Source organism: Emcibacter nanhaiensis (genome assembly GCF_006385175.1).
In the GTDB taxonomy this organism is placed as follows: Bacteria; Pseudomonadota; Alphaproteobacteria; order Sphingomonadales; family Emcibacteraceae; genus Emcibacter; species Emcibacter nanhaiensis.
Map to the genome: position 1 here is coordinate 625,889 of NZ_VFIY01000018.1, position 115,343 is coordinate 741,231.

At 58.1% G+C, this 115,343-nt stretch carries 103 protein-coding genes, 1 tRNA gene, 1 other RNA gene and 1 pseudogene (1 of these 106 cut by a window edge); 40 read left to right on the top strand and 66 right to left on the bottom strand.

All coding sequences use genetic code 11. The annotated features are described in order from the left end of the window. The 4 genes from pdxR to FIV46_RS17130 form a co-directional block, all read left to right on the top strand. Positions 1–562 carry the 3' portion of a MocR-like pyridoxine biosynthesis transcription factor PdxR gene (gene pdxR, locus FIV46_RS17115; protein ID WP_181163289.1) on the top strand. 860 nt of this gene lie to the left of the window's left edge, so only the last 562 of its 1,422 coding nucleotides appear in the window; its start codon lies off the left edge, out of view; the stop codon is at positions 560–562. An 86-nt stretch (positions 563–648) separates the two neighbouring features. Then, positions 649–1,500 (top strand): LysR family transcriptional regulator, encoded by an 852-nt coding sequence (locus FIV46_RS17120; RefSeq protein WP_181163290.1) that lies wholly within the window; start codon positions 649–651, stop codon positions 1,498–1,500. A 52-nt stretch (positions 1,501–1,552) separates the two neighbouring features. Continuing rightward, positions 1,553–1,828, top strand: coding sequence for a hypothetical protein (locus FIV46_RS17125; protein ID WP_139942141.1), 276 nt, complete (start codon positions 1,553–1,555; stop codon positions 1,826–1,828). Positions 1,829–1,852: 24 nt separating this feature from the next. Then, a complete protein-coding gene (locus FIV46_RS17130) occupies positions 1,853–3,298 on the top strand; it encodes a TrkH family potassium uptake protein (RefSeq protein ID WP_139942142.1) in 1,446 nt (481 codons plus the stop codon). Positions 3,299–3,314: 16 nt separating this feature from the next. Here the strand turns inward: FIV46_RS17130 and nudC are convergent, their stop codons facing one another. Continuing rightward, positions 3,315–4,262 carry an NAD(+) diphosphatase gene (gene nudC / locus FIV46_RS17135; RefSeq protein WP_139942143.1) on the bottom strand — a complete coding sequence of 316 codons (948 nt, stop codon included), beginning with the start codon at positions 4,260–4,262 and terminating at the stop codon, positions 3,315–3,317. A 115-nt stretch (positions 4,263–4,377) separates the two neighbouring features. Here nudC and ffs point away from each other — a divergent pair. The 5 genes from ffs (at position 4,378) to FIV46_RS17160 (ending at position 7,847) form a co-directional block, all read left to right on the top strand. Next, positions 4,378–4,473: signal recognition particle sRNA small type (gene ffs, locus FIV46_RS17140), an RNA gene on the top strand. Between the two features lie 109 nt (positions 4,474–4,582). Next, the gene (locus tag FIV46_RS17145; protein WP_139942144.1) at positions 4,583–6,412 is read left to right on the top strand and encodes a DNA polymerase III subunit gamma/tau; all 1,830 of its coding nucleotides are present in this window, start codon (positions 4,583–4,585) and stop codon (positions 6,410–6,412) included. A 96-nt stretch (positions 6,413–6,508) separates the two neighbouring features. After that, complete coding sequence (locus FIV46_RS17150; RefSeq protein WP_246056980.1) at positions 6,509–6,832, top strand: YbaB/EbfC family nucleoid-associated protein; 324 nt, start codon at positions 6,509–6,511, stop codon at positions 6,830–6,832. Between the two features lie 17 nt (positions 6,833–6,849). After that, complete coding sequence (gene recR / locus FIV46_RS17155) at positions 6,850–7,458, top strand: recombination mediator RecR (protein ID WP_139942146.1); 609 nt, start codon at positions 6,850–6,852, stop codon at positions 7,456–7,458. A gap of 11 nt (positions 7,459–7,469) precedes the next feature. Beyond that, positions 7,470–7,847: a GFA family protein gene (locus tag FIV46_RS17160; RefSeq protein ID WP_139942147.1), complete on the top strand. Its 378-nt coding sequence runs from the start codon at positions 7,470–7,472 to the stop codon at positions 7,845–7,847. A gap of 202 nt (positions 7,848–8,049) precedes the next feature. Here the strand turns inward: FIV46_RS17160 and FIV46_RS17165 are convergent, their stop codons facing one another. Beyond that, a complete protein-coding gene (locus FIV46_RS17165) occupies positions 8,050–9,594 on the bottom strand; it encodes a pentapeptide repeat-containing protein (RefSeq protein WP_139942148.1) in 1,545 nt (514 codons plus the stop codon). Positions 9,595–9,614: 20 nt separating this feature from the next. Next, the gene (locus tag FIV46_RS17170; protein ID WP_219846177.1) at positions 9,615–10,778 is read right to left on the bottom strand and encodes a DNA recombination protein RmuC; all 1,164 of its coding nucleotides are present in this window, start codon (positions 10,776–10,778) and stop codon (positions 9,615–9,617) included. 94 nt (positions 10,779–10,872) lie between these two features. On the opposite strand from FIV46_RS17170, the gene def reads away from it, so the two are divergent. The 3 genes from def to truA are packed head-to-tail and all read left to right on the top strand — an operon-like array spanning position 10,873 to position 13,100. Continuing rightward, complete coding sequence (gene def, locus FIV46_RS17175; RefSeq protein WP_139942149.1) at positions 10,873–11,388, top strand: peptide deformylase; 516 nt, start codon at positions 10,873–10,875, stop codon at positions 11,386–11,388. Between the two features lie 24 nt (positions 11,389–11,412). Continuing rightward, entirely contained in the window at positions 11,413–12,339 is a 927-nt protein-coding gene (fmt, locus tag FIV46_RS17180) for a methionyl-tRNA formyltransferase (protein ID WP_139942150.1), read from the top strand. Then, complete coding sequence (gene truA, locus FIV46_RS17185; RefSeq protein ID WP_139942151.1) at positions 12,336–13,100, top strand: tRNA pseudouridine(38-40) synthase TruA; 765 nt, start codon at positions 12,336–12,338, stop codon at positions 13,098–13,100. The genes fmt and truA overlap by 4 nt, the downstream gene beginning before the upstream one ends. Here the strand turns inward: truA and FIV46_RS17190 are convergent. The 4 genes from FIV46_RS17190 to FIV46_RS17205 all read right to left on the bottom strand — a co-directional run bounded on the left by FIV46_RS17190 (position 13,097) and on the right by FIV46_RS17205 (position 16,481). Continuing rightward, positions 13,097–13,711 (bottom strand): hypothetical protein, encoded by a 615-nt coding sequence (locus tag FIV46_RS17190; protein WP_139942152.1) that lies wholly within the window; start codon positions 13,709–13,711, stop codon positions 13,097–13,099. The two genes, truA and FIV46_RS17190, sit on opposite strands and share 4 nt — an antisense overlap. Further along, positions 13,711–14,856: a succinyl-diaminopimelate desuccinylase gene (dapE, locus tag FIV46_RS17195; protein ID WP_139942286.1), complete on the bottom strand. Its 1,146-nt coding sequence runs from the start codon at positions 14,854–14,856 to the stop codon at positions 13,711–13,713. Before dapE ends, FIV46_RS17190 begins: the two co-directional genes overlap by 1 nt. A gap of 10 nt (positions 14,857–14,866) precedes the next feature. After that, complete coding sequence (gene dapD, locus FIV46_RS17200; protein WP_139942153.1) at positions 14,867–15,709, bottom strand: 2,3,4,5-tetrahydropyridine-2,6-dicarboxylate N-succinyltransferase; 843 nt, start codon at positions 15,707–15,709, stop codon at positions 14,867–14,869. Positions 15,710–15,800: 91 nt separating this feature from the next. Further along, the gene (locus FIV46_RS17205) at positions 15,801–16,481 is read right to left on the bottom strand and encodes a pyrimidine 5'-nucleotidase (protein WP_139942154.1); all 681 of its coding nucleotides are present in this window, start codon (positions 16,479–16,481) and stop codon (positions 15,801–15,803) included. Positions 16,482–16,591: 110 nt separating this feature from the next. Between FIV46_RS17205 and FIV46_RS17210 the strand changes: the two genes are divergently transcribed. Further along, the gene (locus FIV46_RS17210) at positions 16,592–18,388 is read left to right on the top strand and encodes a sensor domain-containing diguanylate cyclase (RefSeq protein ID WP_139942155.1); all 1,797 of its coding nucleotides are present in this window, start codon (positions 16,592–16,594) and stop codon (positions 18,386–18,388) included. Continuing rightward, complete coding sequence (locus tag FIV46_RS17215) at positions 18,369–19,619, top strand: DUF2336 domain-containing protein (RefSeq protein ID WP_139942156.1); 1,251 nt, start codon at positions 18,369–18,371, stop codon at positions 19,617–19,619. The genes FIV46_RS17210 and FIV46_RS17215 overlap by 20 nt, the downstream gene beginning before the upstream one ends. A 26-nt stretch (positions 19,620–19,645) precedes the next feature. Here FIV46_RS17215 and argB read toward each other — a convergent pair whose 3' ends face one another. From argB to rpmH, 6 genes are all read right to left on the bottom strand, one after another. Further along, positions 19,646–20,569, bottom strand: coding sequence for an acetylglutamate kinase (argB, locus tag FIV46_RS17220; protein ID WP_139942287.1), 924 nt, complete (start codon positions 20,567–20,569; stop codon positions 19,646–19,648). Between the two features lie 30 nt (positions 20,570–20,599). Beyond that, on the bottom strand, positions 20,600–21,262 hold the full coding sequence (yihA, locus tag FIV46_RS17225; RefSeq protein WP_139942157.1) for a ribosome biogenesis GTP-binding protein YihA/YsxC: 663 nt from the start codon (positions 21,260–21,262) through the stop codon (positions 20,600–20,602). Positions 21,263–21,273: 11 nt separating this feature from the next. After that, on the bottom strand, positions 21,274–23,010 hold the full coding sequence (yidC, locus tag FIV46_RS17230) for a membrane protein insertase YidC (RefSeq protein WP_139942158.1): 1,737 nt from the start codon (positions 23,008–23,010) through the stop codon (positions 21,274–21,276). Between the two features lie 9 nt (positions 23,011–23,019). Continuing rightward, entirely contained in the window at positions 23,020–23,358 is a 339-nt protein-coding gene (gene yidD, locus FIV46_RS17235) for a membrane protein insertion efficiency factor YidD (RefSeq protein WP_281280529.1), read from the bottom strand. Then, a complete protein-coding gene (gene rnpA, locus FIV46_RS17240; RefSeq protein ID WP_139942159.1) occupies positions 23,355–23,801 on the bottom strand; it encodes a ribonuclease P protein component in 447 nt (148 codons plus the stop codon). Before rnpA ends, yidD begins: the two co-directional genes overlap by 4 nt. An 86-nt stretch (positions 23,802–23,887) precedes the next feature. After that, positions 23,888–24,022 carry a 50S ribosomal protein L34 gene (gene rpmH, locus FIV46_RS17245; RefSeq protein ID WP_139942160.1) on the bottom strand — a complete coding sequence of 45 codons (135 nt, stop codon included), beginning with the start codon at positions 24,020–24,022 and terminating at the stop codon, positions 23,888–23,890. A 342-nt stretch (positions 24,023–24,364) separates the two neighbouring features. Here rpmH and FIV46_RS17250 point away from each other — a divergent pair, with 342 nt between their 5' ends. From FIV46_RS17250 to FIV46_RS17260, 3 genes are all read left to right on the top strand, one after another. Next, positions 24,365–25,774: a sensor histidine kinase gene (locus tag FIV46_RS17250; RefSeq protein ID WP_139942161.1), complete on the top strand. Its 1,410-nt coding sequence runs from the start codon at positions 24,365–24,367 to the stop codon at positions 25,772–25,774. Positions 25,775–25,812: 38 nt separating this feature from the next. Then, positions 25,813–26,397, top strand: coding sequence for a hypothetical protein (locus FIV46_RS17255; protein ID WP_139942162.1), 585 nt, complete (start codon positions 25,813–25,815; stop codon positions 26,395–26,397). A gap of 124 nt (positions 26,398–26,521) precedes the next feature. Continuing rightward, positions 26,522–27,139 carry a class I SAM-dependent methyltransferase gene (locus FIV46_RS17260; protein ID WP_139942163.1) on the top strand — a complete coding sequence of 206 codons (618 nt, stop codon included), beginning with the start codon at positions 26,522–26,524 and terminating at the stop codon, positions 27,137–27,139. 3 nt (positions 27,140–27,142) lie between these two features. On the opposite strand, the gene ggt is transcribed toward FIV46_RS17260, so the two are convergent. Further along, the gene (ggt, locus tag FIV46_RS17265; protein WP_139942164.1) at positions 27,143–28,879 is read right to left on the bottom strand and encodes a gamma-glutamyltransferase; all 1,737 of its coding nucleotides are present in this window, start codon (positions 28,877–28,879) and stop codon (positions 27,143–27,145) included. 25 nt (positions 28,880–28,904) lie between these two features. Further along, positions 28,905–29,507 carry a hypothetical protein gene (locus FIV46_RS17270; protein WP_139942165.1) on the bottom strand — a complete coding sequence of 201 codons (603 nt, stop codon included), beginning with the start codon at positions 29,505–29,507 and terminating at the stop codon, positions 28,905–28,907. A gap of 209 nt (positions 29,508–29,716) precedes the next feature. Between FIV46_RS17270 and FIV46_RS17275 the strand changes: the two genes are divergently transcribed. Both FIV46_RS17275 and FIV46_RS17280 read left to right on the top strand, forming a co-directional pair. Then, positions 29,717–29,793, top strand: a tRNA-Arg gene (locus FIV46_RS17275). Between the two features lie 142 nt (positions 29,794–29,935). Continuing rightward, a complete protein-coding gene (locus tag FIV46_RS17280) occupies positions 29,936–30,439 on the top strand; it encodes a MarR family winged helix-turn-helix transcriptional regulator (RefSeq protein ID WP_139942166.1) in 504 nt (167 codons plus the stop codon). Positions 30,440–30,533: 94 nt separating this feature from the next. Here FIV46_RS17280 and FIV46_RS17285 read toward each other — a convergent pair whose 3' ends face one another. Then, on the bottom strand, positions 30,534–31,388 hold the full coding sequence (locus tag FIV46_RS17285; protein ID WP_219846180.1) for a methylenetetrahydrofolate reductase: 855 nt from the start codon (positions 31,386–31,388) through the stop codon (positions 30,534–30,536). Positions 31,389–31,494: 106 nt separating this feature from the next. Further along, the gene (gene ligM, locus FIV46_RS17290; protein WP_139942168.1) at positions 31,495–32,889 is read right to left on the bottom strand and encodes a vanillate/3-O-methylgallate O-demethylase; all 1,395 of its coding nucleotides are present in this window, start codon (positions 32,887–32,889) and stop codon (positions 31,495–31,497) included. Between the two features lie 250 nt (positions 32,890–33,139). Here ligM and purU point away from each other — a divergent pair, with 250 nt between their 5' ends. Both purU and folD read left to right on the top strand, forming a co-directional pair. Further along, on the top strand, positions 33,140–34,000 hold the full coding sequence (gene purU, locus FIV46_RS17295) for a formyltetrahydrofolate deformylase (RefSeq protein ID WP_139942169.1): 861 nt from the start codon (positions 33,140–33,142) through the stop codon (positions 33,998–34,000). Between the two features lie 59 nt (positions 34,001–34,059). Further along, positions 34,060–34,917, top strand: a complete 858-nt coding sequence (gene folD / locus FIV46_RS17300) for a bifunctional methylenetetrahydrofolate dehydrogenase/methenyltetrahydrofolate cyclohydrolase FolD (protein ID WP_219846181.1) — start codon at positions 34,060–34,062, stop codon at positions 34,915–34,917. 2 nt (positions 34,918–34,919) lie between these two features. Here the strand turns inward: folD and FIV46_RS17305 are convergent, their stop codons facing one another. After that, a complete protein-coding gene (locus tag FIV46_RS17305) occupies positions 34,920–35,675 on the bottom strand; it encodes a GntR family transcriptional regulator (RefSeq protein WP_139942171.1) in 756 nt (251 codons plus the stop codon). A gap of 340 nt (positions 35,676–36,015) precedes the next feature. Between FIV46_RS17305 and FIV46_RS17310 the strand changes: the two genes are divergently transcribed. From FIV46_RS17310 to FIV46_RS17320, 3 genes are all read left to right on the top strand, one after another. After that, complete coding sequence (locus FIV46_RS17310; protein ID WP_139942172.1) at positions 36,016–36,816, top strand: enoyl-CoA hydratase/isomerase family protein; 801 nt, start codon at positions 36,016–36,018, stop codon at positions 36,814–36,816. A 50-nt stretch (positions 36,817–36,866) separates the two neighbouring features. Beyond that, the gene (locus FIV46_RS17315; protein WP_139942173.1) at positions 36,867–38,087 is read left to right on the top strand and encodes a CaiB/BaiF CoA transferase family protein; all 1,221 of its coding nucleotides are present in this window, start codon (positions 36,867–36,869) and stop codon (positions 38,085–38,087) included. Positions 38,088–38,178: 91 nt separating this feature from the next. After that, positions 38,179–39,552, top strand: a complete 1,374-nt coding sequence (locus FIV46_RS17320) for an erythromycin esterase family protein (protein WP_139942174.1) — start codon at positions 38,179–38,181, stop codon at positions 39,550–39,552. On the opposite strand, the gene FIV46_RS17325 is transcribed toward FIV46_RS17320, so the two are convergent. Beyond that, positions 39,549–41,144 carry an acyl-CoA synthetase gene (locus tag FIV46_RS17325; protein WP_139942175.1) on the bottom strand — a complete coding sequence of 532 codons (1,596 nt, stop codon included), beginning with the start codon at positions 41,142–41,144 and terminating at the stop codon, positions 39,549–39,551. The two genes, FIV46_RS17320 and FIV46_RS17325, sit on opposite strands and share 4 nt — an antisense overlap. 188 nt (positions 41,145–41,332) lie before the next feature. Here FIV46_RS17325 and FIV46_RS17330 point away from each other — a divergent pair, with 188 nt between their 5' ends. Continuing rightward, positions 41,333–42,121, top strand: a complete 789-nt coding sequence (locus FIV46_RS17330) for an enoyl-CoA hydratase/isomerase family protein (protein WP_139942176.1) — start codon at positions 41,333–41,335, stop codon at positions 42,119–42,121. Between the two features lie 15 nt (positions 42,122–42,136). On the opposite strand, the gene FIV46_RS17335 is transcribed toward FIV46_RS17330, so the two are convergent. From FIV46_RS17335 to FIV46_RS17350, 4 genes are all read right to left on the bottom strand, one after another. Further along, on the bottom strand, positions 42,137–42,550 hold the full coding sequence (locus FIV46_RS17335) for a hypothetical protein (protein WP_139942177.1): 414 nt from the start codon (positions 42,548–42,550) through the stop codon (positions 42,137–42,139). After that, positions 42,547–42,987 carry a c-type cytochrome gene (locus FIV46_RS17340; RefSeq protein ID WP_139942178.1) on the bottom strand — a complete coding sequence of 147 codons (441 nt, stop codon included), beginning with the start codon at positions 42,985–42,987 and terminating at the stop codon, positions 42,547–42,549. Before FIV46_RS17340 ends, FIV46_RS17335 begins: the two co-directional genes overlap by 4 nt. Further along, complete coding sequence (locus FIV46_RS17345; protein ID WP_139942179.1) at positions 42,984–44,564, bottom strand: FAD-binding oxidoreductase; 1,581 nt, start codon at positions 44,562–44,564, stop codon at positions 42,984–42,986. Before FIV46_RS17345 ends, FIV46_RS17340 begins: the two co-directional genes overlap by 4 nt. A 101-nt stretch (positions 44,565–44,665) precedes the next feature. Continuing rightward, the gene (locus FIV46_RS17350; RefSeq protein WP_139942180.1) at positions 44,666–46,966 is read right to left on the bottom strand and encodes a TonB-dependent receptor; all 2,301 of its coding nucleotides are present in this window, start codon (positions 46,964–46,966) and stop codon (positions 44,666–44,668) included. A gap of 480 nt (positions 46,967–47,446) precedes the next feature. Between FIV46_RS17350 and FIV46_RS17355 the strand changes: the two genes are divergently transcribed. Then, entirely contained in the window at positions 47,447–48,913 is a 1,467-nt protein-coding gene (locus FIV46_RS17355; protein WP_139942181.1) for a lignostilbene-alpha,beta-dioxygenase, read from the top strand. 75 nt (positions 48,914–48,988) lie between these two features. Here the strand turns inward: FIV46_RS17355 and FIV46_RS17360 are convergent, their stop codons facing one another. From FIV46_RS17360 to FIV46_RS17380, 5 genes are all read right to left on the bottom strand, one after another. Next, positions 48,989–50,443 (bottom strand): tannase/feruloyl esterase family alpha/beta hydrolase, encoded by a 1,455-nt coding sequence (locus FIV46_RS17360; protein ID WP_181163291.1) that lies wholly within the window; start codon positions 50,441–50,443, stop codon positions 48,989–48,991. A 93-nt stretch (positions 50,444–50,536) separates the two neighbouring features. Continuing rightward, the gene (locus tag FIV46_RS17365; RefSeq protein ID WP_139942183.1) at positions 50,537–52,156 is read right to left on the bottom strand and encodes an MFS transporter; all 1,620 of its coding nucleotides are present in this window, start codon (positions 52,154–52,156) and stop codon (positions 50,537–50,539) included. 51 nt (positions 52,157–52,207) lie between these two features. Next, entirely contained in the window at positions 52,208–53,263 is a 1,056-nt protein-coding gene (locus tag FIV46_RS17370; protein ID WP_139942184.1) for an amidohydrolase family protein, read from the bottom strand. 5 nt (positions 53,264–53,268) lie between these two features. Continuing rightward, positions 53,269–54,702, bottom strand: a complete 1,434-nt coding sequence (locus FIV46_RS17375) for an NAD-dependent succinate-semialdehyde dehydrogenase (RefSeq protein ID WP_139942185.1) — start codon at positions 54,700–54,702, stop codon at positions 53,269–53,271. Further along, positions 54,699–55,421 (bottom strand): nuclear transport factor 2 family protein, encoded by a 723-nt coding sequence (locus FIV46_RS17380; protein ID WP_139942186.1) that lies wholly within the window; start codon positions 55,419–55,421, stop codon positions 54,699–54,701. Before FIV46_RS17380 ends, FIV46_RS17375 begins: the two co-directional genes overlap by 4 nt. A gap of 238 nt (positions 55,422–55,659) precedes the next feature. Between FIV46_RS17380 and FIV46_RS17385 the strand changes: the two genes are divergently transcribed. Genes FIV46_RS17385 through FIV46_RS17395 form a run of 3 tightly spaced genes read left to right on the top strand, consistent with a single transcriptional unit; the run spans position 55,660 to position 58,885 of the window. Then, a complete protein-coding gene (locus FIV46_RS17385; RefSeq protein WP_139942187.1) occupies positions 55,660–57,018 on the top strand; it encodes a spinster family MFS transporter in 1,359 nt (452 codons plus the stop codon). A 43-nt stretch (positions 57,019–57,061) separates the two neighbouring features. Further along, a complete protein-coding gene (locus FIV46_RS17390) occupies positions 57,062–57,970 on the top strand; it encodes an SDR family oxidoreductase (RefSeq protein ID WP_139942188.1) in 909 nt (302 codons plus the stop codon). 12 nt (positions 57,971–57,982) lie between these two features. Next, a complete protein-coding gene (locus FIV46_RS17395) occupies positions 57,983–58,885 on the top strand; it encodes an SDR family NAD(P)-dependent oxidoreductase (protein ID WP_139942189.1) in 903 nt (300 codons plus the stop codon). A gap of 74 nt (positions 58,886–58,959) precedes the next feature. On the opposite strand, the gene FIV46_RS17400 is transcribed toward FIV46_RS17395, so the two are convergent. From FIV46_RS17400 to FIV46_RS17435, 8 genes are all read right to left on the bottom strand, one after another. Continuing rightward, positions 58,960–59,721, bottom strand: coding sequence for a glutathione S-transferase family protein (locus FIV46_RS17400; protein ID WP_139942190.1), 762 nt, complete (start codon positions 59,719–59,721; stop codon positions 58,960–58,962). A gap of 3 nt (positions 59,722–59,724) precedes the next feature. After that, entirely contained in the window at positions 59,725–60,519 is a 795-nt protein-coding gene (locus FIV46_RS17405; protein WP_139942191.1) for an SDR family NAD(P)-dependent oxidoreductase, read from the bottom strand. A gap of 16 nt (positions 60,520–60,535) precedes the next feature. Further along, positions 60,536–61,405, bottom strand: a complete 870-nt coding sequence (locus tag FIV46_RS17410) for an amidohydrolase family protein (RefSeq protein WP_181163292.1) — start codon at positions 61,403–61,405, stop codon at positions 60,536–60,538. A 68-nt stretch (positions 61,406–61,473) separates the two neighbouring features. Beyond that, the gene (locus FIV46_RS17415; protein WP_139942192.1) at positions 61,474–62,982 is read right to left on the bottom strand and encodes an aldehyde dehydrogenase family protein; all 1,509 of its coding nucleotides are present in this window, start codon (positions 62,980–62,982) and stop codon (positions 61,474–61,476) included. A 34-nt stretch (positions 62,983–63,016) separates the two neighbouring features. Beyond that, the gene (locus FIV46_RS17420; RefSeq protein ID WP_139942193.1) at positions 63,017–63,676 is read right to left on the bottom strand and encodes a glutathione S-transferase family protein; all 660 of its coding nucleotides are present in this window, start codon (positions 63,674–63,676) and stop codon (positions 63,017–63,019) included. After that, entirely contained in the window at positions 63,673–65,784 is a 2,112-nt protein-coding gene (locus FIV46_RS17425) for a PQQ-dependent dehydrogenase, methanol/ethanol family (RefSeq protein WP_139942194.1), read from the bottom strand. Before FIV46_RS17425 ends, FIV46_RS17420 begins: the two co-directional genes overlap by 4 nt. A gap of 189 nt (positions 65,785–65,973) precedes the next feature. After that, positions 65,974–66,753 carry a glutathione S-transferase family protein gene (locus FIV46_RS17430; RefSeq protein ID WP_139942195.1) on the bottom strand — a complete coding sequence of 260 codons (780 nt, stop codon included), beginning with the start codon at positions 66,751–66,753 and terminating at the stop codon, positions 65,974–65,976. Continuing rightward, positions 66,753–67,520 (bottom strand): glutathione S-transferase family protein, encoded by a 768-nt coding sequence (locus tag FIV46_RS17435; RefSeq protein ID WP_139942196.1) that lies wholly within the window; start codon positions 67,518–67,520, stop codon positions 66,753–66,755. The genes FIV46_RS17430 and FIV46_RS17435 overlap by 1 nt, the downstream gene beginning before the upstream one ends. Before the next feature lie 503 nt (positions 67,521–68,023). Here FIV46_RS17435 and FIV46_RS17440 point away from each other — a divergent pair. Next, positions 68,024–69,217, top strand: a complete 1,194-nt coding sequence (locus FIV46_RS17440; RefSeq protein ID WP_139942197.1) for a cytochrome P450 — start codon at positions 68,024–68,026, stop codon at positions 69,215–69,217. A gap of 87 nt (positions 69,218–69,304) precedes the next feature. On the opposite strand, the gene FIV46_RS17445 is transcribed toward FIV46_RS17440, so the two are convergent. The 3 genes from FIV46_RS17445 to FIV46_RS17455 are packed head-to-tail and all read right to left on the bottom strand — an operon-like array spanning position 69,305 to position 71,632. Beyond that, the gene (locus FIV46_RS17445; protein ID WP_139942198.1) at positions 69,305–70,435 is read right to left on the bottom strand and encodes an amidohydrolase family protein; all 1,131 of its coding nucleotides are present in this window, start codon (positions 70,433–70,435) and stop codon (positions 69,305–69,307) included. A gap of 42 nt (positions 70,436–70,477) precedes the next feature. Continuing rightward, positions 70,478–70,933: a nuclear transport factor 2 family protein gene (locus tag FIV46_RS17450; protein ID WP_139942199.1), complete on the bottom strand. Its 456-nt coding sequence runs from the start codon at positions 70,931–70,933 to the stop codon at positions 70,478–70,480. 3 nt (positions 70,934–70,936) lie between these two features. Further along, positions 70,937–71,632, bottom strand: a complete 696-nt coding sequence (locus tag FIV46_RS17455) for a nuclear transport factor 2 family protein (RefSeq protein WP_139942200.1) — start codon at positions 71,630–71,632, stop codon at positions 70,937–70,939. 100 nt (positions 71,633–71,732) lie between these two features. Here FIV46_RS17455 and FIV46_RS17460 point away from each other — a divergent pair, with 100 nt between their 5' ends. Further along, positions 71,733–72,647 carry an SDR family NAD(P)-dependent oxidoreductase gene (locus FIV46_RS17460; RefSeq protein ID WP_139942201.1) on the top strand — a complete coding sequence of 305 codons (915 nt, stop codon included), beginning with the start codon at positions 71,733–71,735 and terminating at the stop codon, positions 72,645–72,647. A gap of 7 nt (positions 72,648–72,654) precedes the next feature. Here the strand turns inward: FIV46_RS17460 and nov2 are convergent, their stop codons facing one another. The 4 genes from nov2 to FIV46_RS17480 all read right to left on the bottom strand — a co-directional run bounded on the left by nov2 (position 72,655) and on the right by FIV46_RS17480 (position 76,987). Continuing rightward, positions 72,655–74,130, bottom strand: coding sequence for a lignostilbene-alpha,beta-dioxygenase NOV2 (nov2, locus tag FIV46_RS17465; RefSeq protein ID WP_139942202.1), 1,476 nt, complete (start codon positions 74,128–74,130; stop codon positions 72,655–72,657). 86 nt (positions 74,131–74,216) lie between these two features. Continuing rightward, complete coding sequence (locus tag FIV46_RS17470) at positions 74,217–75,029, bottom strand: CmcJ/NvfI family oxidoreductase (protein ID WP_139942203.1); 813 nt, start codon at positions 75,027–75,029, stop codon at positions 74,217–74,219. Positions 75,030–75,336: 307 nt separating this feature from the next. Further along, entirely contained in the window at positions 75,337–75,813 is a 477-nt protein-coding gene (locus tag FIV46_RS17475) for a MarR family winged helix-turn-helix transcriptional regulator (RefSeq protein ID WP_181163293.1), read from the bottom strand. 193 nt (positions 75,814–76,006) lie between these two features. After that, a complete protein-coding gene (locus tag FIV46_RS17480) occupies positions 76,007–76,987 on the bottom strand; it encodes an AraC-like ligand-binding domain-containing protein (RefSeq protein ID WP_139942205.1) in 981 nt (326 codons plus the stop codon). A gap of 401 nt (positions 76,988–77,388) precedes the next feature. On the opposite strand from FIV46_RS17480, the gene FIV46_RS17485 reads away from it, so the two are divergent. The 3 genes from FIV46_RS17485 to FIV46_RS17495 are packed head-to-tail and all read left to right on the top strand — an operon-like array spanning position 77,389 to position 80,818. Beyond that, positions 77,389–78,657: a multidrug effflux MFS transporter gene (locus FIV46_RS17485; RefSeq protein WP_139942206.1), complete on the top strand. Its 1,269-nt coding sequence runs from the start codon at positions 77,389–77,391 to the stop codon at positions 78,655–78,657. 20 nt (positions 78,658–78,677) lie between these two features. Next, positions 78,678–80,246: an AMP-binding protein gene (locus FIV46_RS17490; RefSeq protein WP_139942207.1), complete on the top strand. Its 1,569-nt coding sequence runs from the start codon at positions 78,678–78,680 to the stop codon at positions 80,244–80,246. 38 nt (positions 80,247–80,284) lie between these two features. Next, complete coding sequence (locus FIV46_RS17495; protein WP_139942208.1) at positions 80,285–80,818, top strand: 2,4'-dihydroxyacetophenone dioxygenase family protein; 534 nt, start codon at positions 80,285–80,287, stop codon at positions 80,816–80,818. A 69-nt stretch (positions 80,819–80,887) separates the two neighbouring features. Here the strand turns inward: FIV46_RS17495 and FIV46_RS17500 are convergent, their stop codons facing one another. Continuing rightward, complete coding sequence (locus FIV46_RS17500; RefSeq protein ID WP_139942209.1) at positions 80,888–81,904, bottom strand: zinc-dependent alcohol dehydrogenase family protein; 1,017 nt, start codon at positions 81,902–81,904, stop codon at positions 80,888–80,890. A gap of 146 nt (positions 81,905–82,050) precedes the next feature. On the opposite strand from FIV46_RS17500, the gene bluB reads away from it, so the two are divergent. Next, positions 82,051–82,689: a 5,6-dimethylbenzimidazole synthase gene (bluB, locus tag FIV46_RS17505; RefSeq protein WP_139942210.1), complete on the top strand. Its 639-nt coding sequence runs from the start codon at positions 82,051–82,053 to the stop codon at positions 82,687–82,689. A gap of 6 nt (positions 82,690–82,695) precedes the next feature. Here bluB and FIV46_RS17510 read toward each other — a convergent pair whose 3' ends face one another. The 4 genes from FIV46_RS17510 to FIV46_RS17525 form a co-directional block, all read right to left on the bottom strand. Beyond that, entirely contained in the window at positions 82,696–83,481 is a 786-nt protein-coding gene (locus FIV46_RS17510; protein ID WP_139942211.1) for an ABC transporter ATP-binding protein, read from the bottom strand. Beyond that, positions 83,478–84,476: a FecCD family ABC transporter permease gene (locus FIV46_RS17515; RefSeq protein ID WP_139942212.1), complete on the bottom strand. Its 999-nt coding sequence runs from the start codon at positions 84,474–84,476 to the stop codon at positions 83,478–83,480. Before FIV46_RS17515 ends, FIV46_RS17510 begins: the two co-directional genes overlap by 4 nt. A 158-nt stretch (positions 84,477–84,634) precedes the next feature. After that, entirely contained in the window at positions 84,635–85,630 is a 996-nt protein-coding gene (locus FIV46_RS17520) for a hypothetical protein (RefSeq protein ID WP_139942213.1), read from the bottom strand. Between the two features lie 46 nt (positions 85,631–85,676). Then, positions 85,677–86,342, bottom strand: coding sequence for a hypothetical protein (locus FIV46_RS17525; RefSeq protein ID WP_139942214.1), 666 nt, complete (start codon positions 86,340–86,342; stop codon positions 85,677–85,679). Positions 86,343–86,572: 230 nt separating this feature from the next. On the opposite strand from FIV46_RS17525, the gene FIV46_RS17530 reads away from it, so the two are divergent. Further along, entirely contained in the window at positions 86,573–88,591 is a 2,019-nt protein-coding gene (locus tag FIV46_RS17530) for a hypothetical protein (protein ID WP_139942215.1), read from the top strand. Between the two features lie 15 nt (positions 88,592–88,606). Here FIV46_RS17530 and FIV46_RS17535 read toward each other — a convergent pair whose 3' ends face one another. The 12 genes and pseudogenes from FIV46_RS17535 to FIV46_RS17590 form a co-directional block, all read right to left on the bottom strand. After that, entirely contained in the window at positions 88,607–89,722 is a 1,116-nt protein-coding gene (locus FIV46_RS17535; RefSeq protein WP_181163294.1) for a methyl-accepting chemotaxis protein, read from the bottom strand. A 37-nt stretch (positions 89,723–89,759) separates the two neighbouring features. Further along, complete coding sequence (locus tag FIV46_RS17540; protein WP_139942290.1) at positions 89,760–90,815, bottom strand: protein-glutamate methylesterase/protein-glutamine glutaminase; 1,056 nt, start codon at positions 90,813–90,815, stop codon at positions 89,760–89,762. A 2-nt stretch (positions 90,816–90,817) separates the two neighbouring features. Beyond that, positions 90,818–91,459, bottom strand: a complete 642-nt coding sequence (locus tag FIV46_RS17545) for a chemoreceptor glutamine deamidase CheD (RefSeq protein WP_139942217.1) — start codon at positions 91,457–91,459, stop codon at positions 90,818–90,820. After that, positions 91,456–92,322, bottom strand: coding sequence for a CheR family methyltransferase (locus FIV46_RS17550; RefSeq protein WP_139942218.1), 867 nt, complete (start codon positions 92,320–92,322; stop codon positions 91,456–91,458). The genes FIV46_RS17545 and FIV46_RS17550 overlap by 4 nt, the downstream gene beginning before the upstream one ends. A 325-nt stretch (positions 92,323–92,647) precedes the next feature. Further along, positions 92,648–94,774 (bottom strand): annotated as a pseudogene (locus tag FIV46_RS17555) (methyl-accepting chemotaxis protein); the annotation flags it as partial. Positions 94,775–94,839: 65 nt separating this feature from the next. After that, positions 94,840–95,388: a chemotaxis protein CheW gene (locus FIV46_RS17560; protein ID WP_219846182.1), complete on the bottom strand. Its 549-nt coding sequence runs from the start codon at positions 95,386–95,388 to the stop codon at positions 94,840–94,842. A 17-nt stretch (positions 95,389–95,405) separates the two neighbouring features. After that, the gene (locus tag FIV46_RS17565; RefSeq protein WP_139942220.1) at positions 95,406–97,484 is read right to left on the bottom strand and encodes a chemotaxis protein CheA; all 2,079 of its coding nucleotides are present in this window, start codon (positions 97,482–97,484) and stop codon (positions 95,406–95,408) included. A gap of 36 nt (positions 97,485–97,520) precedes the next feature. After that, positions 97,521–97,880: a response regulator gene (locus FIV46_RS17570; RefSeq protein ID WP_139942221.1), complete on the bottom strand. Its 360-nt coding sequence runs from the start codon at positions 97,878–97,880 to the stop codon at positions 97,521–97,523. After that, a complete protein-coding gene (locus FIV46_RS17575) occupies positions 97,877–98,143 on the bottom strand; it encodes an STAS domain-containing protein (protein WP_181163296.1) in 267 nt (88 codons plus the stop codon). The genes FIV46_RS17570 and FIV46_RS17575 overlap by 4 nt, the downstream gene beginning before the upstream one ends. A gap of 513 nt (positions 98,144–98,656) precedes the next feature. Then, complete coding sequence (locus tag FIV46_RS17580) at positions 98,657–99,802, bottom strand: L-lactate dehydrogenase (protein WP_139942223.1); 1,146 nt, start codon at positions 99,800–99,802, stop codon at positions 98,657–98,659. A gap of 8 nt (positions 99,803–99,810) precedes the next feature. Beyond that, on the bottom strand, positions 99,811–101,391 hold the full coding sequence (mdlC, locus tag FIV46_RS17585) for a benzoylformate decarboxylase (protein ID WP_139942224.1): 1,581 nt from the start codon (positions 101,389–101,391) through the stop codon (positions 99,811–99,813). Between the two features lie 111 nt (positions 101,392–101,502). Then, positions 101,503–103,098, bottom strand: a complete 1,596-nt coding sequence (locus FIV46_RS17590; protein WP_139942225.1) for an oleate hydratase — start codon at positions 103,096–103,098, stop codon at positions 101,503–101,505. A gap of 94 nt (positions 103,099–103,192) precedes the next feature. On the opposite strand from FIV46_RS17590, the gene FIV46_RS17595 reads away from it, so the two are divergent. Together FIV46_RS17595 and FIV46_RS17600 are read left to right on the top strand one after the other, a co-directional pair. Next, on the top strand, positions 103,193–103,486 hold the full coding sequence (locus FIV46_RS17595) for a DUF3175 domain-containing protein (protein ID WP_139942226.1): 294 nt from the start codon (positions 103,193–103,195) through the stop codon (positions 103,484–103,486). Then, entirely contained in the window at positions 103,483–104,418 is a 936-nt protein-coding gene (locus FIV46_RS17600) for a hypothetical protein (RefSeq protein WP_219846183.1), read from the top strand. The genes FIV46_RS17595 and FIV46_RS17600 overlap by 4 nt, the downstream gene beginning before the upstream one ends. Before the next feature lie 28 nt (positions 104,419–104,446). Here the strand turns inward: FIV46_RS17600 and FIV46_RS17605 are convergent, their stop codons facing one another. From FIV46_RS17605 to FIV46_RS17620, 4 genes are all read right to left on the bottom strand, one after another. Continuing rightward, positions 104,447–104,932, bottom strand: a complete 486-nt coding sequence (locus FIV46_RS17605; RefSeq protein ID WP_139942227.1) for a Csu type fimbrial protein — start codon at positions 104,930–104,932, stop codon at positions 104,447–104,449. Between the two features lie 14 nt (positions 104,933–104,946). After that, the gene (locus FIV46_RS17610; protein ID WP_181163297.1) at positions 104,947–107,172 is read right to left on the bottom strand and encodes a fimbria/pilus outer membrane usher protein; all 2,226 of its coding nucleotides are present in this window, start codon (positions 107,170–107,172) and stop codon (positions 104,947–104,949) included. Positions 107,173–107,257: 85 nt separating this feature from the next. Continuing rightward, positions 107,258–108,064 carry a fimbrial biogenesis chaperone gene (locus FIV46_RS17615; protein WP_139942229.1) on the bottom strand — a complete coding sequence of 269 codons (807 nt, stop codon included), beginning with the start codon at positions 108,062–108,064 and terminating at the stop codon, positions 107,258–107,260. Positions 108,065–108,080: 16 nt separating this feature from the next. After that, on the bottom strand, positions 108,081–108,584 hold the full coding sequence (locus FIV46_RS17620) for a Csu type fimbrial protein (RefSeq protein ID WP_139942230.1): 504 nt from the start codon (positions 108,582–108,584) through the stop codon (positions 108,081–108,083). 573 nt (positions 108,585–109,157) lie between these two features. On the opposite strand from FIV46_RS17620, the gene FIV46_RS17625 reads away from it, so the two are divergent. Both FIV46_RS17625 and FIV46_RS17630 read left to right on the top strand, forming a co-directional pair. Continuing rightward, complete coding sequence (locus tag FIV46_RS17625; protein ID WP_139942231.1) at positions 109,158–110,588, top strand: MATE family efflux transporter; 1,431 nt, start codon at positions 109,158–109,160, stop codon at positions 110,586–110,588. Between the two features lie 62 nt (positions 110,589–110,650). Further along, positions 110,651–111,829 (top strand): alpha/beta hydrolase, encoded by a 1,179-nt coding sequence (locus FIV46_RS17630; RefSeq protein ID WP_139942232.1) that lies wholly within the window; start codon positions 110,651–110,653, stop codon positions 111,827–111,829. 168 nt (positions 111,830–111,997) lie between these two features. On the opposite strand, the gene FIV46_RS18370 is transcribed toward FIV46_RS17630, so the two are convergent. Both FIV46_RS18370 and FIV46_RS17640 read right to left on the bottom strand, forming a co-directional pair. Continuing rightward, entirely contained in the window at positions 111,998–113,029 is a 1,032-nt protein-coding gene (locus tag FIV46_RS18370) for a methyl-accepting chemotaxis protein (RefSeq protein ID WP_342780457.1), read from the bottom strand. Positions 113,030–113,324: 295 nt separating this feature from the next. Next, a complete protein-coding gene (locus tag FIV46_RS17640) occupies positions 113,325–115,250 on the bottom strand; it encodes a pyrroloquinoline quinone-dependent dehydrogenase (RefSeq protein ID WP_139942234.1) in 1,926 nt (641 codons plus the stop codon). Positions 115,251–115,343: the final 93 nt, after the last annotated feature.

A 115,343-nucleotide genomic window follows, 5' to 3' on the forward strand; every position in this document is an offset into this window, starting at 1 on the left:
CAGCGAATTCCGTTACGGCGTCACCCCGCTGCCGAGCCTCAAGGCCCAGGACAGCGCCGGTCATGTGGTTTACCTCTCGAGCCTGTCAAAGAGCCTGAGCCCGTCCATCAGGCTGGGCTATATTATCGCGCCGCAAAGCCTGCGCCATGCCCTGACCCGGGAAATCGGCATCAATCACGGCCAGCCCCCGGCCCTGGTCCAGCAGGCGGTCGCGGAATTTATGGACGCGGGCGACATGGACCGGCATCTCCGCCGCCTGCGCCGCCATTATGAAACCCTCAACCGCATTGTCCGCAAGGGGCTTCAGGACCTTTCGCCGGAAATAGAGGTCATGGGTCTCGAGGCCGGTATCCATTGTTTCCTTAAGGTGAACGCCCGCCCGCTCTATGACCGGTTGAAAACGGCGCTCCGGGAAAACGACATCTACCTCCCGGCCCTCGATAATTTCCGGCACGGCCCCACCCAAAACCGCGGCTTTGCCCTCGGTTACGGCCATTTCCGGGAGGCGGAACTGGAAGCGGCGCTGGAGGTGCTGCTAAAGACTATCAAGCGGGAACATTAAGCGTCACATCCTTTAGTATCAATATTTGCGAATTTAAATGGACATAAGTTCATTTTATTTGTATTTAAGGCGCCATGGATGTCACTTTGGCCCAAACATTTCTGGCGATTGTGGACTGCGGCAACTTCCGGGATGCGGCCAAGCGCCTGCATGTCACCCAGTCCACGGTCAGCGCCCGCATCAAGTCGCTGGAAGAACAGCTCGGCAAACCGCTGTTCGTGCGCAACAAGTCGGGCGCGACCATGACCGTCGCCGGCCGGAACTTCCGCGACTGCGCGCTCAGCTTCGTGCAGCTGTGGGACAAGGCCCGCTACAAGGTGGCCAGCACCCGAAGCTACCAGGATTATTTCCGCATCGGCGTGCGCCCGAGCCTGTGGCACCCCCTGACCATGAACTGGCTGCAGCGGGTGCAAAGGCAGTTTCCCGCCGTTGCCTTCCATCTCCATTTCGGCATTGCCTCGGACCTGGTGCGCAAGATGCAGGAAGGGGTGCTGGATATTGCCGTGCTGCTGACGGCGCCGAGCCTGCCGGGAATCGAGGCGGAAAAACTGTACCGCGAGGATTTCCTGCTGGTCAGCGGCTGTGACGACCCGGTCCCCTCGCCCGAGCGGGCCGACGAGTTCGCCGCCCGCTATATCGATATTGAATGGGGCGAGGAATTCCGCAGCAATCGCGACCATTATTACCCTTATCTCAGCGTCGCCGGGCTGACCTTCAGCATGGGCAGTTACGGCCTGCAGTACCTGCTGCGCAACGGCGGCTACGGCTATTTTCCCCGCACCATGGTTCAGGCCGACCTTGACCGCAAGGCCCTGAAAGTTGTAAACGAAGCGCCGGTGATCAGCCAGCAGATTTACCTGGCGCACGCCCGCAATGTGGACAATGTTTTTCTGCCGGATTTGCTTAATCACTTCCGTGCGCTGGCAAAGGAAGTATAATGGCAAAAACCTCTTCTCCATACCTGGTCCGGAAGCCCGAGGAACAAGACAAATGACCGAGCCACAGTTTTCCACAAAAAATATCCGCAAGGTCCTGTTTGTCATCGTGCTGGCCATCATGGGCGTGTGCCTTGTGGCGCTGGTCACCTTTGAACTGGAATATGCCCTGGCGTCCGGCATCGAAAGCTTCCTGGAATGGATCGGACTGGTGGAAAGCGGCTGGCTGGAAAAACACAGGGAGGGCTTCCTGCAGGAAGTGGTGCTGGCCGCGGTCGTGACCTTTTTCATCGCCATCATCCTGTTCCTCCGGAACCTGTGGAAAGACTAGGAAATTTGTAAGGGGTATTTGGCCATGCGACTGCATAACCTGCTTTTCATTACCGGACAGTTTCTGCTGGCGCTCAGCCTGACCATGCTGATTCCCCTGCTGCTGGACCTGGAGGCTCATAACCCCGACTGGCAGGCCTTTATCCTGTCGGCCGTACTCACCGCCTTGGCCGGGATCATGATGATTGCCGCCTTCCGGGGTGAGATCGCCCAGCTCTCCCTCAAGGAAGGCTTTATCCTCACCAACCTGATCTGGATCAGCTGCTGCCTGTTCGGGGCCCTGCCGCTGGCCCAGGCGGATATCGGCCTCAGTTATACCGACGCTTTCTTTGAAACCGTCTCCGGCCTGACCACCACCGGATCGACCATTTTCGCCGACCTCGAGAAACTGCCGCCGGGGATCATCCTGTGGCGATCGATCCTGCAATGGATCGGCGGCATCGGTGTGGTCTTCATGGTGATCATCCTGTTGCCCTTCCTCAGGGTATCCGGGATGCAGCTGTTCCGGATCGAATCTTCCGATACCCATGATAAACCGGCGGAACGCACCCATCAGCTGATGAAAAATATCGCGCTCTGGTACATGTTCCTGACGCTGGCCTGCTTCCTGTGCTACCGGCTGGCCGGCATGGGGTTCCTTGATGCCGCCAACCACGCCATGACCACCCTGTCGACCGGCGGCTATTCCCCGTATAACAACTCGCTCGGTCATTTTAACAGCGCCGGGGTCGCCTGGACGGGCATTACCTTCATGCTGGCAGGCTCCCTGCCCTTTACTTTTTATATGTTCCTGTCGTCCACCTTCATGAAAAGACGGCCGCCGCTGTCCCAGATCAAGGGCTTCCTGACCCTGGTGGCCATGTTGTCACTGTTTGCCACCGCCTACCTGATGATCGACAAACATGGCGGCTTGGGCCACAGCCTGACCACGGCCACCTTCCATGTAGTCAGCCTCATCACCACTACCGGCTACGCGCTGGAAGATTACGGCCTGTGGGGTCATCCGGTGATCGGACTGTTGTTCATGGTGACTTTTATCGGCGGCTGCAGCGGCTCCACCGCCGGCGGGATCAAGATTTTCCGCTTCCAGATCCTGGGGCAGTATTTCAGCAATATGCTGCAGTCCCTCTATTTCCCGAAAAAAATCTCGGTCAATATGTTCAACTACCAGCGGGTCGACGACACGGTTATCGCCGGCGTTATCCTCTATTTCAGCATCTATTTCATCAGCCTGCTGATCATGACGTTCCTGTTGTCCCTCACCGGCCTGGATTTCATCTCCGCCATTTCCAGCTCCGCCACCGCCATTGCCAACGTGGGCCCGGGCCTCGGGGAAATGGTCGGCCCGGCCGGCAACTTCGCCGACCTGTCCGATCCGGCCAAATGGATCATGGTCGCCGGCATGATTCTGGGGCGGCTGGAATTCCTCAGTGTGATTGTGATTTTCACGCCCGCCTTCTGGCGCGCCTGAACAAGGAAGAGTTGGCTCAATCGCCCTCGGCCACCCATTTCTCGATCAGGTGGCGGGCGATGGCAATGGGATAGGGGGCCAGGCGCAGATCATCTGTGCCGCCGGTCAGCAGCAGCAGTTTCGCCTGCGCCCGGTTGACCCAGCGGGCTTCCTCCAGTTCCTTATCGTCGATCCGGATGTCCTCAGTCAGCGCCTCGGCATAGAGGCCGATCATCAGGCTGGAGGGAAAGGGCCAAGGCTGGCTCTTGATATAGTCCACCTGGCCGATCTCGATCCCGACCTCCTCCCTGACTTCCCGCCGACAGCCTTCCTCGATGGTCTCGCCCGGCTCGATAAATCCGGCCAGCGCGGAAAAATTGCCGGCCGGCCAGCCGACGCCGCGCCCGACCAGCATCTGGTCCCCCCGGTGCACCAGCATGATCGCCACCGGATCGGTACGGGGAAAATGCTGGGCCTTGCAGGACGGACACTGGCGCAGATAACCCGCCTGGCCAGCTTCGGTCCCGGCGCCGCACACAGCGCAGAAGCCGTGCCGGGCATGCCAGTCGAGCAGCGACTTGGCCTTGCCCATCAGCGCCGGCAGCGGGGAAAATTCCTCATACACCATCTGCAGGGCCACGCTGCGCAGGTCGATGAATTTGGCGGTCTCGCCGCTGGCCTCCTGTTCGGAAATCGTGTCCCCCAGTTCCACGGCGAACACCGCCGTCTCCTCGAGCAAGCCCATGAAGACCGCTGTCTTCAGCGCCGCGTCCGGCACCTGCGAGCGGTCCAGGAAACCGGGCACCGGCTTGTTCCGGTCCGACACGTCCATCAGCGGCTTCATCTGGTGGAACACCAGAAACAGGGTGTCGGGATCTTCGAGCCGCTCCCCGATCCATTTATCGTCGGTGCGCAGATGATCGGCCGGATTCAGGGGAAAACCGGCAAAGGCGCAGGGCTCCAGATGGAGGGCACGTGTCGACATGAAAAGCTCCTTCTTTTGCGGCAGACTGCCACATCATCAGGGACATTACCAGACGGCTGTAACGGAATGACTCCGATTTCCCTTGAATTTGTGACAAAAAAATTCCATATAGGCCCCGAGAGATTGGCGGACGGGCATCTTCGCCAACCCGGTCAGGCCCGGAAGGGAGCAGCCGTAACGAAACATCCCGGGTCGTTCAATCTCTCACCGATCCCTTCCCTGATCCGACATTTTTTCCCGTTCCTCAATTCTTCGGTGGCAATGATCCCCAGAGCCGATATAGTATCTGTGAAGAACAGATAACATGATATATTGAGGCCATGGCAGAAACCGACAGCAATACCGAATACCGCGTTCTTGCACGCAAATACCGCCCGACGAATTTTGACGAGCTTATTGGCCAGGAAGCAATGGTCCGCACCCTGTCCAACGCCATCGAGACCGGCCGCCTGGCCCATGCCTTCATCCTGACCGGCGTGCGCGGCGTGGGGAAAACCACCACCGCCCGCATCATCGCCAAGGCGCTGAACTGCACCGGCCCGGACGGCACCGGCGGGCCGACCATCAATCCCTGCGGCGTTTGTGAAAACTGCAAGGCCATTGCCGAAAGCCGCCATGTGGACGTGATGGAAATGGATGCGGCGAGCCGCACCGGCGTCGACGATATCCGCGAGATCATCGAGGGCGTGCGCTACGCCAGCACCAACGCCCGCTACAAAATCTACATCATCGACGAAGTGCATATGCTGTCCCGCAACGCTTTCAACGCGCTGCTGAAAACGCTGGAGGAACCGCCGGAGCATGTGAAGTTCATTTTCGCCACCACCGAAATCCGCAAGGTGCCGGTCACGGTGCTGAGCCGCTGCCAGCGCTTCGACCTGCGCCGGGTCTCCATCGAGGAACTTTCCGGCCATTTCCGCCGCATCGCCGAGAAGGAAGGCTGCGAGATCGACGACAATGCGCTGGCCATGATTTCCCGCGCCGCCGAAGGCTCCGTCCGTGACGGCCTCAGCCTGCTCGACCAGGCCTTCGCCCACGGCGCCGGCAAGGTGACTGAGGAACAGGTCCGCGACATGCTGGGCCTGGCCGACCGCGCCCAGGTGCTGGACCTCTACCAGGCCTGCATGAAAGGCGACAGCGCCGAAGCTTTGCGGCTGCTGCGCCACCAGTATGACCATGGCGCCGACCCGGTGGTGATTTTCCAGGATATGCTGGAGCTGACCCACTGGCTGACCCGCCTCAAGGTGGTGCCTGACGCCGGTGAGGAAGTGGTGACCAGCGAGGCCGAACGCAGCCAGGGCAAGGACATGGCCTCCTCTTTAAGTATCCCGGTGCTGACCCGCGCCTGGCAGATGCTGCTCAAAGGCCTTGAGGAAGTGCGTATCGCCCCCTCGCCGCTGCTGGCGGCGGAGATGGTGCTGGTGCGCCTGACCCATGTGGCCAACCTGCCGACCCCCGGCGAACTGGTGAAAAAGCTGCAGGATACTCCGGCCTCTGCCGGAAGCGCGCCGGCGGCGCCTGCCGGAAATGGACAGGGCGGCAACGGCAGTGGCGCTACGGCGCAGTCGAACAGTCACGTTCAAGGCGGCGTTCCAGGTGGCGCACCCCAGGCGTTCCGGGTGATCCAGGGGGCGACGGGGCAGTCCTCTCTGCTCGCAGCGGACCCTATGCCGGCGCAGGAGACGAGCCTGCCGTCGCCGGAAACCTTCGAGGATGTGGTCAAACTATTTGAAGAACAGCATGAAGCGACCCTTGCCTTCCACCTCAAGGAAAATTGCCATCTGGTAAGCTTTTCCAGGGGCCGGCTCGACATCCGCCTCAATGACAAGGCGCCGCGCGACCTGATCGGCAAGGCCTCGGAAAAGCTTCGGGAATATACCGGCCAGCGCTGGGTCGTCTCGCTGTCCTCGGAACAGGGCGACAAAAGCCTCTATGAAAAGGAACTGCACGAGGCCGAAAAACTGCAGGCCCGGCTGACGGACAATCCTCTGGTCAGGGCGGTGCTGGAAACCTTCCCCGGCGCAAAAATCTCAGACATCCGCAGGAAAATGGATGAATTTGCCGCAGATAGCCTCACGGCCGGAATCGAGGGCAGCGGCGATTTCATGGTCGGCGCCGATGAATTCGGCCTCGATGCGGACGATTTTTAAGGCTCCCGGCCAATAGACAATTGAACTAATTCCACTCAGGACCTACATAAAGGCCGTAACGCGGAACAGCTGCCCGGACGATTTGAAGGAGTGATGATGAAAAACCTCGGTAAAATGATGAAACAGGCCCAGGAAATGCAGAGCAAGATGGCCGAAATGCAGGCCTCCCTGGAAGAGCTGGAAGTGACCGGCACCGCCGGCGCCGGTCTGGTCACCGTGACCCTCAACGGCAAGAGCGACGTGAAAAGCGTCAAGATCGACCCCAGCCTGTTCACCGGCGACGATGTGGAAGTGGTCGAGGATCTGATCGTCGCCGCCTGCAACGACGCCAAAGCCAAAGTGGAAGTCCGCACCCAGGAAGAAATGCAGAAACTGACCGGCGGCCTGAAACTGCCGGAAGGCTTCAACCTGCCGTTCTGACCCCATAAGGATTCGCCGTGTACCGCACCCGCACCTCCAACAGCGAACTTGACCAGCTGATCCAGCTTCTCTCCAAGCTGCCCGGCTTCGGTCCCCGTTCGGCGCGGCGCGCGGTGCTGCATCTGGTCAAGAAAAAGGACACGCTGATGAAGCCGCTGGCGGCGAGCCTGGCCAGCGTCGCCGAACATGTCCACCCCTGTTCCACCTGTGGCAACCTGGATGTCAGCGATCCCTGCCATATCTGCGAAGACGAGCGCCGCGACAAAAGCACCATCTGCGTGATCGAGGAAGTCGCCGATCTCTGGGCCCTGGAGCGGGCCGGCAGCTACCGCGGCCTTTATCATGTGCTCGGCGGCACCCTGTCGGCGCTGGACGGAATCGGTCCCGATGACCTCAATATCGCCGGCCTGATCGAGCGGGCCGATGAAGAGGGCGTGCAGGAAGTGATTATCGCCACCAACGCCACCGTCGACGGCCAGACCACCGCCCACTATATCACCGACCGGCTGAAGAATAGCGGGGTCAGCGTCTCGCGCCTCGCCCATGGCGTCCCGGTCGGCGGTGAACTGGACTACCTGGACGACGGCACCCTGACCGCCGCCCTCAACTCCCGCCAGCCGTTCTAAGGAGCCACATCATGAAACACCGGGGTTCCTGCCATTGCGGAACGGTCACTTTTGAAGTCGAAGCCCCGGCGGTGATTGACGCCGTGCGCTGCAACTGCTCCATGTGTTCCAAGACCGGTTTTGTCCATCTTATTGTGCCCAAAGAGGATTTTCATCTGAAAAGCGGCGCCGACATCATTACCACCTATACGTTCAACACCCATACCGCCAAACATACTTTCTGCAGCGTCTGTGGCGTGAAAAGCTTCTATACCCCGCGCTCCCATCCCGATGGCATCAGCGTCAACGTCAATTGCCTGGACCCGGGCACCACCGAAGGCATCAATTACAGCGACTTTGACGGCGCCAACTGGGAAGAAAACATAGAGAACCTGCGGTCTAAAGACTGACAGTCCGGCCAAAAAAGAGGCTTCTCCCAGGGGACGGGGGAGAAGCCTCAAAGAGGGTGACCGTCAAACAATACTCGGGGCTGGTTCGCCTGTGACGGTCAGGATTGCGGATAAACGGAACCAGACACAGGTTCCGTTATATAAGGCAATAGTTAAAAAAGTCTTTTCTAATATATAATTTTCTTGCCCTGGTTGTGGAAAGCTAGTTGCGTTTCACCTGATTTCGGATTGAAAGGGCAATCAACGCAATCTGAAACGGCCCGATGATCCGGAAGGCAAGATCGAGCCACTTGTGCGGGCCGTCAAACTCAAGAGTATTTGAAGAGGCTTTCAGCGTCATAAGCGAGAGACCACTGTAAGCCCTTTCCCACAGACAGACAAAATCACCTGTAATTAGTATAGATAGAGTTATGTAAATCCCTAGCAAAACAAAATAAGCAAATATGGCTCTCAGTGGTCGTGTAGCATAACGACTTAAATAGTTATAGAATGCCGATATGGAAAAAAACCTACCTAAAATGCCTTTTTGACGAAGCCGGTAGTCCATTTCCCCAATGTAAAAGTCACTCGCGGCCAAAAAATCTTTATTGTTCTCCAAAACAGTTCGAAGATGCCGATATTGACTCTCGATTACCGGATAAACAAACTCCCTACTTTTTCCACTGAAACTTTCCATGAGAAAAACATCGTCATAAATTCCGTTCCTACCTAGTTTCTCTTGTTCCCAATTTACTCCAACCAAGGAAACACCGTTAAAATATGTACCTTTAACAAGAGCTTTTCGAAAGTCTGCTCGTTCAATCCAGACTTTTTCAGGTTTTAAAAATTTAACATCCTCGAAATAAATTTTACCTGACATTGAGCTAATAAATTCAACACTTGGATCATTAATAAAATTAGCCACCCTTGTACTAATCTTTTTTGTCCGGCTAATTAACGCCTTGAAGTAATTTTGCGTCTTTTTCTTTATACCAATAAATAAGTTTTTTAGTGAAATTATACTTTCTCTCAACTTTGCTCCTCCCCCTTGGAGTAAAGTTTTGTTGCTTTCTTCTTTTTGATTGAGTTCCCCCTGACCGGTATGAACGTGTATTGTGGCCGAATCTACCACTAGTACATGACTACGATTCCCTAAAAATTTAACCGCCTCATGGAAAACTGTGCCACTAAAACTGCAGCCGTTTAAAAAACTACTCTTAGCCAAGAAATCATCCTCAAATGCGCAAGCATCGAATTTTGGAGGATGGCAAAAATTCACATGGGAAAACTGCACATATCCTGTGAACACCGCCTTGCGAAAATCAGCTACACCCTCAAAAGAAGTTCCATTCTCAAACGTCACGACACAATTGAAGTTAACATTCAAAAAAATAGCACTCTCACAAAAAATGACTTTGTCCCTAAAAATAATCTTGTTCTTAAAACTGGCGTCCGAAAAATTAATTTCCTCTTTCAACAAAATCTTCGATAACTCAAGCCCATGGAATTTTGTTCTTCGAGCATCAATTGGGAAATCAATCTTCAAATCATCAAGTTTCACTTCGCTGATAAATTGTAGACCAGTCCATGTTCCATCTTTTTTCTCTATCATCTCCTCAAGTGCAGCCTGATCCAATCCCGTACCATCAAATCCATCAACATGAAGGTGACCAGTGCAATATCCTCTGTCATCTTGAGAAACGCGCGAACACTTGAAACTCCCGTCAGGAGTTTCATACCTACACGTTGGATATTCGTCTTGAGACATTCGCTCCCCCTACATAAAACCTATTCCCCGTCCAGCTGACCTCTTGCCGTTTCCAGTACCGCGCCTGCGCTCTCGCCTTCTTCCAGTTGCAGGGCTTCGATCTTTTCAGCACGCTTGGAGATCTTGCCGCTCGAAGTTTCGATTTCCTTGATGTCTTTTTCTGCCTGATTAAAATGACTGCGTAAATTACCCACCCGCTTGTCCAGTCGATCCACATCGATGAGCAGGGTCCCCACTTCCTTCTGAATCACCCCCGCCTGCTCGCGCATGCGCACATCCTTGAGCACCGCCCGCACCGTATTCAGGGTCGCCATCAGCGTGGTCGGGCTGACGATCCACACCTTGGCGCGGAAACTTTCCTCCACCAGGTCGGGGAAATTGGCGTGCAGTTCCGCATAGACCGCTTCACTGGGCAGGAACATCAGCGCCGATTCCGCCGTCTCGCCGGTGACGATATATTTTTCGGCGATATCCTTCACATGCTTTTTGATGGCGGTGCGGAAGGCGGCGGCGGCCTGCTTGTTTTGACCCTCGTCCTGGGCGTTGCGCAGCAGGTGATAGCTTTCCAGCGGGAACTTGGCGTCGACCACAATCGGGCCCGGCGGGTTGGGCAGCTTGATCACGCAGTCGGCCCGCTTGCCGTTGCCCAGAGTCTCCTGGAAGCCGTAGGCGCTGGGCGGCAGGATGGCGGACACCAGGTCGTTAAGCTGCACCTCGCCAAAGGCGCCGCGGCTCTGCTTGTTGCTGAGAATATCCTGCAGCCCGACCACCTGGCCGGAAAGCTCGGTGATATTCTTCTGGGCCTCGTCAATCAGCGCCAGCCGGGTTTTGAGGTCGGTCAGGCTTTCGGTGGTATTTTGGGTGGTTTTCTCCAGGCTTTCGCCCATGCGCTGGCTGACCTTGTCGAGCCGTTCCTCCAGGGTCCGGGTCAGCTCCGCCTGGCTCTTGGCGCTGGCGTCGGACATCTGGGCCAGACGGCCTTCGAGCGCCGACTGGGACTGCATCATCCGCATCAGGGCTTCCTGGGCCCGGGCCTCGGCCTCCTGCTGCTTGCGGCGCTCCTCGGTCAGCTGTTCCTGGAACGCGGCGGTGCGCCGTCCCATGAACCAGATGGCGAGCAAAACGGCGACCAGGCTGAAAAGTGCCGCGCCGATGGCGATTAAGTGCGTTTCCGTTAAGACCACCCCGTATATTCCCTTGATTTTCCTTATCTCTTGACCTTGCGTCCTTCTCATATTACCTACCAGATAGAAGATTGAAAGATAAGATAGAGACAGAATGGCGATTTTACCCATTATTACAGTTCCCGACCCGATGCTGAAATTCTCCTCGACCCCGGTGGAAAAGGTGGATGACGCGCTGCGTAAATTCATGGATGACATGCTGGAAACCATGTATGACGCGCCGGGCATCGGCCTTGCCGCGATCCAGGTGGGTCGGCCGATCCGGGTACTGGTCATCGACCTGGCGCGGGATGATGAAGAGCCCGATCCGCAATATTTCGTCAACCCGGACATTTACTGGACCAGCGAGGAAATGGGCGTCTATAACGAAGGCTGCCTGTCGGTGCCGGAACAATATGCGGAAGTGGAACGTCCCGCCGAATGCAAGGTCCGTTACCTGGACTACAACGGTGAGGAACAGGATATTCATTGCACCGGCCTGCTCGCCACTTGTATCCAGCATGAAATGGATCACCTCAACGGCATCCTGTTTGTGGATCACCTGTCCAAGCTGAAGCGGGATATAATGGTGAAGAAGGTCAAGAAACTGACCCGGGACAAAGTACTGTAATTCATTCTGGCAGGGGAGAGACCCATGGCAACGCCGCTCCGTATAGCCTTTATGGGCACTCCCGACTTTTCCGTTCCCACCCTGCGCGCCCTGCTTGGCGCCGGCCATGACGTGGCCGCCGTCTACAGCCAGCCGCCGAGCCGGGCCGGACGCGGCAAGAAGGAACGCCCCTCCCCGGTTCACGCCTTTGCCGAACAACACGGCATCCCGGTCCATACCCCGACCAGCCTGAAATCCGAAGAGGAACAAGAGAAATTCGCCGCCCTCAACCTGGATGTGGCCGTGGTGGTGGCGTACGGGCTGCTGCTGCCAAAAGCCATTCTCGACGCGCCGCGACTGGGTTGCGTCAATGTCCATGCCTCGCTGCTGCCGCGCTGGCGCGGAGCGGCGCCGATCCACCGGGCGATCATGGCCGGGGACAAGGAGAGCGGCGTCGACATCATGATGATGGAAGAAGGGCTGGACACCGGACCGGTGCTGCTGGAAAAACGCGTCATTATCCAACCTGAAGACACCACCGGCAGCCTGCATGATGCTCTCGCGCAGCTGGGTGCCGAGGCCATTGTCCCGGCGCTCGAGGGCCTCGCCGATGGCAGCCTTACCCCCCGCCCGCAAGGGGAAGAGGGCGTGATCTATGCCAAAAAGATCGACAAGGCGGAAGCCCGCATCGAATGGACCCGGCCTGCACAGGAATTGCGCGCCCATATTCACGGCCTCAGCCCCTTCCCCGGCGCCTGGTGCGAAGTGGAGGGCGAACGGCTCAAGCTGCTTTTGGCGGAAGTGGTTACCGGCAGCGGCGCACCCGGCGAAGTGATCGCCGAGCCCTTGGTAGTGGCCTGCGGAGACGGCGCGCTCAAAATCCTCAAAGCCCAGCGCGCCGGCAAGGGCCCGATGCTGGCCGAGGACCTGCTGCGCGGCTTCCCGATCCCCAACGGGACCATTCTCACATGACCGAGTTTACCCGCTACAAGCTGACCATCGAATATGACGGCACCGGCCTGGTCGGCTGGCAGCGGCAGGAAAACGGCCTTTCGGTGCAACAGCTGCTTGAGGAGGCCGCGCAGAAATTCTGCCGGACCTATGATCCGGAACAGAATCGCTTTTATGCCGCCGGGCGCACCGACGCCGGGGTTCACGCCTTGGGTATGGTTGCCCATGTGGACCTGCCCCGCGACGACGAGCCCTTCAAAGTCATGTCCGGTCTCAATTATCACCTGCATAACGGCCCGGTCGCGGTGCTCAAGGCGGAACGGGCAGCGGAGGATTTCCATGCCCGCTTTTCGGCCCTGAAACGATACTACCGCTATCACATCATCTGCCGCGATGCGCCACTGACCCTGCAGAAGCACAAGGCCTGGCAGGTGCGGGACAAGCTCGACACCGACGCCATGCGCGAAGCGGCCGCTCACCTGATCGGCAAACATGACTTTACCACCTTTCGCTCTGTCCAGTGCCAGTCGGAAAGCCCGGTCAAGACGCTCGACAGCCTGGAGGTGATTGAGGCCGGGGAACATGTCTATGTCGACTGTTCCGCCCGCTCCTTCCTGCATCACCAGGTCAGGAGCATGGTCGGCTGTCTTTATTATGTGGGCAAGGGCAAATGGACCCCGGACGACATGAAAGCGGCGCTGGAGGCGGCGGACCGCACTGCACTTGGGTTCAATGCGCCGCCGGACGGGCTCTATTTTGTGAAGGTGGATTACCCGGACTAGGACGCCATCTGGCCCAGCCGCTCGAAATATCCCGGCAGCATCAGCCGCAGCAACAACATGTCCACCAGCGTCGTCGCCAGTTGCTGGAACAGCAGGACGCCGAAGGCCAGCCAGCCGCTGATCTTCAGGGATTCCCGGAAGATAAACCAGCGATAGAGGTAGAGATAGCCCGCGATCAGCAGCATCACCAGGACGCCGACCTCCTGGGCGATCAAACCGCGGCTGATGATCAACGCCATCGGCAGGGACACCAGATAGACAATCACCGTCGACCAGTTATAGGCAATAATCATCGGCGCATAATTGGCGTCAATCTTCATATAGCGGGTGAAATAAATCATGATAAAGGCGGTGAACGGCAAATGGATCAGGTAGCTGATCAGCGACGGCCAGAAAGTGCCCGAAACACCAGCCTGTTCCGCCATATGCTGACCCATCAGCAACGGCAGGAACGCCAGCGGCGCCGCCACGGCGATGGCCCAGAAACTTTTCCAGAAGCCTTCGGCCGTGAGGTCGAACATCAGCATGCCACGGCCGTCAAACTGGGCCAGCGTCCAGGCCGCCTTCACGGAGGAAACAATGAAATTCTGTGACTGGTTCTGGTCTGACATCAGCCTTGATTCCGGAAAAATCGGTTCAGGATTTCCGTATAGATATCCGCAAGTTGCTCGATATCCTCGACCCGGACCCGCTCATCCACCTTGTGCATGGTCTGGCTCACCAGGCCGAATTCGGACACCGGGCAATAATCCTTGATAAAACGGGCATCGGAGGTGCCGCCGGTGGTGCTGAGCTCCGGTCTGATCCCCGTCACTTTTTCCACCGCCCCGGTGATCAGGTCGCTGAGTACGCCCGGCGGGGTGAGGAACGCGTCGCCGGACGCCTTCATCTCGAGCTCGACCTCGCCGCCGACCGCGTCACAGACCGAGCGGATCCAGTCCTTGAGCCCGTCGATGCTCTGCTCGTTATTGAAACGGATGTTGAAGCGGGCTTCGGCCTCGGCCGGGATCACATTGCTCGCCTCATTACCCACATCGATGGTCACCACTTCCAGGTTGCTGGGCTGGAAATGGTCGTTGCCATCGTCCAGTTTCTTACCGGTCAGCCGGTGCAGGATTTCAATCAGCCGCGGAATCGGGTTGTCGGCCAGATGCGGATAAGCCACATGGCCCTGGGTCCCCTTGACCACCAGGCGCGTATTGAGGCTGCCGCGGCGGCCGATCTTGGCCATCTCGCCGAGCGTGGTCGGGTTGGTCGGCTCACCGACCAGGCAATAGTCCAGCTTTTCGCCATTGTCTTCGAGCCACTGCAGCATCTTGATGGTGCCGTTGATGGCCGGGCCTTCCTCGTCACCAGTGATCAGGAAACTGATCGAGCCTTTGACCTCGCCATCGTCCAGCAGGCGGGACACCGCCGCGACAAAGGCGGCAATGGCCCCTTTCATGTCAGCCGCCCCGCGCCCCGTGAGCCAGCCGTCATTGACCTCGCCGGCGAAGGGATCGACGGACCAGTCCGCCGCCGCGCCGACCGGCACCACATCGGTATGGCCGGCAAAGCAGAAGTTGGGCGCGTCGGTGCCGAGGCGGGCATAGAGATTGTCCACATCCGGCGTGCCCGGCTCGCTGAACGGCAGGCGGGTGCAGGTGAACCCGAGCGCCGTCAGCTTTTGTTCCAGCACATCCAGCGCCCCCGCGTCAGCGGGCGTGACACTGGGGCAGCGGATCAGGTCGCGGGTAAACTCTACCGGATTGACGATCTCAACCAACTCAGTCCCTCAGAAGTTCATTGATGGAAGTTTTGGAGCGCGTGCGCTCGTCCACCCGTTTCACGATGATGGCGGCGGCCAGGTTCGGTCCCGGGGTGCCGTCGGCCAGCGGTTTGCCCGGCAGGGTGCCCGGCACGACCACGCTGTAAGCCGGCACCCGGCCATACATCACTTCACCGGTTTCGCGGTCGACGATCTTGGTGCTGGCGCCGATGAACACGCCCATGCTGAGCACGGCGCCTTCTTCCACGACCACGCCTTCGGCCACCTCGGAACGGGCGCCGATGAAGCAGTTGTCTTCGATGATCACCGGACCGGCCTGCAGCGGCTCCAACACGCCGCCGATGCCGACACCGCCGGAGATATGCACATTCTTGCCGATCTGGGCGCAGGAGCCGACCGTGGCCCAGGTATCCACCATGGTGCCTTCATCCACATAGGCGCCGAGGTTGACAAAGGACGGCATCAGCACCACGCCCGGCGCAATATAGGCAGCCTTGCGGACAACAGAAGTCGGCACGGCGCGGAACGACGCCTTGGCGAAGTCGGCCTCGCCCCAGCCGTTGAATTTGCTCGGCACCTTGTCGTACCAGTTGGCGTTTCCGGGACCGCCGGAAATAACCTCCATGTCATTGAGACGGAACGACAGCAGCACCGCCTTTTTCAGCCACTGGTGCACGACCCATTCGCCGCTCTCCTTGGAGGCAACGCGGGCCTGACCGCTGTCCAGCAGGTTGAGGGTTTCTTCCACCGCCTCGCGCACTTCGCCGGTGGTGGAGGTGGTCAGTCCCGCGCGATTTTCCCAGGCCTGTTCGATGACCTGTTCCAGTGACTTGTCCGTCATACTCAAATTCCCTAAGTTTGTGGCACTTTTGGTTCGATTACGGGCTGACAATAACGATCCCGCCCCGGCTGTCAATGATTCCCGGACCGCTTTATTCTTTTTGTTCAAAAGCCGCCGCAAGGTCGGAAAGCCAGCCCGTCAGGTCCTCGACCGTATAGTCGATATGCGCCTCGTTCATGCCGTCCCGGGACCATTCCTGATGGGTCGGCACCCAGACCGTGGTCATGCCGGCTTCCCGCGCCGGCTCCAGGTTACGGGCGATATCCTCCACCATCACGGATTTGTCCGCTTTGACCCCGGTATGTTCGATCATTTTTCGAAAACTTTCCCGGTCCGGTTTGGGGGTATATCCGCCGAGCCGGATATCAAAAATATCGTCAAAAAAATCCGCAATACCGATCCGCTGCAACACCTTTTCCGCATAGGGCACATCGGCGTTGGTGTAGATGACCTTTCGGCCCGGCAGTGCCTTGAGCGCACCGGCCAGTTGCGGATTCTCCTCAAGCCCGCTGAAGTCCACGTCATGGACAAAATCCAGGAACTTATCCGGGGACACCCCGTGTTCACTCATCAGGCCCCTGAGAGTGGTGCCGTGGGTGCGGAAAAAATGCTTCTGCAGCGCCCGGGCTTCCTCTTGCTCCAGGTCGAATTTTTCCGCGATGAACCGGCCCATGCGCTGGTCCACCTGGTCGAACAGACTGTTGGCGGCCGGATAGAGAGTATTATCCAGGTCAAAGACCCAGTGTTCCAGCTCTGAAAGGTCGAGAGTCATATTATGATTTTGTCCAGATTTTTCCAAAGAAGTAAACCAGTTGTTAACAGCTTGGTCTCTATTATGTGTCCCTAAATTAACTGCGGATCAGTAAGGCTTACTTAGTAATCATGAGCATGGACGTCAATATCGCACGGATCATCCAGAAATCCAATCTGTCTCGGGAGAAAACCGCCCTTCCTGATTTGTCCGCCTTCAGTTTCCAGACCGAGATGATTATCGAAATGTTTCCGGGGCCGGCATTGATGGTCGACAGTGAGCAGAATATCCTGCATCACAACATCCATGCCCTGGGAATTGTGGAAGCCCTGCAGGCCGGAGACCTCACCTTCACCGGCCTGATTGCCCGCAGCCTCACCAACAATTGCCCCGACATGCAGAAAGTCATCCTGAATGACAGCAAGGGCATCCGCCACTACAACCTTTATGCCATGCCGGCCAGCCGGCAGGATGCGACCGGGGAAAAAGCGGTTCTGGTGACCGGGCGGGAAATCACAGTGGAACATAACCTGACCAATGCGCTGGTCGAATCCCGCCAGATGTTCAAGGACCTGGTCAGCTGTTCGAGTGATTTCTCCTGGGAAACCGACAGCCAGGGTCGGTTCAAATATGTCTCGCCCAAGGGCATCCTCGGGTACACCGCCTATGAGCTGAACGGCAAGCTCGCCGCCGACCTGATCGTCGGCAATGAAGGCAAGAACCCGTTTGACACGCTGGATACCATCCATGACATGGAGCTCTGGGTTCAGCGCAACGACGGGACAAAGGCCTGCATTCTGGTCTCCGCCGTCCCTATCATCGATAATAAATCCAGCTGGCAGGGCGCGCGGGGCGTCTGTCGCGATATCACCGTGGTCCGGGAGCGCGAGGCCGCCCTGCGACGCATCGGCAAGCGAGAGCATATCCTCAACCGGATTGTCACGACCATCCGTGACCTCTCAAAACCGGATGAAATTTTCAGCAACCTGCTGAATGCCACCCTTGAAGGCATCCGTGCGAAACATGCCTGCATCCTGGAGATCAAAAAGTCGCGAAATGGTTCCCTGGACGCCGAGACCCGGGCCTGTTCCGGGACCCTCGACGATCACGATCTGCTGCACAAACTGACGCAGAAAGCGGTGGAAGTCTGCCGGAACAATGCCCCGGGCGAGAGCCGTCTGGCGGGAACGTTCACTCAGGATGGCTGGTCTGTCCTGTTCAGCATTACCCAGCATCATAATGAACCCAACGGTGCATTCTGCCTGCTTCGCGAGGAAGGTTCACAGGAGTGGTCGGAAGAGGACGCCATTCTGTTCAATGGCATTTCCAGCCATCTGGGTATCGCCATGGAGCAAATCCATAAGCAGGAAGAACTGGAACATCTGTCCCGCACGGATGAACTGACTGGACTATTGAACCGCCGCGCTTTCACAGAAGAAGTCAAAAAACGCATCACCCACCAGAAACGCAGTCGCGAAAACTGCGCCCTGCTGTTTGTCGATCTGGACAATTTCAAAACCGTCAATGACAAGCTGGGTCACAAAGTCGGTGACAAGGTCCTGCAGAAAGTTGCCGAACTCCTGAGCAAAAATACACGCGTCGGCGATTATATCTGCCGCCTCGGCGGCGACGAATTCGCATTGTGGCTTGAAAATGTGGATGCGGATGTCGCCATGGAGAAGGCCAGCGACCTTGTCGCGGGCCGCCGGTCGCTGCAGCAGGTCACCGGCGAGCTGTCCCCGGCGCCGGGCCTGTCGATCGGTGTCGCCATCAGTTCGCCGCGGAAAAACGTCACACTTGACCAGCTGCTGGAACTGGCGGACGCGGCGCTCTATGACGTCAAAAAAACCGGCAAAAATGCCGTGACCTTGGCGGAAGGGGACCGTAGTGGCGAAGGGAGGGAGAGAAATGAAAAATCTGCTGAATAAAATTTTCGACAAGAACGACAAAAAGGACCTCTCCTATGAAGAGGCCCGCGACGCCCTGGAAAAACAGAAGGCAAGCGATAAAAAGCTTCTGGCCCGGCGGCCGGAAACTCAGCCTGAAGTGCTCTATTACCTGGCCACTGACGAGGATGCCACTATCCGTCGCGATGTGGCCAGAAATGAAAGCACCCCGATCCAGGCCGATGAACTCCTCGCCAACGACAATAGTGATGACGTTCGCCTTGAGCTGGCCCGCAAGATTTCCCGTATCTTTCCCGACCTGTCCCAGCATGACCAGGTCCAGATCCGGGAAAAAGCCATCGAGATTCTGGAGAAGCTGGCCAATGACCAGTTTCCCAAGGTGCGGCAGATTGTCGCCGAGGAATTAAAGTCCTCCGACCTGGTCCCGCACAAGATCGTCAAGACCCTGGCCAGGGATCAGGAACTGGCAGTTTGCGCCCCGATTCTGGAATATTCACCGCTGCTGAGCGATGTGGACCTGAAGGAAATCATTGCCGTCACCACCGTGAGCGGGGCGCTCAGCGCCATTGCCCGGCGTGAACAGGTCAGTGAAGATATTTCCGAGGCCCTGACCAATTCGCTGGATGTGCCGGCGGTCTCCGCCCTGATCGCCAACCAGAACGCCCAGATCCGCGAAGACACGCTGGATGCCATTCTCGACCAGGCCAGAAGCGTGGAATCCCTGCACCCGCCGCTGGTGGAGCGGCCCAACCTGTCGCTGCGCGCCATCAAGCGGATCGCCGGCTTTGTCGCCTCCTCCCTGGTCAGCCGCATGCTGGAGAAAAACCATCTCGAGAAAGATGTGGCCGATGAAATCCTCGCCAACGTGCGCAAAAGGATCCAGGACCAGCAGGTCGATGAGGATGATATCCAGACCCTGGCCGAGCAGGCCCGGGACCTGGTGGAAAAAGGTGTCGTGGATGACGATTTTATCCAGAATGCCCTCGGCAACAAGCAACGCGAGCTTGTGATCCAGTGCCTGGCCCTGTTGTCCGGAATCAAGGTGGATTCTGTCCGCAAACTGATTGCCAGCAACAAAAGCCGCCGTATTGTCGCCCTCTGCTGGCGCGCCGAGCTGAGCATGCGCACCGCCCTCGACCTGCAACATAAACTGGCCCATATCCCGCCCGAGGATTTCATCAATGCCCGGGACGGCGTTGACTATCCCCTGTCCGGCGCGGAAATGGAATATGAGCTGGAGCTTTATGCCTGAGGCCTGACGCGGCCTATTTTGCCAATCTACTTTGCATGGCCGATGAAGCTGCCGGCGCCGTGTTCGGTAAACAGTTCCAGCAGCAGGGCATGCTTGACCCGTCCGTCAATGATGACGGCCGCCCCCACGCCGTGATCCACGGCATGGATACAGGTATCGATTTTCGGGATCATGCCGCCGGAAATGGTGCCGTCAGCAATCATGGCCCGCGCCTTTTCCTCGGTCATTTCGGAAATCAGTTCCCCGTTCGCGTCCAGCACCCCTTCCACATCGGTCAGCAGCAACAGACGGGTGGCGCCCAGCGCCTCGGCGATGGCGCCGGCCATGGTATCTGCATTGATGTTATAGGTCTCGCCGTTTTCGCCGAGCCCGATCGGGGCAATCACCGGAATGACCGATGATTCCTCGAACATGCGCAGGAAGTCGGCGTTGACTTTTTTCGGATAGCCGACAAAGCCCAGGTCCAGGACCTGTTCGATATTGCTGTCCGGGTCCTTGCGGGTCCGGCGCAGCGGTTCGGCAATCACCAGGTTGCTGTCCTTGCCGGACAGGCCCACCGCCTGGCCGCCCACATTGTTGATGGAAGCGACGATGCCCTTGTTGATACTGCCGCTGAGTACCATTTCGGCAATGCCGATGGTATCCTTGTCGGTGACCCGGAGGCCGTCGATGAAAGAGCTTTTGATCTGCAGGGCTTCGAGCATGCGGCCGATCTGGGGGCCGCCGCCATGCACCACAACCGGGTTCATGCCCACCTGTTTCATCAGCACCACGTCATGGGCAAAGCTGTGGGACAGATCGTCGTCGCCCATGGCGTGACCGCCATATTTGATGACAATGGTCTGGCCGGCATATCGGCGCATATAGGGCAGGGCCTCGGAAAGGGTCTTGGCCTTTCTCAGATATCTTGCCTTCTGTTCCTGCTTGTCCAGCTTTTCCTGCTCAGTCATCATGCACCTTTACCTGATCTTCTTTTTCTTCTAGGAGGCAGCGAGGGCCGCGATACTGGCGCGCAACTCATCCACGCCGTCACCCTTGACCGAACTGGTCAGGATCACTTCCGGATGGGCCGCCACATTCTTTTTGATGGCCTGTTCTGTTGCCTCCCTGACCTTTTCCTGCTCCCCTTTTTTAAGCTTGTCAACTTTTGTCAGAATAATCTGGTAGGAAACGGCGCTTTCATCCATCAGTTTCATGATATCCCGGTCGCCCTCCTTGAGGCCGTGCCGGCTGTCCACCAGCACGTAAACCCGCCGCAGATTCGGACGGCCCCTGAGGTAATCCTTCATCAGTCTGGTCCACTGGTTGACCAGCGAACGGGACACCTTGGCATAGCCGTAGCCCGGCAGGTCGACCAGATAGAGCGCCAACTCCTCCCGCTTGCCGAGCAGGAAGAAATTGAGCATCTGGGTCCGGCCCGGCGTGTTGGAGGTCCGGGCCAGGGTCTTGCGCCCGGTCAGGGCGTTGATCAGGCTGGACTTGCCCACATTGGAGCGGCCGGCAAAGGCAATCTCGCCCAGGTCCGCCGGCGGCAGGTTATCCAGCACCGGCGATCCCATGATGAAATCGCAATTCTGGGCAAAGAGAAGACGGCCCCGCTCCAGCCAGGCCGCCTTTTCTTCTTGTGTCATTTCGTCGGTCATATTCACCTGTTTCAGCTCTTGCCCGGCACCTCTGCATCAACCCGCCGCATGATGATCCACTGCTGAAGAATGCTGAGCATATTGTTCCAGGTCCAGTAGATCACCAGACCCACGGCAAAATTGGCCAGGATGAAGGTGAAAATAATCGGCATGAACATGAAAATCTTCTGCTGCACCGGATCGGTGGCGGCCGGGTTCAGCTTCTGCTGCAGCCACATGGTGATGCCCATCAGCACCGGCAGGATGCCGATGGCCAGGAAGCTCGGCGGATCCCAGGGAATCAGGCCGAACAGGTTGGTCACCAGCAGCGGATCCGGCGCGGACAGGTCCCTGATCCAGCCAAAGAAAGGCGCATGGCGCATATCGATGGTGACATAGAGAGTCTTGTACAGCGAGAAGAAGATCGGGATCTGAATGAAGATCGGCAGGCAGCTGGCCAGCGGATTAACCTTCTCCTTCTTGTACAGTTCCATGGTCTCCTGCTGCAGGCGCATCTTGTCGTCGCCGTATTTTTCCTTCAGTGCCTGCATTTTCGGGGTCAGCTTTTTCATCTTGCTCATGGAGACGAACTGCTTGTTGGCCACCGGGAACAGGATCAGCCGGATGCCGACGGTCAGCAGCAGGATGGCAACCCCGAAGTTTCCGACCAGGCCGTACAGGAAGTCCAGCGTATAAAAGATCGGCTTGGTCAGGAAATAGAACCAGCCCCAGTCAATGGCATAGCTGAACATGCGGATATTTTCGCTGTCACGATAGTGATCCAGCAATTCCACCTTCTTGGCGCCGGCGAAAAGTTTGTCCGTCACCTCGATGGTCTGGCCCGGCGCCACGGTGCGGCTGGCCAGAATATAGTCGGTCTGGAATTTTTCACCGCTCTTTCCGACATGGCGCAGGATACGGCCGTCAAAATCTTCCCGGCTGTCGGGAATCAGGGCCACCAGCCAGTATTTGTCGGTGATGCCGAGCCAGCCGCCGGCCTTGCCGTGGGCTTTCTGGGTTTCTTCCTCGATATCCTTGTAGCTGAATTCATCCTTACCGTCTTCCATCACCCAAAGCGGTCCTTCATGCAGGATGTACAACTGCTTGCCCTGGGGACGGCTTTCACGGGACACCAGCCCGTAAGGCGCCATTGAAACCGCCGTGTCAGCGTTGTTGGTCACGGACTGGGTGATCTTGAACATATAGTTCTCGTCCAGCGCAATCACCCGCTTGAACAGCAGGCCCTCGTTGTTAGCCCAGCTGAGCGTCACCTTGTCGCCGGCTTTGAGCTCGCCCTTGTCGGCGGTCCAGATGGTGTTGGCCGTTGGGCCGTTCTGCACACCGGCCCAGCCGAATTCAGCGTAATAGCCCTCACCGCTGCCGGCGGGGCTCAGGAGCACCACTTCTTCCTTGCCGTCCACTTCCACATGATAGTCCCTGAGCGTCAGGTCATCCAGGCGGCCGCCCCTGAGGGCGATCGAGCCATGCACGCGGGGAGAGGAGATCGGAATGCGCGGCGTGGTCTGCAGCTGTTCTTCCCGGCTCTGCGGCACGTCCTTGACCACCGGCGCATCGACGCCGGGAATGGTGCCGGCCGCACTCATGTCCGGAACATTGCTGTCCCCTGCCTCAGCCTGCTGAGCCAGCTGTTCCTGCTGTGCCTGCTCGGCGGCGTCCCGTTGCGGTTTGGAGATAAATACTTCGTACCCCAGCAAAATCGCCATTGTCAGCGCGATGGCAATAATGAAATTCTTGTTATCCTGCTGCATAAACCCTTCTCAGTACTTTCTACCTTCGCCGCCGTGATGCCCGGCATGGCATTTGCAATTGTTCCTGTCTGCCTTTTGTCCCTCTTCCCCTTGTTTCGGCGGCACCGGATCGAACCCGTGCCCGCCCCAGGGATTGCAGCGCAAAATACGCCGGACGGCCAAATATGTCCCCTTGAACGGACCAAATCTGTCAATGGCGATATAGGCATATTCCGAACAGGTCGGCAGATATCGGCATTTGGGTCCCAGCAGGGGCGAAATCAAATACTTATAGAGTGTGATCAGGCCTTTCAAGAAATAAGACAGAATATCGAGGAGAAATCGCATGATCCGGCGGAGAAATGTCATTTTTCCCCTCCGGAGGCAGCGACTTGCTCCCGCTTTTGTCCGTTCCGGCGTTGGGCCGGCTTTTTGCCGTTTTCATCGCCGAGTCTTTTCAGCGACCATTTCAGGTCGCGAATCAGATCGTCAAAGCTGCGCTCCTCAATGCCGGAGCGGGCGATCAGCACATAATCCTGACCGGCCTTGCCCTTTTCCGGCAATACCCGGCGCACCACTTCGCGAAGCCGCCTGCGGGCCCGGTTGCGCACCACCGCATTGCCCACCTTCTTGCTGGTGGTATAGCCGACCCGGATCTCCTCGCCGCTGTCCACGCCCTCGGGCTGCTTGCACGTCTGGACGATCATGGCGGGCGAGATCCATTTCTTATTGGCCCGGGCCACACGCAGGAAATCGCTGCGCTTTTGCAGCACAGTGATTTTTTTATCTTTAGTTTCAGACTGTTGCGTCATGACCATGGGTCCATCAAAACAAAACCGGCCACTGAAGTCAGGGGCCGGTCTGTTCCTATTGCCTGTTCAGGCGAAATCCGCTGCCTTTACGCTGAAAGGCGCTTCCGTCCTTTTGCCCGGCGAGCTGCAAGAACCCGGCGACCACCAACAGAAGCGGAACGTGCACGAAAACCGTGACGACGTTTACGAACCAAAACGCTTGGCTGAAATGTACGTTTCACAGGATATCTCCATTTGCCGCTACGGGTCTTTGACCCTATCCACCGGATCATCACGATCCGGACTAAATTACCACGCCCCCGCGCTCTCCACAGGGGCAGGTCTGATTGATGGGGGTGTATAATGCCTTTCCGCGGCCAAGTCAACGCCCAAGTCCACAGAACAAGGCAAAAATTATGGACTCTTTTTGACAGGCCCGGAACTGCCCGGCCGCGCGGTCCCGCGGCTCTTCCAGCGGGCTTCACAAAGTCGTGAAACAACTTTATTGTATTTCCCACGCCGGGGGCCTTTATTCTCCGGCCCAAAGACGCGTTACCAGAAACCTAGAGCGGGGGCAGGATCGGTTGGTCGAAACTCTGAAATATCTTTCCCTGCGCAACAGGCTGTCCAACAGGCTGCTGCTGCTGACCATCGGCTTCGTCATGCTGGCCGAGGTGCTGATCTATGTGCCGTCCATCGCCGGCTTCCGCCTCAACTGGCTCGAGGAACGGCTCGGCGCCGCCCAGATCGCCATCCTCGCCATCGAGGCTGCGCCCGACTATATGGTCGGCGAGAAACTGTCCTGGGAGCTCTTGAACTCGGCCGGGGTGGTGGCCATTGTCCGCAAGAAGGACGACAACCGGGAACTGGTGCTGGGCACCGACAAGCCGCTCAACGTCGAGGCCCGCTACGACATCCGCGACACTAACTGGTGGACCCTGGTGCATGACGCTTTCGAGGCCATGTGGCACACCCATCCCCACTCGCGCCTGATCGAGGTCACCGGCTATACCAGTGACGAAAGCATGGACTTCCTGCAGATCATCTTTGACGAAGAGTTGCTGTGCCATGCGCTGTACCAATATTCGCGCAATGTGCTGCTGGTCTCCATCATCATCTCGCTGATGACCGCGGCGCTGGTCTATGTCACCCTGTCCCTCCTCCTGGTGCGGCCGGTGCGCAAGATCACCGACAGCATGATCTCCTTCCGCGAGGCGCCGGAGGATACCCGCCGCCAGTTCACGCCCGAGGACCGCCAGGACGAGATCGGCGTGGTGATGAAGGAACTGGCCATGATGCAGGACGAGGTGCGCCGGGCCCTGAACCAGAAAACCCATCTCGCCAACCTCGGCATTGCCGTGAGCAAGATCAACCATGACCTCAGGAACATCCTCGCCAGCGCCCAGCTGGTCTCCGATCATCTCTCGACCCTCAAGGATCCGACGGTGCAGAAGCTCACCCCCCGCTTTGTCAGCGCCGTCGACCGGGCGATCCGGCTGTGTGAAAATACCCTCGCCTACGGCCGGGCGGAGTTGGAGAAACCCCGGCTCGAGCAGGTGGCGCTCCGGCCGGTCATTGACGATGTGGCCATCTCTCTGGGTTTGCCGGAAGACGGGCCGGTCAAAATCCTCAACCACCTCCCGGCGGCGCTCACACTCTCCGCCGACCCGGACCAGCTGTTCCGCGTGTTCCTCAATCTGGGCCGCAATGCAGTGCAGGCGCTGGAGCAGGCCCGGCTCAACAAGGGCGAGATCACCGTCAGCGGCCAGACGGAAGACAGCACCATCGTCATCGACTTTTGCGACAACGGCCCGGGCATCCCGGCCCGGATCCAGGAGAAGCTGTTCCAGCCGTTCCACGGCAGCTCCAACGGCGGCGCCGGACTGGGGTTGGCCATCGCCCGCGAGATCATCGAAGCCCACGGCGGCCGCATCACCCTGACCGACAGCGGCCCCGACGGCACCTGCTTCCGCATTGAACTGCCGGCGGGGTAGGAGTATAATTCTATCTGGATTTTAATTGGGGGAGCAAAATGAAACAGAAGATTGTGGATCTTTTGAAAGGTCTTTTATTCCTCCCTCCTATCCCCGTCATGGTGGCCATGTGGCTCATTTTGATTATCGGCAGCGAATATATACCGGAAAATGTTCAGACCCTGCCAGAGTTCCTAGCTAGTTTTACTTTTATCCTTTTATTCATAGGAGGTTGGTTAATCTGGCCCCTCGCCCTGATCCTCTATCTACATAAAAACTTTGCTTTGACGTCGAGGAAAATGGTTCGGTTCGTTTTTGTCAGTAATCTGGCAGTGTTAGTTTTAATTGGGGTCGCGGCGACAACAGACTATCTGCTACCCACTTACTCGCCTCCGGAAATCTGGCATCAAATCTGGAAAATTCTAACCCTTCCCATTATCGTCCTGGCGTTTTTCCCAAGATTTCTGGCAACAAAGATGCTCGACGAAGCTGAGGAGAAATTTCTCAGTCTTCAACGCGCCTCATTCTTCACCTTCATGCTGATATTCACTATGCCCATGATCTATATTTTTATTCCCGGACGACTGAAAAAACTGGACGAGTGGTTAGTTTCCAAAGGCAGTAAAACTTTGTTCCCAGCATGATATCCTTACTGTGCGGCTCACCGCCAACTCCCACCAATTTCCTGTTTTCCCCGTCCCAAAAATATGCGATATATATGTTAGTGTAACTAACAATAACAGAACGGGTTCAGTTCAGGAGGCAACCATGAGTTTTTACGAGAGACATATCCTGCCCCGCATCGTCAATATGGCCTGCGGCATGAGCAACATCGCCGAGCAGCGCGAAAAAGTGGTCCCCCATGCCGAGGGGCGGATTCTGGAGGTCGGTTTCGGCTCCGGCCACAACCTGCCCTACTATACGCCGGACAAGGTGGAAAAGCTGTGGGCGCTGGAGCCGTCCGAAGGCATGCGCAAGCTGGCCAGTAAACGGGCCGAGGGCATACCCTTCGATATGGAATATCTGGGCCTCGAGGCCGAGGAAATCCCGCTCGACGACAACAGCGTCGATACCGTGGTCATCACCTATACGCTGTGCACCATTCCCGACACCGCCAAGGCGCTGGCTGGCATGAAGCGGGTGCTGAAGCCGGGCGGCCGCATTCTCTTTTCCGAGCACGGCAAGGCGCCCGACGACGCGGTGCTGCGCTGGCAGGACCGGCTTAACCCCATGTGGAAGGCCATGTGCGGCGGCTGCAACCTCAACCGCGACATCAACCAGTTGATCAGGGAAGCCGGCTTCAAGCCCGAAGACATGACCGCCGAATATGTCCCCGGTCCCCGCTGGGCCAGCTTCATGTATTGGGGCAGCGCGCTCAAGGAGTAGAGGCTACTCCGCCAGCGTCACCCCTTCGCGCCGGGGATCGGCGCCGCCTTCATAAAGGGCGCCTTGCTCATCATAATGGACGATAAAGCCGTGCAGGCCGCTGTTGGTGGTGCGGATGGATATCTCGTGGCCTTTGGCGCGTAGCGCCGGGGCGAGCTGTTCCGCCGCCGTGGTCCGTTCCAGGTAGACCGGCCCGTTGCGGGTCAGCACATGGGGCTGGCTCACCGCCTGCTGCAGGGACATGCCCCAGTCGAGCACATTGACGATGGTCTGGGTCACATAGCCGATGATGCTGTTGCCGCCGGGCGAGCCGATCGCCATCACCAGCCGGTCCTGGTCGTCAAACACCAGGGTCGGTGACATGCTGCTCCTCGGCCGTTTGCCGCCCTCGACCCGGTTGGCCACCGGCAGGCCGTCCCTGGTGAAGGGGATGAAGGAAAAGTCGGTGAGCTGGTTGTTGAGGATAAAGCCGCCGACCATCATGCGGTTGCCGAACACATTCTCCACCGTCGCTGTCATGCTGACGGCATGGCCCCACTGGTCGACAATGGAAAAATGGCTGGTGGACGGCAGTTCCGGGGTCATGCCCTCCCCGTACGCCACCTGCACCGGCATCGGCGGACGACCGGCCGTGGCCGTTCCCACGGTTTTGTCCGGGCTGATGTCGCGGGCGCGGTTGCGCAGGTAATCGGGATCGGTCAGGCCTTCGGTAGGGACAAAGACAAAATCCGGGTCGGCCATATAGAGATCCCGGTCGGCATAGGACAGTTTCTCCGCCTCCAGCAGCAGATGCATGGCCTCCGGTGAATTGGGCGTCATGTCCCCCATATCAAAATTCTGCAGGATACCGAGGATCGCCAGCACCGTGGCCCCGCCGGAGGACGGCGGCGGCATGCCGCACACTTTGTAGGCCCGGTAGGGCCGGCACACCGCTTCGCGGATTTTCGGCCGGTAGGCCGCCATATCCTCCAGCGTCAGCTGGCCGGGGTTATGTTTGGCGGTCTGCACCGCCTTAACGATCTTTTCCGCCAGCGGGCCGTGATAGAAGGCGTCCGCTCCCCTGTCCGCCAGCAGCCGCAGGGTAGCGGCCAGTTCCGGGTTCTTCAGCAGGTAGCCGGTGGGCCGGGCCTTGCCGTCCTTGTCATAGAAATAATTGCGGCTCGCTTCGAATTTTTTCAGCAGCGGGTCCTGGTCGATCAGGTAATGCAGCCGCGGCGAGACCCGGAAACCCTTGTCCGCCAGTCGGATCGCCGGTTCGAACAACTTCTTCCACGGCAGCTTGCCGGCCTTTTTGTGGGCCATGTCCATCAGCGCCAGCATGCTCGGCGTACCGGTCGAGCGTCCGCCCAGCACCGCATCGAGAAACCCCTGATAGGAGCGTTCCACATCGGCGAAAAGATTAAAGTCATCTGCCGCCGGCGCGGTCTCGCGCCCGTCAAAGGCATAGACCCGGCCGCCTTTTCCTTCCCCGGGGCCCTCTTCCGGGTCATAATACATCATGAAGCCGCCGCCGCCGATGCCCGAGGACTGCGGCTCCACCAGGGTCAGCACCAGCTCCGCCGCAATGGCCGCATCCACGGCGCTGCCGCCCGCTTTGAGCATCTCCATCCCGGCCGCCGCCGCATGGGGATTGGCCGCCACCACCATATGCTTGCGCCCGGTATCGGTCTTGGGACCACTTTCGGCACCGGCGGCAAACGGCAGGCAGATAAGAAGCAAAGCGACGAACAGTCTTTTCATTTTTGATCCCCGATATTGGTTTTCTTTATTGTTTCAGGTCGGCCAGTTGTTCTTCGGCCGTGCCGATCAGTTCCCTGGTGCGGGCGGACAGGCTCCGGGCGCGCTGCTGCAGCACCTGCAACCTCTCCTCAAGCCCGCTCATTTCCGGCAACCGGTTCTGCAGGCTGAAGGCGTCTTCCACCAGAATGCCGAGACTGACTTGCCGGTCCGCGAGACGCGACAGGGTCATCTGGCTGCCGCGCCACAATTCGGCGCGCCGGATCTCGTCTTCGCTCTCCCGGGTTTTCTTGAGTGCCTGGCCCAGCTCACGGGTAAATTCGGAAATTTCCGATTCCAGGCCCTCGAAACGGCCTTCCATGACGATCAGCTGGGCCTGGACCTGCTCCGCGCTCAGGGGAGTGGTGTCGCCGGCCGGCGGCAGACTCGCGGCCTCCTCCCGGGTGCTCTCTGCCCCCTCATCGGGCGTCACCGGCTTGTCCCGCAGCTGCTGCATATATTGCCAGGTTTCGTCGGCCTTCATTTCCGGCCAGTCCGTATCCCCCTTGCCGGAACAGGCCGCAAGTCCCAGGGCGCCCAGAAGGACGGAGAGTGACAAAACATTACTGGTTTTAAAAGACTTAGCGGACACTAACATCCCCCGGCATATTTTATTCCTGATAACGGACCACGGTTAACCGGCGCGAGTGTACGGCAGGAGAATGGCGAGAACAAGTCACAGTTCCGCGGCCGGTTGAAAAAAAATGACATAAAACTGCAAAGGGGGCTTGCAATTGCAGCCGGTTATGAGTAGTTTCCGCGCCACAGGAAAGATTCCTGTATTGATCCGAGGATCACTGCGCGCTCGTAGCTCAGCTGGATAGAGCACTAGACTACGAATCTAGGGGTCGGGAGTTCGAATCTTCCCGAGCGCGCCATTCCTCCCTCCCCCCATATTTATGTTTCATTTTTTTTCAGCGCCCGATATCTGCCCGTCGGTTATGTTTGCTCCGATTCCCGGAATAGGCTAGATATAGTTAACAGGCACACAAGTATCTTATCAACGAGGAGGGGGATGATATGAACAGGGGTGAAGACAGGCTCGACGAGGCGCCGGAAAATACCGAAATGTTTCTGGACACCTTCGTGCCCTATGTCATGTACCGCATCACCAACCGCCTGAACAAGGAACTGCAGAAAGACCTGCGTCCCCTGAACATCAATGTGTCGCGCTGGCGGGTCCTCGCCGCCCTCAACAAGCAGGACGGCCGCACCATGAGCGAGCTCGGCGATTTCACCATGATCGAGCAGTCGTCCCTGAGCCGGGTGGTGGACACCATGGTCGAGGAAGGGCTGGTGACCCGGCGGCTGAAGCAGGACGACCACCGCTTCGTCCATGTCTTTCTGACCGACGAGGGGCTCGCCAAATACCGGGAAATCTACCCCAGCGCCTTTTCCCGGCAGGACATGATCCTCGATGAGTTCACCGAGGACGAGCAGGACATGCTGCTCGAGTTCCTGCAGCGGATCGAGGCCAACATCCGACGGCACCGGGACCAGCCCCCCCCCTCAACAATAGAGTAATCCACCATGGCCGCCCCGCTCGGGACAAAAAAAGAGCAGACTGCCTTACGGGAAGGGACAGCCTGCTATAGGTAGTCGGTATCTTTCAGGAGAATTAACCGGCCATATGTTGGCCGGCAAAATCCGCTGATTTGATCAGCGAACCAAAGGTAAAGAAATGCACCCCGCTCAGGCCAAGGCTCGGATCGTCTGCATTGGCCTGGGCCAGCTCATTGAGCAGGGCTTCGGGGGTTTCCCCGGACAGCATGCTCTTGGCCATATTCTCCCGCTCCTTGAGAGCGCGCAGAGACGGCCCGACACCGCAGGCCATGGCATATTTAATCAGAGTCAGGGTCTTGGCCGGACCGGCGACACCAACCCGCAGTGGGGTGGTAATGCCCTGGGCGCGGAACCGTCTGGTCATGTCGATAAACGGCTGGGCGTCAAAACAGAACTGGGTCACCAATTCCACTTCCAGGCCGGCTTTTTCGGCCGCCGCCAGCTTGTCCTTGATGGCCTGTTCCAGGATATCGTCGGGGATACGGGCATGGCCTTCAGGATAGCTGCCGATATAGATTTTCCTGATGCCGTGTTTCTCGAACAGGCCGGTTTCGATCAGTTCCAGGCTGGAGCTGTAGTCGCCCACGGCCTCGTCCCGGTCGCCACCCAGCACCAGGGCCCGGTCGACACCGGCTTCGCGCACCAGGCGGCCGAGCAGGTTGTCCAGGGTCTCGTAATTCTCGATATTGCGGGCAACGATATGCGGCACGGCGTTGAGCCCGGATTCACTGAGCTTGGTGATCGCTCCCACCAGGTCGTCCAGTGTGTTTTTCGGCAGGGAAGCCACGAAAACCTCGGATCCCGGCGCCATTTTTTCGCCGGCGGCTTTGATGGATTTGCTGTCACCGGAAGTCACTTCGGCGGTATAGCCTGTCAAAAATTTACTGAGTGCAGTCTCTTGTGTCGTCATTGTCGTCACCGCCATTTCATTTACTTATAGCTGGATAAGAGTGTGGCAGGACCGCGCCTGGTGGCGCGGCTGCCGCAGGATTGAAAAGCCTTAAGCTGAGCAGGCCTTAGCCTTTGGTCCGCCAGCTGTCCGCATACGCTTCACGGGCAACCGCAGAGTAAGGTGTCGGGCTGACGATGGCGCGGATTTCCACCTGCTTATGCTTCTCGACAGTTGTCTTGTTGGTACCGCCGTTGGGCTCGCCCCAGACCACAGTCACTTCGTTGCCGATCTCGATGTCCGGATCCACAGTAGCCAGGGACAGCGCAGTGCGCTCGTTGGCACTGTAGCCGGTGAACATGGAGAAGCCGACGTGATGACCGTTGGCCATGATGGCGTCATAGTTGGAAGAGGCATAGTTGGCCAGCGGCAGGTCGAAGAACTTGCCGTTTTCCTCGCCGGTGAAGTAAGAGGCAAACAGGTTCGCCATGTCTTCACCATTCCAGGCCAGGGTTACTTTCTTGCGCTGTGCGCCTTTGTCCATGGCTTCCAGAGCTTCGCGGCCGATAAAGTCATGGTCGAACTTGATGAACGGACCATAGCCCAGGGCATAAGGAGTCACATAATAGTCTTCGATATTGTCGGAGACGAAGGAACCGCCGATGGAGCCCATGGCTTCATAGCTGTCAGCCGGCAGCCACTCGCGGTAGGCTTTCTCGCGCTCGTCAGAGTAAACGGCGGGCAGCGGAGACGGGATCCAGCCGGATTCCAGGGTGTTGGTGGCGTAAGTACGGGAGCCAACAGCCACGATGCCGAACTCTTTGCCGGCTTCCAGGATGGTGTTGCGGATCAGCTGGTAGTCTTCATAGGGACCCCAGATTTCCAGACCCGGCGCACCGGCCATGCCATGACGCAGGGCGTGAACTTTCTTGCCGGCGATGGTGATATAGTCGAAGTTGAAGAATTTGATTTCCGGAACCGGACCGCCGTTCAGTTTTTCAATCACGTCCTTGGCGTTCGGGCCCTGGATCTGGAAGCGGTAATGTTTACGCACCACCGGCTTACCCATCGGCTGGGACGGTGAACGGTTGTCATAAATGACTTCCACATCGTAACCGCCGGTTTCGGCATGAAATTGGATCCAGTTTGCTGTCGGGTTACGGCCGACGAACACGAACTCATCTTCCGCCATGCGGAACAGAATGCCGTCACCAATCACATGACCGCTGTGGGAACAGGGCACCATCTGCTTGGCCGTGCCGACCTTGAAGTTGGCAAAGCTGTTGATGGTCAGGTTGGACAGAAGTTTGAAGGCGTCCTTGCCGTTTACAAACAGGTCAACCATGTGGTGGGACTGGTCAAACAGCACGGCGGTCTCACGCCAGGCCCGCTGTTCGTCACGCCAGTTGGAAAATTCGGTCGGTACAACCGGATATACATAGGCACCGATTTGGGAGTTACGCAGCATCTCAACGGTGTTACCCGCTGCATTGAGCACGTCTTGAAGGTTCTTAGCAGCCATGACAGCCTATCTCCTATATTGAAATGATAATGGGGGGAGGAAATTTCCTCGATTTCCTGACTAATTTGAGTCTTACACTCATTTCATATTGCATGCAAGTTTTATTTTTGATACAGGTATTGCAGCAAGTTTAGGCGGGTATTTGGTATTTTTTGCATGCAATATTGCAAAGTTGAGATAAAAACCCCAATATGCGTCGCAATAATATATAACTGCCTTATAGGATCGGCTCGTACAGGAGAACAAAGCCATGGAGAATACCTATATTCTGACCCTTTCATGTGTTGACCAGCCCGGACTGGTGGCCAAGGTGTCCGGCCTGCTTTTTGAAAAAGGCGCCAACGTACTGGACGCACAGCAATTTCGTGATGGGGATACCGGCCGGTTCTTCATGCGAATCGTTTATGACCTTGCCGGCAACAGCGGCAAAGCCGACGCCCTGAAAGCCGCCTTCGCGCCGCTGGCGGAAGAATTCGGCATGACCTGGCAGATCCACAACACCGCCGAAAAGCGGAAAGTCCTGCTTCTGGTTTCCAAATTCGACCACTGCCTGGGCGACCTGCTCTACCGCAATCGAATCGGTGAATTGAACATGGATGTGGTCGGAATTGTATCCAATCACCCGAAAGAGGTCCTCAACCTGACCCTGCTGGGCGACATCCCCTATTATCATTTCCCGATCACCAAGGACACCAAGCCGCAGCAGGAAGCCCAGATCAAACAAGTGATCGAGGATACCGGCGCCGAACTGGTGGTTCTGGCCCGGTATATGCAGATCCTGTCCGACGACTTCTCCGCCTTCCTGTCCGGGCGCTGCATCAATATCCACCATTCGTTCCTGCCCGGCTTCAAGGGTGCCAAGCCCTATCACCAGGCCTATGACCGCGGGGTGAAAATGATCGGCGCCACCGCGCACTATGTGACCAAGGATCTGGATGAAGGCCCGATCATTGTGCAGGATGTTGAGGCGGTCAGCCATCGGGACACACCGGATGACCTGGTCCGCAAGGGCCGTGATATCGAGCGCCGGGTCCTGGCCCGCGCCGTTCATTATCACCTGGAAGACCGGGTCCTGACCAACGGCAGCAAGACCGTCGTTTTCCGCGACTGATCCGACCACCCAGCACACAGATATCGGGGCCGCCGGCGGCGGCCCCCGGGAGTAGTAAATTGGCTAAAATTATTGACGGCAAAAAGGTCGCCGCGACCATTCGCGACGACTGCGCCAAACGTGTTGAGAAACTCAAAGCGGCCGGGATCACCCCCGGCCTGGCGGTGATTCTAGTCGGAAGCGACCCGGCCTCGTCACTTTATGTAAGCAACAAGATCAAGGCCTGTGAAAGTGTCGGCATCAAGTCCTTCAGTCATCATCATGACATGGACATCACCACCGACGAACTGGTGGCCCTGATCGAGAAACTGAACAACGACCCGGAAGTCCACGGCATCCTGGTCCAGCTTCCCCTGCCCAAACATATCGATATGGAGCGGGTGCTGGAAACCATCTCCGTAGACAAGGATGTCGACGGCTTCCATCTCTATAATGTGGGCGGCTTGGTGGTCGGCAAGATGGTCTTTTCCCCCTGCACCCCCTACGGCGTGATGAAGATGCTGGAAAGCGAGAATATCCCGGTCGAGGGCCAGAATGTGGTTGTGGTCGGCGCCAGCAACATCGTCGGCAAGCCCATGGCCCTGATGCTGATGGCCCATGACGCCACCGTCGCCGTGTGCCACGCCAAGACCCGGGATCTGGCCCAGTTCACCATTCTGGCTGATATCCTGGTTGTCGCCGCCGGCGTGCCCAACCTGATCCTGCCCCAGATGGTCAAGACCGGCGCAGTGGTGATTGATGTGGGTATCAACCGGTTGCCGGATGGCAGCTGGCGCGGCGATGTGGATTTTGAGGGCGTGTCGAAAAAAGCCTCCTATATCACGCCGGTGCCGGGCGGGGTCGGCCCGATGACGGTCACCATGCTACTGGTCAACACCATCGAATCCGCCGAGCGGCAGCTCAAAAAAGCATCCTGATTCTACTTTTCTTCTCTGCTGGCCACTTCCAGGTCCAGCAGCGAAGCCCCCGGAATCCGTTCCAGAAGGTCCATCCGGCTCAGGGCGCGGGAGAATATCTTCAGCGCCAGCTGGGCATGCTCGCGGGCCAGGGCTTCCGCCCGCTGTCCCTGCCCTTTTTCAATCGCCTCAAGCAGGTTGGCATGCTGATACTGGCCGAACCGCAGCAGTTCGATGTGCTCACGGGAATCGCCACCGGTAAACGCGAAGGCATTGGGACCGGAGAACGGCAGGCTGGACACATGGCCAAGCGAACGGTTCAGCATGGCGCTGTCGGCAAGTTTCAGGAGTAAGTCGTGAAACTCGCCGTTCATTTCCTTGTATTCCTCCACCAGCAGGGCGCGGTCATCCATCCGGATAATTTCATCCATCGTTTTCGTGACCTTGCGCAGGGGCTCCAGTTCCTCTTTAGACAATCGCTTTTCGGCAACACGGCGGGCGGCCAGACCTTCCAGCGCACCCCTGATCTCGATGGCGTCATGCACGTCCTGAATGGTGAACTGGCGTACCGTGAAGCCACCCCGCGGCAGGGTACGCAGGAACCCTTCATGTTCGAGAATCGTCAGGGCCAGACGCACCGGCGTGCGGGAGATGTCGAGTTTTTCCACCACCGCCAGCTCGGACACGCGCTGGCCGACGGCGAATTCGCCCCGCAGAATCATTCTGCGGATTTCCTGCAGAGCCTGAACCTGTTGGGGGGAACGTGGCGTCGTCTTCATTTCGAATCCGAAATGTATAGATTATTGTCGAAACACAAACTCACGGTGATGTCCTGACCTCTTGGTAACCTTTTATTTCTGTTATATTTTCCGGTGCAGCGCCGCCCTCCGGCAGCGATCAGCCATATTGCATGCATTATGCTTTGCCGCAAGTTGGTCCGTCAACGGGAAATATCTACATTTACAGAAACATCAAAAGGTTAGAGACTGTTCCCGGCGGCAGGGAAGCAGGAGTTTAGTTACAAAGGATACAAATATTTTGTCCTGCGCCCCGTCTGGTGGTATCACCACAGAATATTCCGGAAGATTTATGGCCGAAAGATTTATGGGAGTTCCAGCAATGACCGAGACCCAGACCAGCGAAGAGCCCACTGTCCTTGTGGAGGAGAAAGACAACGACATCCTGTTGATCACCCTCAACCGGCCCCGCTCCCGCAACGCCCTGAACCTGCAAGTCTGGGAAGAACTGGACGCGGCGGTACGGAAGGCAGAAGGAGCCACCCCGCCCCGGGCCGTGATCCTGACCGGCGCCGGCGGCTTTTTCAGCGCCGGCGGTGACCTGAAAAGCACCCCGGCCCTGGGCGACGGCGCTTTGGCCCCGGCGGCGCGGCTGGAACTCGGCCAGAAAATCATCCGTCGGCTGCATGACCTGCCGGTTCCGGTCATCGCTGCGGTGGAAGGCGGCGCCTACGGCATCGGCTGGAGCCTGGCGCTGGCCGGCGACCTGATCATTTCTTCGGACGAGGCAAGATATTGCGCGCCGTTCCTGAGCCTGGGCCTGGTGCCGGACGGCGGTTGTGTCTGGTTCCTGCGCCGCAAGCTCGGCGCCTACCAGGCGTCGGAAATTATTCTATCCGAGCGGGTGGTGGACGCAAACGAAGCCTCTGACCTGGGCCTGGTCAGCAAACTGGTGCCGGCCGGCAGCGCTATCGATACCGCCATCAAAATGGCCGCCGGATTCGCCAAGGGCAACCGCCATTCCGTGGAACTGACCAAGCGGCTGATGCGCGACGCCGATGGCAGCGACCTCGCCGCCAGCCATGCGCAGGAGCTGGCCTATTGCAGTATCTGCCAGACCGGACCGGAAGTGGCGAAAATGCGGGCCGAACGGGCCGCCAAGGCAAAAGAGAAAGAAAAATAACTCCTTTACTGCCCGGCACGGCTAATCAAAAAAAGAGGGATATAAGCTTCATGCGTGCACTGGATGACATTATTGTTCTCGACCTGAGCCGGGTGCTGGCCGGGCCTTGGGCGACCCAGACCCTGGCCGATCTCGGCGCCCGGGTCATCAAGGTGGAAAAACCCGGCGCGGGGGACGACACCCGTGGCTGGGGACCACCGTTCCTGACTGACCCTGAAACGGGCGAGCGAGACGATGCCGCCTATTATCTCTGCGCCAACCGGGGCAAAGACTCGATCACCGTCGACATGTCCACCCCGGAAGGCCAGGACATTATCCGCCGCCTTGCCGAAAAGGCCGATGTGCTGGTGGAAAATTACAAGGTCGGCGGCCTGAAGAAATACGGCCTCGATTACCCTAGCCTGAAAGAGATCAATCCGAAACTGGTCTATTGCTCCATCACCGGCTTTGGCCAGGATGGTCCCTATGCACCCCGGGCCGGCTATGATTTCATGATCCAGGCCATGGCCGGCATGATGAGCGTGACCGGCGAGCGGGACGACCTGCCCGGCGGCGGCCCGCAGAAGGCCGGGGTCGCGGTTGCCGACCTTGGCGCCGGACTCTATGCCGCGGTCGCCATCCTCGGCGCCCTGCACCAGCGCGGCCGAACCAGCAAAGGCCAGCATATCGACATTTCCCTGCTCGACGCCCAGGTCTTCAACATGGCCAACCAGGCGCTCAGCTATCTGGTCAGCGGCACGGCCCCGAAACGGCTGGGCAACGGCCACGCCACCGTGGTGCCGTACCAGAGCTTCCCTACCAGGACCGGCCATATGATCATTGCCGTCGGCAATGACAACCAGTTCCGCAAACTGGTCACGGTGCTGGGTCGGCCGGAAATGGCCGACGATCCCCGGTTCCGCACCAATGGTGACCGGGTTGAGAACCGCGACGCCCTGATCCCGATGCTGGAGGAGATGACCCGTGAGCGCCCCAGCGGCGAACTGTATGAACTGCTGGAGAGTAGCTCCATCCCCTGCGGGCCGATCAACACTCTGGAGGATGTATTCCAGGATCCCCAGGTCATTGCCCGCGGATTGCGCAAGGACCTGCCCCACGGCAAACATGGCACCGTGCCCGGGGTGGCCAGCCCGCTGCGCCTGTCCGACTCGCCGGTCAGCTATGACAAGGCGCCGCCGCTGCTGGGGGAAAATACCGACGAGGTGCTGGCTGACCTGCTGGGACTCGGTGAGACAAAGCTTGGCGACCTCCATGACAAGGAGATTATTTGACCCGGGATCGGCAATAACTTGATTCACGTCATGTGAAAAAATCGGAAAAATAGAGTATACTGGCGGCTCAATTCGGTAAATGAGGTGCAGCATGTCTATTCCAACCCCGGACCAGGCCCTCATCGGGGCCCTTGAAAAATACGCCCGCCCCCTTGGCGGCGATTTGCAGGATTATGACGAAATCATCGACGCCGCCAGTGACAGGCACTTTGTCCTGATCGGCGAAGCATCGCACGGGACGCGGGAATTCTACCGCGCGCGGGCGGAAATCACTGAACGGCTGATCTCGGAAAAATCCTTCGATGCGGTGATCGTCGAAGCCGACTGGCCGGACGCCTATCGCATCAATCGTTACGTCACCCAGATGAATGGGGATGAGTCTGCCAATGAGGCGCTCGGCGACTTTGAACGGTTTCCCACCTGGATGTGGCGCAACCATGAAGTAGAGCATTTTGTGCACTGGCTGCATGACTATAACCTGCGTTATATCTCCTCCAATCCTGACCAGGCCCGGCGCACCAGGCCGGTCGGCTTCTATGGCCTTGACCTCTACAGCATGAATACCTCCATCCATGCGGTGATCGACTATCTGGACCAGATCGACCCGGAAGAAGCGCGCAAGGCGCGGCTGCGCTATGGCTGTCTCTATCATTTCATGGATGATCCCCACTCATATGGGCGCGCCATGGACAGAGGTCTGGCAGCTTCCTGCGAAGATGACATTGTCGCGCAACTGATGAAGCTCCGGGAAAAATCCATTTCCTATCTGGCGCGGAACGGTGTCCCCAACGAGGAACATTATTTCAGCGCTTTGCGAAATGCGGAACTGGTCAAAAGCGCTGAGGAATATTACCGCGCCCTGTACCGCGGACGCCAGAACAGCTGGAACCTGCGCGACAAGCATATGTTCGAGACCCTGAACAGCCTGTCCGACTATCTGGAAGAACAGCTGGGCCGCCGGGCCAAAATCGTGGTCTGGGCCCATAATTCCCATGTGGGCAATGCGGCGGCCACCGAGATGGGGCGCCTCGGCGAGTTCAACATCGGCCAGCTGGCCCGGGAACATTATGGCCGCGACGCCCTTTTGGTGGGTTTTTCCACCTGTTACGGCACCGTAACAGCGGCTAATAACTGGGATGAGGACCCGGAAACCCAAATCGTCCGTCCGCCGATTGCCGGCAGCTACGAGGAACTGTTCCATCATGTGAATCACAAGAAGTTCCTGCTCAACCTGCGGGAAGACGGTGAGGTGGTGGATGGGCTGATGACGCCCCGGCTGCAGCGGGCGATCGGCGTGATCTACCGGCCGCAGACGGAACGGCAAAGCCATTATTTCGACAGCTGCCTGCCGGAACAGTTCGATTTCATGATCCATTATGACGAAACCGAAGCGGTGGAGCCGCTGCCCACCGTCATGCACCGGCATAAGGGCGAACTGGACGAAACCTATCCGTCGGGGATCTAGCCGTCCCCGGCAATCGCCTCATAGGAAAGGCGCAGGTCACGCTTCAAAATCTTGCCGCTGGCGTTCTTGGGCAGCGCCTCGAGCGCCACGATATATTTCGGGCATTTATAGCCGGCGAGCCGTTCCCGGCAATAGGCCAGGAGCTCATCAATCTGGACATTCGCATCCGGCTTGCAGACCACGGCCGCCGTCACCGCCTCAATCCAGGTCGGATGGGGCACCCCGAACACCGCCACCTCGGCCACCGCCGGATGGGTGAAGATCACCTCCTCCACCTCGCGGCTGGCGACATTTTCCCCGCCGGTCTTGATCATGTCCTTCTTGCGGTCGACCACATAGAGATAGCCGTCTTCATCCATGCGTCCAAGGTCACCGCTGTGGAACCAGCCACCGCGGAAAGCTTCGGCGGTTTTTTCCGGGTTATTGTAATAGCCGAGGGTCGCCTGGGGGCTGCGATGGACAATCTCGCCCACTTCCCCTGGCGGCACAGGATTATCGCCATCATCCACCACCCGGGTTTCCACATTGAGGGCCGGCCGGCCGGCGGAGCCCAGCTTGCGGAGCTGGTCCCCGGGCCCGAGAATGGTCGCCACCGGGGCAAGCTCGGTCTGGCCGTAAAAATTATACAGCGCCAGATCGGGCAGCCGTTCGCTCAGCTCCTCGATAATGGCAGTCGGCATAATGGACGCGCCGTAGTAACCCTTGCAGAGGCTGGAGAGGTCCACCTGATCAAATTTGGGGTGGCGCAGCAGGGCGATCCAGATGGTCGGCGGGCAGAACAGCTTGGTTACTTTTTCCCGTTCGATGGTCGCGAGAATTTGTTCCGGGTCCGGCCCCGGCAGCAGGATGCTGGTCGCCCCAAGGTAGAGATCCGGCGACAGGAAACAATCGAGCTGGGCGCAGTGATAGAGCGGCAGCGAATGCAGATCCACGTCCCCGGCCGTCATATTGCCGTCGACAATGCAGCTCACATACTGGGCATAGAGCGCCCGGGCGGTCAGCAACACCCCCTTAGGCCGGGACTCCGTGCCGCTGGTGTACATCAGCTGCACCGGGTCATCGTCATCAATCTCCACATAGCGGGCGTCAGTGTCGGGATGGTCAAACCAGCTCTCCACATTCTCCCAGCCCGGTGGCACGTCTGTCCCGGTATGGGGAATGAAGGCGGTGAATTTTAACGCCAGGCCGGCCTCCGCAATGGCCTTCCCGGACAGCTCCACCAGCGCGTCCTCCGCGATCATGGCGCTCACCCCGGCGTCGGACAGGATATAGGCCACTTCGGTGGCATGGAGCATGTAGTTGATCGGCGTCATCACCGCGCCAAGCCGGGCCAGGGCAAAGCGGAGAATCACAAAGGACCGGTTGTTATGGGACAGCAGCGCCACCCGCTCGCCCTTGCCGATGCCCTTTTCCCGGAGAGCATTGGCGGTGCGGTTCACCAGCTCATCCAGTTCCGCAAATGTGTCCCGCTGATCGCCGTAAACCAGCGCCGTTTTGTCCGGCAGGCGCCGGGCGCTGCGCCGTAACAGATCGCCCAGTTGCTGACTTCTGGTTTGGTTGATCGTCGCCTGAAGGTCCTGGTCCCCGGTCATGTTTACCTCCATTTTTTTATTCCTTTGTCATTAAGGTAGCATGTCAGCTATTGAAGTCTATCCGCTTTTCCCATCTTGTGGGACTTGCCAACCCGCTCCGGCTGTATTATCCCCTAGAAAGGGAGCGCCGCCCGGCGCACTGTATCAACGCCGGGCTAACCAAAGCCAAAAAAGGAATCGGACAGGATATGGACTATAAAACCCTTGATGTGGAGCTTAAGGATAACATCCTGAAAGTGACCCTCAACCGCCCCAATGACGCCAACAGCATCAGCCTGCCGCTGGCCAAGGAACTGATGGACCTGTTTACCCGGGAGTGCGAAAACCCGGAGATCCGGGCGGTGGTCCTGACCGGCGCCGGCAAACTGTTTTGCGCCGGCGGCGACCTGGAAACCATGCTGGCCCAGGGCGAAAACACCAAGGTCTTTCTCAGGGAACTGACCAGCTACCTGCATGCCGCCGTCGCCCGCATGAGCGTCATGAATGCGCCGGTGATTGCCGCCGTCAACGGCACTGCCGCCGGCGCCGGCATGGCGCTGGCCTGTGCCGCCGATCTTGCTATTTGTGAGGAAAGTTCCCGCTTCGTGCTGGCCTACACCAAAGTTGGCCTGGTGATGGACGGCTCGTCAAGCTGGTACCTGCCGCGCATCGTCGGCCTGCGCCGGGCGATGGAGCTGGCGCTGGACAACCGCATGCTGTCCTCTCAGGAGGCGCTGGACTGGGGAATCATCAACCGGATCGCCCCGGACGGGGAAGTTGTCGATCATGCCATGGAATGGGCCAAACAGCTGGCCAACGGGCCGACCGGATCCTTCGGCGTGGTGAAAAATATGCTGCGGCAGTCCCTGCAAACCGACCTCGACCGCCAGCTGGAAGTGGAGTCCATGCTGATGTCCGCCGCCGCCGAGAGCGACGACGGCCAGGAAGGGATGCGGGCCTTTTTCGAAAAACGCCCGCCCAACTTCAAAGGATCTTAATTCAGGGGCAACTGATCAGGCCGAAGCCCGGGCCGAGTCCATACGCCACAGGAAGGTGGAAATATTTCCGGTTCTGAGCTGCTGCGGCGCGGCCCGGCGGCTCATGCGGCGACCGCCTTCCTCCAGGAAACCGCGCACCAGCACCAGGTCTGACCAGCGGGTCAGGCCGATCACGTCGCCGGAGGACCGGGCCAGCCGGCGCACCGTCCGCCACAGGACGGCATCTTCACCGGCGATATCCAGAGTCTTTAGGCCCTGGGCGGTCATTTCCCGGGCAAACTGGCGGGACTTGGGCAGCCGGCTGTCATAGACCGCGAGCCGGGCCTTTTCCCCGGCCGTACCGGCCAAACTGCGGGCGGCAGGCCCCAAGGCTACGGCCATGCCGGCCATGCCGGCCCCTGCCATCAGGTTTCGTCTTGTGATGTTCATTCTTTAGCTCCCTCCAAATAGGCGGCGATCTGTGCCAGTTCCGCATCGGTGACATCGACCCGGGTTTGCGGCGGCATGGCGACCTTACCGTGACGTACTACTTCTATCACATATTGTGCCGTCAGGTCAGTACGATTGGCGAGCAGGCCGCTCTCCGGCGGATAGCCGGCCTCGACCCGCTGTTTGGTCAACAGATTGGTGCCCATCCCACCCGGCAGGTGACAGGCGCCGCAGCGGTTGGAGAACAGAACCTCCCCGTCCGCCGTCGATGTGGTGCGGTCGCCGTCCGGCAATGCCGCCCGCATCTGATACTGCGGCACCATGGCGCCCGGTGAATTGATCGGAATGTCCGCCGCCGTTTTCTCAGGCGCGTTATCGCTATCATTACAGCCCGCCAGCACCAACCCGGACAGGAAGAGTATGGCTATCCTTTTCATGACCGGAACTCCTTGTCTGCCTGCCCCCGGTAGGCGGACGGCCAGATCCCCTGCTTGCCCGGGGCGAGGATGCCATTGGGATCGAGCGCATCCTTGACCTTTTCCGTCAACCGCCGCTGGGCGTGGTTATTGAAATCAAAGGTATCCGCCACCGCATCCATCCAGCCGAGGTGAGTGCGATATTCGCCGTAACCGGACTCACGGGCATCCTTGATCAGAGCGTTGAACAGGCTGCGGATATTTTTGACCTGGGCCTCGTCGTCCCGGTCATACATCAGCATGTTCACATTATTGGCGAAACGGCCATGCAGGGTAAAGCTGGCATAAAAATCCACGTCATGCTCGGCGATGATTTTGCGCGAGCGCTTCAGTTGATGCATTACATGTTTGGAATGGGCCGGCACCACCGGCGAGAAGCCCATGTGGGCACCGCGCCCGCCAACCCAGTCACCCATCTGCAGGGCCACGGCCGAGGGCACACCCATAGTGATATCCATGGCGTTGACCGGCTGGCCCTGTTCCCACCATTCATCAACCCAGGGATTTGTAAGCTTGCCGTCGAAGGCCTTTTTCACCGCGTTGGCCCGGGCCTGGACAACATCACGGTCGCCATAGAAGCGCAGGCTCACCTGCCAGTAGCCCAGGTTATGTTCCTTGAGCAGTTCCTGGACCCGCCATTCGGGAATAGCCCCCGGCTTGTCCCAGAAATCCTCGCGCCGTCCCAGCAGCACCATCTTGCCGAGCCAGCTCGGGATAAAAATCGACTGGTCGATCAGGCCGTTGATCTTGAGCGGCGCCAGCGTATCAATGACCCAGCTGATATCCTCTTCCTTGGGAATATCCACAGTGATTTGCAGCGACGTCTCCGGCGCCGGCATCAGCCACAGGCCCATCTTGGAGACAATGCCCAGGTTGGACTGGCTGAACATCTGATCCCAGCTGGGGCCGTAACTGAAAGGAAACAGGTGAGACGCCTTGTTGTTCTCCATCGCCCCCATGCCGGTGCGCACCAGATCGCCGTCCGGCAGCACCACTTCCATGCCGCAGATATTGCGCGCATTGGTGCCGTAGGGCGTATAGCCGATGCCGTGATCCAGGGCATTGCCGATCACCGAACCCCAGGCATTGCCGGGGACCGACAGCCACAGGGGAATATTATGGCGCTGGATATGTTCATATAGTTCAAAGAAGCCGACCCCGGGCTCTATCACGCAATAGGCCAGTTCCGGGTCCACTTCGTGGATTTTATTCATCCGGCCCAGGTCCATCACCACCGTGCCCGGCATGCGGGGCGCGGCGGTACCATAGCCCAGGTTTTTGCCGCGCGACACCGGCCACAACGGCGTCTTATTTTCGTTGGCGATTTTCACAATCGCCTGGATTTCCTCGGTCGACGCAGGGGCCACAGCGGCGGATGGCGGCCATTCCTCTTCAGAGCCGGGCGCATAAATATCAGAGTAAACGTCCCGATCCTGGTCCGTCGCCAGCACCCACTCCTTGCCGACAACGGCTTCAAACTTTTTCAGTGCGGCGTCGAAATTCGCCGGGCTGACCCCGGGGGGAAGCGTGAGTTTCATATGATCATCCCTGGTTCGAGGGTTTTTAAATATCAAAGTGTCCTGAAAAAGAGAAAGGGTGTACATGACACCCTTTCCCGATTGTTCTATGAGATCAAGACTTAGAAGTCCTTTTTCACATTCAGCATCCACTCACGCGGTTTGCCGAGAGTGTCGTAAGAAACGCCTGTGAAGCCGTACAGGGCAGAGAACTGAGACGTCTTGTAATATTCGTCAAACAGGTTGGTCACCGCCAGAGAGACAGCCAGGTCCTGGTCGGCATTGCGCCAGGTCAGACGGGCGTTGCCAAGAGTATAACTTGGTAGAAAAGCAGGATCGCCGAGGCCACGGCCAACAAACCGCTTATCAATGTAGGTCACATCAAAGCGCGGCGTAATGCTGCCGTTGTCGCCAAGATCGGCTTCATACTGAATGCCAAAACTTGCCTGCCAAGACGGTGTAGAGCTTACCCGGTCTTCAATGTTGATGCTGGTTGCCCGCTCATCGACCCGGTTCCATTTGGTGTCGATATAGCTGACGGAGGCATTGATGCTCAGGCCATCTACAGGCTGGGCTTCCAACTCAGCTTCAACACCCCAGAATTCAGCATCGCCGCCGTTGAGAACCACGCCACAGGGGCCGCCGCCATAAGCGGTACAGTCACTGATCGGAATCTGCAGATCGGTGTAGTCGTTATAGAACACAGCCATATTCAGGCGGACATTTTCCATCGGCTCAGCCTTGAAACCAAGCTCATAGTTGGTAAGGGTTTCAGGATCGAATGAACCTTCCAGGGCCTGGGTGGCGTTAAACGGACGGGCGGTAACCCCACCACCTTTAAAGCCGGTGGAGATGGTCGCATACCCCATGAACGTATCGGTGAATTTATAGTCTACCGTCACACGATAGTCGACCTGGTCACCGCTATATTCAGCCGTCACTCCGTCGAGGGAGCCCAGTGCGAAACTTACCGTGCCGTCATAGTTCTTGCGGACAAAGGTATAGTCCTTGCTTTCCTCAGTATAACGCACACCAGCCGTGATGGTCAGGTCGTCAGTTACACTTGCAATCACCGTACCAAAGACGGCAAAACTGTCCGCATTTACCGGGTCGTTACCCTGGAACTGCAGGGCAAATCCCGGGATATAGCGAATATCCTGAATCGTATAATAGGTGGTCAGCTGATCGGAATAGAACGCACCAACCGTGAAGTCGATCCCTTCAGAGACTTGACCGTTCAGGCGGATTTCCTGACTGAAGAAATCGTGCGACATATCGTTCCAGCCGCCGGCGCCAAAGGCGGGATCCGCCGTGGAGTCGTCATCGGTACCCCATTTGGCGTTAAATTCACGGTAGGCCGTGATGGACTGCAGCTGCAGGGTATCGGAAATCGCATAGTCGATATTTGCTGACACGCCCCAGCCTTTAAAGCGGCTGCGCGGATCAAGAATATTCGCCGCAGATGTTTCCGTTGCCGGCAGATAGTAATTTGCATAGGTACAGGTTGGTCCGCAAATCATGTTCGGGTTGAAATCACTTACGGTAACCACATCCGCCGCAGCCGTCCGGTCTACGTTTGTGACATCAGCCGTAATCAGGATATTCAGCTTGTCATCAGGGGCGTAGTTCACCATCCCACGCAGGGCTGAATAACCTTCGCCGCCCAAGCTGTCAAAGTTACAGCGCCCGCCGCCGGATGCCAGAAGTGCAGCAATACCTTCCGGATTGCCCGGATTGGCGCAGCCATAGTCTACCCGGTCAACCCAACCTTTTTGTTCCTTGTGAACGCCGGATACGCGGGCATACAGTCCTTCGGAGAGAGTGAAATCTGCACTGCCGCGAATATCGATCAGGTCGCGGCTGCCGTAGCTCGCGCTAACATAACCCTGGCTTTCTCCAGTAGGACGACGAGATACCAGTTTCACAGCACCACCGATGGAGTTACGGCCGGTCAACGTTCCCTGCGGTCCGCGCAGAATCTCGACCCGCTCCAGATCCAGAAGATCCATAACGGAACCGGTCAGGATCGGATAGTAAACGTCATCCACATAGATACCCACGCCGGGCTCGTACGCCGGGTTAAAGTCAAACTGCCCGACGCCGCGGATTTCACCGCCCAGTGAGGGGCCGAAAGCGGCGCCAGCCTGAATGAAGTATACGCTCGGCGCCTGAACAGCAACATCAACGATGTTGACCTGGCTGCGGGCTTCCATCATTTCGCCGGAAACGGCGGTGATCGCCAGCGGTGTTTCCTGAAGATTCTGTTCACGGAACTGGGCCGTAACCACAATCTCCTCCAGGGTCATTACTTCGTTTTCTTCCTGTGCGACGGCAGAAGTCGCTGAACCCAACGCCATCAACGCAGCAAGGGATACCATGCCGGCGCGATAGTGTTTTCTGCCATTAAGCTTTATCGATGTCATAGAAAAACCTCCCATAATTGACTCAAGACATCTCGTCATAAGATTGTCTCCCGATAGATTTGCTTCCCTATTGGCTTTATTATTTAAGCCAGCGCCTTTATGGCGCTTATCTGTTTGTATAACATACTAACGAATTTTGGCAAGACTGCTATATAACATTTGTTTTCATTGTGTCATTTTTGTCATTCATTTTTGCGATTAACCACCGTGACACACCAAAGGAGATACTGCACTTTGTATCCATTTTAATCGCCTATTTCCCATATATTATCAGTTAATTCGATTTTTTCGCCGTTCTGGGATACATTATGGTATAATGCAACAGCTCCCAACGCAAGCCTGTAAATGCAGCAAAACGTTACAAACATAACACTTGATATGTTTTTTAAAATTCAGTATCACTTTCCTAAAATAGTTTGTTACACATACTAATAAGAAATATAGGGTTTTCAGGCAAACTAGAGAGCGGGAGGTTCCCAGATGACGCATTTTCCAGACACGCCGAGCTTTACCGGCTTTAACACCCCTGCACGCATCGAGGCCGACATTATCGACCTGGACATTGAAGGCGAAGTACCCGCCGAAATGAACGGCGCCTTCTACCGGGTCCAGCCGGATCCCCAGTTTCCGCCCAGGCTGGGCGACGACATCGCCTTTAACGGCGACGGCATGATCACCCAATTCCGGATCAAGGACGGTATCGTCAGCCTGCGCCAGCGCTGGGCCAAGACCGACAAATGGAAGCTGGAGAATGAAGCCGGCCACGCCTTGTTTGGCGCCTACCGCAATCCGCTGACCGATGACCCCAGCGTCAAGGGCAAGATTCGCAGCACCGCCAATACCAATGCTTTCATCTTCGCCGGCAAGCTCTGGGCGATGAAGGAAGACAGCCCCAGCCTGCTGATGGATCCGGTCACACTGGAAAGCGACACTTTCGCGACCTGGGACGGGGCGATGAAAAGCCAGACCTTCACCGCCCATCCCAAGATCGATCCGAAGACCGGCAACATGGTCGCCATCGGCTATGCCGCCAGCGGCCTGTGCACCGACGATGTCTCCTATATGGAGATATCCCCGTCCGGAGAGCTGATCCGCGAGGAATGGTTCAAGGTCCCCTATTACTGCATGATGCATGATTTCGGGATTACCGAGGATTATCTCGTGCTGCATATTGTGCCCTCTATCGGAAGCTGGGAGCGGCTGGAACAGGGCCTGCCCCATTTCGGCTTTGACACCACCCTCCCCGTCTATCTCGGCATCATCCCGCGGCGCAGCGGACTCGAACAGGAAGACATCCGCTGGTTCAAGCGCGACAACTGCTTCGGCTCGCATGTGCTGAATGCCTGGCAGGAGGGGACCAAGATCCACTTCGTCATCCCGGAATCGAAGAACAATTTCTTCCCCTTCTTTCCTGACGTGCATGGCGAGCCCTTCAAGCCGATGGAGGCCATGACGCGGCTGACCGACTGGACCGTCGATCTCGCCTCGAACGGTGAGGAATTCGACGCGATTACTCCACTGACCGAGACGGTCTCGGAATTCCCGCGGATCGACGATCGCTTCACCGGCCAGAAGACCCGCTACGGCTGGGGCCTCGAGATCGACATGAGCCGCCCGGTCGAGCTCAAGGGCGGCAGCGCCGGCGGGGTACTGATGAACTGCCTGTTCTTCAAGGACTTCGAGACAGGCAAGGAACAGCATTGGTGGTGCGGCCCGGTGTCAAGCCTGCAGGAGCCTTGCTTCGTGCCCCGCTCAAAGGACGCCCCGGAAGGCGACGGCTGGATCGTCCAGATCTGCAACCGGCTCGAGGACCATCGCAGCGACCTGCTGATCTTCGACGCCCTGGACATTGAGAAAGGCCCTGTCGCCACCGCCAGGATCCCGATCCGGCTGCGCTTCGGCCTGCACGGCAACTGGGCCGATGCGGATGTCATCGGCGACGTGTAAGCAAACAGATCATCGTTAAATGCACAACAAGCCCGCTCCTGCTGCAGCGGGCTTGTTTTTTAGGTGTGAATACCTTTATTCAGATGCGCGGCACTCGAAACTCCCTGCCTGATCCGTATCCCCTTCGCCTTTATAAACCGCCACCTGCGGATAGGGACACAGCGGCCGGGTTCTGACCACGGCGCCTTCCTTGTCAACGCCCGTGGCAATCACCCGGTCCGGAGCCTCGCCTTGCTCGACCCATTTCATGATCGCCCCGATCATGTCGAAACGATTGGGCCCCACCCCGCCGCGACAATGATCCATGCCCGGCACCATAAACAGGCGGAAAAATTCATCCTGCGTCTCGGCCCCCATGGTTTTTGTCACCTGCTGGTAATAGTCCACTGTGTTGTAGGGAGACAGCCAGGGATCGGTCCAGCCATGATAGGTGATCAGCTTGCCGCCCCGGGCTTTATAGGCTGACAAATCCGTCTTCCAGGCGGAGAGACTGTCCCCGAGCCTTTTGTCCAGTGCGGGAATATCGCGATCCGGATCGAAGGTTTCCGGAGTCCAGTCCCGCTGATCCTCGGTGACGATTTCGGTAAGGGCCAGCTTCTGGTCGATTACCGGCACCCACAGGAACGGGGTCGCGCCATAGGCGTTGCCGGGATATACCGAAAGCCCTTTGGGGGTCTTTTCGGGGCCGTAAAGTTTATCCGCCAGATCTGTCTGCGCCTGGGTCAGGCAGCCTTCGGTCTGATCCTTTTTACAGACCAGCTCCCGGGCCGAGAAATCGCAGCTTCGCGGCTGGCTGATGATACCGTCCTTAACCCCGTCCACCGGATCGCATTTGGCATAAGCCGCGGCAATCAGCAGCTCCACTTCCGGCTTTCCAAACATGCCCTCCGGATTGGCCCGTTTCATGGCATTGACCCAGAAGTCGCGGCTCTGCAGCCGGACGAAATTATTGGCCGGGGCCCCGGCGACAATGCCGTCATAGTCGTCCGGATATTTCTGGGCTTCCGTCAATCCCTGCCAGCCACCGGAGGAACAGCCCATATAATAGGATTTCTTTGGCCCCTTGCCGTAATGGACGGCAATGATTTTCTTGGCAGTGACCGCCAGGAGATGGTGGGCCCGGTGGCCGAAATTTTCCACCCGGTCCGGATGGCCCCTGATCCAGCTGACATCAAACATATGGTCCGGCGTGACATGGCCGGTGTCGGTGGAGGCCGTGGCGAAACCGCGCATCACCGCTTCGTTCATGGCCGGAAAGTTCAACCCGCCCGAAAAGCCGCCGTTGCCGACGGCCTGAAAGCGGTCATTCCAGTCGAGTGGCAGCCAGACCTCAAAGCCGATTTCCTTTTCAATGACACCTGCCACCCGACAGAAGGCCGCATCTGTCCCCGGGTTGGGTCCGGCCAGAAAATTGAACACGGATGAAGGGAATGGCCACGCCTCGCCCCCCGGGATATCCTCTGCCACCGTTATGCGGACATCGGGAAGGTCGAGCGATTTAAGGTCGGCACAGTTGTTGGCATGGGCCATAGCCCCGGATCCGAAAACAGCAAAGACTGCCAGAAACCCCCAACAACTTCTTTTAACTCGGTTCAGCATAATCTCCCCTTTCCAAATTGGGAATCAAACCTTTTCCCCGGCCGCCCGGGCCCGATCCAGAAGCGTCGCCTCATCCTTCGGCAGCCGCCGGATCAGAACAAAGGTCAACAGGATCAGAAACGGCGAGATCCAGTAAAGATTGAGGATCGCCCCGGCCAGGTCGCCGCCGTTGATGTCGCTCATCAGGCCGATCACATAGGGACCGAGGCCAAGGCCGAAAATGGTCATGGTCAGGATATAATAGCTCATCACCGTGCCGCGCATGCGCGGCAGCACCAGGTCCATCAGGGTGGCGTAGAACGGCGGCAGCCACATGGTCAGGATCAGGCCGTAGCAGGCAAAACTGAAATAGAACATCTCGACCGATTTGGACATGAAGGTGATGATCGCCAGCGGCAGGGACAGCGCCAGCGAAGCAAAGGTGACATAAAGGCGGCCACCGGCGAAGCGGCTGTTGGCCCAGTCGGACACCGGCCCGGCAATCAGCGGCCCGATAATGCCGATGGCGGCGATCATGGGACCGAACACCAGTCCCACTTCGGTGGGTTTCTGGCCGAAGGCCGTGATCAGATGGGTCGCCGTCCAGGCCATGACCCCGTAATTGATTATGGTCTGCAGGGCGACAATGACAATCACCATGATCATGGACGGGGTCTTGACGATCAGTTCAAAGGACGGCTTGTCACGAAGCTTGAGGGACTGCATCCAGCACAGGATGACATAGCTGCCGAAACCGATCACCATCCACTGCAGCTCATTACCGCCAAGATTCAAGGAACCGATCGACAGAGCGACCGGGTTTTCTTCCCTGAGGCCATTGGTCCAGGTGATCATCCCGGTCGCGGCCAGGATGATGGCCGCCAGGCCGCCGATATTGACAGCCCAGTCCCGGGCCCCGGCTTTCAGGCGGCTCATGGTGGCCCAGACCAGGCCGGGCAGGATCGAAGTCAGAGTCAGCCAGCTCTCCCGGAACGGATGCGGTTCGTCATGATGATCGATACCGTCGGCAAGCCCGCGCCGCGGTTCCTTGGTGCGATACATCAGATAGCCGAGGATCAGGCCGGGAAGGGAAGCGACAAGAAATGCTGCCTGCCAGTCGCGCAGGCCAAGCGGGGCATTGCCGTCCGGCCAGGCCGCATCCCAGGCATCAGCGACCGCGCCACCGACGGTCAGGGCACCGCCGAGGCCAAGGGCGATGGACGCGGCGATAATCGCCGTCACCGTGCCCCGCTGCCGTTTCGGGAACACATCAGAGACCAGGGACATGCCGGCCGGCTGTACGCTGGCCTCGCCCACGCCGACCCCGAGGCGGGAAATGGCGAGCAGGCCGAACCCGTTGGCCATGCCGCCGAGCGCGGTCATGATTGACCAGCCGAAGATAGACAGGCCAAGCAGTTTGGTCCGGACCCAGCCATCGGCGAGGCGGCCGAGCGGCAGCGAGAAAACAGCATAAAACAGCGCAAAGACAGTTCCGTACAGCAGCCCCATTTCCGCATCGCCGATATGGAGGTCTTCCTTGATGCGCGGCATCAGGATGGCCAGGATCTGCCGGTCCACCATGGACATGGCCTGACACAGGCCGACCAGGGCCAGAATATACCATGCTGTCCTGCCGCCCAGCTGCGGTGTGACATTATCTTTCATTGTCTTCCCTTTTATACTTGTCCCTAAATCGCCCTCCCCCGAGCGCCTTTATTACTTCAGATTAAAGACTCGCTCCGCATTTGTCTGCATCAGCTTCTTCTTCGTCTCGTCCGACACATCAAGCAGGTCATGGGCCCGCACTTCATCAGCCACATATTCATAGGGGTAATCCATGGCATACATGACCCGGTCTTCCCCCAGCACGTTCTGGGCAAACTTGATGGCCGGTTCCCAGGCCATGCCGCTGGTGGTGACACAGACGTTGGACTGCATATAGCCCTGGATGGTCTTTTTCAGGGGTTTCATGCGCTCATAGCGCTTGGCGCGCACCCCCGCCTGATGCATATAGTCGAGACGATACAGCCAGTAGGGTAAAGCTTCGCCCATATGGCCGACGATGATCTGCAGATCCGGGTATTTGTCAAAGATGCCGATGGTGATCAGGCGCAGCAGGTGCATGCCGGTTTCCACCCCGAAACCGAAAATGGCGCCGTCGAGCCCGGCTTCCAGCATCGGATCAATCATGCTGTCCGGCGGGGTCTGGGGATGGATATAGAGCGGCTGGCCGGTCTCCGCCAGAGCGCGGAAGATGGGATCGAATTTCTCCTCATCCAGATATTCGCCCTGGGTATGGCTGTTGACCATCACGCCCTTGAAGCCAAGGTCGGCGCCGCGTTTGATTTCCGCCGCGCTCCACTCCGGGTCCTGCGGCGCAATGCTGGTCATGCCGACAAAGCGGGTCGGATGAGCCTCGCACCGTTCGGCCAGATAGTCATTGGCCCGACGTACCATGCCTTTGGCTTCCTCAGCATCCAGCAGCGGCTGGACGCCGGGGGACGTCAGCGACAGGATCGCGACGTCAATGCCGGTGGAATCCATATCGGCCAGGCGCCGCTGGTCCAGATCCAGCAGCCGGTCCATGATCAGCATGGCCCGCTCGGACGGGGACGTCGCATAAAAGCCCCACAGCGACACCATACCCTTGTCGGCGGTGCCGTCCCTGACCATGCGCAGGTAGGCGTCAATCTGTTCCCGGGTGGCAAAGGCTTCCTCGGTGGCAATGCGCAGGTAGCCGCGATCGCCGCCGGTTTTCAGTTCATGTGTCATGTCAGTTATCCCTCGTGGACGGTTTTCATCACCAGACAGGCATCCAGGCCTTCCGGACCGTCTTCACAGCCATGACCGGACCATTTGACGCCACCGAACGGCGTATCCGCCCCGGCGATCATCACCGAGTTAATCCCCAGCATGCCGACCTCGATCTCTTCGGCCAGCCGCCGCTGCCGGGCGCTGTCCCGGGTCCAGGCATATCCGGCCAGACCGTATGGCAGGCGGTTGGCTTCGGCGATTGCTTCTTCCTCGGTCTTGAAGGGATTGATCAGGGCCACCGGACCGAACGGTTCCTCGTTCATGATCCGGGTATCAAGGGGGATATCGGACAGGACGGTCGGGGCATAGAAATAGCCCTGGTTGCCGATCCGCTTACCGCCGGTATGCAGTTTGGCGCCAGCATCCATCGCATCACCGATCAGCTGCTCCATGGCCTCGGGCCGGCGGGGATTGGCCATCGGCCCCATCTGGGTATCCGGGTCCAGGCCGTTGCCGACCCTGACGGCTTCCGCCCGTTCGGTAAAGCCTTTGACAAAACGCTCGTAAATGTCTTCCTGCACGATAAAGCGGGTGGAAGAGACGCAGACCTGTCCGGCATTGCGGAACTTGTGGGCCGCCATGACGTCAAGCGCCTGGTCGACGTCAGCATCCTTGAACACCAGCACCGGACCATGACCGCCCAGTTCCAGGGTGGTCCGCTTCATATCTTCTGCCGCAAGCTTGGCCAGATGCTTGCCGACCACGGTCGAGCCGGTAAAGGACAGCTTGCGGATAATGGGCGAGGCCAGCAGATGACGAGATACTTCATCCGGCACCCCGAAGACAGCCTGGGCCGCCTCTTTGGGCAGGCCTGCATCCAGCAGTGCCTGCAGGATTCCCAGCGCGGAAGCCGGGGCTTCCTCGGCCGCCTTCATAATGACCGAACAGCCGGCGGCAATGGGGGCGCCGAGCTTGCGGGCCGGATTGCCAAGCGGGAAGTTCCAGGGGGCAAAAGCCGCCACCGGTCCGACCGGCACCTTGGTGACCATGGAGCGCTGTCCACCTTCGGGACGGGTCAGTATACGGCCGTAAATGCGCTGGCACTCGCCTGCATAAAAATCAAACAGGCCGGCGCCGATCATCACCTCGATCCGCGCCTCGCCGAACGGCTTGCCTTCCTCCATGGTGGCATGGCGCGCCAGGTCATCGGCCCGTTCCCTGAGCAGGCGGGCCGCGCCCTGCAGCACGGCAGCACGTTCCTGCGGGGTGGACTTCTTCCAGATTTTGAAACCGCGATCCGCCGCCTCAAGGGCCCGGTCAAGGTCATCGGCATTGGCCAGCGGCAACTCGCCAAGGGGTTCCTCGGTCGCCGGATTAACCACCTGATGGGTGCGCCGCCCGCCACCGGACACGCGTTCACCATCAATAATCATATATAGTGAAGGATAGTCGCTCATTTTTCTGCCTTTTCGCGATCGATATCACCTTGCCAGCGTTCCGGCACGATGGGTTGCTTGGTTACCGGATGCACATTGTGGAACGGCACCACCTTGTGAGTCGGCCACAGCCAGACATCCTTTTTCAGTTCGTCAGGCCCGGTCGGGTCTTCCGGATAGGTGGTATCCAGGAACGGCACATACTGCGGACGGGTATTGGCCCAGCCGGTTTCGAAATCGGCATGCCACTGGGGACAGTAATTCAGCACATGAATCCGCCAGACACCATCTACCTTCTTGTATACATTTTCGTACAAACCGCCTTCCCACCATTGGCGGGGTTCGCCGTAATCCTTGTGGCGTCCGGCCTGCATCATACAGCGGAAACGCCCCAGGGCCGTCACCCCGTCATCCTGAATATCAACGATATCCTGAAGCTGCGGATGATCAAGGAGAAATCCGTCAATGGGACCGTTGTTGCCGTGCGTGAAATTTTTCTGGAACCGCTCCACATAAAGGCGGCGGGCCCCGGCATGGCCTTTGTAAATGCCGCCGAAGAAATGCACTTCACAGTCTTCGGTAAACAGCTCGACGGTCTCGTTGTAAAGGCACTTATCGATAAGGTATCCGTAGAGATGATGCAGTTTGCGAACGGCCTGCTCATCCTCCCGGACGGTCAAGCGACGGGTCAGCTCGGCCACCTGGTTCTCCAGTGCCCTGATGCGATCTGATTCAGACATTGATGCGCTCCTGTGTTATTATGTTTTCCGCCTCACTCCCAATCGGGCGGAACAGTATTACAAAAAGACTTATACCAAAAAAAATTAGTATGCAATACTAACTGATATTGCTATAAGACATTTATATGCACTGCTAACAGATTTTGAGAAAACGATAACAGCTGTTAGTATATATTGCATGCAAAAATATAAAAGTTAGGGAACAGCTTTAGTCTTATTAAGGGAGGTCGATGGACCTATGGACACTCAGAATCTGGATACTGTACATGTGGAGCCGGACTGGCCGAGCGCGCGACGCGGCTGGTATGCTGTGTTTGTCTTGACGCTGTCGCTTTTTGTGAATTTCCTCGATCGCGGCATCATCGCCCTGCTGGTCCCGAACATCAAGGCCGACCTGCAGCTGACCGATACCCAGCTAAGCCTGATCATGGGCTTTGCCTTTGTCCTGTTTTACATGTTCGCCGGCATTCCCATTGCCCGCTATGCCGACCACGGAAACCGAAGGAACCTGATCGCCATCGGCATGGCCCTGTGGGGCGGCGCCACGGCGCTGTGCGGCTTCGCCAAAAGTTTTGCCATGCTGTTTGCCTTCCGGGTCAGCGTCGGCATCGGTGAATCCTGTACCGGGCCGGCAAGCTATTCCCTGCTCGGCGACTATTTCCCGCCGCACAAGCTGCCCCGCGCCATCGCCTTTCTCAATTTCGGCTTTATCGCCGGTAACGGGCTGGCGATCCTCGTCGGTGGAACCATCATCGGTATCCTGGCTGCCAACGCGTCCTCCTTCACCCTGCCCCTGATCGGCGAACTGCGGGTCTGGCAGCTGGCTTTCATCCTGGTCGGCATCCCCGGCATCATTGTCGGTCTGATGATGCTGACCGTCCGGGAACCAGTTCGGCGGGTCGAGGGCGCACCCCCCTCACTGGGTGAAGTCAAAGATTTCCTCAAGGATAAGAGATGGATGTATGCGCCGTTGATTATCGGCATCGCGCTCAACACCATCGTTGCCGTGGGACACGCCAGCTGGGGCCCGACCTTTTTCATGCGCACCTATGGCTGGGCCGTGGAAACCGTTGGCCTGGTATCGGGCCTGACCTTCATTGTCGTTATGCCGTTCGGCGCCATGCTCGGCAGCATGATGGCGGAACGCTGGACCCGGGAAGGCCGGGCCGACGCCAACATGCGGGTGGTCATGTTTGCCCTGATCATCAGCCTGCCGTTTAATATCGCCGCCCCGCTGATGCCGCAGGGCTGGATGTCTGCAGGGCTTTTCGCCTTCGGCCTGTTTTTTACCGCCTTTCTGTTCGGCCCGCAGAATGCCGCCATCCAGCTGGCCACCCCAAATCGCATGCGCGGCATGATTTCGGCCCTGGTCCTGTTTGGCTTCAATGTGCTGGGCTATGGCCTTGGCCCGACCGTGCTGGCGCTGATCACCAACTATGTGTTCCAGGATGAAATGCAGATCGGCTACGCTATGGCCACCTGCTATGCGGTGTTCAGCCCGATCGCCATTATCGTGCTCTGGATCGCGATCAAGCCCTATGCGGACACCATCCGGGAACTGCACGGAACCGGAGTTCAGCCACAAGCCGCCGAATAAGTTCGGCAGCTCACTTAAATTCGAAAGATGTAGGAGAATTTGAATGCAAAATCTTTCCGGCAAAACTGCCTTTATCACCGGTGGTGCCAGCGGGATCGGCCTCGGCATTGCCAAGGCCTTGCTCAGCCGCGGTATGAACCTGGTCATCGCCGATATCCGCGATGATCACCTGGAAGACGCCCAGAAAGAACTGAACAGCCCGGACAAGGTGCTGGCCCTGAAGCTGGACGTCACTGATCGGGCTGCCTTCAAGGCTGCCGCCGACGCTGCCGAGGAACGTTTCGGCAAAATCCACATCCTGGTCAACAATGCCGGCGTCGCTGTGGTCGGACCGGTGGAGCAAGCCAGCTATGATGACTGGGACTGGACCATGGGCGTCAACCTGGACGGCACCATCAATGGCGTGGTCACCATGCTGCCGCGCATCCTCGCCCACGGCGAAGGCGGCCACATCGTCAACACCGCGTCCATGTCCGGCTTCCTGCCCCACCCGGGCACGGTGATTTACACCACCTCGAAAGCGGCCGTGATCGGCATGGCCGAAGCCATGCGCGCCGAGCTCGAAGGCCGGGGCGTGATCGTTTCCGCCTTCTGCCCGGGTCCGGTGCAGTCCAATATCGCCGAGGCCGGCAAAACCCGGCCGGACTCTATGTCCGACACCGGCTATGCAGAATCAGACAAGCGGCGCCAGCAGGGCGGTGACTTCTTCCATCTCTATAAAACCAAGGAAGAAATCGGTGAGCGGGTTGCCCAGGGCATCGAGAATGACGAGCTTTACATCCTGACCCACAGCGAATTCACCGAGGGCGTGGAGGCCCGCACCCAGGCCATGCGCGCCGCCGTGCCGGACAACCTGCCACAGAATGAGGAACTGAAACAGGTCTTTGCGCCGCTGTTTTTCAACCAGGCCCATGCGGATGAGCTGGAACGGCAGAAGAAGCTGAAGAAATAACGGAGACGTAACATGAAGGATTTTGCAGGACGTACCGCCTTCGTCACCGGCGGGGCCAACGGCATCGGCCTTGGTCTGGCCCGGGCGCTGCTCGACGAGGGCTGCAAGGTGGCCATCGCCGACATCCGCGAAGACAGCCTGGAAGCCGCGCTCAAGACCCTGGACAACCGCAACGTCATGGGCGTGAAGCTGGATGTGGCGTCCCGTGAAGGATATGCCAGGACAGCCGATGAGGTCGAGGAACAGATGGGCCCCGTCTCGCTGCTGTTCAACAATGCCGGCATCAACCTGTTCCAGACCATTGACGAAAGCACCTATGACGACTGGGACTGGGTGCTGGGCGTCAACCTGCATGGCGTGATCAACGGCATCCAGACCTTTGTCCCGCGCATGAAGGAACGCGGTCTCGGCGGGCACATTGTCAACACTGCGTCGATGGCGAGCTTCCTGTGCGGTCCGGCGCCGGGCATCTATAACTGTTCAAAGTTTGCCGTGCGCGGCATGTCCGAATCCCTGCGCTACAGCCTCGCCCCCCAGGGCATCGGCGTCTCCGTGCTGTGTCCGGGCCTGGTGAAAAGCTATATCTATGCCAGTGATTCCGTTCGTCCGGAAAATCTTGCCAACCGGGGCACCCCGGAAAACCAGGCCTTCACCGACCAGCTGGCCAATGTGCACCAGTATGGCATGGAGCCCGATGAAGTGGCCGCCAAGGTTTTGGACGCGATCCGGGCCAACCGCTTCTATATTTTCTCCCACCCGGAATTCAAGGAAGAGCTGCAGGAAGTGTTCGATGAAATCATTGCCGCTTTCCCGCCGATGGGAGATCTGGACGACAATGCCAAACAACGGCTTGAATTTGAAAAAGGCCGCCGGGAAAGTTACCGCAAGGCCCGCCAGGAAGCCCGGGGCGAATAGCCCTCTTCCTTTCACCAAACAAAAAAGCCGGACGATGGCAATCCGTCGTCCGGCTTTTCATTTGGTAAACTGTTTTATTTGGCGTGGCCGGTAAAGGTGCGCAGCGCCGGATTGGTATGGTCCGGCATTTCCAGCGCCGCTTTCACGCCGGGGCGGGCAGTCATGCGATCACGCCATTCCACCAGCCGGGGCGCCCGGTTCGGAATATCCATTTCCGGGAACATGCGTTCCACCATCATGCCGCAATGGCAATAGAAGTTGATGTCGGCCAGGGTATACATGTCGCCGGCCAGCCAAGCGCTCTTGCCGAGCTGGTCTTCCACTTTGTCCACAGCCGCCTCGATCTTGGCCGTCGCGTCCGCCAGCTGTTCTTCGGTAAAGCCGGCGCGGGCGGTTTTCCATTTCTTGCGCTGGTCGGCGAGCGGGATCCGCTCCATCAGCTTTTCGAATTCGCCGCTTTCGATGCCGCGGGCAATCACACCGACCATGCGGTGCCAGCCGTGCATGGACACATGGTTCATGACATGTTCGTCAATGAATTTGTTCCAGAAACGCATGCGGGCCTTGCCCACCGGATCATAGGGGCGCAGGGGGATTTCCGGAAACACGTCTTCCAGATATTCATTGATCACCGTGGTATGGGTAATGATGGTGCCGTTATGGTCCAGCACCGGCACCTGGCCTTCCGGATTGATCTTGATGAACCATTCCTCATGCTGTTCGAATTTATGCAGGTCCACATAAACGCTTTCGAACTCCAGTCCCTTTTCCTTCAGCGGAATCATCGACTTCAGCGAATTCGCCGCCGGTTCCGCGTGATAATATTTCAGAGCCATGCTCTATCCTCCAGTAATGATTGTTCCCAGAATGCCGCCATCAACCGCCCAGGACTGCCCGTTTACATAACGGGCGGCATCGGACAGCAGAAAAGCAGCCACATTCCCTAATTCCTCTGACGTGCCCACACGCCCCTGCGGGGCCATGCGACCTATTATTTTTAATCCTTCGTCATAGTTGCCGCCGCCCAGCTGGTCGGCTAGGTCGGTCAGCATTTCGGACTCAATCACCCCCGGCAGGATGCAGTTAACCCGGACGTTGTGGCGGGCTACCTCGGCCGCGGCCGAACGCACCACGCCCAGCACCGCATGCTTGGAGGCGTTATAGCCCACCGTATCGGAAAAGCCCCGTTCGCTGGCCAGGGATCCGGTGGCCAGGATAGCGCCGTCCCGGCGCTCAATCATGGACGGCAACACCCGCTTCATGGCCCAGAACAGGCTTTTCAGGTTCAGGGTCATGATGTCGTCGAAGTCTTCGTCGCTATAGTCAACGATCGAGGCCCTGGGGCCGCCGGCACCAGCGTTGGCGAACAGGCCGTCAACGGGACCAAAACGCTCCTCGGCGGCATCAATGGAGGCGATCACCTGGTCCCGCACCGACATGTCGGCGGCATAATAGTCCGCCTCACCGCCGGCCTGGCGGATTTCCTCTACCGCCTCGGCCAGCCTGGCTTCCCGGCGCGCCACCAGCATGACCCGCGCGCCAAGCCCGGCCATCACCTTGGCCGCGCCCAGGCCGATGCCGCTGGAGCCACCGGTGACGATGATATGCTTGCCGTCGAGGGTGAAGTTGTTCATTCCGGATCCGAAACTCTTACTTAAGACCCAGGACCCGGGCCGCATTTTCCTTGAGGATCAGCGGCAGCACTTCTTCCTTGAAGCCCACTTCCTTGGCGGCCTTGATCCAGGCCTGGGGCGTGATCAGCGGGAAGTCGGAGCCGAACAGCATTTTGTGCCGCAGCTGACCGTTGGCATAACGGATCACTTGCGGCGGGAAATATTTCGGCGACCAGCCGGACAGGTCGATAAACACATTGTCCTTGTGCAGGGCCATGGACAGGCTCTCATCGGTCCAGGGCCAGCTCGGGTGTGCCATGATGAATTTCATATCCGGGAAATCGGCCGCCGCGTCGTCCACCAGCATCGGCTGGCCGTATTTCAGCTTCACGCCGCCGCCACCGGGCATGCCGGTGCCCATGCCGGAATGGCCGGTATGGAACACGGCCGGCAACTTGTATTCGGCAATCACTTCATACAAAGGATAGGCCATGCGGTCGGACGGATGGAAGTCCTGCATCGGCGGATGGAACTTGAAGCCCTTGACGCCATATTCCTCGATCAGCATGCGGGCTTCCCGCGCGCCATATTTACCCTTGTGGGGATCGATGGAGGCAAAGGGGATCATGATATCTGAATTGTCGCGGGCAAATTCGGCGATTTCCTCGTTGCGGATGCGCTTTGCCCCGAAGGCGGATTCAATGTCCACCGTAAACATGACAAAGGCCACATTCTGCTCCCGGTACAGCTCGATGGTCTCGGGAATGGTGGGCCGCTTTCGATCAGCCTTGAAATATTTGGACGTGGCATCCATGAATTCGCTCATCACCGGATCTTCGGGATCACAGCAGGACACTTCCGCATGCACATGCACATCAATGGCAATGAATTTATCAAGGTCGATCATCTGGTTTCTCTATTTCTTATCAACGGACAAAAAGCCCCTCCCCCGGAAGGGAGGGGCCGAAGGACTGATTACAGCTGAATAATAACGCTCTTCAGCTCGGTATAGGCTTCAACGCCCTGGCGGGCCTGCTCGCGGCCGAGGCCGGACTGTTTAAAGCCGCCAAACGGCAGAGCCGGGTCGATCACGCCGTGGCAGTTGCCCCACACGGTACCGGCCTTGATTTTGGCAGCCAGCCTGTGCATGGCGGTCACATCCTTGGTCCAGATGCCGGCGCCGAGGCCGTAGCAGGTGTCGTTGGCAGCCTTGGCCACTTCGTCGATGTCGTCAAAGCGCTGGGCCACCACAACCGGGCCGAAGATTTCTTCCTGCACCACGCTCATGTCCGGCTTCACATCCACCAGCACGGTCGGGTTCACATAGTAACCGTCGGCAGACGGAGCGTCGCCACCCACGGCCACGGAAGCCCCGGCTTTCTTACCGGCTTCAATGTAGCCCATGACGCGATTGAACTGCTCGTCGGACACCAGCGGGCCCATGTGAGCTTCCGGATCCAGGGACGGCCGCGGGGACCAGAAGTCAGCCGCACCGGCCACGCCTTCGATCACTTTGTCGAAGATGGAGCTGTGAGCGAACAGACGGGAACCGGCAACACAAACCTGGCCGGAGTTAAAGAAGATCGCACCGGCACAACCGGCACCGGCAGAGGCCACATCCACATCAGGCATCACCACAACCGGGGACTTGCCGCCCAATTCCAGGGTCACCCGTTTCAGAGTATCGGTCGCATTCTTGTTGATGATCTTGCCCACTTCAGTGGAACCGGTGAAGGCGACTTTGTCCACATCGGGGTGTTTAACCAAGGCGTCACCGGCGGTATGGCCGTAACCGGTGATGATGTTGATAACCCCCGGCGGGAAACCGGCTTCGGCCACCAGGTCGGCCATGCGCAGGGCGGTGAGCGAAGTCTGCTCGGCCGGCTTCAGGATCAGGGTACAACCGGCAGCCAGGGCCGGAGCCACTTTCAGGACCGCCATCAGCAGCGGGAAGTTCCAGGGCACGATCTGGGCGGCAACGCCGACCGGCTCGCGACGGACATAGCTGTGCACGGTGCCGCGCGGCATCGCCATCGGCTCGATCATGTCACCGCCGAGCTTGGTGGCCCAGCCGGCCATATAATGCATCATGCCGGCAGAGGCGGGAATATCCACCGCACCGGCCATGCCTTTGGGCTTACCGTTGTCGATGGCTTCCAGTTCGGCCAGTTCGTCGGCATTCTGGCTGATCAGGTCGGCCAGCTTGTGCATCATGGTTTCACGGGCGATCGGCGGCAGGTCGGACCAGCGGCCGTCGTCAAAGGCGGCGCGGGCGGCGGCGACAGCACGATCAACGTCTGCCTTTGTGGCTTCGGAAATCTGGCTGACTTCCTGGCCGCTTGACGGGTCAACCACGGCGATAGTTTCGTCACCGGAGGGGCTGACCCATTCATTGTTGATAAAGTGCGCCGGCTTGCGGTCCAGGGCTTTCTGAGCTTTCTCGGAATAAGAAAACTGCTTGTAAATATTGCTCATTTCATTCATGACATGCTTCCTGCTTTTGAGTTCAGTTATTCATTCAGACTAAAAGTTTTTTGCCGCCTTCAAGGGTCTTGTCGTCCTGGGCGCCCAGGTCGGTTGGCGGCGGAACCATTTTGCCTCTCTGCACCGCGGGGCGGGAACCGACCAGGTCGATCCAGCGCTGCAGGTCATCAAGGCCATCGATATTGACTCCGGACCAGGCATAGGCATGGGCCCATGTCCAGTTGGCGATATCGGCAATGGAATAATCGCCGGCCAGATATTCATTGTCGGCCAGGCGGGTGTTCAGTACTTCCAGCAGGCGACGAGTCTCCCGCTGGTATCGTTCGATGGCGGCCGGAATTTTTTCCGGGAAATAGCGGTAAAATACATTGGCCTGCCCCATCATCGGGCCAAGGCCGCCGATCTGGAACATCAGCCACTGGGTCACCAGGCTTCTGCCCTTGATATCGGTCGGCATCAGCTTGCCGGTTTTCTCCGCCAGATACATGAGTATAGCACCGGATTCGAAAACCGTGAAACCATCATCGTCAATGGCCGGAATACGGCCATTGGGATTGATCTTGAGGTACCAGGGTTCCTTCTGCTCCCCCTTGCTGAGCTGGATGTGGTGGACTTCATAGGGAAGCTCCAATTCCTCCAGGGCAATGGAGGCTTTCCAGCCGTTCGGGGTTTCAGAAGTATAAAGTTTGATCATTCTGTTTGCTCCAATGCTTTGTCTTCGTTCGCCCGCTTGATCACATAGTGGCGAATGCTCTGGGCCTGTTCCTCGGAGATCACCGGGGCAAAGGACACCATTCCGTTGTCTTTCAGGGCGCCGTCGATGACGACCATTTTCCAGCTTTCCTCATCGAACAGCAGGCCGCTGTAGCGCAGGTCGGGGGTAATGCCCCCGGCGACAGCGGCATCGCCGTGGCAGACGCCACAGAAACGACCGAAAAGCTTGGCACCCTCAGCAACCACTTCCGCGCTCGCGGTCAACGGCGGCGGATCAAGCGGCATTTCATTGAGCGGCGGCATCGGCGGCAATTCGGCTGTGCCGTTCAGTTTAAAGACCAAAAGACGGCTGATGTTGCGGACCGGACCGGACACATCCGCCAGCACACCGGTAGCCAGCGGCCAGACCCCGCCCCAACCGGCAAGCACGGCCACATATTGTTCACCGTCAATGGTATAGGTTACAGGGGCGGCCAGGATGCCGGTCTGGGCCGGGAACGACCAGAGTTCCTTACCCGTATCCGAAGCATAGGCCTCAAACTTGCTGGAGGCATTGCCCTGGAAAACCAGGCCGCCGCCGGTGGCCAGCAGGCCGCCATTCCACGGCCCCGGGAAACTCACCTGCCAGCGTGCCTTCTGCGCCACCGGATCCCAGGCGATCAGGGCGCCGGTCGTTGCTTTCCGGGCGGCATCACGCACTTCCTCGATCGCCGGCATGGCGCCGGCGGCCATATCGATACCGACGTTAAAGCCCATGGCGGCCGGCTTCCAGTTTTCGTCCGGGAAATAGGGGAAGCCTGCCAGCTTGGCCGGAATAAAGACCAGGTTCTGGTCCGGATCATAGGCCATCGGCTGCCAGTTGTGGCCGCCACTGGCGCCAGGAGAGCCAAAGAAGGGCTTGCCGGTTTTATAATAACGGGCCTCAGGCTTTTCGATGGGACGTCCGGTCTCCATATCGATCCCTTCGGCCCAGTTGACCGGGATGTAATTATTGGCGGAAATCAGTTCGCCAGTTGCCCGGTCAAGCACATAGAAGAAGCCGTTTTTCGGCGCCTGCATCAGCACCTTGCGTTTCTTGCCGTCGATTTCCATATCGGCCAGCATGATATGCTGCGTCGCGGTAAAGTCCCAGGTTTCGCCCGGCGTGGTCTGATAGTGCCAGACATATTCACCGGTTTCCGGCCGCAAAGCGACAATGGAGGACAGATAGAGGTTATCGCCGCCGCCCGGAGACCGGTAGGACTGGTTCCAGGGCGAGCCGTTGCCGACCCCGATATAGAGAAGGTCAAGATCCGGATCATAGGCCATGGAATCCCAGACAGTGCCGCCGCCGCCAAGCTTCCACCATTCGCCGTTCCAGGTTGCTACTGCCTTTTCCAGATACTCCGGCTGCGGGCCGTTTTCCGGATTGTCCGGCACGGTATAGAAACGCCACAGCTGATCGCCGGTCTTGGCGTCATAGGCGGTGATATAGCCGCGCACCCCCATCTCGGCGCCGCTGTTGCCGATGATGATCTTGCCATCAATGGCAATGGGCGCCTGGGTAATCGTATAGGATTTGGACTGGTCAACGGTGACCACGCTCCAGTTCACGGTCCCGGTTTTGCGGTCGAGCGAAATCAGCCGGCCGTCCAGGGTGCCGAAATACAGGTTGTCGCCCCAGGCGGTCATGCCGCGGTTGACCACGTCACAGCAGCCTTTCACCGCCGTCTCGCCCGGCACTTCAGGGTCAAATTCCCACAACAGGGCGCCGGTGGCGCCGTCATAGGCTTTCACTTTGGACCAGGCAGTTGAGAAATAGAGATTGCCGTCAATCACCAGGGGGGTAGCCTCCTGGCCGCGGGCGGTATCCATATCCGCGTACCAGGCCAGGCCGAGTGAGGAGACATTGGACTGATTGATCAGGTGCGCGGGGCTGTAGCGCTGTTGATTATAGGTGCGGCCATAGGTCAGCCAGCTCGACGTGTTGCCGGCGGCAGACAGCAGGGCGTCCCGGTCAACACCGCCGGAAGAAACCTTCTGCTCTTCATCACCGCCGCAACCGGCAAGCACCAGGGTCGCCGCAATCAGCAATCTTTTTATCATCATCTCTCATGTCCTCCCAAAATTCAGCGGTTACTCAAAATTCCGGCACTCTCCCAAAATTTCCGGACTCAAACGCTACTATATCAAACGTTAGTATTCCATACTTTTTACGTTCCGCGCGTCAGCCTGGATCTCACCGGGAGAAACTTTGGGCCCGCAACATAAGATGCTGCGCGCCCCCAGTCTGGAATTTTATCCCCAGCGGTTAATTTCAGGTCCGGGCGCCCAGCTTTTTTCCGGCTCGGCCACTGTCGCACGGGACAAGGCCTGCTGCACGGAAGACCGGTTACGCACCCGCTCCATCCAGGCCCGGGTTTGCTCAGCATTTTCGAAAGCCGACGGCACCAGTTCGACCATGCCGGCCAGCCAGGAATAGGTTTCCAGGTCAGCCATGCTGAAGTCGCCCATCAGCCAGTCGCGCCCGTCAAGCCGGCCTTCGACTTTCTCCACCGCGGCGACAACCTTGCTTTGGGAATCTTCCACCTGCTCGTCGGAGAAATTTCCGGCCCGCACATCGCGCCAGCGCTGCGCCAGGTCTTCACTGGCAATTTTACCGACTCGCGCCTCGAAATCGCCCTCTTCCAGACCGGCAAGCGGCTCCTGAAGATAGGCGCGAACGCCGAGATAGGCGGCAGCCGGGGCCAGGCGCTCAATGATCTGGCGACACCAGGTCATCACTTCCCAGCACCCGTAGGAATCCTCGGGCACCAGCGCCGTGCCGCTGCCGATATCGTCAAAATAGCGGGCGATAAAAACGGAATCCGCGAGCGGTTCACCGTTCACCACCAGAACAGGGCCTTCCCCCTCGACGCTCATGTTTACCTCAACGCTTTGCTCGCATTTGTCGCCATGGCGTTCGGCCATCGCCAGGTCAATATACACCAGGTCAGCGTCGAGATTCTTTTCCGAGAGCGCAGCAAGAACCGACAGAGAGGGACCATTGGGTTCACCGTGATAAAGTTTCATCGTCATTAGTTTGCTCCCCGCTCAAGAATATGCACCCGTTTGACCATGTCCGTCTTGCCCATACTCCAGATATATTTGGTGGCCGGACGTTCATAGATTTTCCGCAGCCACTCCATGATGTGCGGCGTGCGTTCATCATTGGCCAGTTCCGGCTGGGACAGCGGCAGGGCGTAGCCCAGGTTAAAGCCGTTCACATCGGCCAGGCTGTATTCATCACTGGCCAGCCATTTGTGCTTGGACAGCTCAGTCTCAAGCATATCAATGCCCACGGACACGCGACGCATGGATTCGGTCATTTCCTCTTCGCTGAAGGTGCCGTAAATAGCCTTGCGCCAGGCAATGCGGCGCTCACGCATCGGGATGCGGTCAATGGCGGCTTTCAGCTCTTCGGGGTCCTTGCTGCGCACGGACGGCCCGACGAAGAAACTCCAGCCGATCATGCTGAAGGACGGCGCCAGCCACTGGTCCATGAATTTCATCCACCAGCGCACCCGCAGACGATCATAGGGGTCTTCCGGCATCAGCGCCGGGCCATCAAAGGTCTCATCCACATACTCCATAATGGCTGTGGACTCGGTCAGAACCTTGTCTCCGTGCAGCATGGCGGGAATAGTTCCCTGCGGATTGATCTCGAGATACTCCGGCTTGTGCTGATCGAAATTCAGAAGATCGAGGTAATGACTCTTAAATTGGACACCTTTTTCGGCCAAAGCGAGCATGGGCTTACCCGAATTTGCGTTCGGCTCCCAGTGAAACAGCGTGACATCCGTCATGTTTTTTCCGCCTCCCTTGTTTGCGGCAGTTACCTTTTTGTCCGGCAGCCCTTCCAGCCGCCATTTCATCCCCGTTCGAAGTCCGGTCTCCTCTGAGATATACCTGACGAGAGACCTTCTTCCCTGCCCAGCTCATTTCCGTACAAAAATGAACCAAGCCGTTGATTCCAAATAAGTTTAAACTATCCTGTTTTTAGGGAAGAACAGACATGGGAAAAAGTCAGAACCAGGCTCCGCCCATAGAACAGACCCCGGTGTCCCCCAAGTTGACTTCGCCCTTCTCCACTATTGACTAGTTTATCTCATATTTGTATTTTTAATTTGTGTTACATACAGTTTTTTTAACTAACATGTCAAGCCAATTAGAGCAAATATATTCGCAACACATGTTATCAAAATTTACTCAAATTGGATACAACTTGACAAAATAACAATAAAAAAATTTTCGGGAGACAAAACGGGCAAACAGCCCATTCACCCCTGTATGTATTAGGAGGATATTCATGCCCGCAGAGACGCCGTCTCACGTCCGGCCGGAACAGGTCGTGGACTTCAATTTCTATCGCCCTTGCACGCCCGGTGGCGACCCTTATCTCGCCTGGCAAAGGCTTCAGGATGGCCCGGAAATGATCTGGACACCCCACAATGGCGGTCACTGGATCGCCACCCGCGGCGAACAGATCAAGGAAATCCTGACCGACTACGGCCGCTTTTCCTCGCGCCATGCCTTTATTCCCATCATTCCCGAACGCCCCCGCGGCCTGCCGCTGGAATATGACCCGCCGGAACATGCGCCGCTGAAAAAGATGCTGGCGCCCGCGTTCCTGCCCAAGGCAATCCAGCACTGGTCCGATGAGGCCCGCGCGCTGGCGGCGGAACTGGTCGAAGGCTTCATCGATCAGGGCTGGTGTGAATTCATCGAAGACTTCGCCCAGCAGCTGCCGATCATCATATTCCTGCGTATCCTCGACCTGCCGATGGAAGACCGCGAGCCGCTTCTGGCGGCGGTCAATTCCGGCCTCCGGCCAGTGGACGAGAAAACCCGGAAGTGGGGCCGCGACTATCTCAACAATTATATCGTCGAGCTGGTGGCGGAACGGCGCGAGAATCCGCGTGAAGAGATCCTCAGTGCGGCGCTGCATACCGAAATAAACGGCAAGCTTTTGGATGATGAAATGGCCTACGGCCTGACCAGCGGCCTGCTGGGCGGCGGGCTTGATACCGTCGCCTCAAGCATGGGCTGGATGGCCCTGTTCCTGGCGGAAAACCCGGGCCACCGCCAGCAACTGGTTGACGATCCGTCCCTGATTCCCAATGCGGTGCAGGAGCTGCTGCGCCGCTATTCCATCCCCAACATCGCCCGGGTGGTCAGGGAGGACATGGACTATCACGGCGCCCAACTGAAACAGGGCGAACAGGTCCTGATGTCGGGCTGCCTGTATGGCCTGGACCCGAATATTTTCGAGAATCCCATGGCGGTTGATTTCACCCGCCGGGATGCCTCGCGGCATATGAGCTACAGCACCGGCATCCATCGCTGCATCGGCGCCAAACTGGCCGACCAGGAGCTGCAGATTTTCCTGCAGGAATGGCTGCCGCGGATTCCCGACTTCCGGCTCGACCCGGACCATCCGCCGGAGATGGTCACCGGCATTGCCCACGGCCTGAACAAGCTGCCGCTGCTCTGGGATGCCTGATCCATAAAAATCCGCCTGCCTCCCGGCATGTCTCGGGAAGCAGGCGGTTCAGTCTTTGGCTATAAAGCCAGAGGAATTAGGTTCGATCTAGAGCCGGAACACCCGTTCGGCATTTTCCTGCATCAGCATCTTTTTATGTTCCGGACTGATGTCCATGCGGTCATAGGCGGCCACTTCGTCGCCAGACTGCTGGTAGGGATAGTCCATGGCGTAAATCACCCGGTCCGGCCCCATCACATCCATGCAGAATTTGATGGCCGGCTCCCAGCCCACGCCGCTGGTGGTGATCCAGATATTCTTCTTGAAATAATAGCTGATAGGATGTTCCAGCGTCACCGGATCCTGGCCGCCGCGCAGACCGGGCACCCCGTCGGCATTGGACTGCATCCAGTCAAAACGATAAAGATGCAGCGGCATGCATTCTCCGAGATGGCCGATCACCAGCCGCAGGTCGGGATATTTGTCAAACGCCCCGGACAGGATCAGGCCCATGGTGTGAATCCAGACATCATGGGGGAAACCGCCGAGCGCCCCGGTCATGCCGCGGAACTGATAGGGTTCGTTGTAGCGGGGCGCGGTCGGATGGATATAGAGCGCCGCATCATTGGCCTCCAGTGCCGCCAGGATCGGTTCGAACTCTGCCTCGTCCAGGTAACGCCCCTTCCAGTGGGAATTGAGCACCGCACCACTGAGCTTCAATTCCTGCATGGCGCGGTCGATTTCCGCCACCGCGCCATCCACATCCTGGGGCTGGAAGGCGGCCAGGGCGGAAAAGCGGTCGGGGTATTTGGCACAGGCTTCGGCGGCAATATCGTTGGACATACGGGCCAGACGGTTGCCCTCTTCCGGCTCCAGCACCTGCACCCCGGGCGAGGTCAGTAACAGCAACTGCCGGTCAATGCCGAGCTCATCCATCCGGGCGATACGCTTATCGCCCAGGTCAAACAGGATGTCCTGCAAGGCAGACATGCCGGCGAACATATTGGCCATGGCCAGCGAGGCATCGTCTGAGGCCCGGCCGCTGTTATGCAGCCTCACCTGGGCTTCGACCAGCTCGGGAAAACTCCAGGCTTCCTCGGTGGCAATGCGCTTATAGGGAGCGTTGTAGTCAATTTCCGCTTCAGGCGGCGCAAGTCCCACATGGGAGCGTGGGTTAATCACATTATTGCCAAGGCCGCGCATGCCTTTTTCACTGTTGTCGGAATTATCTTGCGACATGAGCTCTCTCCTTAAACCAGCCTGCTTGACGCAGGCCTGGCATCAGAACATGGTGTTATTATTGGCGGAGATTTCCGGCACCGGCTGCAACACATCCCAATGTTCGGCAATCCTGCAGCCTTCGACACGAAAGATATCGACCACGGCAAAGCCGCGATCCTCCGATGTCGGCTTAGCATGCATATGCACTGCAACCAGATCGCCGTCAGCAATGACCCGCTTTACATCATACTTGAAATCGGGCTGAGTCGAGAGCCAGCCGCTAAGGGCGTCGATGGCCGGTTGGCGACCGTCGGGGGCCACCGGGTTATGCTGGATATAGTCTTCCCGCACCCAGGTTTCGAAAGCCTCCTTTACCTTCAACTGGTCATAGAACAGTTTGCCGAAGGCTTCGACCACCTGGCGCGGCGTTTTGTCACAGGATGCCCCCTCCCCGGCGAAAGCTTGGGGGCACACCAGGGCGGCCATCAGAACGCCCGCGTAGAATGCCCGCATCATGGCTCACTCCTCGAAGGGTTTAAAGGCCTTACCCATCACCGGATGAGCATAATGGTAAGGCACGTCATGGCGATTCGGCCAGGTCAGGCGCGGTTCGGGCAGCAGCTCGTCCGGCCCGATCGGATTGCCGGGATAGATTTCCACCGCCGGCTGCAGATGAGCCTTGGTTTTGGCCCAGCCCTTGTCATAGTCCGCCTGCCACTGGACCATATAGTCGAGGCGCTTGATCTTCCACACCCCGTCCACGCAGACATAATCGTTCTCATAGATTCCGGCTTCATAGAACTGATCCGGCAGACCCTCGGGCTTATATTCCCGGTCTTCATGCACCCCGCCCATCAGCACGGCGCGGAAGCGGCCCTTGGCGGTTTTGCGGTCCGGCGCCACGGTAATAATGTCCTGCATCTGGAAATGATCGAGCAGGAAGCCATCCTCGGGCCCCGGCTTGCCGTGGGTGAAATAATTCTGGAACCAGGTCTTGTAGAGGCGGGCGACTCCTGCCTTGCCTTTATAAATGCCGGACAGGAAGATCACTTCCCCGTCATCGGCAAACAGCTGCACCACTTCGTCATACTGGCAGAAGTCGATATAATAGCCGTAAGCATAGTGAAGTTTGCGGATCGCCTGCTGGTCTTCCAGCATGCCCACACGATTGGTCAGAGCCTGCAGCTCGGCCCTCAGATCAGAGTTGTCAGTCATTTTCCCTTTTCCCTATATTTTTTGGTGTTTATGAATAACATTTGTTAGTATGCTACACTAACTAATAATCAAATCAACATCAATATAGAGAGAAATTTTTATGTCCTGGGAAAACAAGACAGCTTTCATTACGGCCGGGGTGTCCGGCATCGGCTTCGGCCTGGCCCGGGCCCTGAGCAACGCCGGCATGCGCTTGGCGCTCAGCTATCGCAACGAGGACCACAAGGAGCAGGCCGCCCGCTGGTTTGCCGACCAAGGGCGCGAGCAACCATTGTTTTTGAAACTGGACGTCCAGGACCGGGACAGATTCGCCGAAGTCGCCGACGAGGTGGAGAATCATTTCGGCAAGCTGCATGTGCTGATCAACAACGCCGGGGTCAGCGTGTTCGGCCCTACCGACGAAGCCAGCTATGCGGACTATGACTGGATCATGGGGGTCAACTTCGGCGGCGTGGTCAACGGACTGGTCAGCTTCATTCCCAGGATCAAGGCCCATGGCGAAGGCGGCCACATCGTCAATGTGGCCAGCATGGCGGCCTTCCTGCCCGGCCCCCAGGCCGGCATCTATACCGCCAGCAAATTTGCCGTGCGCGGCCTGACCGAGAGCCTGCGCTACAATCTGGCGCCCTACAACATCGGTGTGTCGCTGATGTGTCCGGGCCTGACCCGCACCAATGCCTGGGACAGCGCCACGCGACGGCCCGACGAGTTCAAGGACAGTGGTTTTGAACCTGTGGAAGCGGCGGAACTGGAACAGTTCGGCACCGCCTTCGAGGCCGGCATGGACCCGCTGGAAGTGGGCGAAAAGACCTTGCGCGGCATGACCGAAAACCGCGGCCTGATCCTGACCCATCCGGAATTCGCCCAGGACTTCAGGGAAATTTACGAGACTTCCCTGGCCGCCCTGCCTGACGAGGAAATCCCGGAAGGACGGCTGCATATCGAAAGACTGCGCCGGGAGGCCATGAAGGCGGCGGAGGCCGGCATCAAAACCGGCCTCAAGGACCTGACCTGAAGTCGGGTTACTTTCTGACCGACTTGTCGAGCTCGGCCTGCGGCACCCACCAGCCATGCACCTGGGGCCGCAGCCGGTGCGGGATGGTGATTTTCGCCACCGGCCCGGCCGCCACATTGCCCGCGTCGAAAATCCAGGCGCCCTGATAGAGGTCATCCTCGCCCTGCATCATGTCGACGAAGGAAATCAGCCAGCCTTCATGCCCGTCCCGGGCCGACGGCACATGCACCGGCTCGTGGATGCCGCTCAGCGGCGGGAAGGCATAGGCGTCGATTCTGCCGTTGTCCGGCTCGATCCGCAGCAGCAGGTTGAACTCGGCACCGACCACACCGCCCATCAGCGGCGGACCCTTGAGCTCCGGGTTGACGCTCAGGTACCAGCCGCGCTGGTAGGGCCGTCCCTGGTCTTTGTCGGCAATGCGCGGCATATCGCCCGGAGGGCCGAGCGTCACCTGGGTCAGGTTGTCGTCACTGCCGGTCATGTCCATGGTCCAGCGGATCAGGCCGCCGCCCAGTTCCTGCGGCGGCACATTGAGGCCGGACGCCCGCTGGATAAAGGGAAAAGCGTTGCAGTTGGACATGCAGTGGTCCATATGCACCCGCCCCTCTTCATCTTCGAAACAGTTCATCATGTGATAGGTGGACACGCCCTTCGGCCCCCGGAACCAGCGCATTTCGGAGACATCGCCGTAGCGCGGCATGATGCCGACCCAGCTTTCCAGGTCCATGTGGTGCACCCAGTGATCGCCGCCGGCTTTGAGCCGCTCCAGGTCAGCCGTGGTCGGATAGACCGGGAACACTGCATAATTTTCGGTGATGACAAAATCATGCATCATGGAACAATAGGGCACATCGAACCATTGTTCGTGGGTGAGCGTACCCTCCCTGTCGGCGATGCAGTAGGCCACCTTGGAAGAGGCCAGGCCGTCGGCTTCATAGCCGAAGAAGAACATTTCCTTCGTTGCCGGATCGATACGCACATGGGCAGTCATGGTTTCCGACTTCAGGACGCCGCCGAAATCATAGGAGCCGAGGGTCTCCAGCGTATGCGGATTCATTTCATAGGCGCGGCCGTCCTCCTTGGTCATCAGCAGGCGGCCCCCGTGCCACACCGGGGTGGTGTTGGCGACGGTGCGGTCGACGCCGTCCACTGACGGGTCATCAGTAAAGGGATTGCGATAGCGGCCGAACAGCGCCTTGCCGGCCGCAACTTCGGCCTGGTGCCGGGCGGTCTCGACAAAGCGGATGTCGAAATCCACCTGGCCGTCGGGCCCGAAATAAAGCCGGGACAACATGCCGTCGCCGGACAGGGCGGTGTCATCCTCGAACATCGGCGGAAACGCCGGATCCGGCACCGCACGATAGAAGGCGCCGCGCACCTCCGCCGGAATTTCGCCTTCCACCTCGAGGTTTTTCAGGCTGTATTCCTCGCCGATTGGCGCATTGATCCCGGTAAAGTCCGGGGTATCGGGATATTGTTTCATTGTCTGTCACTCTGTTTAAATTTGGGGTTTAAGATGTCACCCCCTGAACCGCCCTGTTTTTGTTATTTCAGTCCTCAGCCGACCAGTTAATTTTCGTACCAGTAAGCTGTCGCCCGCATTTCAATGCTGACGCGGGGCACCGCGTCCGCGGGGCAAGTCGGATCATTGAAAGCCACATGGGGGACCTGCATGGCCTGCCCGGTCGCACTATCAAAGGTATTGAAAACAATCACTTCATCCGGCGTCATATCCCGGTAAAAATACCAGTGATGATCCGGATTATGGGCCACGACATAGCCCTCGAACGACCATTCCGGTTTCCCGGGTTCGTCAAAGATCGCATCCGCCTCCACCAGGTCCTCCGGCTCAACCGTTCTCGCATCACAAAGGGCAAGGGGCACATCCTGTGGCGCCGCACTCAGGGCGCGCCAGACATTGACCTGGTTATAGCGACGGACCTTTTTCCCTTCGGGGCTGGTCCTCTGGGCCATGCATTGGGCCGTGGCGGGGCTGATATCCACATGGGCGAAGCGGGCCGGATAGGAATTGTTCAGGGCCCCAGCCTTGCCGCTTTTTTCCCCGAAACGAAGCAATCCCGGAGACGTGACAAAGACCTCGTCTGCCCCGGTCACCTGCTTGACCAGGGCTTCGATTTCGGTCTTATGCACATCGGCAACGGCTTCGGGATCGGAAAAATCCATGATGGTGCTTTTGTGAGGGACCAGGGCAAAGCCTTCCCGGTCAACCCTGGGGGGATCCGTCAGATTTCGCGCATTGATGACGCTCATTTCCCTGGTATCTATTTCCAGGATATCCCTGGAATGATCGTTGGCGTAATACCGGGGACGCACATCCATCGGCGCAATATAATTGATGTCGGCTGTGACTGTTTCAGTCATCCTCATTGCCCCTCATCTTCTCCACTATATTTCAGGTGCGACGGTTCATTTTTCCGAGCGCCTCTCCCTGGCCGGCCCGGTGCCATCGCTATTGCCATACCCTTTCATGGCGTCACACATTAGTTTGTGTGACATATTATTATTTGTTTGTATAACCTATTATCTTGGACAGGTGCAACCGTTTAATGACCTTGGCCAAAAGCCATTGTCGCTTTTTACATTCGCGAACAGAAGAAAGGATAGATATAGCAAAGCTGAGCACAGGCCTGATGCTGGTGCAGCAATAAAATAGCAGAAAAATATATTCTTAAGACTGGTTGGCGATCACATCCAGGAATTTGAAGAAAGTGGCCAGCTCGTCCTTGGTGAACAGGTTTTTGAACCGCTGTTCGTGCCCCTTGATCAGTTCCTTGGCCTGGGCCAAAAGGGCTTCCCCCTCATCAGTCAGGCACAATTCGTGCCGGCGACGGTCGACTTCGGACCGCTTGCGTTTGACCAGGCCGCGGGTGCTCAGCTTGTCAATAATCACCAGCATGGTGGCCCGGTCCATCAGCAGCACCGACGCCAGTTCTGACTGAGAAATGGCCGGGTTTTCCTTGATCAGCCACAGAGTTGCCCCCTGACGCTGGGTCAGGCCGATCGGCGCCAGTGTTTCGAGGAAATCGCGCTGCAGGATGATCTGGGCGCGCTTCAGCTGGTAGCCAAGCAGTTCATCAAGACCTTTCAGGCTCACCGGTTTACCCGATGACAGTTGCAGTTCTTCCTTGCCTGTATTATTTGTCATTTTATTCATACTTTCAATCATCCCCCAAGCACATACGGGAGTTTTCTGCATCTGAAACGGCCTTCAGCAGCCCCGTAGTTGATAAATTACAACAGTTAACGTGTCAACCATCCTGATCGCCGCGAAAACAGACAGATAACACCCCCCAAAATCTCGCTTTATACAGTCCGGTGTACCGGTCCTGCCGGATAAGTCAGTTTGCACGCACCTTGCCTCCCTCACCGTTGGGACTGGCGCCGACATTGCGAAAATCCCTCGGGCTCATGCCGTAGTAATTCCGGAATACCCTGGCAAAATGTGTGGTGTTGTTAAAGCCCCAGCCAAAAGCAATTTCCGTGATCGTATGGCCGCGCCAGAGTGCCGATGTCATCTGGCGGGCACATTCTTCCACCCGCCTGCGCTGGATATAACTGGACACGGTTTCACCTTCGGCGGAAAACAGAACGTGCAGATACCGGTTGGAAATTCTGAACGCTGCCGCGACCCTGCCGACGGAAAGTTCCGGATCCCGCAGGTTGATTTCGATATATCTTTTGATCTGGATCCGCCTCGCTCCGGCAACCGAAGTTTCACTGGCTGCGGCTCCATGCTCCACGCTGCAGGCCGTCGCCAGAACATCAAGCAGGTTGTGGGACAGTCTTTGCTCTATTTCCGGCGAAAAATCCTCCTCGGTCTGACTCCAGATACTGCGTAACATGGTCTGCAGGACGTGTCCTGCCCCCCGGTCACCCGCCAGCTTCCTACCGGCAACCAGTTCAGGGCAGGGCAGATGCGCCTTCAATGATTTGGCGGGAATACCCAGACTCAATATGCTGTGTTCTTTTGCATTCAGGATATAGGGCGAAGCACTGTCGCACATCACCATATCCCCTTCGGAAAGCGCCTCCACATGTCCATGCTGGCGGGTTTCCATCGTCCCCCCGATTTGCAAATGGAGAAAAAACAGATGGTCCTTTGCGTTGGAAACATGCGTGGCTGTGCGAATGATCTGGGCCGGCGAAGAGCGGGGATTTAAAAGCGAAAGATTACCGAGACGAACCATATCCATACTTGCCCTGAACTCGTCCGGCTGCAAGGCCACCGTTTCAAGGTCGGTAAACTGGTCACAAATAATATCGTTCCAGTATACGAGCCGCTTGTTTGCCGAGACCGAATCTGTAGAGTAATGGTACATCACAAATTCTCCCTATATTTACATTGCTTTATTCACCGGCCCCAGGCTTGAACTGCCTGTGGTTTTAACGACTCCCAAATGCGCCGGTAAATATTTGTGACCCTTTTTTATGGAATATGTTGTCTAGGGTCTTTTTTGTTTATACTATGCCGCCTTACAAATAATAAGTATAGCTAACTATATCTGCACCTCCCCCGGGACTGTCAAGTATTTGTGTAAGACGTGAGCAAGTAGATTTACAGGATATGACCTATATTCCGGCCTCTTTTTCTGTGTGTTCGCAAATATATTCACCTCCGCCCGGGGAGATAAAACAGAATAACTGCAGAGTAAATAAGGGAGTTTTCCGGACAACGAATCAATGCGATTTGTGCGGAAAATAGTGAAACAGGGAATAGTATATGTCGTCTTCTCGTCATTTGGCCCCGGAGGGCAACCGGTTCATCATTCTGCTCGGTGCGCTGACCGCGCAGGGCGCCATTTCGGTTGATGTACTGCTTCCTTCCCTGCCCTCCATGGTCAGGGAATTGTCCATGACCTCGGCGGCCGCGCAACTGACCATCGGTCTTTATATCGGCGGTTTTGCCGCCGGACAGCTGGGCTGGGGCTGGCTTTCCGACTGGGTTGGCCGGCGTCCGGTGATCCTGGCCGGCACCGGTGGCTACGCCCTGACCACCTTCATGTGCTCTTTTTCCCACAGCGGGGAGGAACTGCTGTTCTGGCGCCTGCTCCTGGGCATCTGCGCCGCCGCCCCCATTACCGTGAGCCGGGCCGTGCTGCGAGATCACTTCACCGGCCGGCTGCTGGCCCGGCGCATGGCGGCAATGACCACGGTTTTCTTCCTCTCCCCCATGCTGGCGCCTGCCCTGGGCACTTTCCTGCTCTATAGCTTCGGCTGGCGCAGTGTTTTCTGGGTCCCGGGCCTGATCAGTGTGATTGCCCTCGGCTTCGCCTGGGTCTTCCTGGGCGAAAGCCATGCAATCTCAAAACGCAAACGGTCCAGCTTCCTGCAGATCCTCGGCACGTTCCGCGACATGATCCTGCATCCGGTCAGCGGCCCGTGCCTGATGATACAGGCCGGCATGTCTGCCGGCATCATGACCTGGATATCGTCTTCTTCCCTGATCCTGACCGGCTATTATCAAATTCCGAACCGGTATTACGCCCTTTTCTTCACGGCCACTGCCGCCGTGCAGCTTTCCGGAACCATCAGCTGCAATCACCTGCTCAGGACTCATACGCTGCCCAAAGTCATGGAATGGGGCGGAATATTTGTCGGCAGCGGTGCAGTGTTGCTGTTTCTGTGCACCGTTCCGTTCAATGCGCCGCTATGGGCGGTGATGTCGTCCATCTGGATTTTCATGTACGGATTCGGCCTGATGGTCCCGGCTACCAGCGGCATGGCGCTCCATGCCTTCGGCCTGGTCGGCGGACTGGCCGCCGCCCTGCTTGGCAGTGCCCAAAGCCTGTTCGGCAGCATCGGCTCCATCGTCTCGGCCTCGCTTTACAATGGAACAGCCTCGTCACTGGGCGAGGGAATGGGAATGGCGGCCGCTTTCGCCTGCCTCATGCTGCTGATCCTGAGCCTGCGCCTGCGCCGGGAGCCGGAACTGGTCGACCATCCGCCGGAAGCAGACACGCCCCTGAATGAACAAAAAACCTCAACCTAATGAAACAAGAGTGAAAAACCATGCGATCCATTGACTATTTTGACAAAGGTGTTGAACGTGCAGGCGACCGTCCTGCCTTTATCGAAGGCGACATGTCCATGACCTTCAAGGAGCTGCAGGCGGAAACCTACCGCTTTGCCGCCGCCATGGCCGCCGACGGCGCCGCCTACCAGTCCACGGTGGCCCTTTACGCCCCCAACCACTGGAGTGTGCTGATCGCCCTGCTCGGCCTGTGGCGGTTTGGCGCCAAATGGGTGCCGGTCAACGCCCGCAACTCCGTCGACACCAACATCCAGTTCCTGAACTATGTGCGCTGTGAGCGCCTGTTCTACCACTCCAGCATGACCGAGGAAGTGGAGGAAATGCTGGCCAACATCCCGAGCTTCACCACGGCGGTGTGCCTGGACAAGCCGAACGGCGACCACCCCTCGCTCGAGCAATTCATGAAGCGCGGCGAAGGTGTCGATTGGCAGGAAAAGTGCGACGCCTTCGGCAACCTCGATGAAATTGTCGGCCTGTTCGCCACCGGCGGCACCACCGGCCCCTCCAAAGGGGTCAATGTAACCAACCTCGGCTGGGGCACCATGCTGTCGACGGCGTCCTGCTACTGGGATGTGCCGGATATCGAGCCGGTCTGCCTGGTGACTGCACCGATGACCCATGCGGCCGGCCCGGTCACCGTCGCCACCATGTCCATCGGCGCCACCCAGGTGATCCTGCCCGGCTTTGATGCCGGCAAGGTCCTTGAAGCGATCGAGAAACACAAAGTCACCCACATCTATCTGCCGCCCACCGCGCTCTATATCCTGATGGATCACCCGGACCTGAACAAATATGACCTCAGCTCCCTGAAGATTTTCCTGCTGGTGGGCTCCCCGGTGGCGCCGGAAAAACTGCGCCAGGCCGTGGAAATCTTCGGCCCCTGCATGTGCCAGTGCTATGGCCAGGTGGAATCCCCGATGATCACCACCTGGCTGGATCCGGCCACCGTCGCCAGGGCCGCGGCCGGAGACCACCCGGAACGCCTCGCCAGCTGCGGGCGGGCAACGCCGCACGTGCGGGTCGGCATTATGGATGATGACGGCAACCTGCTGCCGCCGGGCGAGCGGGGCGAAATCGTCTCCCGCGGGCCGCTGGTCAGCCACAGCTATTTCGAAAAACCGGAAGCCACCGAGGAAGTGCGCACCTTCGGCTGGCATCATACCGGCGATGTGGCCTACCGGGATGAAGAAGGCTTTTTCTATATTGTCGACCGCAAGAAGGATATGATCGTCACCGGCGGCTTCAATGTCTATTCCGCGGAAGTGGAAGCCTGCATCCTGGAGCTGCCGCAGATCCTGGAATGCGCCGTCATCGGCATTCCGCACGAAAAATGGGGCGAAGCGGTCACTGCCATCTGCGTGCTGGCCGAAGGGGAAAGCATTTCCGAAGAGGACGTCATTGCCCACTGCAAGACCCGGCTCGGCGGCGTCAAGGCTCCCAAGAAAGTGGAATTCTGGACCGAACTGCCGAAAACCCCGGCCAACAAGCTGGACAAGAAAACCATCCGGCAGAAGTTCTGGGGCGATTCCGACCGCAACGTCGGCTAAACCATAAGATAGAGGCCAAAATATAGAGGAGAGACAAGATGCCTGAAGCACCAAAATCAGAATTCTGGCGCGATATCATACCCATTGAAAAGGTTTTCAAGCCGGATGCCGCGCCGGAAACCTATTACCCCAACACCACGTCGGGGGACGAGCGATACTGGGTGCCCATTTCCGACACTGTCTCTTCCCGTCCCCTGTGGATTTCCCCGTCCCGCAACATGTGGGCCGACATCCTGATGGCCAAGGAAGCGGGTCTGGTCAACCGCCATTACCACCCGCACCAGATCTTCGCCTACACAGTCAGCGGCAAATGGGGTTATCTGGAACATGACTGGACTGCCACCGCCGGAGACTTCATCTATGAAACCCCGGGCGAAGGCCATACCCTGGTGGCCTATGATCACGAAGACCCGATGCAGGTCTTCTTCGTGGTCACCGGGCCGCTGATCTGGCTCGATGAAAATGGCGAGGCCGCCGGATATTTCGACGTCCATGACTATATCGCCATGGCCAAGGAACATTATGACAAGGTGGGGATCGGCGCCGACTTTGTGGACACCCTGTTCCGCTAGGACGTCACGTTTCACAACAAAAAGCCGCTCAACCGAGCGGCTTTTTTTCATGTCTGGTGTACGCCGGGATCAGACCGTGATGACAATCTTGCCAAAATGGCTGGCGGTCATCTGGTGCTGGAAGGCCTCAACCGCCTGGTCGAAGTCAAAGGTGGCGCCGATCACCGGCTGGATGCCGTTGGTGGCAATGGCCTTGTTCATGCCGTCGAACATATCCCGGTTGCCGACAAAAATGCCGCGCAGGGTGGCCGCCTTGAACATCAGGCCATGAGGGCTCAGGTCCCCGTCCGGGGCCGCCAGCACCCCGATCAGGGCAATCTCGCCGCCGGAACCCACCGCCTGGTAGGACAGCGGCAGGGTACCGGCACCGCCAACCTCCACAACCTGGCTCACGCCCTGGCCGCCGGTCAGCTTCATCACTTCCTCGGCCCAGTTCGGAGTGTTCCTGTAATTGATCAGGCCGTCCGCGCCCAAGGCCTTGGCCCGTTCCAGTTTTTCGTCACTGGAAGAGGTGACGATCACCCGCGCCCCGGCCATGCGGCCGAACTGCAGGGCAAACATGGACACCCCGCCGGTCCCCAGACACAGCACCGTATCGCCGGGCTTGAGGGTCCGCCCCTCCATCAGGGCGTTCCAGGCCGTCACCCCGGCGCAGGGCAGTGTGGCCGCCTCTTCAAAGGACAGATTGTCCGGAATGCCGACCAGGCCCTCTTCAGACAGAACCACATATTCCGCCAGCATACCGTCGAGCGGCGCCCCCAGGGCAATCCCCGGTATCGAGGCCGGCGGATGGCCGTTGACCCAGCCCTGGAAAAAGGTGCCGGCAACCCGATCCCCGGCCTTGAAGCGGGTGACGCCATCGCCCACAGCCTCCACTTCCCCTGCCCCGTCAGACAGGGGGATGGTGTCCCGCTGCAGCGGGCCGATAAAATATTTTCCGATCACCACCGCCTGGTCGCGGTAGTTGAGCGATGTCGCCCTGACCCTGACCAGGACCTCGCCCGGGCCGGCCTCGGGCTTGTCCAGTTCAACCTGCTTCAGGCCGTCAAGGCTGCTGCTGCCGGCTTCAATCTGATATGCTTTCATTTGTCGCTCCCTGTATTTGCATTTAGTTTGTTACAAAAACAATTTATACGTCAAGTCAAACTTGCCCGGATTGAAAATATCGCTCAGTCGTTGAACTTTACGGGCTATAGAGTATCCTGAAAATATAACCATAACAGGACACCTCCATGGAAACCCCGGTCTTCAACAAGGAATTCAGAGAAAAGCTGCACGACCTGCTGGTCTGGCGCCGGGATGTCCGCCGCTTCCGCACCGCCCCGGTGGCTGAAGACATTATCCTCGATTGCCTGCAGATGGCCTGCCGCGGCCCCTCGGTCGGCAATTCCCAGCCCTGGCGCTTTGTCCGGGTCAAAAGCGCGGAAAAAAAAGACCAGCTGATCCGGGCCTTCGAGATCGAGAACGAGAAGGCTCTGGGGGAGTATGAGGGCGAGGACGCCGCCCTCTATGCCCGGCTCAAGCTGGCGGGCCTTCGGGAAGCCCCGGTGCAGATCAGCGTCTTTGCCAATGTGGCCACCGCCGTCGGCAAGGGGCTGGGATCGCGCACCATGCCCGAAGCGAAAATGTATTCGGTGGTGTCCGCCATCCAGATCCTGTGGCTGATGCTGCGGAGCTATGACGTGGGCCTGGGCTGGGTCAGCATCCTACCGCCGGACAAGATGGCGGAGCTGCTGGAGGTGGACGAGTCCTGGGTGTTCATCGGCCACCTTTGCATCGGTTATCCCGAAGAACAGACCGACACCCCCGAACTGGTCAAGGAAGGCTGGCAGGAGCGTTTGCCGATGGAAAAATTCCTGCTCGAACGCTAGGAGGCCTCAGAGCTTCTCCGCCGGCACGATAAATTCCTGTCCGTCCGCCTGCCAGCGCACCGCCCGGATGCCGTAGGCGGCAGCCAGGTTGTCATCCGCCAGCACCTGTTCCGGTTCCCCTTCCGCCAGTACAGCCCCCTTGTGAAGCAGCACCAGCTGGTCGCAATACCGCCGGGCCAAAGTCAGGTCATGAAGGACAATCACGATACCGTGGCCCTGCCCGGCCAGATTTTTTAATATTCCCATTACCTGCAGCTGGTGTGAGGGGTCAAGGGAGGCGACCGGTTCATCCACCAGCAGCCAGGAGGCATCGGTGGCGATGGTGCGGGCCAGCATGGCGCAGGCCCGCTCGCCGCCGGACAGGGTGGTGACGATGCGGTCCCTGAGGCGGTAACTGTCCGTCATGGTCATGGCGCGCTCAATCGCCTCCCGGTCGGCGCTGCCGATTTTCTGCCACGGCCCCAAGTGGGGCAGGCGGCCGAGGGCGACCATTTTTTCCACCGTCAGGGGCCAGTGCACCGGCGCCCCCTGGGCGGCATAGGCCAGCTTCCGGGATCGTTCCGCAATCGTAATATTGTTGAGCGGTGTGCCATCGACCCGGATTTCCCCCGCCCCGGGCTCGATCAGGCCAAGCAGTGACTTCAGCAGGGTGCTCTTGCCGGCCCCGTTGGGGCCGATCAGGCCGGTGATGCGGCCCGGCGCAAACCTGAGGTTGATATTTTCCAGCACCGTGCACGGGCCATAGCCCACCGCCAGCCGGTCGATTTCGATTTCGCGCTCCACCCCGGTCATCGCATGGCCTCCCGCGTTTTATAAATGATATGCAGGAACAAAGGCGCGCCGATCAGCGACGTGACCACGCCGAGCTGCAGCTGCTGATTGCCGAACGGCAGCCGGGTGATCATATCGGCCAGCAGCAGCAGAATGGCACCGCCGAGGGCACTGGGCAGCAAAAGACGCCCGGGCGCATAGCCCACCAGCGGTCGGAGGAAATGGGGAATCACCAGGCCGACAAAGCCGACGGTGCCGCACACCGCCACCACCGCGCCGACACTGAGCGCCGCCCCGAGGATAATGCGCAGGCGCAGCAGTTTCATGTTGATGCCGAGTGTGATGGCCGTCTCCTCGCCGAGGCTGGTGGCGTCCAGCCCCCGGCCGGTACCGAGCAGCAGGCCCCAGCCCACCAGCACGAACGGCAGGGTCAGCATCAGATCGTCGAAGGTGCGGTTCTGCAGTGAGCCCATCAGCCACATGACCATGTCCTGCAGGGCCAGCGGATTGGGCGCGAAATTCATCACCAGCGCCATGATCGCCGCCGCCAGCGAACTGATGCCGATCCCGGCCAGGATCAGGGGCAGGATGCTGGCGTCCCGCGCCGCCAGATAAAGCAGGACTGCCGTGGCACAAAGCCCACCGGCCATGGCCAGAAGCTGCAGCGCCATGGGAAAGACCGACACCAGGCCGAAGGAAATGGCGACCACCGCACCGAGGCCGGCCGAGGCAGACACGCCGATCACGCCGGGATCAGCCAGCGGGTTGCGCAGCAGGCCCTGCAGCGCGGCACCGGACACGCCCAGCGTCGCCCCGGCCAGGATGCCGATGGCGACCCGCGGAACCCTGAGTTCCTGGATAATGATGGCGATATTTTCCTCACCTTGGCCGAACAATCCGGACATCACCTGGGAAACGCTGAGGTCAACCGGGCCGATCATCAGGCCGGCTGCGGCGCATAAAACAAGCGCCGCGGCCAACACCGGGACCAGCAAAACAGGAGTCTTCCCGCTCATACATCAGTTCCTGAGTTCAGGGTGTCTGACTGGGTCATTGGTCCTCCGGTGCTGGTTACAATAAAAAAGGCTGACTGCAAGTCTTAGCCATTTTGCCCGGAGGGGACAAATGAAAACCGCAGTCAGCCGGTCCGGTTGATGCCGTCCTGTCGGCAGGATCAGGGGGTCAGTTCCAAAGTGGCGACAAATTTATAGTCATCTTTTGACAGCGTGGTCGTGTAACTTTTCGTTGCATAAAGCTCGAGCTTGTTGCCCGCGATGGCAATTTGTCCGATCGGCACCAAGTTGCCGATGACCTGGTCCTTGTGGCTGCCCTTCATATATTTCTTGTTTTGCTCATATCCCGGATGATCTTCCACATGTACCCCGATCACATCCGAAATGGTAAAGCGGTAACGGGCATACAACCTGCCCATACCGTTGAAATCCTTATGCAGTTGTTCCGCCTTGTCGGTTGGCATGGATATCCAATAGGTTTTGGCCTCCTTCACGGCGGGAATCTCATAGCTGACCGGTTTGCGGTAACTGCTGACCCAGGGGATAGGCCATTTGTTACCCGTCGGCACATAGACCGGCCAGGCCTGCTTGTCGAAATCATAGCGCCCTACTGTAAATATCAGGTCATTGGAGGTTTTATTATAATCGATTTCGGGGTTGGACTGGTTGTCAATCCAGGGCGCCACTTCAAATGTGGTCGGTGCGCCCTCGGACTCCTCCAGCATCTTCGCCTTGAATTTTTCCTTATTCTTGCGCCAGTAGAATTCGTCAACAAGCTTTTCATTTTCTGCCGGATAGAAGATTTTCACAAACGACTTGATATCATAGTCCGGCCGCACCTCCAGAATATCCGGGGCGATGCTGAGAACGGCGCGGGCCATGATCCGGGCCGTAGTTGGATGTTTCCCGCCGGATACGGTCGCCGGCGCCGTCGCCGGGGAGCCGCCGGAAGAGGAGCTCTGGGCTGACGAAGAAGATGATGATTTTTCCGCCTCACCAAGACCCACCGTTTCCTTGGCCTTGTCCTCGGCCTCGTCCTTGACAATCTCCTCGGCCTTTTTCTTCAGCTTGTCGAATATGCCCGCTTGAACCTGTGGCTGGGCCACAAAAAGAAACACTGCCGCCCCCACGGTTCCCATAATCAATTTCCGATGCATGATCTTCTCCTTGTTTGAATTGTTTTTCTGGGCGTGAACTGATTTTTCAGGCTTCGGCCACAGCGGCTTCGCCCTTTGTGCCGATAACCCTGTCGCGCAGCTGGTCCGGATCGCCGGCCAGATAGCCCTCCAGAATCTTGCGCGCCTTTGCCTTGGCCAGCATGCGGACAATGAAAAAGCTGAAAAAGGGCGCCACCAGCAACCCAAAGGCGAAGCCCATGCCCTCGGACCACAGCAGGACCGACCAGACAAAGGGGGTGGCAAAAAAGGCCGCCACCGGCCACCAGGACGTATTCCCCAGCAGCGGCAGCGTGACCCGGCCCGGGTAAAACATGGCGGCGAAATCATCACCCCAGAAATATTCCTTCATCTGGTGGTTATAGACGGCAATATAGGGACCGTTCTTGGCCCCCTTCGGGATCGCCCACATGACGGTCAGCACACTGCCGTTGCGGCACGTGATGCCCCAGTCTTCAAATGTGAAGGACTGTTCGTGGCCGTCCCGGCCCTGCAGGATGAATTGATTGTGGCGGGTGGTCTTGGAGCGTACATCCACATAGTTTCCCACCGTCTGACCGCCGACATTATAACCGCCACCACCGCTACCGGTGACTTCCGTTTCCGACCATTGTTTTTCATCGACGACGGTGCCGGTGAAATAATAGATATCGTAGCTGCGACCGTTGACCGTCACCTCTTTCAATAGCGCCATGACATTATCTCCTGTTTGTTTTTCCTGTGATCCGGACATTCCCGACATGACCTTAACCACATGAAAAACATAAACTATTTCGGAACAAAAAGCGTCGAACGCTATCGGCCTTTATCGCTGCTTATCGCGGGATATGACATTTTTTTGAGCCGCTTGAACTTGGTCACCGCTGCCGATAGACTGTTGTAAGACAACTCTTCAGGAATGCCTCATTCGGGGAGTCGGCAAAGATGGAGAATAACGGAAACGGCGACCAAAACGGCCGGACGCGCAACCGCGGGGTCCGGGCCTCCCGACTCAAGCTTGAAAAGGCGCTCGCCGAAAGCGATCTGGACAAGAAAACCCAAGCCGCGCTCGCCAATCGCATTGCCGACCTGGAAGAGCTTGACGCGGCGCCCAAGGACCTGGTGAGCAAAGTCTTCCGGGAACTGCCCGTCGCCCCCCAGACCATAGAGCGCATTGCCCGCGCACTTGGCGTGGAGGCGGCCAGCCTTTACCTGACTGAAGAAGACGAACATTTGTCTCCGCCACCGTCCTCGCATCCTGTTCCGCCACCACCGGTTCCAACGCAAACAGCGCCGGCCTGGTTCCGTCCGATCGCCTTGTGGCCGACAGCACTCCTGATGGTCGCCATCGTTGCGATTGTTTTCACCGTTCGCGCCTTTTCCCCCAACAGCGACCTGACCTGCCGGGTCAATGAGTTCTTCACGCCCCTGCACACTCCGCCGGGACGGCTTGGCGTCATTATTGCCCGCTTTGGCAATGATCCTGAAAACCGGGGCCAGCGGATGCTGACAAGGGAATTCCTGAAAGATGCAAAGCTCAGTCGCTACGTGACCGTGCTCCAAGCCTGCGACCGGCCGTCGCTCAGCGGACCGGGAGATATCAGCGCCCGCCTCGAGAAAATCCGGGGAGACGGACGGCAAAAACTGACCCGAACCGGGGCCCATATCCTCATCTGGGGGCAGAATGACGGCGACCGGCTGCAGGTCCGTTTCATATCACCGGGAACCGGCATCAGCCCGGTTTCCCTCGATATTGGCGGCCGGCCGACCCAGATTGCCGAAAGCCAGCTGACCATCCCGCTGGAATTTGACCAGCCGGATGATACCCTGCCGGACATCAAAAAGATCGCCCTCGAGCTGATGACGCCGGAAACTGACGACCTCCGTGCCGTGCGCCAGGAAGCAGTCCGCTCCTACCAGGCCTCGATGGAATGGCTCCGGGCCTCAATCCTGGGTGACCGCAACGTGAAACGGACCATCAATCCGAAAACAGACCCGCAGCTCTGGGCCCTGCTCAACGGACAGCTGTGTTATAAACAGCGCCTGCTCGGCGACTATGACGCTGACCTTACCCAATATCTCGAAGCGGAACAAAGCTGCCGGGATGCCCTCGAGGTGCGTGACAAGCAACAGTATCCCCGGGACTGGGCAAGCCTTAAAATCAACCTGGCCAGCACCCTGATCCGCCAGCATCTTTATGCCGACAGTCCTGAAAAAAGCCGCGAGCTCCTCAGACAGGCGGAAACAGTGATGCTTGAAGCCGCCGAGGTGCTGGACGAAAAATCCATGCCCCAGCTCTGGGCCCTGCAGAAGCGCAATATGGGCGTGGTCTATATGCGGCTGGGGGAACTGAGCGAAGGCGACGAGGCGGAATATTATTTCGACCGCGGCCTGGAAAGCATGCAGGCGGCGCTGACTGTCCTCCGCCCCGAATTCCAACCCGTGGACTGGGCCCTGACCCAGCAGAATATCTGCCTGTCACTCTACCGCAAGGGATACAACCGCGGCACGGAGGGCATTCCGCTGGTTCACCTGGCCGGCGAGCACTGCCGGGAGGCTCTGCGCTGGCTGGACCCGGAAAAAACCGGCCTGACCTGGGCCATGGTGCAGAATAACCTGGCGGTCAGCCTGGCCATTCTCTCGCAACTGGAAGGAAAACCGGACCAGCTTGCCGCCGCCATCGACGAATTCAGCAAAGCGCAAACCGTCTATACCCGTGAGCGTTTCCCGGCCAACTGGGCGGAAGTGGAAATCAACCTTGGCGAGCTGAATTGCAATCTGGCAGTGCTGCGCAGGGACGCCGCCTACCTCGAGGAGGCCATCACTCATTCAGAGCAGGCGCTGCAAGTGCTGATGAGCAAGAAACTGGGCCGTTACCAGACCTATCTGGAAGGGCTTCTCAAGACCTACAAGGCCTGTCAGCAGGAAGATATCTCCAAATGCAGCTGCAGCCCCGCACAGTGACGGCGGCTTTTCCCTTCAGAACATTTCAATGCCGTCGTCATCCTCGTCATCTGCCGGAGCGACCGCCGGTTTGACATCTTCCACCGGCGTCCTGCCGAGCTGCTTCAGGAAACGGTCGCGGACTTCCTGCAACGGGAAATTATCCACCAGCCTGTTGATCCAGTCTTCGAGGTCCTGTTCCCGGGGGGACGCCCCCCCTTTCAGGGCGCAGGCGGATTCCGCTTCCGCTTCCCTCAGGAACTCACCCAGCTTTTCCAGGGTAACCCGGATTGTCCGCATATACTGACTGGAGCGATCCTGGTATTGCAGCCCCGTGGTCAGACCGGAAATATCGCCGGATATTTTTGTCGACAGCGCAGAGGATTCCTGCAGCTTCTTCTGGAATTCCTTGTTATATTCCATCAGGTTGTTCATCATTTCGCCGATCTGGTCCTTGGCGGCAATGTTGGGATTGATGTCAATGTTGGCGATATCCTTGAGCCTGTCGAAGCTGGCGTGGATTCCCCGCGAAACTTCGCCCATCCGGCCCTGGATATTGCCGGCCACCGAATTCACCATATTGGACAGGTCGCGCATTTCATCAGAAACGACCGAAAAGCCGCGCCCCGCTTCCCCGGCGCGGGCGGATTCAATCTTCGCATTCAGTGCCAGCAGGTTGGTCTTCTTGTTGATATCCTCGATCTTGAGCACCATTTCCTCGGCCTCGGTAACATGCTCGATAACGTCCTCAAGGTCGGTCACCATGATCAGGGCCTGCTTACAGAGGTTGAGGACCTTTGAGATCCCGTCATTCAGCGTATCATCAAGATAGCGGATCAGGTTGGGCAGCGACCTGTCATTGTGTTCATCGGTCATGAAGCTGGCGGATTCAATGATTTCATTGATGCAGGCGCTCTGGGCGTTGGTCGTTTCAATGACGGTGCTGAAACAGCTGGACAGCTCGCTGGTATGCGTTTCCACCAGGTTGGAAACAATATCCAGTTCCTTACACAGATGGGTAAAGCTTATACGCTGGATATCTGACAGGCCGTTCCAGCGCCGGAGCAGGTCCAGAACCTCTTCGTCCGCAGAACCATCAAAACTTTTGGCCGTGTCCGCTTGTTTGCTGAGCGGTGATACATTCATTTCCATTGTTTCTGCCCTATTCCTTGCAAAATCCATATCAGCCTCACCCGGCTTTTCTGCAGGCTTCACCAATGTCCCTGCAGGCGTTCAAAATATTTGATGCCATTTGTGACAGCGGCAATTGTTGTTCCACTGCCCCTGTTTTCCATGCAACCCCGCACATGCCATAGACCGTCGCTGTCGCCTCGTCCTGGCCGAAAGTCCGCGCTCCGGCCTTGCGCATCTGCAGGAGCCCCTCGGCGCCATCCTTGCCCATACCGGTCAGGATCACACCGATCGCCCGGTCACCCACGGCCTCGGCAACGGAGGCGAACATGGCGTCTACCGAAGGCCGGTGACCGGAGACCTTGGGCCCATCCGTCAGATTACAGGTGTAGTAGGCGCCGGACCGTTGTACTCCCAGGTGCGTATCTCCCGGTGCAATGAAGACATGGCCGGGAATAATGCGTTCCCCCTGCCGGGCTTCGCTCACCTGCATCGCTGTTTTGCCGTTCAGCCGGGCCGCAAACCCGCCGGTGAATTCCTTCGGCATATGCTGGGTAATCACCACCGCCGGTGAATTTGCCGGCATCTCCTCCAGAATCTGGGTAATAGCCTGCACACCGCCGGTAGACGCCCCGATGGCTATCACCTGCTCCGTGGTGGAAAAGGACAGGTTCGGTTTCGCGTCACCTTTCAAAACAAGCTGCCTGACCCGCGCCCCCGCCGCCGAACGAACCTTTGCGGTGATTTCATCCTCCAGCAGAAGCAGGTTTTCCCGAAGACCGGACATGGGTTTGGCCACATAATCCACCGCCCCCAGTTCCAGCGCCTTCATGGTCGCCTCGGCACTTTCCTGGGTCAGGGAGGAAATCATCACCACCGGCGTGGGGCGCAGCGTCATGATCTTGGACAGGAAGGTAATACCGTCCATTTTCGGCATTTCGATATCCAGTGTCACCACATCCGGATTAAGTTCCTTGATCATCTTGCGTGCAATCAGGGGATCAGGGGCGGCACCGACCACTTCCAGGTCGGGCGCCCTGTTGATGAGGCTGGTGAGCATCTGCCGCATCAAGGCGGAATCATCGACAACCAGAACTGTTTTCCTGCGCTTCATCATCAGCCGGCTTCCTTGTTCTGCAGCTTCAACGGGGCGGCATCCGGATTCAGGCATTTACGCAGAAGCCGTGTCTCTTCATCCAGCACCCCAACATCGGCAGACCGTTTCAACAACAGGCGTTCCACCCGGCCGGAAGCCGGGAAATAATGAATACGCCGCGGATAGGGCCCGCCCAGGTCGCAGGCTTCCGCTTTCAGGCCCCTTCGGTCGAGATAATCCAGGATGAAGGCGGCATTTTCCGTGCCAACCGCAGAGGCATTCCTGATGACATTGCCCCCGCCAAATATCTTTATTTCCAGGTGCGATTTTTTACATCCTGTCTCGAGAATGGCATTGAGGAGAAAATCCATGGCAAAATCGCCGTACCGCAAAAAGCCGTCCTCGCCGCCCCAGGAGGAATTGCTCCGCTTTGACGGCAACATGAAATGATTCATGCCGCCGAAACCGGTGTTCACGTCGCGAATACAGGCAGAGACACAAGAGCCCAGTGTTGTTGACAACATTTCCGACGGATCGCTGGTAATCCAGCAGTCGCCGGGCAATATCCGGATCACATTGACATTGCGCATGTAATCGAAATAGGGATTCCGTTCGTCATTTAAGGTATGTTTTCGACGGTCCGTTTGCCTGACTTCGCTCATGACGCCACCTTTCTGAAGGAGGCACGCCCCGACGGGGCAATAGCTTGCCGGTCACCAATCAGAGCTTCTGAATGGCCAAGATACAGCATGCCGCCCGGATTGAGTTTGCCGCTGAACTGGTCCACCAGACTATCTTTCGTTTCGGCATCAAAATAGATCAGGACATTGCGGCAGAAAATAAAGTCAAATCCGTTCTGCATCGGCCAGTCGTGCAGAAGGTTCAGCTGTTTAAAGCGCACCAGTTGTTTTACGGCAGGGTCGATTTCATAATGCCCTTCGGCGCAGTCCCGGATATATTTGTCCGCAAATTTTTCCGGCAGGCTGCTGACTTCCGCCGAGGTATAGACGCCTGACCGTCCCTTTTGCAGCATGTTGCGGTCGATATCCGTTGCCAGGACCAGGATATCCCGACTGCTGCAATCCCCCAGCACCGAAGCGGCGATCATGGCGATGGAATAGGGTTCCTGTCCACTGGAACAGCCGGCCGACCAGACACGCAGTTTTTTCACGCCGCCGCGCTGTGTCTTCTCCATCTCCCGCAAGCGACAGCCAAAATCCTTCAACTGGTAGCTTTCCCGGAAAAATTTGGTCAGGTTGGTGGTCATGGCGTCAACCAGGGCATGCAGTTCCGCACCTGAGGGGTCTTCCCTGATCAGCTCAACATAGTTTTTGAAACTTTTCAGTCCCAGTTGCCTGATCCGTCGCGCCAGGCGGGAGTAGACCATTTCATATTTGGTCGCCTTGAGGACGATCCCGGTCTGTCCGGAGACCAGCTCTGCAAGGAAATTGAAATCCTTGCGGCTGAAGTCAAATTCTTTTCTCTGCTTCCGCGGCATCGTTGCCAGTCCTCCGGTGTTCAGCATTTGACGGTTCTCAAGACAGTTAAAAGGGAGGGACGGGGAGCAGCTTCAGGCTCCCCGCCAACCGATCCTAGAATTCGCTCCAGTCCTCATCGTCAACAATGTCGACTTTTTTGGACGCCGCTTTCTTTACCACCTTTTTGGGAGCCGCCTTGGCAGGCTTTTCCTCTGCAGCCTTCGGCCCGGCTGCCGGTGCCGCGCGCACGTACGCCTCACCGATATTGAAGAACTCCATCCTGGAGGTCATGTTATGGGCCTGCTCTTCCATGGACCTGGCCGCGGCAGTGCTTTCTTCCACAAGGGCTGAGTTCTGCTGGGTCATATCGTCCATTTCGGTGACAGACTTGTTGATTTCCTCGATGCCGGTGGACTGCTCCTCGCTGGCGGCGGCAATTTCGGAAACAATGTCGGTGACATTCTTGATCGACTTGAGGATGTCATTCAGGGTGGTTCCGGCCTCACCGACCAGGCGCACGCCATCCTTGACCTGGTTACCGCTGTCGACAATCAGGTTTTTGATGTCCTTGGCAGCTTCAGAAGACCGCTGGGCGAGCTTGCGCACTTCGGAGGCGACAACGGCAAAGCCTTTGCCGGCATCGCCCGCCCGGGCGGCTTCCACTGCCGCGTTCAGCGCCAGCAGATTGGTCTGGAACGCGATCTCGTCAATCACCCCGATAATGTCGGAAATTTTCTGGGAAGACTGCTCGATCCGGTCCATGGCCGTTACGGCATCACTGACCACTTCACCGCCCTTGGTTGCCACGTCGCGAGCCTCCTGGCTAAGCTGGCTGGCTTCCTGGGCGTTTTCGGAGTTATTCTTCACTGTGGCCGCGATCTGTTCCATGGCCGCGGCAGTTTCCTCCAGGGCCGAAGCCTGGGATTCAGTCCGTTCGGACAGGTCGGCGCTGCCTTCGGCAATCTGCGAGGCGGCACTGGAGACCTCATCGGCGCTCTCAGCGATGGAAGCGACAATCTCGGCCAGTTTTTCCGCCATGCCGTTGCTGTCCTGCTTCAGGGCGTCAAAGGTGCCCTGATAATCGGTTTCAATCCGTTTTGTCAGATCGCCGTCAGCCAGGTAGCGCAGCATCTGTCCCACTTCCGTCAGGCCCTTGTCGCAGATGGAGGCAATTTCATTGACCCCCTTGGCGATGTTCAGCATAAAGCCCTGCTTGCCTTCCTCGTCAATACGGGAGGTAAAGTCGCCGACGCTGATCGCCTCAACAACCCTGGCGATTTCCGCCTCGGCGTTGCGCTCGTCGGTCACATCCTTCCATTCCACCACGGTGCCGAGCCGGTTGCCGTCCTCGTCATTGACCGGATTGGCAATCAGGCTGAACTTGCGGGCACCGACGGTGATTTCCGTCTGGTAAGTGCTGGCCAGCCGGGCCAGCAGCTCTTTCTGGTGGGCCGGGTTTTTATGGAAGATATCCATATTGGAGCCCAGCACCTCGCCGGCCCGGAAATTGGGCAGGGATTTCTGCAGGTCCTTTTCCGCCACCTGCAGCATCTCGTTTACGGATTCATTCATGTAAATGATGTCACCGTTCATATCGGCCAGCATGACGTTGGTGGTACATTTATCCAGACCAACCTTGATCCGGGCATTGGCCGCGGCACGCTCGGCCCGTTCCCGTTCCTCACGCAGCTTGTCCGTCACGTCGGCCCATTCCACGCTGGTGCCAATGCGCTGTCCGTCGTCGTCCAGCACCGGATTGGCAATCAGGTTGAAGGTGCGTCCGCCGAGCTCAATGGAGCCTTCGTAGGTTTCCGTCAGGGCGTCCAGCATCCGGCGCTGGTGGGCCGGGTTTTTATGGAACACATCAATATTGGCGCCCAGCAGCTTATTCACATCGAAATTGGGCAGTTCGGTGCGGATATCCTGTTGCGCGTTAGTCATCATCTCGACCATGGTCTTGTTCATATAGATGATGTTGTAATCCTGGTCCGCCAGCATCACGTTGGTCTTGGCGCCGTCGAGCGCCTCGCGAATGCGGGCATTTTCGCTGGCGATGGCCGCGGCTTCCCGCTCCGCCTTCAGCTTGTCGGTCACATCCTCCCACTCCACGCTGGTGCCGGTGCGATTGCCGTCCGCATCGAACAGCGGCGTTGCAATCAGGGTGAAAGCCAGATCCCCGACCGTTATCGAGGTGCTGTGGGCCGCGCGCAGGCCGGCCAGCATGCCCCGCTGGTGCGCCGGGTTCTTGTGGAAAATATCGATGTTCGAGCCGATCAGAGTATGGGCGTTGAAATTGGGCAGTTCCTTTTTCAGTTCCGCCTCATTCCCGCGCATCATCTGGGTCATGGTCTCGTTCATATAAATGATGTTGTAATCCGCATCCGCCACCATCACATTGGTCTGGCAGTTGTGCAGAACGGACAGCAGCCGGTCGTCGCTTTTCTTGCGGCCTAGCTTCAGAATGTTCAGAAGCTCGAATTTTGAACTGTATTTGGACATGGTAGTCTCCAATTGGCTTTTATATTTGCTGGGGCGCACAAGCGGCGCGATTTTTCATTTCCACATTACGCACTGAGTTTTTCCACGATGGAATCGAGGTTAAAAAGTTCTTCCAGGGACAGGAGGGCCACCATCTTGTCCTCGTGGGTGATCAGTCCGGCGAGAAACTTGCGGTCGCCGCGCTGGTCAAGTTCGGGAACATCCAGCACCTGGTTTGCCCCCACGGTCAGAATGTCGGATACGGCATCCACCAGAATACCCATCACCCGCTCGCCCACCGCCACGATAATCATGACGTGCAGCGGGGTGGCGTCGGTCCTGCCAAGGCCAAACCGACAGCGCATATCGAAGATCGGCACGATGACGCCGCGCAGGTTGAGGACGCCAAGCATGAATTCCGGTGAGTTGGGCAGCGGCGTCACCGGCACCCAGCCCTTGATCTCGCGGACATGGATGATATCGACGCAATATTCCTCGTTACCAATAACAAAGGAGATATACTGGCTGGTCTCTCCGGTGACGGCAGCGTCATCCTCTGTCGCCTCCGGCGTCATTCGGGCAATGGCCGAAATATCAATATCGTCCCGCGCTAAATCCTGCCGATCTTCACTCATGCTTCTGTCCTTTGTCCTTAGGCCGAATGCCGCTGGTCTTCCTCGACCATCTGCTCAATATCCGTTGCGTTCAGGGAACGCCCGCCACGGCGGCAACGCTCCATCTCTTCCAGTCCGTCGATATCCAGGATCAGGCAAACCTGGCCGTTGCCCAGAATGGTGGCGGCGGAAATGCCCTCCACATGGGTGTAGTTGGTTTCCAGGGACTTGATCACCACCTGCTGCTGGCCCAGCAGTTCATCCACCACCAGGCCGACATGGTTGCCGCCGTCCAGTTCCACAATCACCACCAGTGCCTGGGAGGGATCGCGGAAACCACCGCTCACGCCAAACAGCCCTGACACCTGCAGCAGGGGAATATATTCCCCGCGGATCCGCACCACCTGGGTGTCGCCGAACAGGGTCATCACATCGCTGGCCGCGGGCCGGATGCTTTCGATAATGCTGTTGACCGGGACGACAAATTTTTGCGCGCCGACGCCGACGATCATGCCGTCGAGAACCGCCAGGGTCAGCGGCAGGGACAGGGTGAATTTTGATCCCTTGCCCTGTTCCGACTGAACCGAAATACGCCCGCCAAGCGACATGATATTCTTGCGCACCACATCCATGCCCACCCCGCGACCGGACACATCGGTCACGGTTTCCGCCGTTGAAAAGCCGGGATGGAAAATAAGATTGTCGATTTCCTCGTCACTCAGTTCGTCACCGTCCAGCAGGCCTTTTTCCTGCGCCTTCTGCAGCACCCGTTCCCGGTTGATGCCCCGGCCGTCATCGGAAACTTCAATGATGATCCGCCCACCCCGGTGTTCAGCCGCCAGATGGATGGTGCCTTCCGGGTTTTTGCCGGCTCTTTCCCGTTCTTCCGGAGTCCCGATCCCATGGTCAAGGGAGTTGCGGATCATGTGGGTCAGCGGATCGGCAATCTCCTCGATCACCGTCTTGTCCACTTCGGTATTCTCGCCGGTCATCACCAGCCTGACCTTCTTGTCGAGCTTGCTGCTCAGGTCGCGTACCAGACGCGGCATGCGGGAAAAGACGGATTTGACCGGCTGCATGCGGATCGCCATCACATTTTCCTGCAGTTCGCGGGCGTGGGAGGCCAGCTCCTCCATCCCGGCCATCAGGCGCATGTTGCGGGACGGATCCAGCTGTTCGAGTTCCTGGCTCAGCATGGCCTGAGTGATCACCAGTTCGCCCACCATGTTGACCACCTTGTCGACCCGGTCCAGATCCACCCGGATCGAGGCGGACTTGTTCTTGGTCTTTGCCGGGCTGCCGCCGGATGCGGGAGCCGGATCTCCTTCGGCGACCTCCTGTGCCGGCAAAACCTCCGTCGATGCCGGGTTTTCCGGTTCCTCTTCAGCCAGCATGATTTCAAGCTTGCAGTCGTCCTCGACAAATTCGAAAACCTCGTCAATATCCTCCCGGGACGCCTCGGTCGTCAGCTTCAGGCTCCAGCTGAAATAGGAATCTTCCGGTTCCAGGGTATGAATATCGGGCAGCCGGGACATGTCGATATTTACTTCCAGATCACCCAGGGTTTTCAGTTCCCGGAGGATCAGGATCGGTTCATTGGCGTGGCGGAATACTTCCGCATGGGGCTCAAAGCGGATCAGATAGGTCGCCGCCTGCCGGACGGCTTCTTGCTCCGGTTCAGGGGCTGGAAACACGTCCTCTGCCGGGACCGCCACAGCACCGGTCGCATTCAGAAGCTTTTCCATCTCGGCTTTGACCTCCCTGCCATAGCCGGCCTCAAGCTGGTCTTCATTCTGGGCCGCATCAATCAGGTCGGCGAGGATATCGCTGGCCCGGAACAGGACCTGGGTCACATCTTCATAGATGGAAATTTCGCCGGCCCGCAGCTTGTCAAGCAGGGCTTCAAAAACATGGGAATAGTCAACCAGTTCGGTATAGTGAAAGGCGCCGGCGCCGGCCTTGATGGAATGTACGGCGCGAAAAATGGCGTTGAGGTCTTCGAGATCGGCGTCTCCGGCTTGCAGTTCCGAAAGATGCTGTTCCATATCGGAGGTCAATTCGCTGCATTCCGCAAAGAAAACATCCTTGAACTGTGAAAAGGGATCCGCCTCGCTCATTTTCCTGCACCCATTAATTTTGTTCCTTTGGTTTTCCTATGGACAAACCTTGCCAACCACCTTGAGAAGTTTTTCCGGCACAAAGGGTTTCACCACCCAGCCTGTGGCGCCCGCGTCGCGGCCTTCCTGCTTCAGGGTTTCCCCGGATTCCGTTGTCAGAATGATGATCGGCGTGGACCGGTGCGCCGGGTTGCCGCGCACATTCTTGATCAGCTCGATGCCGTTCATGCCGGGCATGTTGATGTCGGTGATAATCAGATCGACCCCGTTCAGCTTGCTCAGCGCGTCATTGCCGTCGGTTGCCAGGTCAACCTGATATCCGCCCCCGGAAAGGGTGAAGCTGATCATGTCCCGGATGGTTTGGGAATCATCAACTGCCAAAATGCGCTTGCTCATTCCTCTTCGCTCCATTTTTGGTATATTTCTTCCAGTCCAATATCCTTGAGGGCCGTGACCACAGCCTCCGAGGCCTGGGTTATTTTGAAACTTCCCCCGTTTTCCGAAAGCTCCCGGGCAACCGCGACAAAAAGCTGAAGACAGGGCGTGGTAATCCTGTCCACTTTTCCCGCATCCAGCCATATGTCATTGCCGGCGGCCAGGGCTGTCAGAAGAAGCTCTTTCAGCTTGTCCGCATAAGCCAGGTCAAGAACGGGCGCCAACTCTATTTTCTGGGAAGAATCCACTATCCAACCTCGATTACTAATAGTTGTTTTCGAATGTTTTCATCCTTTAATTAATGTTGTCTTAATGATGAGTTTTTTCGGGTTTTTCTGGCACTTTTTAGTACATTTGTATTATGCCAAATAACTCAAAAGGAGGACCGGCGGCGGGGAATCGGCCTGTTTTCACGCCCTGCCTACTAACATATTAGGAATCAATCACGTATTTGACATTTCAAGGATTTTATAGGGGTCCAAACCGAAAATAACTGCATATCCCATAAATTTTATATAGCGGAATCAGGTTATATCTTCCGGGATAACATGTTGAAGCAAAACAAGAACTTTAGAATCATTCCAAACAGGTTAGGCTCAGAGCAGGAAACGTGACACGCCTGCGGCACACTTTCCCTCTATAGGTGTATCATGAAATTTTTCGATTGCAGGGGATAGGCTGGCAGGCCGACAACAGCGGCATGCCGATGAGCGGCTCGGGCTGATTTGCCGGTGTTGTTACTGCCGAACCAGGACTTTGGAGCAAATTTCCTGCACCTGGGCGACGCCGGTCAGCGCCATGGTAACGCGCATCTCGGTCATCAGCAAATCGATCATACGGGCAACCCCATCCTGCCCGCCGGCCGCCAGGGCATAGGCCCAGGCGCGGCCAAGGAATACCCCCTGTGCCCCAAGCGCCAGCATTTTGACCACATCGGCACCGGTCCGCACCCCGCCGTCGGCCAGAACCGTCGCTTTACCGTCCACAGCCTTGACGATAGACGGCAGAACACTGGCCGTGGACGGTGCGCTGTCCAGCTGACGACCGCCATGGTTGGACACGATAATGCCGTCCACCCCGGCGGCGCAGGCGGTTTGCGCATCCTCCGGATCAAGAATGCCCTTGATCAACAAGGGCCCCGACCATCTGCTTCGGATATGATCTATATCCTTCCAGGTCACCGTGGGATCGAAATTTCCCGCCACCCAGCTTACGAAATCCTCCATGCCGGTGTTGCCGCCCATGAAAGGCGCGATATTTCCGAAGCCATGCGGCCGTCCCATCAGCCCCACATCCCAGCTCCAGGAAGGCCGGCACAATGCCTGGAACAGGCGGCGCGCCTGTCCTTTCAGCCCGGGGGCGCCGGACATGCCGGACCGGAAGTCCCGATAGCGGATGCCGGACATCGGCATGTCCACCGTCACCACCAATGCCGTGCACTTGGTCTCGATGGCCTGGTCCAGAAGGGCCTCGGTGATGCTCCTGTCCCGCGTGATATAGAGCTGGAACCAGGGAGGCGACCCCGCCCCCTGGGTGACTTCCTGCAGGGAACAGGTGGAAACGGTGGACAGACAGAAAGGCACCCCGGCGGCGGCCGCAGCGCGCGCGGCCTGCACTTCGCCGCGACGGGCGGCCATTCCGGCCAGTCCCACCGGGCCAAGAAGGAACGGCGCGGCAAGCTCCTGCCCGAACAGGTTCACGGACAGGTCCATGTCGGAAACATCCCTGAGCACCCGCTGGCGCAGCGTCAGGGACTGCAGATCCGCCTGGTTGCGCCCCAGTGTCACTTCCTCGAAAGCCCCGCCGTCAATATAATTGAACAGAAAGTCGGGAAGGCGTCGCCTCGCGGCCTCGCGAAAATCGGACACTGCGAAAATAGCCATATTTTCTATTACTCCTCCACCTGAACATCGATCAGGGTGGGACCGCTGGCGCCGAAGGAATTGAGCAGGGCTTCCTTCAGGTCCGCCGGGTCGCTCACCCGTGTCGCCGGGACCCCCTGCCCTTCGGCCAGGGCACAGAAATCCAGTCCGGGAAGCTGGGTGCCGACCAGCTGCTGCAGACCAAACTGGGGGGCGAAGCTGTTCAACGCCTGATAGGCGCCGTTATTGACGATGATGAAGCTGATGGGCAGGCCCAGCTGGGCCGCCGACCACAGTCCCTGAATGGCATAGAGGCTTGAGCCGTCCCCCAGCAGGGCAATGACCCGCTCTCCCGGCCGGCCGAGGGCGACGCCGACAGCCGCCGGCAGGCCGTGTCCCAAGCCGCCGCTGGCCGTGGTGTAAAAGCCGTCCCGGTTCGGCATCGGCAGGTTGGCCTGCATCACCGGGCGGCTCGACGGCGCCTCCTCGACGACGATGCTGCCTTCGGGCCGGAGTTTAGCCAGCGACTGCAGCAGGAATACATCGGTCAGCCGCTGGCCGGTTGCCTCTTCAGGTGTCGGGCGCGGCGTCGGCATTTCCCGTTCGCTCCCAGGCGCGGGTCCGGCGAGCAGGGCGGCAATCCCCGCTTTCAGGCTGGTCTGGATGGCGGTACCGACCGGCGACAGGGCCGCCTGCGCCGGATCGCAGGTCAGTTGATAGAGAGTGGCGTCCTCCGGGATATGCGGTCCCTGCCCCTCCACGTGATAGGGGAAGACCGGCCCGCCCAGCACCAGGATCAGGTCGTGCCCGTCCAGCCGTTCAACGATCTTTTCGCGCATGGCCGGCAGGAACCCGGCAAACAGGTCATGGTCCTCGGGAAAGCTGTTGCGCGCCGACATGGGGCTGGCCCAGACCGGGGCCCGGTGCCGTTCCGCCAGCTGGATGACTTCGTCCCAGGCATCGTCGCGGGCCACTTCGGCGCCAACCACAAACAGCGGTTTCTTGCTGTCCGCCAGCGCTTCCGCCGCCTCTGCCAGCATTCCGGCATCCCCCTGTAGCGATTGGCTCACCCGGCGCAACTCCAGCGGCGCACAGGGCTGGTCCCAGTCATCCACCGGCACCGAGACAAAGACCGGGCCGTGGGGCGGCTGCAGGGCCATATGAAACGCCCGGGCGATCGCCTGGGGCACATCCTCGGCCCGGGCCGGCTCATTGCTCCATTTCACATAGGGCTTGGGAAATTCGGTGGCTTCAGATGCGAACAGGAACGGCTCGTAGGGCAGGATCGAGCGGGCCTGCTGTCCGGCGATTACCACCACCGGCGTCTGATTCTTCCAGGCGGTAAACAGGTTGCCCAGCGCATGCCCGACCCCGGCAGCGGAATGAAGGTTGACCACCGCCGGACGGCGCCGCGCCTGGGCGTACCCGTCCGCCATGCCCACTACAATACTTTCCTGCAGGCCGAGCACATAGTCGAAATCCTCCGGAAAATCGCGAAACATGGGCAGTTCCGTGGAGCCCGGATTGCCGAAAACCCGGTCCACTCCCATGTGGCGGAACAGGCGGTAAACTTCCTCCCGCACCGTCGATGTCATCGCGGTATTTCCCATCAGCTTCTCCCTGATTAATTCTTTCCGCCACAGTAACAGGCTTGAGAATTAACTGCTATATAAAATAGCCTCTGGTCAACCGGACAGAAAAATGAAAAGAAGACCAAGAGGTCACCGCATCAGCGCCCTTGTCGCCCGCCACAGGATCGCCGGCTTTGAGACAGAATTATAAACCGGAAGCGGTTGCCGCCCACAGTCGAACAGGCCGTAAACCGCCGTCTGGGCGCAACGTACCGAATATTCCACCGTGAAAACGCAGTCTGTTGGCACCTCGGCGAACTGGCCGAGAAAAGCAAAATTCTCCGCCCCCTCGGGAATGACCTGCGGCCGGTCGCCCCAGGCACAGGGCATGAACAGGCTGTCAATAAACGGCATGGCCACCGGGATGCAGTTAACCCTGCCGGCCTCAACCACCGGCGCCATCCTGTCCATGACCCCCAGATGCCGCCACAGTTCCTCGAGCATCTCCCGGCCGCTGCAGTCGGACATTTTTTTCGGCACGTAATTGCCCTCCCGGTCCGCATAGAGGCCGTAGCCCCAGAAGGTTTTGACATGGTCCGGCTGGTTGGGGAAATGGGGCTGGCGCGGGATAACGAAGGACATCAGCCAGTTGGAATCGGTCAGGGTCACAAGCCCGCCGGTGCCGTCCACATTGCCGGAGAATTTTTCCATATAGTCGTGGAAGCTGCTGTCCTTCAGGGTGGCGGTGAAACTGTACCATTTCTGCAGGTCGATCCGGTCGCTGAAAACCCCCGGATTGCCGAATGAAATGTCCCTTGCCGCCAGCTTTTCCCACAACTGCCAGGACCCGGACTCCGCCTTGCCCTTCAACGTTGCCGCTGTGGTCCAGGAGCCCGTATCACTGCTTTCGGTGATGGAGCCATTGGTGATAAAGACATAGTCTTCCTCGCCGAGAGGAATGATCTCTTCCGCCCCCTTCTCTCGTTGCACCGTGAGGGCCGTAGCCCGCTTACGCTCATTGTCAAAGGAAAAGTCCACATCCGTGACCCGGCAGCCCATGTCAAACTGCACGCCCCGGTCCTTCAGAAAGCGTTGCAGCGGCAGCACCACCGAATGATACTGGTTATATTTGGTCCGCATCACCCCGCCGAGACGCGGCAAGCCCTCCACCAGATGAATAAAACGTCGCATATAGCGCCGCATGGCAGCCAGGCTGCTCCATCTCTGAAAGGCAAACATGCTGCTCCACAGCAGCCAGAAGTTGGTTTCGAAAAAATGCTCAAGGAACCATTCCTCGATGGTCACATTGTCGAGCAGGTTTTCGGGGGTGAGAAACAGCCGCAGCAGGTCCCAGCGGTCCCGTAACGACAGGCCGAAGGAGGTGAGGTCAACCTTCTGTCCGCCCCGCAGCAGCCGGGCCCGGGCGTTGGACACAAAGCGCTCATTGAAGGCAAACGTCTCTTCGGTGACACTGATATCGGGATTGTCATATGAGGGAACCCCGGACAGCAGGTCCCAGTAGCAGACGAAATGTTCCTCGTGCATGCGTCCGCCCCGGATCAGGAAGCCGCTGTCCACATCACCGCCGCCGTCCAGGGAACCGCCGGCGATCCGGTCCTGCTCGAGAATATGGATATTGCCGCCCGGCACCCCGGCGTCACGGATCAGATAGACGGCAGACGCCAGCGAAGCAATGCCGCTGCCGACCAGATATATTTTTGAATTCTCAGAAACTTTATAGCCCATGACCCGTATATCCATCTGGACAAGCCGCGTAATCCTGTCCGATTATACAGGCAGAATTGATTTTTGCCATTCATCCGGAAAAGGAACGGGCGAAATGACCACAGACCCCGAAAACAGAAAATGGTCCGGGAAGGTGACCCGGGAAAGCCATGCCCTCGATCTGGAGGAAGGGGTATTCACCTGGCAGGACCCGAAAAAAATCGCCGCATCCCTCAAGCGCTCGGCCGAGGAGAGCACACAGCGCAAGGGCACGCCGTTCCAGTCGGCCATGTCCATGCTGAATTTCTACATCAACCGGGCCGGCAGCAAGCTTGACCCCAAACAAAAGCAAATCCTCGAGCTGGCGAAAGAAGAGCTGCGACGGCTGTTTGGAAAGGAAAAGAGATGATCCGGACTCTTCCGCTGTCGGCGTCTCTGGAAACCACCGTTCAACGCCATATCGCGGCTGAACAGCTGCCGCCGGACTTTGACGCAACGGTCAGGCGCTATTATCTGCCTGTCGCCGAAAGAATTGCCGCGTTGCAGAACCGCCTGGGTCGCCCGCTGGTGGTCGGCGTTAACGGCGCCCAGGGCAGCGGCAAGTCGACCCTGTCGGCGTTCCTGAAACTGATCCTCGAGAACAACCATGACCTGCGCACGGTGGTGATCTCCATCGATGACCTTTACCTGACCCGGGCAGAGCGGGAACAGCTGGCCCGGGACATCCACCCCCTGTTAGTCACCCGCGGGGTGCCCGGCACCCACGATGTGGGTCTCGGCATCCAAACCATCACCAAGCTTCTGAACGCAAAAGAAGACGACGTCACCCTCATCCCCCGCTTTGACAAGGCCCGGGACGACCGCTGTCCGCAGGAAGACTGGGACCGCTTCAAAGGCCGGGCCGATATCGTGATCCTGGAGGGCTGGTGTGTCGGCGCCCGGCCCCAGCCTGACGAAGACCTGGCAAATCCGGTCAATGACCTGGAACGCAATGAAGACCCGGCCGGCGCCTGGCGCCGCCATGTGAACAACCAACTTAAAGGCCCGTACCGGGAGCTGTTTGGACTGCTTGACTATCTGGTGATGCTGCTGGTGCCGTCGTTCGACTGTGTGCTGGATTTCCGGCTGAAACAGGAACGGAAGCTGGCCCACAAGCTCGAAACCACCGGCGTTAAAGCTGAAAACCTAAAACTGATGGACGAGGCCGCCATCCACCGTTTCATCATGCATTATGAGCGGCTGACCAGGTTCATGCTTACCGACCTGCCCGCCATTGCGGATGCGCTGCTGGAGGTGGATGCTGATCACAGCGTGACGGGACTGAGCTTCAAAGACTCCTGAATTGTTGGTCCAGGCCCTACCCTGGTGTTCAATAGGTAACCGTCACGGTTAACGTGTCTGAATAAAAACCGGGCGGCGTAACTTGTCCCCCGGGAATACGGCCATAAACAGGATAGTTTTTCGTCACAGGAATAAGAATTTCAAGGGGGTACCCGTCGGCAATAACCGTGGTGCCTGACGTACCGTCACCCCAGATCTGGGTCCGTGCGGCGTCCGCATAGAGATTATAGTGCAGCGTGTCCGCGCCGTTGGACATATGGCGGTTGGTCATGTCTGCGGAAAGGCCCCCATCCGCCTCGACGGTATAGTTGAAGTTCACACCGACTACCAGAGCGCTGCATGTCACTTCCACGTTACTGGCTGCATCCAGGCTTCCCGCCAGAAAATCATAGGTGCCGAAAGTCACATCGTCGACACTGACCGAACAGGTGCACCCGAGACCGATACAGGCCTTTGCAGGAGTAAAGGAAAAAAGCGCAAACAGCAAAGCCGCTGCGGCAAGAATTCTGAACATCGCGTCTCTTCTCCTTAAGTCGGTTTGGTAACCCGGCAGGTCACGGTTTTAAGTAGTTGTCCCGGCTTCACTCCCGGATCGACTTTTAAGTCAAATTCACAGGTTCGTGAGGATATCATCGCCAAAAACCGGTATCGACCGGCCGGATATCTCACGTTCAGCCTTCCCCGGCGGCCAATCACAAAATTCTTGCCCGTATTGCCGAGCACCCTGGTGCCGAAGGGAAGCCATTCACCCTCCTCATCCTGAACGACAACGATAAAGGAAAGATAAATATCCCGGCTGAAATCGACACCAACGCCGGCTTCCCGGTGAGGCACAACAATTTTTTCGTAGGTGTCCAGATATTGGCCGGGCGGGATATCCCGGGACTCAATGGCGATCCTGTTTCTTTCAAAGGGGCGCAAGTCGGTAATCAGCAACCTGCCGTTATCATCCAGACGACCCACATATTGCGAGTCATGATATACCCTGGCCTTGCCGATTTCGGGGGCTTTAACCACACCATAGCTGCCCGTGATATAGCGGGCGGCCTTCACGGCGCCGTCCCAGAACACGACGCCGCCCCGGGCATTGGCCCGTACTGTTGTGGCGTCCGGCCGGTCGCTGACACCCAGATCAAAATCGCCAATTCCCGTTCGCCGGAGCAGTACCGCTTCTGCGTTCGGCGTTGTTCCCCGGGTCACTTCCGCCCGATAGCCCCAGCCTTCGGTGCGCTTTGGTGTACGATGCGCCAGCAAGCTGGCGCGTTCTCCGGATTTTGAATGCTGATAGGACGCGCCCAGATGCTGTCGCCCCCCAAGGGGCAGGGACAGAAACATGCCCACAAGCGTATCCTTCCGGAGGCCGAAAGCCTGCCGAAGCGTAAAGCTCAGATTGATTCTGCGGGCCAGGTCCACATTCAGGTTTCCGTTAACGACATGTTCCGCTTCAAGGCCCGGCCTCTTGTTGCGGATAAAGCTGCCGGAAAATCCGAAACGACTGTCAAACCGCTTGCTCAGCCGAGCCTGAAGGCGGTGACTGAAAGCCCCGAAATCGCTGCGGTCGGAGGGGAGTTTGAATTTCCGGGAACGCCATTCCCCGTAAGCTGCAAATCCCCAGTCCAGGTCATACCGTTCGTAGCCCACCGAAAACATGCTATCCACATCCCCGTCGCCCAGCGACAGGGCACTGCTGACATGAACAACCCCCCCGACAGGCGGCATCAGCAACAGGCCGACCCCCGTTACCAGACGATCCTCTCCCGCTTCTGTATATAATTCAATGGTTTTAAGATTATCCAGACCATGTCGGAACCGGCCGGAAACCACTATTTCTCCATAGTTAAAACTGTCCAGCCCGTAGTTTTGCCGCAGCACCCCCACCTGAAGGCTGAACTTGGTCAATCCCTGCTTCAGAAGCTGCGGAGCAATATAGAAGCTTTGCACAAACACCTTCTCGCGGCCCAGCAGGTCCTTGACGTTCATTTGCAACTGACCTCCCCCTGTAATAAGAGGGAGCTCACCGGTTTCAAAGGGCCCCTGCTGAACCACCCCGGAGCCGAACTGAACGCCGTTAAGATAGAGATCCACAACCGACGGCAGGGTGGCATCACCGGTTATGTTGGGCAAAGGATAGGTAATGTAGCCGGGCTGCAGGCTATGGTCGGTACCGAACATGACGCCCAGAAAACGATAGGGATTCGCCCAACCCGCAGCGTCGGAGATGCTGTCGCCTATGACAAGTTTGTGTGGGCCGGACGGCCATTCCCTGATCCAGGATGTTTCCAGCCGCACGAATTCACTTTGGCCCGCTCCCTCCGCCAGAATTCCTTCTGCCTTCCAGCGGGATTTATTCAAGCCTCCGCCCGCCTGCAGATAGCCCCGGAAAAATTCATTTCCATTATCGCTGGCCTGAAAGACCAGATCATAATTAAAATAAGCGCCCTCAATGGCGCCCGGCTCGGGGCGGTCCCGCAATCCAAAGCGACGATCCCCCAGATTCAATGTATTTTTCTCGAAGCACCCCGGCGGGCATTCCACATACAAGCGGGGGGATTCCAGGCGATAGTCCAAGCCCTCGAAATTTGACAGGGCGTAATATTCAATATTGTTGCGGACAACGGCCGGACCCTGCGGGATAAGGCCCAGTGAGGAAAGGCTGTCTGACGACAGGAGCAAACGATCCTCCTGCACAAGAAGCGGGGAGATTGACTCGGTATCGGCCCCGTTCAACCAGATATTGACCATTATATATTTCATCGCCACCCTTTCCTTTGCACAAAGCGGCCCCGGGACGGCAAAAAAAAACAGCACCGCGCAACAGGCAAAGAGCAGGTATTTTTGTTCAGGGCGAGGGAGGAACAGAGGCATGGGAGGAAACTTTATCCGGTTTTTCCCCCAGCGGGGATAGATCGAGATCCCTGGAGTGAAGGGCCTCGGGTGTCCCGCCCCAGAGATAGTCAAGGGACACAGATCCCGATTTGGGGATGTCCGTTTTGCTGATCACCAAAAGGTCTCCTTTGCCTGGCAGAAGATAGCTGTTCAGGGGCATTTCCATGTGAGAGGTTCCGTCCGCCTCCCGAAAATACAGCTTTTGCAGCCGGACATAGCGGGCACTTTCATTTTTCAAATAAATCAGGACTTTTGTCCCCTCGCCCTTCCTGAGGTCAACGGAAAGACCGGGAGTTCCATTTTCCGACGGAGCGACAAAAATCGGGATTGATATGCTCAGGCTGACCTTGGCGCCGGTGTGGGGGGCGGCGCCGGGTGTCGGGTCCGAACGCAGTATCATCCGGTAGCTGACTTCCCCGCTTTCCGGTGTCGGCGTCTCAAGCAATCCCAACAGAATTACCTGGCTTTGCCCGGGCTGGAGAAAAAATATTTCACCGGAAAGAGCAATGGCCTGGGTCGGAAGCAACCGGTCTTCCCCGGCCTCTTGCTCCCATCGATAGGCCCTGGCTTCCACAATGACTTCATAGGAGGAAGTATTTTTCAGAACCAGCTTTTCGGAAACCTGTCCCCGGGCCAGTTCCACCCGGACCGGACTGACCTGAAGACCGCTGGAAAACGCCTGGAGCGGAAGAAATATCCCGGCGACTACCAGGATAGACCATAAGAACCCCAAGAGCTTTCTGTAAGGTGCCTGCCCCATTCCTGACCCTTGATCCCTAGAATGTCACAGTGACGGTTATTGTATCTGAATAACTGCCTGTGGGGACAGACTGACTGGCGTTGATCAGTCCATAAACAGTGAAATTTTGTGCAGCTCCGGTCCCGGAAGAGGAGAGCGTGTCCACACCGGTGGTTTCACCCCAGACCGTTGTATGGGACACATCGCTGTAGAGGCTGTACGACAAAGTATTGCCTCCATTGGTCATCTTGCGGGTTGTTACGGTCGCCCCGGCCCCCAAACCGGCATCAAGACCGATTTCATAGGCTGTTCCGGAAGAACAGGTCACCGACACCGTGGTCGAGCCGGCAATGGCTGTTCCCGCAACTATGTCGTAATCCCCAAAGGCAAGGTCACTGGCGGAGACCCCGCAAGAGGAAATGACGGTTGATGTCACCTGAAAGGTGGTAGTAGCGGTATCTGCTTTTACCGGTGTACAGAATATAATACTGATAAAGAGTACACTGATTAGTTTAAGGGCATCCCCAAATGTCCGATGCATCAATTTTCCCTTTTTTCATTTACCTATATTTTAAAGCCACTTGCTATCCAAGGTTGTTTCAACTCTCATTACCCAAATTCAACTTAATACTCGCGTTTATGTTTTCCGCGTAGCCCCCCACGTCAATGAGAATCCCAGTTGCAAATGAGGGGGCAAATAAGCACTTTTAAACAAGCACTTAATAAACTTTACTCTAACTGTATGTACGGAAGACTGGTTGACTATTAACAACACCTAATTTAGGTAGATTACATATTAAAGGTAAATAAAATGTTAATTATATACCAGAGGTTGCTACGTCATTATTTCGACCCCATACCGACCCGCACGGAAAAGGTTGACGACAGCGCTGTGGCACCGGTACGCACCGCCCGCCGCGAGCGAACATTTCAATTGACATTTTCCCGCCGTTTATATATCGAACAGGGAAGGTTCCGGACACCTGCCGCTCGCAGACTGCCAGGTCACGGTAAAGTCCGGCTCTGACGATTTTCTCACCCTTTGTGCATTTCGTGCGGGTGGCAAGGCGAGCTCCCTCTTCCAGATTGAAATGCCTGAAACAAGGAGATTGGGATGTCGTCGGATTCCTTCAACAATAGTTTCGTCCGTGGCCCGCTGGGCGCCGTCTTCGCCAAGACCGCGCTGCCCATTATATTCGTGATGAGCATGAACGGACTGCTCACTGTCGTCGATGCGATTTTCCTGGGGGTGTATGTCGGTGCGGACGCCCTCGGGGCCGTCACGCTGATGTTCCCCCTCTATATGCTGATCGTAGCCCTGGCCACGCTGGTCGCCAGCGGCATGTCCAGCATCATCGCCCGCCACCTTGGCGCACAGCACTACGAAGAGGCGCGTGGCGTCTTTGCCGGCGCCCATGGCCTGGCGCTTGCGGTGAGCGCCGGTTTTATCCTGTTGTTTCTGCTGCTGGGGGACCAGGTCACTCTTCTCGCGGCCAACGGATCCGCATCGCTGGCGGAAATGGGGCATACCTATCTCGCCATTACCGTGATCGCCTCGCCGGTCCTGTTCCTGCTGTCGATAAATTCCGACGCCCTGCGCAACGAGGGCCGCGCCGGTTTTATGGCGGCCATGAGTCTGCTCGTATCGCTGGTCAACATCGGCTTCAATTATGTCCTGATCGTCGTATTCGACCTGGGCGTGGCCGGTTCCGCTTACGGCACCGTGGCGGCGCAGTTGCTGGCCTTATCCATTATTTTCATCTTTCGCCTGCGCGGGCGGACGGAGTTGAGGCCGAATGCCTTCGTTCAGCATCGTCTCACCGCCCACTGGCGCCGCATACTCGCCCTCGGAGCGCCCCAGAGCCTGAATTTCCTGGGCATGGCCCTCGGCTCCACAGCGATCCTTACCGCCCTGCAAATGGTGGCCGGCAGCAACTATGAGACGACCATATCGGCCTACGGCATTATCTCCCGCGTCATGACCTTCACCTTTCTGCCGCTGCTCGGGATCAGTCAGGCAATGCAGTCGATTACCGGCAACAATTACGGGGCCGGATTGTGGCAACGTTCCAATGACAGCCTGCGGCTGGCGATCATGATTTCCTTTGTCTATTGCCTTGTCAGTGAAATCATTCTGGTCAACCTTGCCGGACCGATCGGCCGCCTGTTCGTCGACAATACTGCCGTGGCGGGTGAAGTGGCCCGGATCATGCCGGTCATGGCCACCATGTTTTTCGCCGCCGGCCCCCTGATCATCATCGCCACCTATTTCCAGGCGATTGGCGATGCAGGCCGGGCGGCGGTCCTCGGCCTTGCCAAACCGTATCTCTTCGCCCTGCCGCTGATCTTTCTTCTTGCCCTGACCATGGGAGAAAAAGGCATCTGGATGGCCAGCCCGGTCGCTGAGCTGTTATTACTCGGACTGACAACACTGATTCTGGCGGGAAATGCGCGACAACAAGCCTTTAGATGGGGCCTGTTCAGGCCGGAGGGTGAAAAAAGCGAGGTTCCTGCGAACGCGTCATCAGGAAGCAAAGGGCTCTGACTCCATTAACCGGTCAGCAGAAAATAGTGAAAACAATAAATTACAGCGAGGGATTCAAAACTATGAACAGGCTTATATTTATCTTGTACGCCTTTTTTGCCAGCGCAACCGCACAGGCTGCTCCGGGCGCCCCGGCGACAGAGGCTGGCCGGCTGGATCTGGCAACCAAATATCATATTGCCTCGGCCGCGCTTGGTGACGAGCGCACAATCCTGATTTCCGTGCCTGACGGATATGACGCCTCCGACGCGCGCTATCCGGTCATTTACCTGCTGGATGGCATGCAGAGCATCTATCACGCTGCCGGCACGCGTGACGTTCTGGTGCGGTCGGGCGATATGCCACCGGTGATCCTGGTCGGCCTCAAGAGCGTTAACCGCACCCGGGACATGACGCCGTCCCGCATGGCAGGCAACGCCCAGAGCGGCGGCGCTGCGAAGTTGCTGGCCCATCTCAGGGACGAAGTCATTCCCTTTGTCGAAAAGGCCTATCGCGCCAATGGTTATCGGGTACTCACCGGCCATTCCGATGGCGGACTCTTCTCCGTCTATGCCCTGATGGAGGCCCCGAAGCTGTTTGATGCCGAGATCATCATGTCGCCGGCGTTATGGTGGAATGGTGAGGAAATGACCAAAGCCGCAGGGCCTTTCCTCGACACGCATCCGAAGCTGACGAAATCCCTCTATTTCGGCATCGGGGCCGACGATGGGGATGGCATGCGCCAGGAACTGAAGCGCTTCGTCGATGTGGTGAAGGCGGCACAGCTGCCGGGCGTACGCTGGGATTATCGGGAATTCGACGGCGAAGGCCACATGTCCGCGCCTCTCCGAACCTTCTATCATGGGGTAAAATTCATCTTCGCCGACCTGCGGTTGCCGGACGAGGTGATCTATCATTTCACGACCGATGCCTTCCTGGCCCATGAACGCATGATCCAGGCCAAATATGGTGCGGCAGCGCGCCAGACCCAGGAGCTCTATGTGCCGCTCGGGTTGCACCTAATCGAAACAGGCGACTATGACGGTGCGATCGCGGTCTTGCAACGTAATGCCGAAGCCTATGCCGGCAACCGCTATCCGCGCAACAATGCCTGGTTGGCAGACGCCTATCAAAAGGCCGGGCGCAAGGCCGAGGCCCTCGCCGAATATCAGCGCGCCTACCGCCTTGCCGTTGAGACCGGCTACGGCGAAGCCGATAGCTACCGTCAGAAGATTGTCGAGCTGGGTGGTCACGCGGACTGACAACACTGATTCCAGCCGGCAATGCGCGACAACACGTCTTTAAATGGGCCTGTTCAAATCTGAAAATTGACAATCCCAAAAAGCAAAAGCCCGGCAATATGCCGGGCTTTCTTTCCATTAGCGACCGGTCGCCTTCCGACTTTGGAATGGCCCTTCAGCACCCGGAGGCTAGACCTCCTGCTTCTGGACGATTACGCCGTACCAGCCGAGGCCGTCATATTCCTCATAGCCGATGGTCTGGGCATAGGCGACCACCTCGCCCCGCTCATTGGTGTAGGCGCCCTTCTGTCCCTGGTCGGTCTTCAGGGGATAACGCTCATACAAGCCGCTGTTATCGGAGCTGGCGATAACCCGGTGATTGCGGTCCAGCAGCATGACCCGGGTCCGCAACCATTCTTCCTCGCTGAACGCCGGCTCATCGTTTACGATCGAACGCCCCTGTTCCTGCCAGTCAAAGAAAATGCCCAGTACACCGAGAGGTTCGGAAAAACGCTCCCCGTCGTGGCGCACTGCCGCCGAGTAGATGGCAGCCGGACGCTGGCGATGGAAGCTGTCGGGACGGATGTCATCGACCACGTAATCATCGCCGGACCGGGTTCTCATCGCTTCCTGGAACCAGTGCTCCCCGGCCACGGACTTGCCCTTGACGCTGGAAAATTCCTCCGGATTGGAAATGGCGATCACCGTGCCGTCACCATCCGCCAGCACCAGGTTCATATAGACCGTATAATAGAGGTTGATCACCGCCAGGCGTTCCCCGGCGTGCCTGGCCCGCTCGTCGGTGGGCTCCTGAAGGGCGCGCCAGAACGCACTGTCGGTCGCCCACCAACGCACATCGGCGGTCCGCTCGAACAGGTTGCGCACAATCAGCTGCACCAGGGTTTGTGCCATTTCCGTCAGCCGCTGGCTTTCCAGCCGGCCCGCCAGGTCATTGGTCAGCGAGCGCAACCGGTCGATGCTGCCCAGCACCACAGACTGGAAATCCTGGGCGTTTTTCTCCGCCTGTTCCGCCAGGTTCTTGACCTCGGTGGCGACCACGGAAAATCCGCGCCCGGCGTCTCCGGCCCGCGCCGCCTCGATGGTTGCATTGAGGGCAAGCAATTTGGTTTGCCCGGCAATATCCTGATTTACTTTTGAAAAATGAGACACCTGATCGTTCAAGGTCTCGGTGGTACGCCGGATCATATGCGGCGTTGCCATTTTCCCCTCCCGGGGTGTTTTTGAATTTTCTGTTTTTAAAACATTCTGCCCGGATACCGGAGTATCCAGGCTACTCACTACACTCGATGTCATTGAGAAGACCCCTTTCTCATTTACTAGCGGAAATGAGACATGCAAAGCCTGTGCCAGCAAAAAAGCCCCTAAAAAAGGGGCTTTTGGCAGTATTTTCTGCTGAAAAAGCCTGCAATTCAGGCATTCTGCCCAAAATCCGGGCAAAGGTCATAGGCACTTTGGCATATTTACACCAATTTAACTATCCGGAAAATCCAGCCGATCAGCGCTTGAGCTTATAGGCCATCACCGCGTCCCCCATTGTCGACTGATACATGCTGTGACCACCGGCCGGGATCACCACATACTGCTCGCCTTTCACTTCATAGGTGACCGGCACCGCGGTGCCGGCGGCAGGCAAATCGGTTTCCCACAGCACTTCACCGGTCTTCAGGTCAAAGGCCCGGAAAACATCATCCAGGGTATAGCCGATAAACACCAGCCCGCCGGCAGTCACCAGCGGCCCGCCGGCGCCCGGGGTGCCGAGTTCGATCTCCATGCCAAAGGGCGCGAATTTCCGGATATCGCCCAGCGGCACTTCCCAGACGATCTCGCGCTTTTCCATATCCACCGCCGTCAGGGCCGCCCAGGGCGGCTCCGAACAGGGGGCGCCGAAGTTCGACAGCGGCGCCGAGACTTCAGCCTGATAGGGGGCCCCTTTGTTGGGAAACAGCATGGAGCCGCGGGTTTCAATAGACTGGTGTTCCGTCCCGCTGTCCTCGGTTCCCTCTTTGCGAACCAGCTTCACTATCAGGGGAACCCGGTTGGAGGGCACCACCATGATTTTGCTGTCAGGATCATAGCCGCCACTGCCCCAGTTGGGACCGCCACCGTTCGCCGGGGAAAAGACGGTGCCCTTTTCACTGGGCGGCGTGTAGATCGGACCATAGTTGAGTTCCTCGATCTTGCCTTCGCAATTCCAGCGGTCGATGAAGGTGAAACCCCAGGCATCGTCCGGGGAAAATCCCTGCGGCATCAGCACCGGCATCCCCTCAGGGAACGGCTGGGTCGGGGACAGCACCTCTTCCGCCACCTTGCCGGTTTGCGGCACCGGACGCTCGATAATCGGCACCAGCGGCTCGCCGGTGGCGCGGTTAAAGACAAAAATCAGACCCATTTTGGTATGCTGCACCAGGGCCGGCACCAGTTTGCCGTCGACGGGGAAGTCGATCAACATGGGCTGGGCCGGCAGGTCGTAATCGAAAACATTATGGTGTACCAGCTGATGGTGCCAGACTACCTCACCGGTAGCTCCCCGCACGGCAACGATGGAGGTGGAATAGTCATTATCCCCCGGCCGGTCACCGCCGAAGAAATCCACCGACGCCGACGAGGTGGGCAGGTAAACCAGGTCGAGGTCGTTATCCACCGCCATGTCGGCCCAGACATTGGCGGCGCCAATACCCTCGGTGCCATTCTCCCAGGTTTCCATCGCCGGGTCGGCCGGATCGCGGGGGATGGGATCAAACTGCCACATAAACTCGCCGGTGCGGGCATGATAGGCCATGACCCGGCCGCTGGGCGAATTCACCCTCTGATTATCGGCGACATAGCTGCCGACCACGATCACATCATTGACGATGGCGGGATTGGCGCTGATCATCAGTTCCGCCGGCTGGGCCAGCGGCTTGCTGGTCGGCACCTGGACCTCGCCATTCTCCCCGAATTCGCTACAGGGCTTGCCGTCTTTGGCATCTATCGCAACGAGGCGGTTGTCCGGGGTGCCGAGGATCAGACGGGTCCGGCAGTGCGTGCCTTCCGCAGCCGTTTTATCAACCCAGTGGGACACGCCACGGCATTTACGGTAGAAGACCTGTTCTGCCTTGTGATCATAGACCCAGCGCTCTTCCCCGGTCGCGGGATCGAGAGCGATCAGGCGACGATCCATGCTGCAGATCACCAGATTCCCCTCGATCAGGGTCGGCCGGTCCTGGAAAGAGGCAAAGTCCCCCTCCCTCATCTGTTCGCCGGTATGATATTCCCAGGCCAGTTCCAGTTCAGTGACAGTGTCCCTGTTAATCTGGGTCAGGGGCGAATATTTCGCGGACGGATCCTGCGGCCCGCCGCCCGCCGCGTGAAGAGTGGCAGGGACCAGCAGCAAACAGGCGGCAAACAGCCTGGCCAAAACGATTTTTCCCGGAAAATTCATGAAAGCCTCATCCTATGTTTATTGAGAAGAACGCATCCAAACATTTTGTAAACGGAGCAGTTTATTCATTTAAGTAAACTTAACCGTATACTT

Coding starts and splice junctions, on each gene's coding strand:
- FIV46_RS17125 (WP_139942141.1), top strand. CDS start 1,553: ATGACCGAGCCACAGTTTTCCACAAAAAATATCCGCAAGGTCCTGTTT.
- FIV46_RS17130 (WP_139942142.1), top strand. CDS start 1,853: ATGCGACTGCATAACCTGCTTTTCATTACCGGACAGTTTCTGCTGGCG.
- nudC (WP_139942143.1), bottom strand. CDS start 4,262: ATGTCGACACGTGCCCTCCATCTGGAGCCCTGCGCCTTTGCCGGTTTT.
- FIV46_RS17145 (WP_139942144.1), top strand. CDS start 4,583: ATGGCAGAAACCGACAGCAATACCGAATACCGCGTTCTTGCACGCAAA.
- FIV46_RS17150 (WP_246056980.1), top strand. CDS start 6,509: ATGAAAAACCTCGGTAAAATGATGAAACAGGCCCAGGAAATGCAGAGC.
- FIV46_RS17160 (WP_139942147.1), top strand. CDS start 7,470: ATGAAACACCGGGGTTCCTGCCATTGCGGAACGGTCACTTTTGAAGTC.
- FIV46_RS17165 (WP_139942148.1), bottom strand. CDS start 9,594: ATGTCTCAAGACGAATATCCAACGTGTAGGTATGAAACTCCTGACGGG.
- def (WP_139942149.1), top strand. CDS start 10,873: ATGGCGATTTTACCCATTATTACAGTTCCCGACCCGATGCTGAAATTC.
- fmt (WP_139942150.1), top strand. CDS start 11,413: ATGGCAACGCCGCTCCGTATAGCCTTTATGGGCACTCCCGACTTTTCC.
- truA (WP_139942151.1), top strand. CDS start 12,336: ATGACCGAGTTTACCCGCTACAAGCTGACCATCGAATATGACGGCACC.
- FIV46_RS17190 (WP_139942152.1), bottom strand. CDS start 13,711: ATGTCAGACCAGAACCAGTCACAGAATTTCATTGTTTCCTCCGTGAAG.
- dapD (WP_139942153.1), bottom strand. CDS start 15,709: ATGACGGACAAGTCACTGGAACAGGTCATCGAACAGGCCTGGGAAAAT.
- FIV46_RS17205 (WP_139942154.1), bottom strand. CDS start 16,481: ATGACTCTCGACCTTTCAGAGCTGGAACACTGGGTCTTTGACCTGGAT.
- FIV46_RS17210 (WP_139942155.1), top strand. CDS start 16,592: ATGAGCATGGACGTCAATATCGCACGGATCATCCAGAAATCCAATCTG.
- FIV46_RS17215 (WP_139942156.1), top strand. CDS start 18,369: ATGAAAAATCTGCTGAATAAAATTTTCGACAAGAACGACAAAAAGGAC.
- argB (WP_139942287.1), bottom strand. CDS start 20,569: ATGACTGAGCAGGAAAAGCTGGACAAGCAGGAACAGAAGGCAAGATAT.
- yihA (WP_139942157.1), bottom strand. CDS start 21,262: ATGACCGACGAAATGACACAAGAAGAAAAGGCGGCCTGGCTGGAGCGG.
- yidC (WP_139942158.1), bottom strand. CDS start 23,010: ATGCAGCAGGATAACAAGAATTTCATTATTGCCATCGCGCTGACAATG.
- yidD (WP_281280529.1), bottom strand. CDS start 23,358: ATGACATTTCTCCGCCGGATCATGCGATTTCTCCTCGATATTCTGTCT.
- rnpA (WP_139942159.1), bottom strand. CDS start 23,801: ATGACGCAACAGTCTGAAACTAAAGATAAAAAAATCACTGTGCTGCAA.
- FIV46_RS17255 (WP_139942162.1), top strand. CDS start 25,813: ATGAAACAGAAGATTGTGGATCTTTTGAAAGGTCTTTTATTCCTCCCT.
- FIV46_RS17260 (WP_139942163.1), top strand. CDS start 26,522: ATGAGTTTTTACGAGAGACATATCCTGCCCCGCATCGTCAATATGGCC.
- ggt (WP_139942164.1), bottom strand. CDS start 28,879: ATGAAAAGACTGTTCGTCGCTTTGCTTCTTATCTGCCTGCCGTTTGCC.
- FIV46_RS17280 (WP_139942166.1), top strand. CDS start 29,936: ATGAACAGGGGTGAAGACAGGCTCGACGAGGCGCCGGAAAATACCGAA.
- FIV46_RS17285 (WP_219846180.1), bottom strand. CDS start 31,388: ATGACGACACAAGAGACTGCACTCAGTAAATTTTTGACAGGCTATACC.
- ligM (WP_139942168.1), bottom strand. CDS start 32,889: ATGGCTGCTAAGAACCTTCAAGACGTGCTCAATGCAGCGGGTAACACC.
- purU (WP_139942169.1), top strand. CDS start 33,140: ATGGAGAATACCTATATTCTGACCCTTTCATGTGTTGACCAGCCCGGA.
- FIV46_RS17305 (WP_139942171.1), bottom strand. CDS start 35,675: ATGAAGACGACGCCACGTTCCCCCCAACAGGTTCAGGCTCTGCAGGAA.
- FIV46_RS17310 (WP_139942172.1), top strand. CDS start 36,016: ATGACCGAGACCCAGACCAGCGAAGAGCCCACTGTCCTTGTGGAGGAG.
- FIV46_RS17315 (WP_139942173.1), top strand. CDS start 36,867: ATGCGTGCACTGGATGACATTATTGTTCTCGACCTGAGCCGGGTGCTG.
- FIV46_RS17320 (WP_139942174.1), top strand. CDS start 38,179: ATGTCTATTCCAACCCCGGACCAGGCCCTCATCGGGGCCCTTGAAAAA.
- FIV46_RS17325 (WP_139942175.1), bottom strand. CDS start 41,144: ATGACCGGGGACCAGGACCTTCAGGCGACGATCAACCAAACCAGAAGT.
- FIV46_RS17330 (WP_139942176.1), top strand. CDS start 41,333: ATGGACTATAAAACCCTTGATGTGGAGCTTAAGGATAACATCCTGAAA.
- FIV46_RS17335 (WP_139942177.1), bottom strand. CDS start 42,550: ATGAACATCACAAGACGAAACCTGATGGCAGGGGCCGGCATGGCCGGC.
- FIV46_RS17340 (WP_139942178.1), bottom strand. CDS start 42,987: ATGAAAAGGATAGCCATACTCTTCCTGTCCGGGTTGGTGCTGGCGGGC.
- FIV46_RS17345 (WP_139942179.1), bottom strand. CDS start 44,564: ATGAAACTCACGCTTCCCCCCGGGGTCAGCCCGGCGAATTTCGACGCC.
- FIV46_RS17350 (WP_139942180.1), bottom strand. CDS start 46,966: ATGACATCGATAAAGCTTAATGGCAGAAAACACTATCGCGCCGGCATG.
- FIV46_RS17355 (WP_139942181.1), top strand. CDS start 47,447: ATGACGCATTTTCCAGACACGCCGAGCTTTACCGGCTTTAACACCCCT.
- FIV46_RS17360 (WP_181163291.1), bottom strand. CDS start 50,443: ATGGCCCATGCCAACAACTGTGCCGACCTTAAATCGCTCGACCTTCCC.
- FIV46_RS17365 (WP_139942183.1), bottom strand. CDS start 52,156: ATGAAAGATAATGTCACACCGCAGCTGGGCGGCAGGACAGCATGGTAT.
- FIV46_RS17370 (WP_139942184.1), bottom strand. CDS start 53,263: ATGACACATGAACTGAAAACCGGCGGCGATCGCGGCTACCTGCGCATT.
- FIV46_RS17375 (WP_139942185.1), bottom strand. CDS start 54,702: ATGAGCGACTATCCTTCACTATATATGATTATTGATGGTGAACGCGTG.
- FIV46_RS17380 (WP_139942186.1), bottom strand. CDS start 55,421: ATGTCTGAATCAGATCGCATCAGGGCACTGGAGAACCAGGTGGCCGAG.
- FIV46_RS17385 (WP_139942187.1), top strand. CDS start 55,660: ATGGACACTCAGAATCTGGATACTGTACATGTGGAGCCGGACTGGCCG.
- FIV46_RS17390 (WP_139942188.1), top strand. CDS start 57,062: ATGCAAAATCTTTCCGGCAAAACTGCCTTTATCACCGGTGGTGCCAGC.
- FIV46_RS17395 (WP_139942189.1), top strand. CDS start 57,983: ATGAAGGATTTTGCAGGACGTACCGCCTTCGTCACCGGCGGGGCCAAC.
- FIV46_RS17400 (WP_139942190.1), bottom strand. CDS start 59,721: ATGGCTCTGAAATATTATCACGCGGAACCGGCGGCGAATTCGCTGAAG.
- FIV46_RS17405 (WP_139942191.1), bottom strand. CDS start 60,519: ATGAACAACTTCACCCTCGACGGCAAGCATATCATCGTCACCGGTGGC.
- FIV46_RS17410 (WP_181163292.1), bottom strand. CDS start 61,405: ATGATCGACCTTGATAAATTCATTGCCATTGATGTGCATGTGCATGCG.
- FIV46_RS17415 (WP_139942192.1), bottom strand. CDS start 62,982: ATGAATGAAATGAGCAATATTTACAAGCAGTTTTCTTATTCCGAGAAA.
- FIV46_RS17420 (WP_139942193.1), bottom strand. CDS start 63,676: ATGATCAAACTTTATACTTCTGAAACCCCGAACGGCTGGAAAGCCTCC.
- FIV46_RS17425 (WP_139942194.1), bottom strand. CDS start 65,784: ATGATGATAAAAAGATTGCTGATTGCGGCGACCCTGGTGCTTGCCGGT.
- FIV46_RS17430 (WP_139942195.1), bottom strand. CDS start 66,753: ATGACGATGAAACTTTATCACGGTGAACCCAATGGTCCCTCTCTGTCG.
- FIV46_RS17435 (WP_139942196.1), bottom strand. CDS start 67,520: ATGACGGATGTCACGCTGTTTCACTGGGAGCCGAACGCAAATTCGGGT.
- FIV46_RS17440 (WP_139942197.1), top strand. CDS start 68,024: ATGCCCGCAGAGACGCCGTCTCACGTCCGGCCGGAACAGGTCGTGGAC.
- FIV46_RS17445 (WP_139942198.1), bottom strand. CDS start 70,435: ATGTCGCAAGATAATTCCGACAACAGTGAAAAAGGCATGCGCGGCCTT.
- FIV46_RS17450 (WP_139942199.1), bottom strand. CDS start 70,933: ATGATGCGGGCATTCTACGCGGGCGTTCTGATGGCCGCCCTGGTGTGC.
- FIV46_RS17455 (WP_139942200.1), bottom strand. CDS start 71,632: ATGACTGACAACTCTGATCTGAGGGCCGAGCTGCAGGCTCTGACCAAT.
- FIV46_RS17460 (WP_139942201.1), top strand. CDS start 71,733: ATGTCCTGGGAAAACAAGACAGCTTTCATTACGGCCGGGGTGTCCGGC.
- nov2 (WP_139942202.1), bottom strand. CDS start 74,130: ATGAAACAATATCCCGATACCCCGGACTTTACCGGGATCAATGCGCCA.
- FIV46_RS17470 (WP_139942203.1), bottom strand. CDS start 75,029: ATGACTGAAACAGTCACAGCCGACATCAATTATATTGCGCCGATGGAT.
- FIV46_RS17475 (WP_181163293.1), bottom strand. CDS start 75,813: ATGACAAATAATACAGGCAAGGAAGAACTGCAACTGTCATCGGGTAAA.
- FIV46_RS17480 (WP_139942205.1), bottom strand. CDS start 76,987: ATGTACCATTACTCTACAGATTCGGTCTCGGCAAACAAGCGGCTCGTA.
- FIV46_RS17485 (WP_139942206.1), top strand. CDS start 77,389: ATGTCGTCTTCTCGTCATTTGGCCCCGGAGGGCAACCGGTTCATCATT.
- FIV46_RS17490 (WP_139942207.1), top strand. CDS start 78,678: ATGCGATCCATTGACTATTTTGACAAAGGTGTTGAACGTGCAGGCGAC.
- FIV46_RS17495 (WP_139942208.1), top strand. CDS start 80,285: ATGCCTGAAGCACCAAAATCAGAATTCTGGCGCGATATCATACCCATT.
- FIV46_RS17500 (WP_139942209.1), bottom strand. CDS start 81,904: ATGAAAGCATATCAGATTGAAGCCGGCAGCAGCAGCCTTGACGGCCTG.
- bluB (WP_139942210.1), top strand. CDS start 82,051: ATGGAAACCCCGGTCTTCAACAAGGAATTCAGAGAAAAGCTGCACGAC.
- FIV46_RS17510 (WP_139942211.1), bottom strand. CDS start 83,481: ATGACCGGGGTGGAGCGCGAAATCGAAATCGACCGGCTGGCGGTGGGC.
- FIV46_RS17515 (WP_139942212.1), bottom strand. CDS start 84,476: ATGAGCGGGAAGACTCCTGTTTTGCTGGTCCCGGTGTTGGCCGCGGCG.
- FIV46_RS17520 (WP_139942213.1), bottom strand. CDS start 85,630: ATGCATCGGAAATTGATTATGGGAACCGTGGGGGCGGCAGTGTTTCTT.
- FIV46_RS17525 (WP_139942214.1), bottom strand. CDS start 86,342: ATGGCGCTATTGAAAGAGGTGACGGTCAACGGTCGCAGCTACGATATC.
- FIV46_RS17530 (WP_139942215.1), top strand. CDS start 86,573: ATGGAGAATAACGGAAACGGCGACCAAAACGGCCGGACGCGCAACCGC.
- FIV46_RS17535 (WP_181163294.1), bottom strand. CDS start 89,722: ATGGAAATGAATGTATCACCGCTCAGCAAACAAGCGGACACGGCCAAA.
- FIV46_RS17540 (WP_139942290.1), bottom strand. CDS start 90,815: ATGAAGCGCAGGAAAACAGTTCTGGTTGTCGATGATTCCGCCTTGATG.
- FIV46_RS17545 (WP_139942217.1), bottom strand. CDS start 91,459: ATGAGCGAAGTCAGGCAAACGGACCGTCGAAAACATACCTTAAATGAC.
- FIV46_RS17550 (WP_139942218.1), bottom strand. CDS start 92,322: ATGCTGAACACCGGAGGACTGGCAACGATGCCGCGGAAGCAGAGAAAA.
- FIV46_RS17560 (WP_219846182.1), bottom strand. CDS start 95,388: ATGAGTGAAGATCGGCAGGATTTAGCGCGGGACGATATTGATATTTCG.
- FIV46_RS17565 (WP_139942220.1), bottom strand. CDS start 97,484: ATGAGCGAGGCGGATCCCTTTTCACAGTTCAAGGATGTTTTCTTTGCG.
- FIV46_RS17570 (WP_139942221.1), bottom strand. CDS start 97,880: ATGAGCAAGCGCATTTTGGCAGTTGATGATTCCCAAACCATCCGGGAC.
- FIV46_RS17580 (WP_139942223.1), bottom strand. CDS start 99,802: ATGGCTATTTTCGCAGTGTCCGATTTTCGCGAGGCCGCGAGGCGACGC.
- mdlC (WP_139942224.1), bottom strand. CDS start 101,391: ATGGGAAATACCGCGATGACATCGACGGTGCGGGAGGAAGTTTACCGC.
- FIV46_RS17590 (WP_139942225.1), bottom strand. CDS start 103,098: ATGGGCTATAAAGTTTCTGAGAATTCAAAAATATATCTGGTCGGCAGC.
- FIV46_RS17595 (WP_139942226.1), top strand. CDS start 103,193: ATGACCACAGACCCCGAAAACAGAAAATGGTCCGGGAAGGTGACCCGG.
- FIV46_RS17600 (WP_219846183.1), top strand. CDS start 103,483: ATGATCCGGACTCTTCCGCTGTCGGCGTCTCTGGAAACCACCGTTCAA.
- FIV46_RS17605 (WP_139942227.1), bottom strand. CDS start 104,932: ATGTTCAGAATTCTTGCCGCAGCGGCTTTGCTGTTTGCGCTTTTTTCC.
- FIV46_RS17610 (WP_181163297.1), bottom strand. CDS start 107,172: ATGAAATATATAATGGTCAATATCTGGTTGAACGGGGCCGATACCGAG.
- FIV46_RS17615 (WP_139942229.1), bottom strand. CDS start 108,064: ATGGGGCAGGCACCTTACAGAAAGCTCTTGGGGTTCTTATGGTCTATC.
- FIV46_RS17620 (WP_139942230.1), bottom strand. CDS start 108,584: ATGCATCGGACATTTGGGGATGCCCTTAAACTAATCAGTGTACTCTTT.
- FIV46_RS17625 (WP_139942231.1), top strand. CDS start 109,158: ATGTCGTCGGATTCCTTCAACAATAGTTTCGTCCGTGGCCCGCTGGGC.
- FIV46_RS17630 (WP_139942232.1), top strand. CDS start 110,651: ATGAACAGGCTTATATTTATCTTGTACGCCTTTTTTGCCAGCGCAACC.
- FIV46_RS18370 (WP_342780457.1), bottom strand. CDS start 113,029: ATGGCAACGCCGCATATGATCCGGCGTACCACCGAGACCTTGAACGAT.
- FIV46_RS17640 (WP_139942234.1), bottom strand. CDS start 115,250: ATGAATTTTCCGGGAAAAATCGTTTTGGCCAGGCTGTTTGCCGCCTGT.